The following is a 113,058-nucleotide window of genomic DNA, read 5'->3' on the forward strand; positions in this document are numbered from 1 at the left end:
GGATTTATGGGCGCGAAATGTTCGAGACCTGGCACAAGATGCTGGCCATGCTCGAAAGCGGGCTGGATGTGCGCGGTGTGATCACCGGGCGTCGTCCGGCGGGCGACTATGCGGCGGCGTTTGAAGAGGCGGCGTCGGGGACCGGCGGGAAGATCGTGCTCGATTGGGAGCAGATCGGCTTGTAGTCGATAGATTGGGCGCGGGGCTCATGGAGCCCCGCCGTTCGAGCCGCAGCGGGGTATGCTTAGACCGGCATTTATCGGTTATTCACCAAATCAGCCCAGACTCAATATTGCGCTGGGTACTGCGTATGCGCTCCAATATTGAATGATAGGTGCGCCGGTGAACTTTCCGCTTTTCATGAGCATCGTATCTGCAACTACTCTCGCCGTCCTCCTCGGTGTGCCCCTGGGTAGAGTATACATACGGCGTCGCCGTCGCTGGTAGGGCACGTCACTTTCCATAGATCGATCCTGGCCACGTGCTGCCAAACTGCGGTGCGAGCACTGCGACAGTCCTCGCACCGCACCAAAATCCGCTCCAAACCCAAAAATCCCCCTTGCGCGGAACCGTACCGTACGGTACGCCTGCGGACGGAAATTGCCGAAAACGTTCGGCTATGGCTGTGCGGGGAACGACCAGTGCCTTTGCCCATCAAGATCAGTGAAGAGACCTTCACGCCTCGCCAGCAGGCGGTGCTGACGGCTGCGCTCGATCTCTTGGTCGAGAATGGCGACGGTTTGACCATGACGGCCGTGGCGCGGCGCGCTTCGTGCTCCAAGGAAACGCTCTACAAGTGGTTCGGCGATCGCGATGGGTTGCTTACTGCTACGGTTCAGTGGCAGGCGGCCAAGGTACGCATGCCGCATGTTGATCGCAGCCATCTCAGCGCGAAAGTGCTGCGCGAAAGCCTAGAGCAGTTTGCGCGTGACCTGCTGACCACCATCATTGGCGAAGTCTCGATCACGCTCAACCGCACCGCCATCACCCACGCCGCCCAGGAAAAGGACAGCCTTGGGAACATCGTGCTCGAAAATGGGCCAATGGCGATCCGGCGGCGGCTGAAGCCAATTCTGGAAGCGGCGCGCGATGCGCGGCTCTTGCGCTTCAATTCGAGCGAAGACGCGTATCGTATCTTTTTCGGCCTTGTTGTCCGCGATGTGCAGATCCGTCTGCTGCTCGGCGACAAGAGCCTGACCCAATCCAATGTCGAAGCCAATATCGAAGCCGATGTTAAGGCAGCGACGGATCAATTCCTGGCCCTCCATGGGGCCAAGGCCAATACCTGAAATTCGCTACTGAGGGGAGATTCCCATGCGCGTCTATTACGATCGTGATGCCGATATCAACATCATCAAGTCCCGCAAGGTTGCCATCATCGGCTACGGCTCGCAGGGCCACGCGCATGTGCTGAATCTGCGCGATTCCGGCGTGACCAATGTCGCCGTTGGTCTGCGTCCGGGCTCGCCGTCGGCCAAGAAGGCCGAGAGCGAAGGCCTGAAGGTCATGAGCGTTGCCGAGGCTTCCGCTTGGGCCGACGTCATCATGCTGCTGACGCCCGACGAACTGCAGGCCGATATCTACAAGAAGGACATCGAGCCGAACATTCGTGACGGTGCTGCCCTGGCATTTGCCCACGGCCTCAACGTCCACTTCAACCTGATCGAACCCAAGTCCACCGTCGACGTGATCATGATCGCGCCGAAGGGCCCGGGCCACACCGTTCGCGGCGAATACCAGAAGGGTGGCGGCGTGCCGTGCCTGATCGCCGTGCACCACGACGCTTCGGGCAATGCCCATGACATCGCTCTCGCTTACGCTTCGGGCGTTGGCGGCGGCCGTTCGGGCGTCATCGAAACCAATTTCCGCGAAGAGTGCGAAACCGATCTCTTCGGCGAACAGGCAGTTCTCTGCGGCGGCCTCGTCGAACTGATCCGTGCCGGCTTCGAAACGCTGGTGGAAGCCGGCTACGCTCCGGAAATGGCCTACTTCGAGTGCTTGCACGAAGTGAAGCTGATCGTCGACCTGATCTACCAGGGCGGCATCGCCAACATGAACTACTCGATCTCGAACACGGCCGAGTGGGGTGAATATGTCACCGGTCCGCGCATCATTACCTCGGAAACCAAGGCCGAGATGAAGCGCGTTCTGCACGACATCCAGTCGGGCAAGTTCACCTCCGAGTGGATGCAGGAAATCAAGTCGGGCGGCGCCCGCTTCAAGGCAACCCGTCGTCTCGCTGACGAGCACCCGATCGAAGAAGTCGGTGGCAAGCTGCGCGACATGATGCCCTGGATCAAGGCTGGCGCGCTGGTCGACAAGGCAAAGAACTAATCGCCGTAGTCGCGATTTTAGAGACGGGGGCTTCGGCCCCCGTTTTGTTTTGCGGCGTCGTTATTCTTCCTCGCCCCATCGCCGCGGCGCACCGCCTTTGGCGATGTACCGGTCGAGGATAGGTAGAGCTTCCTTGAAGAATTCCGTTGGATGGCGGGGAACGACTCGCGCTCCTGTAGTCCACAGCATACTGACAAGCTTTTGGTCTGGATATTGTCCGCTGGCTAAATCGGCAATAGCGATGCGCAGTTCGGACAGAATTGATGGCCGGTCATGTTCTCGAGGCATATTGTCTAGTGCCGTCAGGATGATCTCCTTGTTACTTGAATTGTAACCTGGCGTTAGATCTACGAGGCCACGAGCAAATTTCAAAAATGTCGCGGAAAATACCGGTGTAGACATATCAAAACTCCAAGAATCCAGAATGCTTGCGGGCTGTTTCGTCGGGAATATCGTTCATCGGATAGGCTGTGACGACACGATAACCTTTTCCTCCTTGGCGGGGGTCATGCGTGGTGTAGACCTCTACCCAATACGTTTCTCTAATAATGGGTATAGCGGTTGGCGTGGATTGATATGCTTCGTAACCCGTATTGAAACCAAATCGATGCAATATCGGTAGATTTCTTTCCCCATTGATTGCGCGTTGGACAATCTCCGGATTCGCTCTGAGCGCTGCTGAAACCAGATTGTTTGCCTCTCCAAGTGTATGGAACGATCCTTCCGCTGGGTGGTGCTGATTATCTGGATTCATATTCCACGCAATTACATAGGCTTTCAGATAGCCCGCGCTTTTGCCAACATGTTTGCTGAATCCATGCCCACCCTTTCGGTCTTCTGCTGACAAATCAACATAGTAGAGCCCCGGATTGTCGAATGCGGAGACTGCGACGTGGATGCGATCCGGCGTATCCGACCCGGTGGTGCTGTCAATCCAGCGTCCGCCGATGGCTGTTGAGCCATCATAAGCTCCAGCGGGAGCGCGTGGTTGGGCCGGGTCATATCCGTACTTGCGCATTGTCCGCTCAAGTCGGGCAAATTTGACCGTTACCCGTAGTGCCGAGAGCTGCCAAGCTATAGCCAGATGAGTCGAGATGAGATTGAGCGTTGTCCCGCTTCTTTAAAAAATCTGGACAATTCTACTGTTGTCTTGGACCCCGGGGATAAGTCCGGTGCGAGGCCAGCGAATTTGGCAGATGTGGTCTCGACAGAATAAGACTGCATCGCCTCTATCTCGACAGAGAAATGCGCGATGCAGGCTGCGTTTTCCTTCGTATTGGACAGACTTTCATGAGCATCAGCGTTCTTCCCATTGCCGGCGTCGATATCCGTTTCGTGCCGGGAGCCTGGCCGATGCCGGATGACTTGCGCGCGTCGGTGCCGGGGCGGTGGGCGGCGATGCTGGAGGCTAATCCGCATCTATGGGATGGGCGCATTCTCGGCGTGTCGCCGCCGGTCGTTGGCGATGATGGCATTTTGCGCGCGGAGGCGCGCGAGGATGCGTTTTCGGCTTTTCTGACGTGGCGCGAGGCTGGGTTTCCGGAGATGGGGATTCGCAATCTCTTCGGTTCGGCGCTGGTGATTTCGGCCGACGGCTTTCTTGTTCTCGGTGTGATGGGCGATGACACTGCCAATGCCGGGCGAATCTATCCGCCGGGCGGGTCGCTGGAGCCGCGGGATGTGCTGGAAGATGGACGGGTGGATGTCGCTCGATCGACGGAGATCGAGCTGACGGAAGAGACTGGGCTTGATGCGGCCGATGCCCGGTTGGGTAATCTCGTTGCCGTGCTTGATGGGCCGCGCGTTTCGATCGGGCGGGCTTTTCATTTCGACGCTTCGGCGGATGAACTCTTGGCCGAGATTCGCGCAAATCTTGATGGTCAGGACCATCGGGAACTGGCCGATGTCGTCGCAATCAAGCGGGCTTCGGATATGGCGGGCAGGGGGCAGGTGATGGCCTATACGGCGGAGCTGCTAGATGTTTGGCAGGACGGCAAGATTTCGCTTTAGCACAGCCTCGCCGATGCAGTAGAACCAAGCTCGCCTGATGGAGGACAGCATGGCTTTGCCGGATTTTCCCGTTGAGGGTGGGTGTCAGTGCGGGCGTGCGCGCTACCGCCTCAATGCCTCGCCGCTTTCGGTCTATAATTGCCATTGCAAGGACTGCCAGCGCTTTTCGGGCGCCGGCTGGTCGATGTCGATGATCGTCAAGAACGACGACTTCGAACTGCTGCAGGGCGAGATCGACCGCTATGATCGCAAGGCAGACAGCGGCAATGTTGTTCGCATGAACTTTTGCGCCCATTGCCATGGCTGGCTCTGGAACGACCCGCCGGCCGGGACCATCAAGGTGGTGCGGGCCGGTACGCTGGACGATATCGACTGGGCCGCGCCAGTGGGAAATATCTGGACCGACAGCAAGGCCGCCTGGGCCCATATTGACCCGGCACAGGTCAATTTTCCAAAGGGCGCTGCTGACCGTACGCCGCTTTTCGACGCCTGGACCCGTGCGCATCAGGATTGAGTGACATGACCACCGAAAACGATATTTCCCTGGTGAAGCGCCAGGAACTGGAACTGGTTTTGCCGGCGCTCGATGAAGCAGTGGCTTTCGCGATCGGCTCGGCCATTCGTACCCGTGCTGTCGAGGAAGGCCTTTCCCTCGTGGTCGATATCCGCACCTGGGATCGGCAACTGTTCTTTTCGGCGACGCCGGGCACGAGTGCCGATAATGCCGAATGGGTGCGGCGCAAGATCAATTCCGTGCGCCGTTTTCAGCGCGCCAGCTATCGGCTGGTGCTGGAGCGCGGCGAGGTGCCGTTCTCGCCGCAATCGGGTGCCGATGTGGCGGACTTTGTCATCGCGGGCGGCGGCTTTCCGCTGCGTGTGCCGGGGGCAGGCATTATCGGGTCGCTGACCATTTCGGGCTTGCCGGGCCGCAAGGATCATGGCGTGGCCGTCGATGCGCTCTGCGACCACCTCGGACGCGACCGCGCAGACTTCGCACTGCCCGAGGCCTGAAACATGAAGCTCGATTATCTGCTGCTCGATGTGTTCACGCGCGAGCGCCTGCAAGGCAACCAGCTCGCCGTGGTGCTCAAGGCCGATGGCCTTCTCGACAACGAGATGCAAGCCATTGCTCGTGAGTTCAACCTCAGCGAGACGGTGTTTCTGACCAAGCCGCAGAGCGAGCGCAATACTGCCGGCGTGCGCATTTTTACCCCGCATCAGGAACTGCCCTTTGCCGGCCATCCGACCGTTGGGGCGGCCGTCGTGCTCGGGCTGCAGAATGATCGCAGCGCCGTGCGCATGGAAGAAAAGATCGGTCTTGTGACCGCGCTTTTCGAAAGGGCCGACAAGCGTTCGGGCGAGGCGCGCTTTGCGCTGCCGCGCTTGCCGACCAAGGTTGCCGACCTGACCGACAAGCTGGGTATCGCCCAGGCGCTCGGCATCGAGGTCGAGGAGATTGGCTGCGATGTGTTCTCGCCCGCGGTCTATACGGCCGGGGTGACGTTTCACCTGATTCCGGTTCGCGATGCCGGTGTTTTGAAGCGCGCGAAGCCGAACATGGCGATGTTCGCAGACATCTTCTTCCACGATCACAACTCGGCCTATGTGTTCACACTGACGCCGGAAGAGTCGGAGAACGATATTGCCGCGCGCATGTTCGGCATGGGTGTGGGCGAAGATCCCGGCACGGGCTCGGCCGCTGCGGCGCTGATCGGGCTGCTTTCGGACAAGGCTGATTTTGGCACCGGGCAAGCCGATTACTCGCTGCGCCAGGGCAAGGAAATGGGGCGGCTGTGCCGAATCTCTCTGCAATTGCGCCGGGAGAACGAGGTGCTGACGCATGGGGCTATTGGCGGGCATGCCGTGATCGTCGGCGAAGGCGTGCTCGACCTGGGGTAGCTGCCCGTCGCCGCTATCACTTCGTTGACCAATGCACCGTGGATCTCGATAAAATCATATCAATCCCGCGTTGTAGACTTGCATGACAGTGCGAATTCGATCATGCTGCTGTCAAATTAGAGAGTTTTCTCCATGCAGCGCCGCCGCGCCAAAGCCATTGCAATCGCACAGACTCAGGAGCGCAATCGCGCCTTGATGATTGCTGCTGGCTTGCTGCTGCTTCCGGCCGCGCTTCTTCTCCTTCTTATCAGCCCCTGATCACCGGCAGCTCGAATTAGCGAGCGGGTCGTCAGGGGATATCGCCATAAACCGAACATCGAAACATGTCCGGTCCAGCGAGCCATTGCCTCGGGGCCGATAGGAAAGTGCCTGAAATGACCTCTACTGCTTCCAACAGCAACAAAGAACGCGTCTTCATCTTCGACACCACGCTGCGCGATGGCGAGCAATCGCCCGGCGCGACCATGACGCTGGAAGAAAAGCTGCAGGTTGCCGACGCGCTCGACGAAATGGGCGTCGATATCATCGAAGCCGGTTTCCCGATTGCTTCCAATGGTGACTTCGAGGCCGTCGTTGCCGTCGCCAAGCAGGTGAAGAACGCGACTGTCGCCGGTCTGGCTCGCGCCATCACCGCCGATATCGACCGGGCAGGCGAGGCCGTGCGCCACGCCAAGAAGGGCCGCATCCATACCTTCGTTTCGACCTCGCCGATCCATCTGGCTCACCAGATGAAGAAGACCGAGGACGAGGTAATCGAGATCATCGCCCGGACCGTGGCGCAGGCGCGCAATCTGGTGGACGATGTCGAATGGTCGGCCATGGACGCGACCCGCACGCCGCTCGAATTTTTGAAGCGCTGCGTCGATACCGCCATCAAGGCCGGTGCGACGACGATCAACCTGCCCGATACGGTCGGTTATGCGGTGCCGGAAGAGCATTTCCAGATGTTCAAGACCATCATCGAAAGCGTACCGAATGCCGACAAGGCGATCTTCTCGGTGCACTGCCACGATGACCTGGGCATGGCTGTCGCCAATTCGCTGGCCGGTGTGGCTGGCGGCGCGCGGCAGATCGAATGCACGATAAATGGCCTGGGTGAACGCGCGGGCAATGCGGCGCTGGAAGAAGTGGTGATGGCGTTGCGCACCCGCGGCGACGCGATGCCGTTCTTCACCGAAATCGAGACGACCCAGCTCTCGCGCGCCAGCCGTATCGTGTCGGCGGCCTCAAATTTCCCGGTGCAGTACAACAAGGCCATCGTGGGCAAGAATGCCTTCGCGCATGAAAGCGGCATCCATCAGGACGGCATGCTGAAGAATGCCGAGACCTATGAAATCATGACCCCGGCCAGCGTCGGCATCAAGGAAACGACCTTGGTGATGGGCAAGCATTCGGGCCGCGCCGCCTTCAAGGACAAGCTCAAGGAACTGGGCTACGAGCTGGGCGATAACGCTTTCCAGGAAGCGTTCCAGCGCTTCAAGGACCTGGCTGACCGCAAGAAGCATGTCTACGACGCCGACATTATCGCGCTGGTGGACGACGAAGTCGGCTCGGTTGGCGACCGTATCAAGCTGGTGGACATGGAAGTCGTTTCGAAGACCGGTGGCGTGCACAAGTGTAACCTGGTGGTGACCATTGATGGCGTCGAGACCAATGTTTCCTATGAGGGGACGGGCTCGGTCGATGCGATCTTCAATGCCATCAAGGAAGCCTCGGGGCAGGATCCGCATCTGGTGCTCTATGCCGTTGACGGCGTGACGGGCGGCACCGATGCGCAGGCTTCGGCCCATGTGCGTCTCGAAATGAATGGCCGGATCGCCTCGGGCAATGCGGCGGAGCCCGATACGCTGGTGGCTTCGGCCCGCGCCTATCTCAACGCGCTCAACCGTGTGATGATCGAACGTGGCGCCTCGGCGCAGGGCGCACTGGCCGGCTAAACTCGCCGTCCTGATTGCAAGCTCGATACCGTCCGGTGCTTCCGGGCGGCACGGCTGAGAGGAAGGGCGTGCGATGGGCTATGAGCTAGTTAGAGTTGTCGATCCGGCGGATTGGGCTGATTTTCACGCCATTCGCCGGGTCGAGCTGTTCGAAGCGCGGGGACGCTTCGGAATCTACAACGACAACCACCCGCACGACTACGCCAACTTTGCTCATCCGTTTCTGCTGAAATGGAACGGGCAGGCGCTGGGTACGGTGCGGCTTGATTTGTTCGGAGGCGGTCGGGCTGCGGTCCGGCTTGTGGCGATCACGGCTTCGGAGCAAAAGCGCGGGCACGGGCGCGTCATGGAAGCGCTGGTGACCGAGGAGGCGCGGGCGCTTGGTGTTCACACCCTGCTCGTCAACGCCGTCGAAACCGCGTTGGGTTTTTACGAAAAGACGGGTTGGGAACCGTTCGACTGGGACCCCAATGAGCTCGTGGACAGTCCACTGCCTTGCATCCAGATGAGGAAGCTGCTCTAGCCTGTTCCAACCAGCGCGAGAGAGCGGGATGTGGAGCAAAGCGGAATATCGAGGCGCGGTCCTTGCCCTTGGTGGCGTGCTCGCCGTCATTCTCGTCATCACATCGGTTACGCCGGGCCTGCCCGGTGAACTTTTGCTGCAGACCCTGCGGTTTCATCTCGTGGCGCTGGGGCTGGTGCTGGCCTTTTTCATGGTGCTGTTCGGAGCCAAGTGGCGGGCGCTGCTCTTCATGGGTGTGCTCGCGATCGCCTTTGCCCACGGTGCCTACTATGTCTGGGAATTTCAGGCGCGGCGGGATGAGCCGGTCGGCGCGCTACGGGCCGAGATGACCTTTCTCAACTACAATGTGTTGAGCGGCAACCGCACCGCCAGCCAGGCGGCCGATTTCATCGTTGCGGCGGCGCCGGATGTGGCGCTGATCATGGAAACGCCGGGCGTCGTCGAATATATCCCGCAGATCGAAGCAGCCTTGCCCTATCGGTTGGGATGCGATCGGGTGGCGACCTGCGATATCTCGCTGTTTTCGCGCCATCCTATCACGAACGGTAAGGTACTGGAGATTCCGCCCTTCCGGCGTTCGCGACTGGTGGTGGCGCCGATGACGATCGCGGGTGTGGGCCTGACCGTGGTCGGTATTCACCTCTCAAAACCCTATTTCGACGAGGCTTCGCTGCAGGAGCTGGGCTATCTGCGCTACACGCTGGCGCAGATCGAGGGACCGGTGGTGCTGTCGGGCGATTTCAACGCGGCCCTGTGGACCGCGCCGCTCGCCTGGCTGGGGCGGGCGCAAAACCTTGTGCCAGGGCCGACTTATCCGGCGACCTGGCCGGTGGAACTGGGGCCGGTGGGCGTGCCCATCGACAATATCTTTACGCGCGGCGACGCCCGTATTCTCGATGTGTCAGCGGGTGCCGACAGCCATGGGTCCAACCATCGCTATCTCCTGGCGCGGATCGGGTTTTACGCCGCTCCCTGAGCGGCTTTGATGGCCTTGGGCAGGGATTCGGCGAGGAGGGCCATGTCGGCCTCCGGGCCGACGCTGATGCGGATATGCCTGTCGAGCCCCGGCGTGCCGGGCTTGCGGATGAAGACGCCGAGCAAAGCGAGTTGTTCGAGAATTTTCGTGGCATAGGCGCCGTCGCGGCCGCAATCGACCGCGACGAAATTGGTGGCCGAGGATAGGGCAGTGAGGCCATTGTCCCGCGCTATGCCGGCAATACGCTCCCGGGCGGCGGCGATATTGGCCTTTGCCTCGCGCAGATAGTCCTGATCGGCCAGCGCGGCCATGGCCGCGGCCTGGGCGAGGCGATTGACCCCAAAATGGTTGCGCACGCGGTTGAAGGCGCCGATGATCTTTTTCGGGCCGATGGCATAGCCGACGCGGATGCCGGCGAGACCATAGGCTTTGGAGAAACTCCTCAGGCGCAGGAGATTGCCCTTGCCGGTATCGATGGGCGGCAGAGCGTCGTCGGGCGCCAATTCGCCATAGGCCTCGTCGAGCATGATGAGGGTTTCGTCGGGTATGGCGGCGATGAATTTTTCGATATCGGCGGCAGGCCAATAGGAGCCCATGGGATTGTCGGGGTTGGCGACATAGACGATGCGCGGCTTCAGGCGCTGGGCGGCTTCGGCGAGGGCGGCGAGGTCCTCGTGGGCGCCCTGATAGGGGACGAATTCCAGACGGCCGCCATGGCCGATGACGTGATAGTTAAGCGTCGGATAGGCGCCGAGCGAGGTCAGCAGTACATCGCCGGGCTCCATGAAGAGGCGCACGATGAGGCCCATGAGGCCATCGACCCCTTCGCCGATGGTGACTTCATCCGGAGCGATGCCATGGAAGCTGGCGAGCGCCACGCGGAGCTCGTAATTTTCGGGGTCCGGATATTTCCAGATGCCCTCGGCGGCCTCGCGAATGGCGGCCAGAACTTTGGGGCTGGGGCCGAAGCCGGATTCGTTGGCGCCGATTCGGGCCCGAATTTTGACGCCGGTCTTGCGCTCGATGGCCTCCGGGCCGACGAAGGGGACGGTTTCCGGCAGTTTTTCGGCGATTTCCGTGAGTTCAGGCAGAGGCAATTGACGGCTCCGGCAAGAGGTATGGTTCCGTTTTAGCGTATCTCGGCGGTCAAGCCACGATAAGATCGGAGGTGCGCGGAAGAGTTCTCAACAGCCAGATTAAGTGTTCAAAACCGGCAGAGGCCCTTGGGCCGGGGCTCTCGGGGCGGCGTTCGCGGTCCGTGGCATTTGAACTAAATCGCAAGCACATCGGCAAGTAGCCGACAACTATGCGCGTTCACCCTTGTTCATGCGCCGATTCCCACTAAGCCGTATAGAAAGGAGCAAAAGTGAACCCGACCTATTTGCTTGCTCGTGACCATTTGCAGCGCGCTGCGGTTATCCTGCAAGGCGCCGATCAGCAATCTCGTCAATTGCGTCACATCATCGAGCGGACGATCGGCCTGATGGACGATTTCCGGCCCGAAGAGCCGGAGCCGCGCGACAATGTCTTCGAGCTGAATGCCTACAGGCATTTGCGCTCGTAAAAGCCCATTCTCTCGGCCGATGCTCCGGGAGGGATCACGATCTGTTGCGGCGGCCACGGCGCCGCAAGAGGGGCGATCCGCAAGGATCCCAGAAGCTTATCCACATTTTGTGACGAAACGGGCTAGACAGTCGAAAAGTCAGTTGGTAGAGAGGCGCCACTTTGGTGCCGGTCTTCCTAAGACGGGCGCATAGCTCAGATGGTAGAGCAGCTGACTCTTAATCAGCGGGTCCAAGGTTCGAGCCCTTGTGCGCCCACCAAAGTCTTCCTTGTTTACAAGGACTACGAGAGGCGACCTTCGGGTCGCCTCTGTCGTTTCCGCCTCTCAGACGAGCCGAGGATAGTCGGCGAAACCGACTAGACATCCGAAAACTCACTTGCTAGAGAGGCGCCACTTTGGTGCCGGTCCTTAGAGACGGGCGCATAGCTCAGATGGTAGAGCAGCTGACTCTTAATCAGCGGGTCCAAGGTTCGAGCCCTTGTGCGCCCACCAAAGTCCAACAAATACAAAGCCTTAAAACAGGGCGCCGCTCATCCAGCGGCGCCTGTTTTGCTTTTGAGCTCCGGCTCGCCAAGGTAATAAAAAAGCCCCGCGGGAGCGGGGCTTTTTTGGGGTTCGCCAAGCTTACTGGCGGCCGGCGGTGTGCTGACCGCACCAGTCGTCATTCTTTACGGTCGGCCACACCGCAGCCGGCTTTTCGGAAGCAGAGGAGGGGACCGGCGGATGGGCGCGGCACACACCGGCATTGGCGGCGGCCTTGTCTTCGAAGAACACGCAGGAGGTGCAGGTGGTGGCGGAAGTGGTCATTGGTCGCTCCGTAAACTCGACTTTTAAAATCATGAAATCTAGTGATTTCAATCTGTTAGCGAGAATAGATTAGAATGAATCCAGACTGCAAGCGCTTTTCTTAGATTCATTCTAAAGTTTGGTGCGCGCTGGGTTGGGGCAAAAAATCGACAGAGACGTGGAACGATCCGGTGGGAGGCGAGTTGTGTAAATGTCGATACGAGATGGAAACATATCAACGTCGACACAAAGGCCCCGGCAGCACACGCTACCGGGGCTTTTTGCTGCGCTTTGCCGGGCTGCGGATCAAATGTCGACCCCGCACACAACTATCCCAATTGTTTACGGAACAGGCGCTTTCTTCCTTCCATCAGGCGTCGTATAGCCGCAGAAGATTTTTCTGATTGGAAGGCGCCTCCTTCATGTTCGGCATCGATCCGAGTTTCTTCAGCTCGCTGCTTCAGGTCATTCTCATCGATCTGGTGCTGGCGGGAGACAATGCTGTCGTCATCGGCCTTGCCGCTGCGGGGCTGGCGTCAGACATGCGCCGCAAGGCCATCTTGATCGGCATCGGGGCAGCGACAGTGCTGCGTATTTTCTTTGCCTTGATCACCACGCAACTGTTGTCGTTGGGCGGCGGGCTTCTGATCGCCGGTGGCGTTCTGCTGCTCTATGTCTGCTGGAAAATGTATCGCGAGCTCGCGGTTAGCCACGAGGAAGAGGGCGAGGCAACCGAAGCGCTGTCCGGCCATGACCTTAACGCCGATGGTGCCGTTGCCGGCAAGGCGCCGCGCAAGACGCTGCGCCAGGCTGTTACCCAGATCATAATTGCCGACGTTTCCATGTCGCTCGACAACGTGCTGGCCGTGGCCGGCGCGGCCCAGCATCATTTTGAAGCGTTGATCTTTGGCCTGGCCTTGTCGGTCGTCATGATGGGCGTTGCGGCGACCTTTATTGCCCGCCTGCTCCACCGCTTCCGCTGGATCGCCTGGATTGGCCTGCTCATCATCCTCTTCGTCGCCATCCGCATGGTGCTCGAGGGTGCCGGGGCGTTCTTCACCATTCCGGAAATCCCGTTCCTTTACACGCCGCACGCGCCGGCTGCCGCCGCCGCAACGCACTAACGCTTGAGCATTCGCTAACCAAGTGCCGCGATTGCAGGCATTTGGTGCAGCGAAATAGGAATTTGCTCACCTCGAGCCACTAGCCTCCCCGCAGACGACCAATCTGCGGGGATTTTCATGTCCGTTTTTGCCGGGGAGATGATGGAGCCTGCGCGGGCCGCCGTTCCGGCTGCCGGCGCCAATGCCATTGCGCTTGTGGCGCGACAGGTTTCGGGCGACGAATGGGACAGGCTCATTGGTGGCTTCGATGAAGTCTGCCAGGAACAGATGCATGCCTTTGCCTCCACCCGCTGGCCGGACGTGAGCCAGGAGCCCGTGGTCTTTCAGCGCGGCAACACGGTTGTGGGCGGTGCATTGGTCATGATTCAGCCTTTGCCGTTGCGGCTGAGCAAGATGGCCGTGGTGAAATGGGCGCCCATGCTGGCTTCGGCCAATGGGCCGGATGCCGATGCGCTGCGCTCGGCCATGGTCGAGCGTCTCGTCGAGGACTATGCCGAAAAGCGCGGCATGATGCTGTCGGTGCTGCTGCACGCCTCGCCCGGGGAGATCAACCGCGGCTATCTGGCGCTGCGCCAGCGCGGATTCAGGCGCGGTTCGACGCTGCTTTTCCCCAATCGCTATCTGGTGCGGTTGCGTCTTTCGGACGACGAGTTGCGAAAAAGCTTTCATCAGACCTGGCGGCGGCAGCTCAACAAGGCTGAAAAGTCAGAACTTGAATTCGAATGGGCTCAAGGGGGCGATATCGAGGCGTTCAAGACGCTCTACGCCTCAATGACCGAGCGTAAGCAGTTTCCCGATCATTCGGCCTATGAAACGCTCGATGCGCTGATGGCGCTCGACGAGCCGTTGCGGCCGGAACTGTTTTTCGTACGCCACGAAGGCGAGACGGTGGCCGGCGCGCTGGTCTTCAAGGCCGGCGAGCGGGCCGTCTATCTCTATGGCGCGACCAATGACAAGGCTTTGCCCTTGCGGGCCGGCTATTTCCTCCATTGGCACGTGATCCGCTGGCTGCGCGATCATACGCGCGCGCAATGGTATGATCTCGGTGGTACCGATGGTTTCCACGGGTTGCATCAGTTCAAGACCGGCATGGTGGGCACGGCGGGCGTGATCCGTCCTGTGCCGCCGGTGTTGAACTATGCCTCGTCGCCATGGGCGGGGTTTGTCGGCAATGCCGCTTTCACGGCGCGTGACGTGATCCAGCATACGCGGCGGCATCTCGATTGGCTGCGGAGCAGCAAGGCGCGGCCCGATCAGGCGCCGCATATCTGGGACGAGTATCTGCAATGAGCCTCGCCCGGAAACTGGCCTCGCAGTCGTCCATCATCTTTGCCGCTCGCATTTTCGGGGCGGGCTTCATTTTCGTCGCCCAGGCGCTGATTGCGCGGTTGTGGGGGGCGGAGCTTTTGGGCGAGTTCCTGTTGGTTGTCGCCAGCGTCAATCTCGTCTCGGTGGTGATGCCGCTCGGCTATCACACCGTTGGCACCTATTTTGCTGCGGAATATCGGGCGCGGGGCAATCGGCAGCAATTGCTGGCCTTTCTCATGAGATCCTACGGTTTCGTGGCGCTGAGCTTTGCCGGGCTGATCATTATCGGGCCGATGCTGCTTGAAGCGATCGGGCAGGGGCAGGGCGCAGTGGCGCTGCACTTCGTGCCCTTCGCGCTGCTCACTCTGGGTACGGCCGTTGTCTATGTGAACAGCGCGACGCTGGTCGGGCTCAAGCGGCCTTTTGCCGGGTTCTTTGCCGACACGCTGCTGCGGCCGATGATCGTGCTGGCGTCCTTCCTTGTGGCGCTCGGCGTGGGTATCCCTCAGGCCGGCTTTACCCAGATGCTCTGGTGTATCGGCGTCGGCTATGTGGTCGTATCGCTGGTACAGTTCGGCTTTGTGGTGACGGCCCTGCCGAAGATTCCGCTCGGCGAGGGTTCTCAGACTGCCGAAACTCGGCGCTGGTGGCGCTTTGCGCTGCCATGGGTGGTGATCAGCCTTGCCACCGATTTCTTCTTCGACATCGATCTCCTATTGCTCAGCCAGCAGCTCGGCCGTGACGAATTGGCCATTTTCGGCGTTTGCACACGCATCTTCTCGCTCGTGTCCTTCGGCGTGGCGGCGGTCTATGCCGTGACCATGCCCGACATGTTCGAGAGCGAGGCCAAAGCCGATCGCGACGAATTCAACCGCAAGGTCGGCGAGGCCAATGTGGTGGCGAGCGGGGTGGCGCTGCTGTTGTTCTGCGTGGCGCTGGTGGGGGCGCCGATTGCACTGATGCTGTTTGGGCCCGAATTTTCGGCCGGAGCGATGCCGCTAGCGATTCTGTGCCTATCGCTGGTGGTGCGTTCGGCCATGGGGCCGGCTTCGATCGTGCTGTCGATCCATGATCGGCCCTGGGCGAGCCTACCGGCTATTGCACTGGGGATTTTCGCGCTGTTCGTCGGGAATTTGCTGCTGGTGCCGAGCTTTGGGCTTGTCGGCGCCTCGCTGGCCGCGATCTTCGCCATCAGCATCTGGTCGGTCGCGCTATGGCTGACGGCGCTGCATACTGCACATGTGGATGTGTCGATCCTGCAGTGGTTCCGCTCGCGGCGGCGCGTGGTGGCGGCAGAGTAGGGGCGCTCAGGCCCCTACGAGACCTTTCAGCCGATTCTTGAGGCGTCCGAGGCGGCCAATGTTGACGCCGCTGTCATAGCCTTCCTCTTCCTTGGTGTAGAACTTTTCGATCAGCAGGTAATCCTGCCCGAAGATGTGCTGCTCGAGGAGAACCGTCTCGCGGTAGCCGTAGCGCTTGAGCAGCATGCGGGCGACCTCGTTTTCGGGGCGCACAAAGGTGAATGCCTTGTGGAAGCGCTTCTTGTCCCAATGCTCGTCGAAGGCGCGCATGCCGAACATGCCGAGCTTGGTCTGGCGGTGCGAGGGGAACACCCAGCTCCAGTAGCGGAAGACGGCGCCGCATTCGGGGCCGGAGACCATGGCGCCGCCCGGCACGCCATCGGCGCACATGATCATGATGTGCCAGGGATCGATGGCCAAGAGGTTGTGGAGAAAGGTCTTGTTGAGGCGCCCCATTTCATGGGCCTTAAAACGGTCGCTATAGTGCGGCGAGGTCGCGATCACATCCATGAGCTCGGCATGGATCAGCGGCACATCCTCGGGCTTGGCGGCACGGATGGTCATTTCGGCCATGGATCGCTCCCTTGCGCAAATCTGCGCCATTTAGTCTAGCGCGAGGCCGTTAATGACCCGTGGCCTAACACTTCAGTCGTATCGTCAAGGGCTTGCGGCGGATAGATCGGCTCATTAGAACGGGTCCCGGGAGAGACCAGGGAGGATGACAATGAGCGAAGAGCTCTTGTTCCAGCCAAGTGCGGCCGCGATTGCACACACCCAGACGACGGGCGAGCAGTACGCTGCGCAATATGAGCGGTCATTCACAGATCCGAATGGATTCTGGGCAGAACAGGCCAAGCGCCTCGATTGGGTGACCTTTCCCAAGACCATCAAGAATACGACGTTCGAATATCCTGATGTGTCGATCAAGTGGTTTGAGGACGGGGTTCTGAACGTTGCCGCCAATTGCATCGACCGGCATCTGGCCGAGCACGGCGACGATATCGCGATCATCTGGGAGCCGGACAATCCGGCCGATGAGGCGGAATATATCAGCTATCGCAAGCTGCACGAGAAAGTGTGCCGCTGCGCCAATGTGCTGAAGTCGCTGGGCGTCAAAAAGGGCGACCGCGTCACCATCTATCTGCCGATGATTCCGCAGGCTGCCTATGCCATGCTCGCCTGCGCCCGCATCGGCGCGGTGCATTCGGTGGTTTTCGGCGGTTTTTCGCCGGACGCGCTGGCCGGCCGCATCAATGACTGCGATTCCGAGGTCGTCATCACGGCCGACGAAGGCCGTCGTGGCGGCAAGACCGTGCCGCTCAAGGCCAATGTCGACAAGGCGCTGCAGGATTGCCCCGGCGTGCGCAAGGTTCTCGTCGTGCACAATACCGGCGGCGATGTGCCGATGAAGGGTTCGCGCGACGTTTGGTGGCACGAGGCTGCCGCGGGTGTCGAGCCGTTCCACGAACCCGAGCCGATGAATGCGGAAGACCCGCTGTTTATCCTCTATACATCAGGTTCGACCGGCAAGCCCAAGGGCGTGCTCCATACCCAGGGCGGCTATCTCACCTATGCGTCGCTGACCCACGAAAAGACTTTTGACTACAAGCGTGGCGAAGTCTTCTGGTGCACGGCCGACGTTGGTTGGGTCACCGGGCACAGCTATATCGTCTATGGGCCGCTGGCCAATGGCGCGACGACGCTGATGTTCGAGGGCATTCCCTCTTGGCCTGATGCCAGCCGTTTCTGGCAGGTGGTCGAGCGCCACAAGGTCAATATCTTCCACACGGCTCCCACGGCCATTCGTGCGCTAATGGGGGCCGGTTCGGATTTCGTCGACAAGTTCGAAATGCCGAGCCTGCGCTTGTTGGGCACGGTGGGCGAGCCGATCAATCCCGAAGCCTGGCTCTGGTATTCCAAGCATGTGGGCAAGGATCGCTGCGGCATTGTCGACTGCTGGTGGCAGACGGAAACCGGCGGTCACATGATCGCCCCGTTCCCGGGCGCTTTCCCGGTCAAGCCGGGTTCGGCGACAAAGCCGTTCTTCGGCGTGCAGCCTGTCGTACTGTCGCCCGAAGGCGTAGTGCAAAGCCAGACCAAGGCCGAGGGCGTTCTTGCCATTGCCGATAGCTGGCCGGGGCAGATGCGCTCGATCTATGGTGATCACCAGCGCTTCATCGAGACCTATTTCACCCAGTACAAGGGCTACTATTTCACCGGCGACGGCTGCCGGCGCGATAGCGATGGCTACTATTGGATCACCGGCCGCGTCGACGACGTGCTCAACGTGTCCGGCCACCGGCTGGGCACGGCGGAAGTCGAAAGCGCACTCGTGGCGCATCCGAAAGTCAGCGAAGCGGCCGTGGTCGGCTATCCGCACGACATCAAGGGGCAGGGCATCTATTGCTATGTGACCCTGATGGCCGGCGAGAGCAGTTCTGACGAATTGCGGGCAGAGCTCAAGAGCTGGGTGCGCAAGGAAATCGGGCCGATTGCTACACCGGATCTGATCCAGTGGGCGCCGGGCTTGCCGAAGACCCGTTCGGGCAAGATCATGCGCCGTATTTTGCGAAAAGTGGCCGAGAACGATTTTGGGTCGCTGGGTGATACGTCGACGCTGGCCGATCCGGCTGTGGTCGATGACCTGATTGCGAACAGGCAAAACCGGGCCGCGGGCTGAGTTCTCTCGGATTTGCCACTACACACTATGCCCTCGGGTTTGCCCGGGGGCTTTTTCTTTCACCGCGTCATTCCCGCGAAAGCGGGAATCTCCATCTCGCGCTGCAAACAGAGATTCCCGCTTTCGCGGGAATGACACCGTGGGTGGGTCAGGCACTCCGATATCTCAGTCATTGTCTCGCCCGCTTTTCGTGGCCACTCTGCGCGACAGATTCGCCCGCCGGAGTCCCGTTTTGCGCCCGATATTCGCCGCTGCCTTCGCATGCCTTGCCTTTGCTATGCCCGTTCAAGCTGCCACGCTGGAGCAAATGGCGGGGCAGATGATCGTCATCGGCTTTGAAGGTGACAGCGCGGACGATACGAGCGTCAAGGCGCTGAGTGATGAGTTGGCGGCTGGCCGGCTCGGTGGCGTCATGTATCTCAAGAAGAATGTGGCCAATCTCGAAGCGGTTGCCGCCATGAACGCTGCCTTCCGTGCGGCCTCGCCGGACCTGCCGCCCTTCATCACGATCGACCAGGAAGGCGGCGCGGTCGAGCGGCTGACCAAGGATGTCGGTTTTACCGAGATCCCCAATGCTGCGACCATTGCCGCGCGCGATACGCCGGAAGAGGCAGAAGCGGTCTATGGCGACATGGCCAAGGGCATTGCGGCGCAGGGTTTTACCGTCAATTTCGGGCCGGTGGCCGATCTCAATACCAATCCCAACAATCAGGTGATTGCTAAGTTTGGCCGCGCCTATGGGGCCAATCCCGCCACCGTCATCGACTACGATCGCGCCTTCATCGAGGGCCATCACAAGGCAGGCCTCGCGACTGCGCTGAAGCATTTTCCGGGGCATGGATCGTCGACCGCAGATAGCCATGAAGGCTTTGTCGACATCACCAAGACCTGGTCGCCGGACGAGCTAAAACCCTATCAGGAGCTGATTTCCGAGGGTATCGTCGACATGGTCATGGTCGGCCATCTCTATCACGCCGACTATGCCGACGATGATGGTCAGACTCCATCCTCGCTGTCGGCGCGCTGGATCGACGGCGTGTTGCGCACCGATCTTGGCTTTGATGGCGTGGTCATCAGCGACGACCTCGAAATGGGCGCCATTCGCGATCATTTCACGCTCGAAGAGACGGTGGTCGAGGGCGTGAAGGCGGGGATGGACATCCTGCTCTTTTCCAACACTGCCTATCAGCGGCCGACGCTGTCGCGCGAGGTTCTGGATATTCTCGTCAAGCAGGCTGAAGCCGATCCTGACTTCGCTGCGCGGATCGAACAGAGCTACAACCGTATTGTTGCCCTGAAGCAGCGGCTGGAATAGCCGCAGCACGCGCTGGGCTTTCCACCTCTTTCTAACGAAGCCGGTTTCCTCCGTCGCGCTCCGAAGATAAAGTGCCGCAGTAACTTGGAGGCCGGGCAATGACGGATGACCGCGAGGTGCGGCGCGTAAGGGCGTTGTTCCTGTCCGACGTGCATCTGGGCATGAAGCCCACCCGGGTGAAGCAGCTTATCGAATTTTTGCGCCTGCATGACGCCGAGACCATTTATCTGGTCGGCGACATTCTCGATGGCTGGCGGCTGGCCAAGGCCTGGCACTGGCCGGAAGACTATAATGTCCTGACGCAGATACTGCTCGACAAGGCGACGGCCGGCACGCGGGTCATCTATCTGCCGGGCAATCACGACGAATTCCTGCGCGAATATCTCGGCACCTATTTCGGTGAGATCGAGCTTGTGGATCGCACGATCCATACGTCGGCGACCGGGCGGACCTATCTCGTCATCCACGGCGACCAGTTCGATGTGGTGGTGATGAACGCCAAATGGCTCGCTCATGTAGGGGATTGGGCCTACAACTTTGCGCTTCGCGTGAACATTGCCATCAACTGGGTGCGGCGTCGGCTGGGGCTGCAATATTGGTCGCTCAGTGCCTGGGCGAAGCAGAAGGTGAAGAACGCCGTCTCGGTCATTGGGCGCTTCGAAGAGGCGCTGGTGCATGAGGCCAAGGAGTCGGGTGTCCACGGCGTCATCTGCGGGCACATCCACTTTGCCGACATGCATGATCGCCTGGGCATCCACTACATCAATACCGGCGATTGGGTCGAAAGCTGCACGGCCGTGGCCGAGAATCACGATGGCGAGTTCGAACTCATCAAGTGGACCGAGATGGTGGTGGGCGAACCGCGCCGGGCGAAAATCCGGCGTCCGGTAACGGAATAGGCTGTCGCCGCTCCGTCGCATTATCGTCATGGCAACGCAAATTGGCGGGAGCAGGCTGAACTGGCCTGAACTCAGCCACGCGGTGCCGCCATGGCCAATACCGTTTCATTTCGGTCATCCCGTCGCATTGTCATCGTCACCGATGCCTGGCGCCCACAGATCAACGGCGTCGTCCGCACGCTCGAAAGCGTCGGCAAGGTTTTGCGCGAGTGGGGACATAGCGTTGATTATCTGACGCCGGAGGCATTCTGGACCGTGCCGGTGCCGACCTATCCAGAAATTCGTTTGTCATTGGCTTCGCGCCGGGCCGTGTTCCACCGGCTGGCGCATTCGCGGGCGCATCACATTCATATCGCGACCGAAGGCCCGCTGGGGCTGCTTGCCCGGCAATATTGCATCGAGCGCGGCAAGGGCTTCTCGACGAGTTTTCACACGCGCTTTCCCGAATATGTCTCGGCGCGCCTGCCGGTGCCGCAGGACTGGAGTTATGGGTATCTGCGCTGGTTCCACGAGCCCGCCGGCAATACGCTGGTGCCAACGCCATCGCTGCGCGATGACCTTGCCGCGCGTGATTTTAAGCATTTAAGGCTGTGGGGGCGTGGCGTGGACATGGAGCGCTTCCAACCCGGCAAGTCAGATGTTTTTGCCCATCTTCCGGGACCGCATCTGCTCTATGTGGGCCGGGTGGCCGCAGAGAAGAATATCGAAGCGTTTCTGGCGCTTGATGTCCCGGGAACGAAGATCGTCGTGGGCGATGGCCCGGATCGCGTCCGGCTCGAGAAGCTGCATCCTGATGTGATGTTCTGCGGGTATCGCCACGGTGACGCGCTAGTGGAAGCCTATCAGGGTGCTGATGTCTTTGTGTTCCCGAGCCGCACGGACACGTTTGGCAATGTGATGACCGAGGCGCTGGCTTGTGGCACGCCCGTCGCCGCCTATCCGGTGACCGGCCCCAAGGACATTCTGACGGACGGCCGAGCAGGGGCCCTGCACGCGGACCTTTCCGTGGCAGTGCGGCGGGCGCTGATGCTCGACCGGCGCGATGCGTCGGCGCATGCTCAGAATTTCACCTGGGCCGCCAGCGCGCGGCAGTTTCTCGATGGCCTCGTGCCTGCGACGGTGCGGTTGCCGCAACTGGCGGAAGCGATCTAGGCGTACCCGAAAGGACGCACCGCTTTAGAACGTTGCAGCTTGCCGCCATTTGGGTCTTGCATTGTGTGACACTGCAAGGCACCAAGGGGCCCGGGGCGCTGATTTGCGCCCGGAGTCTTTTCCATGTCTTCCGTTCTGTCGCGCCTCGATACACCCGAGGCGCGTGCATCGCTTTATCAATTCACCGTCTATCTTCCGGGCGCCGTGGCGTCGGTTTTTCTCGGCATCTGGTTGAGCCTGCATGGCATACCTGCCGACCAGATTGGCCTGATCAACGCGCTGCCCATGCTGGGCTTGCTGCTTCTCAACATGGTTATCGGCCGCATAGCCGACCGCGCGGATGACTGGCGCACCGCCATCATTTCCATTTCGCTGGTTTCCGCGGTCATTCCTTTCGCGCTTTATTTCATGAGCGAGTTCTGGGGCATCCTGCTCATCTGGGCGCTGACGGCCATGTCCAATGGCTTGGTTCCGCCGATCATCGACGCAGCGACGGTGCGCATGACCAAGCGCAACGGCACGGATTTCGGCGCCGTGCGCGCCTGGGCGACGATCGGCTATGTGGTCGGCGCTGCCGGAATTGGTGGGCTCCTCACTGTTGTCGGGCCGGGCGCCTTCGTGACGCTCTATATCGCCATGACGGTGATCCGCGCCGTGCTCGGTTTTCTCCTGCCGCGCTTTCGGGCGCCGGCGCAGGAAGCGACCCTCGCCAATGTGCCGCAGGGCGCGCCGCTGCAGCGGGTCAAGCTGCGCGATTCGCTAAAGCCCTGGTTCGTGCTGCCGCTCGTCGCCTTTGCGCTGGTCAATGCCAGCAATGCGGTGATGGGTAGCTTTGGCGCGCTGCTCTGGCACCAGCAGGGGGTTCCCGATCATTTCCTCGGCCCGCTGCTCGGCATTGCCGCTGTGGGTGAGGCAGTGCTGATGTTCGCCTGGCGCCGCTTCGGTGGACGGGTGACGGCGCGCAACATGATCCTCGTCGCCTGCATGGCGGGGCTGCTCCGCTTCACTGTGCTCGCCTTCGCGCCGCCAGTGCAGGCGTTGTTCTTCCTGCAATTGCTGCATGCCTTCAGTTTTGGCATGGGCTATTTCGGGGTCGTGCATTTCATCGCCAACTGGACGCATGAATCCAACGCTGCCGAAGCGCAGGGTTTTGCCAATATGCTCAACCAGGGCGCGGCCATGGTCATGCTGGTCACGTTCGGTTGGCTGGTGGAATGGTTCGGGTCGCACGCCTTCTTTGCTTCGACCGTGACCTGCTCCGTCGGTATTGTCTGCGTATTGATTTCACTGCGTATGCGTCCACCCAAGGATGCGACGCGGCCAGCCGTTTCCTGACGCGGGCACCCCGCCCGCCTTTCTCGTTTCCTCGGATTGCTTGAATGAGCCAGATGCCTGCCGGCCGCGTGACGCCCGAAATGCGCACTTCGGCCTTTTATGCGAGCTTCTTTACGGGCAGCGGCGCCGCCGTGATGTTTCTGCCGATCTGGCTTTCGGGCAAGGGTATCACGCCCGAGCAGATCGGCCTCATCAACGCCGTGCCCATCGCCATGATCCTGCTGTTTAACCTGGTGATCGGGCGCGTGGCCGACCGGGCCAAGGATTGGCGGCAGGTCATCGTCATCGGGGCGCTGATCGGCGGCATCGTCCCCATCGGCCTTTTCTTCGTCAACGAGTTCTGGGGCATTTTGCTTTTTTGGACACTGGTCTGCCTTCCCGGCGGCGCCGTCGGGCCGGTGCTCGATGCGGCGGCCATGCGGCTGGCGCGGCGCAATGGTAGCGATTTTGGCGTGATGCGGGCCTGGGGCACGGTGGGCTACATGGTCTTCAACGGGCTCACCGGCTATCTCGTCGTCTGGTTCGGTGCCGATGTCTTCGTGCCGCTCTTTGTCGGCCTTGCCATATTGCGCGCTCTGGTGGCGCTGCAATTGCCTGCTTTCCGGGCGCCGGCCGAGGAAAAGACGGTGAAGGCTGCCACCTCGGCTCCGGCCGCTCGCCTGCGCGACATTGCCAAGCCATGGTTCCTGCTGCCGCTGTTCGGCTTCTGCATGGTCTTCGGCACGCATTTCATTCTCAACGCCTTTGCCTCGCTGCTCTGGAAGGAGCAGGGCATTTCCGAAGATGTCATCGGGCCGCTGATCGCGCTGGGGGCAGCGTCGGAAGCGGCGATGATGTTTTTGTGGAAGCGGTTCGGCGGCGGGATTTCGGCCCGCGTCGTGATCCTGATTTCGGCCATCGCGTCGGCGCTGCGCTGGTTTGCCATGGGTTTTGAGCCCGGCATCGGCTTCCTCGTGGCGCTGCAATTGACTCACGGCATCACCTTCGCTCTGGGCTATATGGGCTGCGTGCATTTCATCGCCAATTGGACGAGCGAGGACATCGCGGCCGAAACGCAGAGCCTCTATGTCGTCGGGCAGCAATTGCTGTCCATCATTGCGGTGATCGGCTTTGGCTGGCTCGTCAAGGATATGGGCGCAGGGGCCTATTTCGTGGCCGCGGCCCTGGCGCTGCTGGGCGGATTCTGTGTGTGGCTGTCGCTGCGGCTGATGCCGGCGCAGGGGAAGTAGTTCCACTGTCACCCCGGCGAAACCGGGAGCGTTTGCTTGAACTGTCAGTCCACCACGGCGTCATTCCCGCGAAAGCGGGAATCTCTGTTTCTTCGCAGGGGATTCCCGCTTTCGCGGGAATGACGCGGTGATGGGGGACTGAGGTTGGTCAAAGAGAAAAGACTGCAGATGCGTTCGGAGTGAACGCTCTTATTCTTCATGGCATCAAAACAAAAAAGCCCCGGATCGCTCCGGGGCTTTTGTGTCTCTTTGCCTTGCCTTAGCTCAGGCGGCCGCTCGCATGGGCGAGGGTGGTGTAGACCTTGCCGCGATCCGAGAGCAGGTATTCGCGGGTTTCGGCAGCAGGACGCGGGCCGGCGGCGGCGCGCTTCAGCAGTTGTTCGAAATCGCTCATATAGGCCTGCGCGGTGCGGGCGAATTCCGGATCGCGCTGCAGGCGCTTGCGGACTTCGTCATAGGTTCCCTGGCCGGTCAGCGAATAGATGCGGCGCGAGAACACGTTGGATTCGCCGGCCTGATAGCGAGCCCAGGCATCGGCCAGGGCGTTGTCGTCGATGGCGTTGGCGATTTCCTCGGTCAGCGTGGAAAGACCCTGGGTCGGCTGGCCGGCCTGGCTGGCCGAAGCGTTGCGCAGCACGTCGCGCAGCCAACCGCCTTCACCGGCTTCGGCTTCCTGACGCTGCGGCGCGGGAGCTGCCTGACGGGCGACCGGAGCAGGCTGTGGCTGCTGGACAGGAGCCGGGGCCGGCTGCTGAGCCTGAACGGCTGGACGGGCAGGGGCGCGGGCCGGTTCTGCCGGGCGAGCCGTGGTGCGGATCGGATCGACGAGAGTCTGCGTGGCAGGCTCAGGGCGATAGGTTTCCGGCTCCGGCTGGCGCGGCGGCTGATAAGGAGCCGGTTCGGGCTGGCGGGGAGCCGCAGCGCGCGGCTGGCTGCCGCGGCGGTCGGTGAGGTCGTGGGTTGCCGGCTGGTTGCGCACGATGGCGTTGAGTTCGGACAGGGCCTCGATCTGCTCGGCAACGACGCGGCGCATGGCGGCGGCGCTGGCGCGAGTTTCCTCGGGCAGCTCGTTGACGCCACGAGCCAGTTCAGCGCGCGTCGATTCCAGTTCGTGACCAACTTCGCGGGCCGTTTCGCGCATCGCGCGAGCGGTCTCTGCAAAGCGCTGGGTCGCTTCCTCGATTGCCTGCTGCATTTCGCCGGCAAGACGGCGCTGGGCCTCCTGCAGGGCGGCATTGGTGCGGCGGCTTTCGCCGTCGGCCGTCTCGCGGAAATCGCCCAGACGGGTGGAGACCTCTTCGGTCGTCTGGTCGAGCGTCTGGCGGAAGGTCGAGGTCGACTGGTCGATGGCCTGGCGCAGCTGGCTGGTATTGGCAGCGATGGTGTTACGCACCGAGCTGGTCGTGTCGGTGATCGTGTCGGCCAGCGAGCTCGTGGTCGAGGTCAGGACATCGGTCACGCTGCCAGCGGTCGAGGCGAGCAGGTCGCTGACGCGGTTGGCATTGTCCTCGAGGTTGGCATTGACCTGCTCGGCCTGTGCAGCGAGGGCGGCGCGGACCGAAGACGAGGTCTGGCTGAGGGCGGCAGCCGCTGCTTCGGCGGCGCGCTGGACTGCGTTGTCGACCTGCGAGGTGCGCTCGTTGAGCGTCGTCGTGAAGCGCTCATTGGTGACATAGAGCGCGTCGTTGACGCTGGTCGTGGCGTTGTTGAGGGCTTCGGCAACGTTGTTGCTGGTCGAGCTCAGTGCCTCGTCCATGGCGCGGCGAGCGGCGATCATGCGGCGTTCGGTATCGTTGACCGTGTCGGCAATCGACTGGGCGAACATGCGCATGCGGCCGTCGATGTCGTCGGCGCGGGTGGTGAAGCTGGCGGCCAGCGCATCCATTGCACCGCGACGCTCTTCGAGCGAGTCGAGCGCATTGGAGCTGGTCGCCTCGAGGGCGCGCGAGGCCTGGGACATGCTGACGACTTCGACGTCGAGCTTGCCGAGGATTTCGGCGAATTCGCCCACCATGGCCTGAATGGTGTTCTGGAGCGCGCCGACATGGCGGCTGACCATGACGCCGGCTTCTTCGGTCTGGCCCATGGCGTCGCGCATGGTGCCGGCATAATTGGCCGTCTGCTGGGCGATCGAGGTTTCGAGGGTCGCCAGGTTCGTGGTCGAAGCATCGAGCACGCGCTGAAGCAGCAGATTGGAGTCGTTGAGCTTGTTGAGCGCAGAGGTGACGTCGGTGAGGATCCGGCTCGAGGAGACGGACATGATTTCCTCGGCATCGCGGGCATTGCCGGCGAGGGCCTCACGCAGCAGATTGCCGTGGCTGCGCAGGGCCGATTGCAGCTCGTCCGACTTCTGATCGACGAGAGCGGCAAACTGCGAGGTGTGGCCTTCGACCGACTGGTTGATCTCGCTGAGGCGCTGTTCGATCGAATCGACGGTCTGGACCGCCTTGACCGAAACGATCTGGTCGATCGAGCCGGCGGCGATGCGGATCTGGTCGAGCGCGGTGCGGACGGCGGAGTCCATGCGATCGGCCGTCGCGGCCACGTCGGAAGAGATCGCGTGGGTGGCGGCGGTGATGCGCGTCGAGATGGTTTCCTCGATGCGGTCGGCGCCGGCTTCGAGATCGGCCATGGATTGGGTGATCGAGGTGTTGATGGACGCGTTGAGCGCCGCGAGGCGTTCCGCCGTGATGTCGGCGCGGGCCGTAATAGCTTCGGGCAGGCTGCCGAGGCGCTTGTCGACGAGATCGACCATGGAATTGCGGGCGGCTTCGACGCCGGTTTCCACGATCTGCGTCGCTTTACGCACGTTCTCGTCGAAGCTGGCGCTGGCCGCGTCGATGCGCGAGGTGACGCCGGTCTGGGCTTCGTCGACACGCGACAGGGCCGAGTTGAGCTTTTCGGTCATCGCCATGCCGATTTCGGCAACCTTGCCGGCAACCGTGGCGGACATGTCGCCCAGGCGGCCTGCCATGGTCTCGGAAACCGTGCGCAGCGATGCGTCGATGGATTCGCGGGCCGAGGCGCTGTGCTGGTCGAGCGTCTGGGCCAGTTCGGCTGTGTGCAGGCCGACGGTCTCGCCCATGGAGCTGGTCTGGGTCGACAGCATGTCGGAGAGGGCTTCGGTGCGCGCGGCAAGTGCGTTCGAAAGCTGGAGGGTGCGCGTGCCAACGGCGGCGGCCAGTTCCTGCGTGCGGGTGTCGAGCGTCTCGGTGAGCTCGCTGGTGCGACGATCGAAGGATGCGTTGAGTTCGCTGGTGCGTGTATCGAGGGCACCGGCCATGGCCGCAGTGCGAGCGTCGAGATCGCCGACGAAGCGGCCTGCGCGTTCCTCGATGGCGGCAGCAAACTGGTTCTGCTTCTCGTCGAGGGTCGAGGCAAGGGTCTGCGTGCGCTCTTCGAGCTGGCCGGACAGGGCGCCCGTGCGGCTTTCGATTTCGAGCGACAGCGTATTGGTGCGCTCGGATAGCGTATCGGCGAGGCGTTGGGTACGGCCGGCAATGGCCTGATCGAAGGCCTGGGTGCTGGTCGTGAGCGTCTGGCCCAGTTCCTGCGAGCGAACGCGAATGGCTTCGCTGAGTTCGGTGCTGCGGCCGGCAAGCGTCTGCTCGATGGCTTCGGCGCCCGAGGCGATAGCCTGGCTGATTTCGCCGACGCGGCCCTCGAGATTGAGATCGATCGTCTGCGCATAGGAATCGAGACGGTTCGCCAGTTCATGCGAACGGCTGTTCAACACGTCATCGATACGGCCGGTGCGGCTATCGAGGTCGGCATTGAGCGCCTGGGCATAGGTATCGAGGCGACCGGCCAATTGCTCGGCGCGATTGTTCAGCACGTCGTCGATGCGGCCGGTGCGGATGTCGAGATCGACATTGAGTGTCTGGGCATAGGAGTCGAGGCGGCTCGCGAGCTGCTCGGAACGGCCGGAAAGGACGCTGTCGATGCGGCCGGTCTGGGTGTCGAGCGTCTCGGTGAGCGTTTCGGCATAGGTGTCGAGGCGCTCGGAGATTTCGCGGGTGCGGTTGGAGAGGCTTTCGGTGATTGCGGCGGCCTTGGCGCCGATCACTTCGTTCATCTCGCGGGTACGATCGCTGACGATGTCGTTGAAGCGGCCGGATTCTTCGTTGAGCGCCATTTCGAGCACGTTGGCACGGGTGGCAAAGCTGGTGCCGTGCTGGTCGAGACGGGAAAGCAGGCTGTCACCCTTATCGCCGATGACGCTGTCGAGGGCCGAAAGGCGCTGGTCGAGGAGGCCAGTGATTTCGCCGAGGCGTGCATCGAACTGGCCAAGCGAATCCTGACCCGCGGTCGAAACGGTGATGCGGGCACGCTCGGCGGTATCGTCGAGGGCGCCGTTGATCTCGATGAGCGCCGTCTGCAGGCGGCTCTCGAGCGAGTTGAGCTGGATTGAAACCGATTCATCGAGCTGGCGTGACAGGCCGCCAAGCATGGCCTCGGCATCGCGAGCGCGGCTCGAAACGTCTTCACCGATGCGAGTGCCGAGATATTCGAGCGCCTTGGTGACGATGTCGCCGCGTTCACCAAGCTGATCGACGATCTTGCTGCCACTGATAGCGAGCAGGTTGGCAAGGGCGTCGGTCTTGTCCTCGATGGAGGCCGTCAGCATGACGGTCTGGCTATCGAGGGTATTGCCGATGGAGCCGGCGCGGCTATCGAGCGCTTCGGTGAGGGTGTCGATGTGGCGTTCGATGGCCGCGGTGAAGGCCGCGGTCCGGCTGTCAAAATTGCTGGTGACGCGGGCGGCGCTATCTTCGACGACGCCGGCGGTTCGATCTGCGGTGCTGTCGAGCGCGGCAAGGAAATCGGTGGTACGGTTGTCCATCAACTGCGCGAAATTCTCCGAGCGTTCGGAGAAGGCGGCGTTGAGGGCTTCGCCACCGCTTTCGAGGGCGCGGGAGAGATTGCCGCCGCTTTCGGTGATGGTGCCGGCAATGCGCTGGCTGATCATATCGAGATCGAAGACGAGGCCGGTATGGCTCTCGGTGATCGCCTCGCGCACGCGCTCGGTATTGGTGAGCACGCTTTCGCGCTGGCTCGCGAGTTCGGCGATCAGCGCACGCATGCGCGATTCATTGTCGGAATAGGTGCGTTCGAGCGCGGTGACCTCGTTGTGGATCATCACTTCGAGCTCGCCGGCGCGGGAGAGGGCGCGTTCGAGACCATCGCCCAGCGCATTGACCTCGCGGCGCACGGCCTGACCGACCGAGGCGACCTTGTCTGATGCGGTAACTTCCGGCTCGGCGAGGCGAATGGCGGCCTGCGTGATCGAGGAGGCGGCATTGCGCAGGTCCTGCGCGCGACGGATCAAGGTCGCGACAGCAAAGAAACCAAGGACGGGCAGGACGACGATCGCCACCACGGCGACGAATTCGATACTGCCGGCAAACTGGGCGAAATTGGCCATTTCCGGGCCATAGCGCAGCACGGCGGCGGTGCCGGCAACGGCAACCCATAGAATAGAGAGAACGGTGGCAAGCCAGGTCGGGGTCGCAGACGAGCGGTTCTGCAGACCATAGAGCAGGCGCGCTGCGGAGGCACGATCATCATTGGCCACGGCGCCGGCCTGTTGCGCGATCTTGTCGGCGGCACGGAGCCGTTCCGAACGCGGCTGGGCCGGCTCAGGCTTCTTTTCGGCCTTCGGTCGGGTCGTCGGATCGAGGCTGAACACCGATTCCTTGAGCGCGTCTTCTACCGCTGAAAAAGCCAACGCGGCCGGATCGTTCTGGGTGTTCTGATTGTTGGCCATACTCTCTACAACTCTCGCGTCCGCACTCTAGCGACAAAGCGGGCTTCTGGAAGAGACTAGCCTCGACCCCTTTAAGGGGCCGTGGTCAAATCGGAACAATTCGATGCAAATGCACCTCGTTCCAGACCCCTCCGCCGCCGCACGCTGGCTCACCGTTCACTATTACATTCAATTTGATGCAATCCGAACAATTTCCTAGCGAAAGGTTAATTTTCGCGTGGAAACGGGGGACATGAAACCGCAAACCAAGGCGAAGTTGGGGCTTAACGGCCCGTTCATGCGGCCGCTCTAGGGTTGTACCCAAGCGAAAGTTCTCTCGCCCCTGCGGGAGGACATGTACGGAGTATTCGACATGGCCCCCGGCGGCACTGCTGTCAAAGCGGAACCCCATTCCGATATACCCACCCGGCCAAAGCGGCCAGTCGACCTTGTGCATCTCGCTAAGCAGTGCTTGGGGGACGAAGCGCTTGAACTCGAAGTGCTGCGCCTCTTCGATACGACGCTCAAGGACTATTTCGGCAGGTTGAAACTGGCGTCCAGCTTCGACGATCTGTCTCTGGTACTACATTCGATCAAGGGCGCCGCCGGGGGTGTTGGCGCCTGGGCTGTCGCGGACCTCGCCAAGGTCATGGAACATGAAATCCGTAGTGGGCGTCCGCTGACCCACGAGCGCATCGAAGATCTTGGACTTGCTGTCGAAGATGTGCGCAGCTTCATTGGCCGCATGGTGGCTAACGAAGCCGTTTGATCCGCCGTGGCTGCGCAACGCGAAAGGGTTCATGATGGTTGAGATCACCGACGAATTCATGAAAGCGATGCTGGGCAAGTCGCGCACCTATACCGCACTACTGCTGCGCACCACGGCCAAGTACAAACCCGATGCGCCCCCGGATTCCGAGCAAAGGCGAATAATCTGGGAGCATGGGCGGCGCAATTTCCAGCTGCGAGAGAGCGGCGTGATGCCGATCGTCGGTCCCCTTCTGAAGCCTCCTTATGCAGGGCTCGCCATATTTGTCGTGTCGGCGGAAGAGACGAAAGAGATCATGCAAGGTGACCCCGCGGTCATTGCGGGTTATTTCGAGTTTGAAATACTACCCTGGAGAAGTTTCCCCGGAGACCTGCTGACCGACCCAAGATTTGACGTTTAGTGCGTTGCAGCCTGTCCAGGCGACCGCCTTGATATGGAGCGGTCGTTTGACCGCGCGGTTGCCAGATTCTATAGAGCGCCCCATATGACGTTTTCAGTCGGGCCGCTTTTGAGGCTCCGGCCTAGCCATCAGCAGTTTCCATGTCCGCTATTTCCGCTGCCGAGGTTTCTCCTCGGTCTCATACCGAACCGTTCCGTACCCGCCGTACCTTTGCGATCATTTCGCACCCGGACGCCGGCAAGACGACGCTGACCGAGCGGTTGCTGTCGGCTGCGGGTGCTATCCAGCAGGCTGGCGCTGTGCGCGGTAAGTCGGGGCAGCGCTCGACGCGGTCGGACTGGATGGAAATGGAACAGCAGCGCGGCATTTCCATTTCGTCCTCGGTGATGACGTTCGAGTTCGACGGGCTCACCATGAACCTGCTCGATACGCCCGGTCACTCGGACTTTTCCGAAGATACTTACCGCACGCTGACGGCTGTGGATGCGGCGATCATGGTCATCGACGCGGCCAAGGGCATTGAAAGCCAAACCCTAAAACTGTTCGAAGTTTGCCGCCTGCGTGACATTCCGATTATTACCTTCATCAACAAGGTTGACCGCGAGGGCCTGGCGCCGCTCGATCTGATCGATGAAATTCAGGGCAAGCTGGCGCTCGACCTGACGCCGGTGCTTTGGCCGATCGGGCAGGGTGTTGATTTCAAGGGTTACATCGACCTTCTCGAAAAGCGCGTGGTGACGCCGCAGGGCAAGACGCTGGCCGAGTTTGACGCCATCGACGATCTGCTCGAGGTGGAAAGCCTCGTCGATGATCCGGTGTTCATGACGGCGCTCGAAACGCTGGAACTGGCGCGGGCGATGTTGCCGGACTTTGATCTTAAAGTGTTTCACGAGGGCCATATGAGCCCAGTGCTGTTCGGGTCGGCACTCAAGGGTATTGGTGTCGCTGAACTGCTGCGCACGCTTGGTGATTGGGGCCCGGAGCCGAGGCCGCAACCGGCACTGCCGGCGCCGATCTCGCCGGATGAAAAGAAGGTTTCCGGTTTTGTGTTCAAGGTTCAGGCGAATATGGACGCCAATCACCGCGACCGCATCGCCTTTGTCCGGCTCTGTTCGGGCACGTTTACCCGCGGTATGCGCCTCAAAAACGTACGCTCGGGCAAGGATATGGCTGTGGCTAATCCGATGTTCTTCTTCGGTAACAATCGCGAGTTGGCCGAAGAGGCAGTAGCTGGCGATATCGTTGGCATTCCCAATCACGGTACGCTGTCGGTTGGCGATACGCTGACCGAAGGCGCGACGATCAATGTCACCGGCATTCCGAACTTTGCGCCCGAAATCATCCGCCGTGTGCGACTGACGGATGCGATGAAAACTAAGCAGATGTCCAAGGCGCTTTCGGATCTCGCCGAGGAAGGCGTTACGCAGGTGTTCCGTCGTATGGTCGGTGCGGACTGGATCGTGGGCGTTGTGGGCCAGTTGCAGCTGGAAGTTCTCGCTAGCCGCGTTGCCAAGGAATATGGCGTGCCGATTACCTTTGAGCCCATGGGTTTTGAGGTGGCGCGCTGGGTCGAGAGCGACGATCCCGATGAGCTGAAGCGCTTTATTACGGCGCAGAAGACCAATATGGCTGAGGACCGCGCCGATGCGCCGGTTTTCCTGGCGCAGAATGCGTGGTGGGCGGATCGGGCCAAGCAGGATTGGCCGAAGATCAAGTTTCTCACCACCAAGGAACGGCATTGAGCGCGCCCGATCGCATAGAGGAATTTGTCCTCGCGTTGCAGACCGGCTTTATCGACGGGTCGATCACCAAGCTCAAGCTCGGCGGCTATCATGGTCCCGAGGCTGACTTGAAGAGTGTCGAAGCGCGCAAGGTGACGATCAAGGCCGGCGAGCGGCTGAGTTTTGTGTTTCGCTACAAGACGCGGGACATAACCAAGAATCTCGTTATCGACGAAGCCATGAGCTTCGTGCGTGATGGGCTTCTCAATGAATTCCGCAGCGCCCGGCTGGAGACCACGGATTTCGATCTGCAGTTTGAGCGGCAGGGCGACAAGATCAGGCTGAAGAAGACCGAGGTTGCCGGGCGCGAGGCCGTTCAGGGTGGGCATGACCGGACCAAGAACCGGCCGCTGACATCTGGTGACAAGGTCTGGATGCAGGCGCTTGGCATCTCTGGCGCTGATGGCAAGGTGCTGGCTGCCTCGCAGGATAAGTTTCGACAAATCAACAAGATGGTCGAGATTTTTGCGCCTTTGATTCAGGAGCTTTCTACCAAGAAGCCACGCATTGTCGATATGGGCGCGGGCAAGGGCTATCTTGATTTCGCGCTGTTCGACTATCTGAAATCCGAGGGCAAGGATGCCGAGGTGATCGGTGTCGAGATGCGGCCAAAGCTGGTTGAGGATGGCAATAAGCTAGCCGAGAAGAGTGGGTTTGGAGCCCTGAGTTTCGTGCCGGCCTCGATCCTCGACTATGACGCCAGCGGCGCTGATGCCGTTATTGCGCTCCACGCCTGCGATACCGCGACGGACGATGCCATCTTCAAGGGCATTTCATCGGGCGCCGAACTGATCGCCGTGGCGCCGTGCTGCCACAAGCAGGTGCGGCGGCAGATGGAGGCGGGGTCTTCGGACAACCGGCTCGATTTCCTGCTGCGCCATGGCACGTTTATGGAGAAGCAGGCCGAGATGGTCACTGATGGGCTGCGGGCGCTGCTGCTCGAGGCCTCGGGCTATCGCACCAAGGTTTTTGAGTTTGTCTCGGACGCCCATACCCCCAAGAACAATCTGATTGTTGCGCAGAAGGGCAAGGCCGGTTCACGTGAGGCGGCGCTGAAGCGTATCGCTGAGGTGAAGGCCATGTTCGGCATCGAGAAGCACTATCTCGAAAACCTTTTGGGCCTGAACTAGGCTTTGGGCGGGGTGACCGTCACGAAGGATAGCGGCACGCGGTTGGACGTCTGCTGCGGTCCTTCCCATTCCCACGGATCGTAGAAAACGCCGGTACGGCCGTCATAGAGCATGAAATGGTCGTCCATGACGTGGACGATCGCCATTTCGCTGATGTCGTCCCAACCTGCTGCGGCCGTGATTTCTCCAAGCTGCCAGCCGAGCCCCGCGAGAACGGGCCGCAGTTCGCCCCAATTGGTCTGGTGATGCGCTTTGCCGGTCCAGTCGAAGAGATCGGCGATTTCGTCATAGGGCTTTCCCGTCAGCATCTGCAGCGTGACGACACCGCAGCCGTCTTCCCTTGGTCGCTGGGTATGGAAGGCGATGTCGGTCATAGCGGTGTCCTCTTCTTCATCCCAAACGTGCGCAGCCATGCTGCCAGTCGCAAGCGTCCATGCCCAAGCGCGACTTCCTAACCGGGCAGTGGAGGTCTATATCCCATTGGCACAGCAAGCCAAAAAAGACCTATGACCAAAATCACTTTTGTTACGCCGAGCGGCGAACGCATTGAAACCGAAGCGGAAAACGGTGCCACCGTGATGGAAACGGCCATCATCAACGGTATTCCGGGCATTGTCGCCGAATGCGGCGGCGCCTGCACCTGCGCCACCTGCCATGTCTATGTGGAAGAAGATTGGCGCGAGACCGTGGGCGGCCCCTCGATGATGGAAGAAGACATGCTCGATTTCGCCTTCGACGTGAAGGATTCGAGCAGGCTGTCATGCCAGATCAAGGTTCGGGACAATCTCGACGGTCTCGTGCTGCACGTGCCGACGCGCCAGGGGTGATCTTTCTTCCTTTCCTTCTCCCCTTGAGGGAGAAGGTGGCGCGTAGCGCCGGATGAGGGGTATTCCGCCGCCATTGCCGACTCCTCTGCGGAGGAGGGAACCCCTCACCCTGGATTTTCGCTTAACGCGAAAATCCTGTCCCTCTCCCTCAAGGGGCGAGGGTAGGCAGGAGCCGGGCGATCTATTCGCAGCGCCGATAGACGAAGGGCATGCCCCAGTCGGCGTCCGTCTCTGGAACTGTGTCGTAGAGATAGAACGTGTCTGGATTGATCCAGATGGCGAAGAAGATGGGGCCGCCGGCTATCGGCTCCCATCGCGCGCCGACTTGATCCGGGACGAGTTCCATTGCGGCGTCGGCTTCGACGTCGCGCGGGCCGAGATAGAAGATGTGCGTCTCGTTCGCGGCCTCGATGCGGACGGGCAGGGTGCAGATGGCGTAGTCTGTGTCGCGCGTGCCGACTTCCATGGTCGGCATGCTGACTGACCAGGCGCCGACATAGGGCGCGGATTTGCCCGCCTCGACCTCCGCCGACGCCGCTGGCTTGGGCAAAGGTGTCAGGGCAAAAGCTGCGGTCGTGCCTAGGCCTGTGGCCACGACCAAAAGCCGCAAAAAATTCTCCACAGATGCCGAATTTCGCACGGCAAATTCTCGGCGATCAGGCCGATTTCTCCCGCTGCTTTGCGTGGAACGGCAGGCCTCAGGATTTTTTTGCCCGACTTTGCTTTGCCAGTCTGGTGTCATTCTAAGGTGGCCTTCCCAAGGGAAATATAAAAGCGATTGAATTTCAACGCCTTGCTCCAATCCCCGGCGTTGGAATATTTTGCCTCATCGTTGGAATAGGACTGTTATGACTCGCCTCAACACATTCCCGTTGAGTTTCAAGGTCAAGGGCAAGCGCATTATGATCGTCGGCGGTACCGACGAGGCCCTGAACAAAGTCCGATTGGTCGCAAAGACGACTGCTTCAATAGAGATTTACGCAAGGCAGATTGAAACCGTTTTTTCCGGTTTTGACGTGACCGTGTTCGAGCGTCCGCTGACCGCAGAAGATGTATCCGGCGTCGCGCTGGTTTTCGTGGCCGATGAAGGCCCGGACGGGCAGCTTGCCATGGCCGAGGCTCGCCGGCTGAACATTCCGCTCAATGTCGTCGACGTTCCCGCCGAATGCGATTTCTACACGCCGTCCATCGTCGATCGTGCGCCGCTGACGGTGGCGATTTCGACCGAGGGCGATGCGCCGGTGCTAGCGCGGTTGGTGCGGGCGCAGATAGAAGCGCTGCTGGCGCCGGGGCTCGGCAAGATTGCTGGTCTCGCGGGCAGCTTGCGCCACAAGGTTGAAAGCTTGATCCACGATGGTGCCGCCCGTAGGCGCTATTATGAGGATTTGGTCTCTTCTTCGTCCGTTGAGCGGGCCATCGAAGAGGGCCGCGGCGGGGCCGAAGCGGAAAAGCTGTTGGCGAGCCATGTCGAGAATGGCGTGGGGCAGGGTGTGGTCTGGCTGATTGGCGCCGGCCCTGGTGCCGCCGATCTTCTTACCCTTCGCGCGCAGCGCCTGCTGCAACAGGCCGATGTCATCGTGCACGACCAGCTTGTGCCCGCCGAAGTCGTCGAGATGGGTCGCCGCGACGCCGAGCAGATTTGCGTCGGCAAGGCCAAGGGCCATCATTCCTTCAGCCAGGCTCAGATCAATACGCTGATCGTGCGGCTGGCGAGCGAGGGCAAGAAGGTCGCGCGGCTCAAGTCGGGCGATCCGATGATCTTTGGGCGCGCCGGCGAAGAGATCGAGGCTCTGCGCAAGGCTGGCGTCGAATACCAGATCGTGCCGGGCGTGAGCGCGGCGCTGGCTGCCGCGGCCGATACGGCTACGCCCGTAACCTTGCGAAAAGTGTCGAGCGGACTTGTTGTTGCCACGGCGCATGGTGCCGATGATAGCGAGCTGGCGCACTGGGCTGCGCTGGCCGAAACCGGCCTGACGCTGGCGCTCTATATGGGCAAATCGATTGCTGCCGAAACGGCGGGACGGCTGGTGGCGCTGGGCGCCGCGGTTGATCTGCCGGTGGGCATTGTTGTGAATGCGGGGCGGCCGGAAAGCCGATCCTATGCGGGTAATTTGGGTGATCTCGCGCGTGGCGCGGTCGAGTTCGATGATGGTCCGGCCGTCATCCTGATCGGTCGGGCCGTGGCGCATGGCGAATGGGTTGAGGCCGTCGCCAGGAATGCAGAAAGTTTCAAAGTAGCATGAGCAAGGAAATTCTCACCGGCAACGAGCTCACCTCGGGGGCGGCGGTCTACCTGTCGGCCACTGGCGAGTGGGTAGAGCCGCTGCAGTCGGCGCGTCTCTTCTCCAAGGAAGAAGTTGCCGAGCGCGATGCCGCGTTGGCCGCGACCAAGGCCGGCGGCCGTGTCATCAGCCTTGAAATCGAGGAAGTCGACGAGGTGGACGGCCAGATCGTTCCCAAGCGCCTTCGCGAACGTATTCGTGCGGCAGGCCCCACCGCGCCGCTTACTCTCAATGGGCAGGCTTACGACCGCCAGCATCTGGGTGAGGACGGTCATGTATCGATATGATGAATTTGACGCCGCGTTTGTCGCGGGTCGCACGGCGCAGTTTGCCGATCAGGTGAAGCGTCGCCTTTCGGGCGAGCTGACGGAAGACCAGTTCCGCCCGCTTCGGCTGATGAACGGGCTCTATCTGCAGCTCCACGCCTATATGCTGCGTGTCGCCGTGCCCTATGGCACGCTGTCTAGCCGGCAGATGCGCAAGCTTGCCCATATCGCCCGGGTCTATGACCGCGGCTATGGCCATTTCACCACGCGCCAGAACATCCAATACAACTGGCCCAAGCTGAAGGACATTCCCGTCATTCTCGACGAACTGGCCTCGGTCGAAATGCACGCCATCCAGACCTCGGGCAATTGCATCCGCAATGTCACGACGGACCAGTTTGCCGGCGCCGCTGCCGACGAGATCATCGATCCGCGTCCGGTCGCCGAAATCCTGCGCCAGTGGTCGAGCCTGCATCCCGAATTTTCGTACCTGCCGCGAAAATTCAAGATCGCCATCACCGGTGCGTCGCATGACCGCGCGGCCATCCGTTTTCACGATATCGGCCTCCAGGCTGCGGTGAATGCGGCTGGCGAAATCGGCTGGGAAGTCTGGGTTGGCGGCGGGCTCGGCCGTACGCCGATGATCGCCAAGCTGATCAATAGCTTTGTGCCCAATGAGCACCTGCTGGCTTATCTCGAAAGCATCATGCGCGTTTACAACCGCTATGGTCGCCGGGACAACAAGTACAAGGCACGCATCAAGATTCTGGTGCACGAAGAAGGTCTTGAGACGATCAAGGGCCAGGTCGAAGCCGAATTCGCCGAAGTTCGCGGCGGTGTGCTCACCCTGCCGAGCGAAGAAGTCGACCGCATTAGCGCCTATTTCGCGCTGCCCGATTTTGCTCCGCAGAGCCTGACCAAGATCGATGTGGCCTATGAGTCCATTCTCGATGCTGCCTATGGCCGCTGGCTCGATAACAATATCAATGCCCACGCCCAGCCGGGCTATGCTTCGGTGACGGTGTCGCTGAAACCCGTCGGCGGCGCGCCGGGCGACGCGACGCATACGCAGATGGAAGTCGTTGCCGACCTCGCTGAAAAGTATTCGTATGACGAGCTGCGCGTGACCCATGAGCAGAACTTGGTTCTGCCCCACGTGGCGCTGGCCGATCTTCGCGCCGTTTTCGATGCGCTGGTGGCTGCCGAGCTTGCCGAAGGCAACAATAACCTCATCACCGACATGATCTGCTGCCCGGGCCTCGATTTCTGCGCCCTGGCTAATGCCCGTTCGATCCCGATCGCGCAGGAAATTTCCAGGAAGTTTGCCGAGCCAGCACGCCAGAAGGAAATCGGCGAGCTGAAGATCAAGATTTCCGGCTGCATCAATGCCTGTGGGCACCACCATGTGGGGCACATCGGCATTCTGGGCGTCGAGAAGAAGGGCGGCGAGCTCTATCAGATCACGCTGGGTGGTGACGCCACCGAGCATGCTTCGGTCGGCAAAATCATCGGGCCGGGCTTTGAGGCCGAGAACGTGCCGGGTGCCATTGAAAAGCTGGTCGATTTCTACATCGCCCAGCGTCAGGGCACTGATGAGACTTTCATTCAAGCCTATCGGCGTCTTGGGGAAGCGCCCTTTAAGGAGGCCCTCTATGGAACGGCTTGACGCTCTTCACCTCTCCCTTTGGGGGAGAGGTCGGCGCGCAGCGCCGGGTGAGGGGGCCTTTTCATGGTCTGGTGCGTGGGAAAGGTCCCCTCACCCGACCCAACAGGGTCGACCTCTCCCCCTAGGGAGAGGTGGCGCTGCCGCGCCGGCTATCTCGGAGTATTCCTATGGGACTGCCTAAACTCGCTCCCGCCCAGGCGGCACACGACAAGCTGAAGGCGCTGGGTATCCTGGCGCTCAACGGCATGTTCGACGAAATGGACGCGCTGAGCGTGCTCCGTTACGCCGTCAGTGATGTGCTGCCGGGCGATCTTGCCATCGTCTCGTCCTTCGGGGCGGACTCGGCGGTGCTGCTGCACATGGTGGCGCAGGTCGACCCCAGCATGCCGGTCTATTTCCTCGAGACTGGTAAGCACTTCCGGGAAACGCTTGACTACGTCGAGACGCTGAAGAAGCAGCTCGGCCTCATCAATGTCCATGCCATCCACCCCAACGCGGATGATGTGAAGCGCTTCGATCCTAATGGCGATCTCTGGGAAACCGATCCCGATTCCTGCTGCCATATCCGCAAGACCGAGCCGCTTGAGCCGGTGACGGAGCAGTATGGTGGCTGGGTGACCGGCCGCAAGCGCTACCAGACCACGGAACGCGGCGTGCTGCCGCATTTCGAGCTGACGAGCGATGATCGCATCAAGGTCAATCCGCTGGCCTATTTCTCCGATGCCGATGTCATCGAATATCGCCAGAAGCACAACTTGCCCGAGCATCCGCTCTATGCCAAAGGCTACAAGTCCATTGGTTGTGCGCCTTGCACCTCGATTGTTGCCGAGGGTGAGGATCCGCGCGCCGGACGGTGGCGCGGCCTCAACAAGAAGGAATGCGGCATCCATTATGACTTCAGTGGAGCGATCGCCAATCCGATGACTGCCGCAGCCCGCCACACCCTCTGGAAAGACGGGGCTTTTATTGCCGATCCCTTCAGGGAATGGGTCGAAGGCACCGCGCCGTCCGAAGCCCGGTACACCCACGTGCCGCTGCCGGAGTTTCTGGCTAATCGCGCCGATTATCTGGCAAGCCAGCACCCTCTTGGGCTCCTGGTTTCGCCCGGCGAGAAGATCGAAGATGTGGTCGATGATCTTTCTCGATTTGCTTCGATTGCCATCAAGTTCCCTGCGTTCAGTGATGGTCGCGGCTATTCGACGGCGCGCCTGCTCGTGGAGCGTTTCAAATATGCCGGTGAAATCAGGGCTGTAGGCGATGTCCTTCAGGATCAGATTCCGCATATGCGTCGCTGCGGTTTCAATGCGCTCGTCGTTACCCACGAGCCGAGTCGCCAGGCGCTGATCGAAAACCGTCTGCCGGAAATGGCCTTGTTCTACCAGCCTGTGGGCGTCACCGAAGTACCGCTTGGTACTCGCCCCTTCCTTCGTCGCGTCTCCTAGGATAAGTGGAGCGCGTTAGTCGCCTTTAATCGGGCAAAGCCGGGGGCGCTGGTGACAGCGGCAGTTCCCATTCATCGAGCGGGGCAATGGGGCCCCGATGGGACCAATTTTTCCGGAGCCGCAGCGGCTCCGGTGTCGAACGGACTTTGAAAATGAGCACTGAGATCACCACCGACGTTGTCGTCATCGGCGCTGGCCCCTGCGGCCTGTTCGCGGCTTTCGAACTCGGGCTCCTCGACATCAAATGCCACTTCATCGACATTCTTGACCGTCCGGGCGGCCAGTGCGCCGAGCTATATCCGGAAAAGCCGATCTATGACATTCCGGCTTTCCCCATGATCACCGGTCAGCAGCTGACCGATAATCTGATGGCGCAGATCGCGCCGTTTTCGCCCGAGTTCCACTATTCACGCATGGTCAACTCTATCGAGAAGCTTGAAGACGGTTCCTTCAAGCTGCAGACCGATGCTGACGAAACGTTCTACACCAAGGTCGTGGTGATCGCGGCTGGCGGCGGTTCGTTCCAGCCCAAGCGCCCGCCGGTGCCGGAGATCGAGCAGTTCGAAAACAAGTCGGTCTTCTATGCCGTGCGCAAGATGGACGATTTCCGCGGCCAGGATGTCGTCATCGTTGGTGGCGGTGACTCGGCGCTCGATTGGACGCTGAACCTGCAGCCGATCGTGCGCACCCTGACCCTCGTGCACCGTCGCGACGCCTTTAAGGCGGCTCCGGCTTCGGTCAACAAGATGAAGGAACTGGTGGCCGAGGGTAAGGTCAACTTCCAGCTCGGCCAGATCGCCAAGCTCGATGGTGAAAACGGCCAGATCAACCACGTTCACCTGACGACCGATGCCGGCGATCTCTCGATCCCCGCCACGCGTCTGCTGCCGTTCTTCGGTCTCACCATGAAGCTCGGCCCGGTTGCCGATTGGGGCCTTGAACTCAATGACAACACCATCGTCGTCGACACCGAAAAGTTCCAGACCTCGGTCCCCGGCATTTTTGCCATCGGCGACATCAACTACTATCCGGGCAAGCTCAAGCTGATCCTCTCGGGCTTCCACGAAGCCGCGCTGATGGCCCAGGCCGCCAAGGCAATCGTCTCGCCAGGCGAGCGCGTTGTGTTCCAGTACACGACCAGTTCCACGAAGCTGCAGAAGAAGCTGGGTGTGGCGTAGGGTCTAGGACCCTCGCCAGCCAACTCTCCGACCACCGCGTCATCCCCGCGAAAGCGGGGATATCACTCGGCCCTTGTTGAGATTCCCGCTTTCGCGGAAATGACGCCGTGGCAGGAACCAATGTCCTACTTGCCTTGCCGCCTCATAGAAGGCTAAGCACGCCCCGCTGTTGAGGAGCGCCCCATGAAGATCACCGTTACCGACCAGGCAGGCGAAGTGCACGAGCTCGAAGGGCTCGAAGGCTGGCGCGTGATGGAAGTCATTCGCGACTGGGGTCTCAACATCAAGGCCGAATGCGGCGGCGCGCTGAGCTGCGCCACCTGCCATGTCTATGTCGATAACGACTGGCTCGATGCCGTCGGCGCGCCGAGCGACGAAGAAGAGGACATGCTGGACTCCGTGGGCGACGTGAAATCGAACTCGCGCCTGTCGTGCCAGATCCTATGCTCGGACGAGCTCGATGGGCTCAAGCTGACCCTGGCAGGCAGCGCCTCCAAGGAGGCATAGCCGGGCCGAAGCCCGGCACGCCTATTATTCCGCCGCGATGGCCGGCGCCTTATCGACGCCATGGCGCGCGATGAAGGCGCTGAAGGACTGCACCCAGCCATTGAGAAAGGCGAGGGTCGTCTCGTCAGTCACTTCGAGATCGTCGGTGATCAGGCCCGGTTTCATGTTGAAGTAGACTTCCGGCTGGCCCATGACCAGCATGCCATAGACCGGCAAGATCGAGCGGAGATGTCCCTGTCCGGCGGCCGTGCCGGTTGCGCCCGGCGTGGCGCCGACCAAGGCCGTCGGCATGTCTTTCCAGGAACTCTGCGCATAGGGGCGCGAAGCCCAGTCCAGCGCGTTCTTCAGCACGCCCGGGAACGAGCGGTTGTATTCCGGCGTCACGATCAGCGCAGCATCTGCGGCTTCGACGCGCCGCTTCAGCTCGGTCACAACGGTCGGCGGGTTCGCCCAGAGGTCGTTGTTGTAATAGGGCAGGCCGGCGAGATCGAGATAATCGAACTTCAGTTTGCCCTCGGCGAGCTTTTCCAGCGTGTTAGCAAGCTTGCGATTGACCGAATTGGCGCTCAGGCTGGCGACGAGAACAGCGACATTTTTCATTGGAAGAACCGTGGTATCCATTGGTAACTGACGCTATATGAGTGACTGTCTTTGCCAGCGCAAGACCGCACTTTTTTGATACCTGAGGCACCAAAATGAAACCGATCACCCACGAAATTACCAATGATTGCCGGCCTGTGGGCGAGATCCTCAACCAGATCGGCGGCAAGTGGACCGTGCTCATCATCAATGTGCTGAGCGGCGGGCCGATGCGATTTTCCGAGATAAAGCGCCAGATTGGCGGCATCAGCCAGAAGGTGCTTACGGCCACGCTGCGCGACCTGGAGATGGACGGCTTCTTGACGCGCACCGTGACGCCGTCCATCCCGCCGCATGTCGATTATGAGCTGACCGAACTGGGCCAGGATCTGCAAGGGCCTCTGCATGTGCTCGGTCAATGGGCCCTGAACAATCGCCCAAAGGTTCTCGAAGCACGCGGCCGCTACTTCGCTGCGCACCCCGACGCCATGCCGAAGCGCAAGCCGCGCCTCGCGCCGCCGCCGCCTCGGGCTGCGGCGGAATAGGCCTAGGCGCTTTTGCCGGCGTCCTGCGTGACCTTGACCAGTTCGGGAATGAAATCCCGGACCATTGGCTGCGGCTGCGTATCGAAGGGCAGGGGCCGGACCACCCGCATTGCGGCGATACCGACGCGGACGGTCATCAACCCATTGACCACACCTTCGCCCAGCCGGGCTGAGAGTTTTGCTGCGAGGCCCTGGCCGACCAACTGCTCGACGATACCGTCGGTCAGCACCAGCCCGCCCGTGACGGCGAGGTGCGACAGGATTGCACCGGCGAGGCGCCAGAAGCCGAAGAAGCCCGGGCGGGCTCCGTAGAGCGCTGCGATGGCTCCGGCCAGCCGTACGCTCTCGTAGATCACGAAAGCCACGTCGATCAGCGCCCGCGGCGATATGGCCGTCACCAACGCCACACGCCGCGCGGAGGCAGCCGTCAGCGCTTTCGCACGCGCATCGAGCGGGGCCATCAGGCTGCGCTCGGCCAGGGTGACGATCTCCGTGCCATCGAACAGATGCGGCAGGTTGGTTTTCACCACCTCGCGGCTGCGCGCCATGTCGGGGCGATCAGCATAAATGCCTTCGAGGCGTTCCGCGACATGTCGTGCCAGTTTCTGGTCGTCGTCACTACGTGCCCGCGCCGCGTCGGCCTTGAGCGCATCGAGGGTGCGAAGGCGGCGCAGGGCAAAGATTTCCCGGGCCACCAGCGCGATAACAGCGATAACAAAGGCGCCGAGTACGCCGAGCCCGGCCCAACCGAGCCACTCATAACGTGCAAAGAGATCGCGGATTAGTCGGTCGGCCGCCAGAGCGAAGCCAGCGGAAACCAGAATGCTGCCCGCTGTCCAGGCGATACGGCCGATCCAGCCCATGCGCCTTGGCGGCGGGCCGACGAGATCTGGTTCCAGTTCGGGTTCGAATGAGGTTTCGACAATCTCAGCTTCCGCCGGCGCGAATGCGCGCGGGATGCGGACGGGCGTCGCCGTTTCAGTTTGCGTCTGGGTGGGGCGGGCGATTGGGCGCTTCATGCCATCCAGTCTCCGATGAGATAGTCGAGGGCGCGGTCGAAGCGGATGTGCGGCAGGACTGCTTCGCCAGCCGCATTGGTTTCGAGTTTTTGCGGCGGGGTGAAGCGCAGAAAATTCAGCGCCACAGGTTGTCCATTCTCGAACAATGAATCCGGACGTTCCGGTAAGTCACCGGGAAACAAGGCAATTTCGGTCTTGCCGTCATAGGTCGTGCCGTCCAGTTCCTCACCGGCCTGCGGCGTGCCGATCAGCGTCGGCAGGGTCTCGCCCTGTTCTCGGATCGTGCCTTCGCTGGTGGCGCGGATGGCCGCGATGGCAAGCGACTTGGTCTCGGCACCGGCGAAACGCGCCCGCTTGCTGGCATTTCCAACGAGGCGATTGAGGATAGCTTCGAGCCGGTCATGGCTCGTGTGATGCACGTGGTCGGCTTTCGTCGCCGCAAAGAGAATGCGGTCGATGCGCCGGCTAAACGGGCGAAGAAGGGGATTGGCCTCGCCCTGGCGGAAACAGGCGAGCACGGCGGTGAGTGCTGTTTCCAGATCGGCAACGGCTGCCGGCCCCGTATTCAGTGCGCGTAGCGTGTCCACCAGCACCACCTGGCGGTCCAACCGGGCAAAATGATCGCGGAAGAAGGGACGGATCACCTGGGCCTTGTAAGCCTCGTAACGGTTTTCCAGCATCGCGTAGAGGCTATTGCCGCGGATTGGTTGGCTCGGGCGCGGCAGCGGTGCGAAGGTGAGGGCAGGTGAGCCTTCGAGGTCGCCGGGGAGCAGGAAGCGGCCGGGTGGCAGAGTGGAAAGCGCGCCATGCTCGCGGCTGCGACGGAGATAGGTCGTGAAGGCCGAAGCAAGGTGCTCCGCACTGAGGTCGCTGGCGTCCTTGAGAACATCAGTACTGTCGAGTTCGGCAAGGAATGCCCCAGCCTCATCAGCATGGCCGGGCTGCCGCGCGCGCTCCAGCGCTTCGGCGCTCCATTCGGCAAAACTCTTGCCGAGCAGGGGCAGGTCGAGGAGCCATTCGCCGGGATAGTCAACGATATCGAGATTGAGTGTGGCCGGTCCCGAAAGGCCGGCCCACCATTTGGCAGACTGGAATTTCAACACGATCCGCAGTTGCGAAATGCGCCGTGTGCTTTCGGGCCAAGTCGCCGGCCTGCCGGTCAGCGCCGCCATATGCTGTTCGTAGGCAAAGCGCGGAATGGTCGCGTCGGGATATTCTGCCAGTTTCGCGCCGATGAACCGTCCCTCGGCCAGCGGCGAAAAGCCGGGCAGGCGGCCTTGCGTGAGCAGGTTATGGATCAGCGAGGTGATAAAAATCGTCTTGCCGGCGCGGCTCAGCCCGGTCACGCCCAGCCGCAGGGTCGGCGTGAGAATGCCCGTGGCGCTGTCGGCAAGGTTGGAGAGGGCAATGCCCAACTCGTCGGTAATGGTGGTGGGCGGTTGCGGCAAAACTCAATTCCCCATGCGTCAGTGCAAGTTAGGGACTGGGGTGCCTTTTGCAAGGGTGGAGGCGGCGTCCAAACGCCGCCCCGCAAACTCTATTACTTACCAATCTCGCTGAGATCGTACGGCGTCGTCTGGTAGATCTCGTTGATCCAGTTCTGGAACAGCAGATGGGCATGGCTGCGCCAGCGGTTCTCCGGCTCGACTGACGTGTCGCCGTTGGGGAAGAGATTGACCGGCTGTACGGGGTTAAGCCCGGCTTTGACGTCGCGCTCATATTCATCGGCCAGCGAGCGGTTGTCATATTCCAGGTGGTTGAGGAAATAGACCGACTTGCCTGACTTTTCGCCGAGCATGCAGAGGCCGATATCGCTGTCCATCAACACTTCAAGATCGTCGCCGACGCTCGCGCGATCGATATCGTTGTAGCGTGAGACAGGGATCATCGGGCTATCGGACATGCCGCGCAGGAAGGGCGAGCGCGAATTGACGATGCGATGGCGATAGACGCCAAAAGCCTTCTCGTCCATCCGATAGCGCTTTACGCCGTGGAAATGGTGCAGGGCTGCTTGTGCCCCCCAGCAGATGAACATGGTGTGGTGCACATTGGTGCGCGTCCAGGCCATGATTTCCAGCATCTCGTTCCAGTAGCGCACGTCCTCGAACGGGATGTGAGCGATGGGCGCGCCGGTGACGATAAAGCCGTCGAACTTGCGCTCCTTCACCTCTTCCCAGGTCTGATAAAAGGTCTTCAAATAGTCTTCAGACGTATGCTTGGATTGGTGCTCGGTGATGCGCACCAGCGAGAGGTTGATCTGCAGGGGCGTGGCACCGATCAGGCGCGAAAATTGCGTCTCGGTGCGCTCCTTGTTCGGCATCAGGTTGAGAAGGCCGAATTCGAGCGGGCGGATGTCCTGCCGCGCGGCGCGGCTGGAATCCATGACATTGACGCCCTCGTCTTCGAGGGTTTTGCGGGCAGGCAGATTATCGGGGATGCGAATAGGCATATGAGCCTCTGAAAGGTCAGGAAAAGCGGATTTCAGGCGTCTGGCGCGTCCCCGCGGGGCACGCGCTAACGCATTCGCTTTTCGATGGCTGCGGCGACCAGATCGACGAATTCATCGCCATCGCGCACCATCGCCAGGTCCGAAGCCTCGACCGTATAGCCAAAATTGTCGGCCAGCGCCTGGTAGCGCGGCAGGCGATTGTGCAGCAGCGCCTCAAAACCCCAGGCGCCGAACTGTGCCGGGTCGACGTCGTTGTCTTGGCTGATATTGTTCATCGCTTTGAATTCGGCCCATTTCTCGACGAGGAAGGCCGGCCGGTAATACATCGGCTTGGGGCTCTCCTTGAACCGGCGCACCAATTCGGCGGCGTCCTTGTCGGTGCCGCGAATATAGAGCAGCAGCGTGTTCTCAGCGAGGGTCTTCACCACCGGGTCGTTGGCATCGTCGTGGTCGATGACTTCGATCAGCGAACCACCCGTGTCAGCGATGAAATCATCATAGCCATAAAGCGCTTTGGCGCGGTCGACGAAGTGCGGCACGTCGAGCAGGGCAGAAATTTCCGCCACGCGATGCTGCTCCTGCCGGCGCTGATATTCGGCGAGCGGCAAGCCGCCTTTTTGCGGATCGCCCGGCGTGCCGAGATAGCTCGAGAGCGGGTCGAGATTGTCGAAGGTGATGTTGGACGAGATGTAGATCGAGTCCGAGCGCAGCAGCTGTGCCAGGAACGGCACCTTCATGGCCTCGGCTTTGAAATTGTCGACGATGTACTCGCCCATGTGGCGCGTGCCGATGCGGTAGTCGACCGAATAGTGGAACCAACGGTTTTTGCGCAAAAGGTTCGACAGCCGCGTCTTGCCCACGCCGGCCATGCCAAAGACCGTCACGGCACGGCGCGGCGCATTGATGAACTGGTCGGGCGTTTCAAACAGCATTTTTGGGATTCTCAAGTCGGGCAGGCTTTAGAGCAATACCCACAATTATACAAGGTTGTGCAGGTATTTGCGCGGTCTTCCCCGGCCACTTCAGTTTTCTAGCAGCCCTCATGGTGAGGTGCGGAACGTTGTGGCGCCTCGAACCACGGGGGGCGTACCCCGATGCTACAACGCCACGTCCCCGTGGTTCGAGGCCTTGCTCGGCAAAGCGCCTCACCATGGGGGCTACTTCGCCGAGCCAGCGCGGCGGGTTTGGGCATATCGTCCCTGTAAGGCGGCATTTTTTGCCATACGCCACGCCCTTTTCTGCCGGTCGGCAGGGTTAGGGCAGGGCTCCAGAGTCAAAAACACAAGTTAATTCATATGGTTAACGAGTTGGCATTGCCTTTGCATTGCTTGGGGCAAACAGGCGCTTGCCTCGTCTTTTGGGGAACTGGAGTTTTAAATGGGTATTTTTGGCGCTCTTCAAAGTGCGGTTTCTGGCCTCAAGTCTCAGTCGCATGCCATGGAGAACATTTCGGGCAATATCGCCAATTCGCAGACGATTGGCTACAAGCGCATCGACACCAGCTTTGTCGACATGATCCCCGACGCGCCCGTCAAGCAGCAGATTGCTGGCGCGGTTTCCTCCTATTCGCGCTCGATGAACACGCTGCGCGGCGACATCCAGAACGCCGACACAGAAACCTATATGGCCCTCAACGGCAATGGCTTCTTCGTCACCGAAAAGGGTGACGGTTCGGGCGGCACCTTCTACACCCGCCGCGGTGACTTTGACATCGACCGCAACGGCTACCTCGTCAACGGCGCAGGCTACCGCCTGACCGGCCTTGGTATGAGCAATGGCGTGGTGACCGGCTCGGTCGCTGAAGCCGTCAAGATCGACAATTCCTTCCTTCCGGCGAAGCGCTCGACCACCATCAACTACCAGCTCAACCTGCCGCAGAGCCCGAAGACGGCCTCCTATGTCTCGACCACGCCGGGCAGCGAACTGCTGAAGCCCTGGAGCTATTCAGGCGACGTGCAGGGCTCGCCGGTTGCGCCGAAGGTCACTGGCCCGGCAGCCGGTGCCCCAACGACGATCCCGGCCTATGGCTATGGCAACATCGTCGACGGTACGGCGCTGGCCTCCACCATCGTGGGCAACGGCAATACAATAACCATCACGGTTGGCCCCACTCCCCATACTTTCAACATGGTGACGGCGCTTCCGGCGCCGGCCCCTGGCGCAGGCGACATCGATGCGACCGGCGATATCGCGACCATGCTCGCGAGCATCCAGGCCGAACTGCGCAATGCCACTGGCGGCAATGAAGTCGTTGGCATCAAGGATGGTCGCGTCTTCGTCCAGGGCGATGCCGCCGCTACGACGAGCTTGGCCTTTGGCTCTACGCCTGCTGGTCTGCTTGGGCTTGCCTCCGCTACGACGCCTGTCACCGCGGGCAACGTCACGTCAGCCAACATGCCGGCAGATTTGCTGTTCACGACCAATGGTCAGCAGCTTGAAATCACCGTCGGCAGCATCACCCGCAAGTATCTCATCGACACGAAGGGTACGCTCACTGCCGGCTCTGGTGTCGTGAAGGTCGATGGCACCGGTTCCCTCAAGGAAATGCTCGACGTCATCCAGGCTGACCTGCGTGCCAATGGCGGCGCAGGCGCCAGCGGCGCAACCGTTTCCTGGGACGCGACAAACAATCTCGTTGTTGATTTCCCCGGCAACTACCGCTCTGACGTGACGATTGCCGGTTCGGCAGCCAATACGGTCGGCCTTAACCAGACCGTGACGGCTTCGACCGGTACGCTCTCCACCGTCTCTGCCGCCAATGCCGAGCTCTTCGTCAAGGAATCCATTTCCGGCGGCGGGATCACAGTCTACTCGCAGACCGGCGAGCCGGTAAACGTACAGATGCGTTGGGCCAAGGTTTCCGACGACGCGGGTATCGCCACCTGGAGCCTCTTCTACGCTTCGGACTCCGCGCCCGGCTCGGCGAACGCCTGGACCAAGATGGCCGACTACACCTTCGACCAGGGCGTGCTCTCGGGCATTGCTGGCGGTTCGGGTGTCACCGTCAGCGGGACCGAACGCCTCAATATCGCAAACCTGTCGATCAATGGCCGCAGCTTCGGCTCGATCACTGTCGATCACGGCCTCAAGGGCATGACCCAGTTTGCCGACAATTCCGGCATGGCCACCACTACCCAGCTCAAGCAGGACGGTTATGGCGCCGGCGAGTTCATCTCGGTTGGTATTTCCGACGAAGGCCAGGTGATCGCGTCCTACACCAATGGTGAAACCCGCGCCGTGGCCCAGATCATCACCGCCAGCTTCTCCAACCCCAACGCCCTCAAGCGCGGCGACGGGGGTGCGTACACGGCCACCACCGAATCCGGCGAAGCCATCATCAACCAATCGGGCGAAGGCATCGTGGGCTCGTCCACCGAAGCCTCCAACACTGACATCTCGGAAGAATTTACCAAGCTGATCGTCACCCAGCAGGCCTATTCGGCCAATACCAAGATCGTGACCGCAGCCGATGAGATGCTCAAGGAAGCTCTCAACATGATCCGCTGAGGCCAGCCAATGCTTTTGGAATGCGGCACATCTTCCTACCGGCCTTTCGGGCTGTCTGGCCGGTTAATGCTCTGCCCGGGCGGGGAGAACCGCGGCATTCCCTTTTTATCCATAGTCCCGGCGCATGCGCCGGGACTCGCCATTTCTCAGATTCGCCGTGTCTTCGGCCTGGCCATTAGTGCCTTGCAGAGGTTCGGCGCCAAAGGAGACCCGCTATGGGTTTGACGGTTGCAATCGGGAATGCGCTTTCCGGCCTTAAGGCCAGCCAAACGGCGCTGGAAGTCATTTCCCGCAATATCTCCAATGCCGGCACCCCCGGCTATCACAAGCAGACGCTCAACGTCGTTGAAGTCGGTCGCGGCGACAATTCCTATGTCCGTGCCGGCAATGTCGACCGTGCGTTCGACTCCATCCTGCAGAACTACTACACAAAGCAGGTGCCGGAGACGGCCTATTCGGTGACGCGCGGCACCTTCCTCGATCGCATGCAGACCGCGCTCGGCAAGCCAGGCAGTGCCGGTTCGCTCGATACCATGCTGGGCAAGCTGCAAACCGCGCTCGACGCCCTCGGCACGAGCCCGGACAATTATGCGACGCGCGCCGATGTGGTGACCAAGGCCACCGACATGGCCAATACGCTCAACCGTCTCTCGCAAGAAGTGCAGTCAATGCGCCGCGAGACCGAGACGCGCATGGCTTCCACCGTCGACCAGGTCAACTCCATGCTCACTTCGCTGCGCGATGTGAACCTGGTGCTGGCCGACTATGGTGTCGACCAGAACACGCGCAATAGCCTGCTCGATCAGCGCGACCGCCTGGTGTCCGGCCTTTCGGAAACCATGGACCTGCGGGTCGACTACAATCCCGATGGCACCGTTCGCCTGGCGACACGATCCGGCGCGGCTCTGCTCGACGTAAAGCCCTCGCTGCTGGTCTTCGAGCAGGCTGGTTCGCTGACCCCGACGACGGAATTCAACGTCGATGACAGCAAGAACGGCGTCGGCAAGCTCATTATCGAGACACCGAACGGTACCCGCATCGATCTCGTCAAGGATGGCGCGATCCGCTCGGGTTCGCTCGGTGCCCTCATCGAATTGCGCGATACGACCCTGCAGGACGCTCAGCGCCAGCTCGACGATATCGCAGCCAGCCTTGCCCAGGTCTTCTCCTCGGTGAAGGAAGCCGGCATTGCCGTTGCCGGTCCGCCGTCGGGCTTCGACATGGATCTCAGCAAGCTCCAGGATGGCGACGACTTTACGATCAAGTATCGCGGCAATGACGGTGTCGAACGCACGGCAAAGGTCGTGCGCGTCGATGATCCGGCAAAACTGCCGCTGACGAGCCCTGACAGCTTTGGCAATCAGGTCGTCGGCGTTCGCTTTGCGGGCAATGGTCCCGCCGGCAGCGTCGACATGTCCTACATCACGAGCGTGCTCAACTCCTCGCTGACCGTCGGCCCGACCTTCTCGGGCACCGGCTCGACGCTGGAAGTGCGCGCCAACGGCAATGGCACGCCGATCAACGCCTCCACCCGCTGGACTGCTACGGACCTGCAGGGCGGCCAGCTCGCCATGCCGCTCTTCCTCGATGCCGAGGGCAAGCCCTTCACCAATTCGCTGGCGGGGCGGGGGCAGCGCCTCGGCTTTGCCGGTCGCATCACCATCAATCCCGCCGTCGTCGCCGACAACACGCTGCTGGTCAATTATAACGCGACCACGGCTTCGGGCGACAACAAGCGCGTCGACTACATCGCCGAGCAGTTCAACAATATGCGGTTCGGTTCGAACTCGCAGGTTGGGGCCAAGAACGGCGGCTTCCGCCTGTCGGGCTCGCTGAGCGACATGGTTTCGCAGGTGATGGAATATCAGGGCAGCTCCATCCAGACCGCCCTCTCGGCCAGCGAGACCAATAGCCAGACGCTCGATGCCATCACTTCGCGCATGGAAGAGAGCTACGGCGTCGATATCAACGAGGAAGTTGCCCGGCTTATGGAGTTGCAGAACGCCTATGCCGCCAATGCCCGCGTTGCCTCGGTCGTGCAGGAATTGCTCGACACCCTCATGCAGTCGTTCACGTAAGGGCGTTCGTCATGCTGATCAATAAATCCATGTACCCGGTCAAGGCAGGCTATAGCGCCATCTCGACCATGCAGAGCCAGCTCGGCAAGCTCCAGACCCAACTCGGGTCTGGAGACAAGGCGCAGACCCTCGCTGAAATGGGCTTCGACCGTACCGTGTCTCTGGCGACGCGCAACCGGCTGACCAAGCTCGATTCCTTCGCCGCCAATATCGACACCGTCAATCTGCGCCTCAACTTCCTCGACCAGGGTTTTACCTCGCTGGCCAAGCTCAAGTCCGAGACCCGCACTTCGGCGACGCCGACCAGCTATGGCGAGAACAATCTCACCATGGTGAGCCTGCAGAAGGACTCGCAGAACCGCCTGTCGCAACTGCTCGAAACGCTGAACCTCAGCGTTGCGGGCCGCTACCTCATGGGCGGCAACCAGACCGACAAGGCACCGGTCGCCACTTATGACCAGATCATGTATGGCGAAGGCACGGCCGACGGGTATCTCAAGGTCGCTGAAGAACGCCGCAAGGCGGATCTCGGTGCCGATTCCGGCGACACGCTCGACAATGTCGGTCTGCCGCGCACCACGGTTATGGGCTCCTGGAAGAACAAGCTCGTCATCTCTTCTGCAGAGTTCGAGCGGTTTGGGTACAAGATCACCTCGATCTCGGGCAATTCGGCGACGACGCAGACTTCCGGCCCGACGGCCGATCCGCTGGCACCGACCGTGCAGGTCTCTACCCAACCGGCCGATGGCGACGTGGTCACCTTCAACATGACCCGCCGCGACGGCACGACACAGACTTTTACGGCGAAGGCCGTGGCGCCTCCGACCGTGCCGAACGACGCTGCTACGCCGCCGGAATATTCCATCGGCGCCACGCTCGAGGATACCGCAGGCAATCTCGAAAGCCTGATGGGCCAGAAGCTCGGCAATCTCGAGAATTTCAAGATCTTCACCTCCTCGGATGCGGATGTGAAGGTCATCTCCTATTCGGACGGCATGAATTCCGTGTCGATCAAGTTCGACAAGCAGCCGACCGTTGGCGAAATGCTCACCATCGGCATCAAGGACCGCAATGGCGTAACCACCGACTTCCAGTTCAAGGCGGTCACCGGCACGCCGGACCCGCTCGCCACCAATCCGCGCGAATACCAGATCGGCGTCAATCGCGAGGAGACGCTCAAGAACCTCAAGGGCGCCATTGAGACCAGCGTTGGCGGGCTCGACGCACCCCTCAAGACGGGTCGTCTCACTGCCGGAACCATGGCGGCTCCGAACGACACCACGGTGCGTCTGGAAGAACAGGCCCCGCCGACAATTTTCGGCTACAAGCTCGCCTCTGCCTCGACCACCAGCAGCAAGATCAATGTCAGCGCCGTGGCCGGCAATCCGGCCAATATGAGCGTTGAGTTCATGGGCAACCCGCGCGCCGGCGAATCCGTGACCATCAACCTCAAGATGCCCGATGGCACCAGCACTCCGATCGTGCTGCAGGCCGTCGACCGCGAGCCGGTCACCGGCCAGTTCGTCATCGGCGCGACGCCCGAGGAAACCACGGCCAATTTCGAAGCGGCGCTGAAACTCAAGCTCGACCAGACCAGCAAGACCGAGCTGGTTTCGGCCTCGAGCTATGCCGCGGCGGACGATTTCTTTACCACCGATGGCGTGGCGCGCCGTCTCGATCTCTCGGGCGGCGATCCGGAAACCGCAACGGTTTTCGCGGCTCCGAACACCCGCGAAACGGTGAAGTGGTATATGGGCGAAGTCGGCACGCCGGGCGACAATCCGCGCCTTTCGGCGACCGCCCAGGTCGATGATTCCACCAAGGTCGGCTATGGCGTCCGCGCCAATGAAACGGGCCTCCGCGAGCTCGTAAAGACCCTCGCGGCCATGAGCTCGCAGGAATACGACATCAACGACACGACCTCCAAGGCGCGCTTCAGCGCCATGGTTGAGCGGCAGATGGCGACGACCTCGAGCTCCACGGCGACCGCAAAGGGCTCCATCGAACAGATCGGCCTCGAACTGGGCGTGGTTCGCGCCACGACGGGCGGGGCCTCCGAGCGCAATACCGCTGCTTCCGGCCAGCTTGAAACGCTGTTGAGCCAGGTCGAAACGGTCAGCATGGAAGAAACGGTCATGCAGCTTCTGGCGCTCAAGACGCGCCTCGAAGCCAGTTATCAGACGACGGCAACGGTCGCGAACCTCAGCCTCGTCAACTACCTCAAATAGGCGCCAGAAGGCACCACGGGAGGCCAGAAGGCCGAAACGAACACGGGGCGCGAAAGCGCCCCGTTTTGTTTTTGGTTGGAAGCGTAGTTGCCTCTGCCGTTGGAGCGCGCCATCAGTACCCGATCAGCCGGGCGGATCTCTGTGCATCGGGAGGCGCGGCAGTGGCTGTGGCAAGTGGCATCCGCTGATTGGCGCGTCGCGAACCGCCTATGGCTCTCTCCACTGCCGTCGCAGCAGGCCAGTAGAGCCCCACCACACTCTCAAGACTTGTTCCCACCGGCCGGTGCCCCTCGCTGGAAAATCCGCCATACGGGCGGCCTCGCTGCCCCTGAAGAGCCCCAAACCGCTGGGATCAACACCACAAACAAAAAGGCCCCCGGTTAAATCCGGAGGCTCTTGTCATCGCATCTAGGCGAACTTGTCGGTGCTGGCCAGTTCAGGCCTCTTCTGCACCACGCAGGCCGGCGGCAAGCTGGCGATTGATATTGATCAGCGGCAGCAGCTTGGCCTTGATCGGCTCGATATGCAGCTCGCGGGTTTCGTTCATCACGAACAGGCCGAGATTCGCGATATTCTGGCGAACCTGGGCGGGAAGCGGGTTGTCCTCGCGGGTCACCGAGGTGAGGAAGATATTCCAGATGCGGCGGTTGAAGAGCAGAGCCTCTTGAAGGCTGTCCTGCTTCAGGTCCCAGGCGTCGTGGATAAGCTGGAGATTGGCAGCCGCCCGCGACAGCAGATTGGCTTCGCGATCACGCGGGGCTTCCGTTTTGCGGGCCACCTGTTGGTATGCCTGCGCTCCCTGATGGTACATTTGCAAGAAGGTCCTGTTCGTACTGAATTAACTTGCGGGCTGCCTTGAGAGCTTTGTACAGCGCGCCGGTTAAAATCTCGTTGTTGATCCCGTTTATCAGCGTGATCATTGAGGGGGCGGCCTGGATTATCTCATTGACAAGACGGAAGTATTCGTCGCGGAGCCGCGCTGTATCGTCCTCCAGATACATCAGTTGCACGGCCAGGTAGATGCGCTTTGCAGGTGTATCCGCCGTGGCGATAGTCAGGATGTCCTTTTCGCGCAGGATGGGCGCTTTGCCGTCGATGAAGAGCCGGGTCCGCTGTTCGGAATTGGTAATGATGCACTGCCCGATGATGAGACGTTCGCCGGGCTTGAGTTCGACTTTCAGGGACATTGGCTCTGGTTTCCTATTCTGGGAATGCCGCCGTTCGTCTGGCGGGCTTAGGGATGGATAGCAGCCGCAGGGCGCAGACGCCAGCGGCTAAGGCGCGGGGAGGGCAGGGGAATCCCGAATCTCATTGCACCAAAAGAAGAAGGCGGGCTTGTGGCCCGCCTTCCGTTTACCGTTATGTGGCTTGCGATTAACGCAGGAGCTGCAGAACAGCCTGGTCCTGCTGCGAAGCCATGGACAGAGCCGACGAGGAGAGCTGCTGGCGGGTCTGGAGAGCCAGAAGGTTGGCAGCTTCTTCGTTGGTGTCAGCCAAGGTCAGGTTCGCGGCGCCGGTTTCCAGCGTGTTGATCATGTTCTTGGTGAACGACTGACGGTTTTCGACCGACGACAGGTTCGAACCGAAGGCCGAAGCCTGCGAGCGAAGTTCCGTCAGAGCCGAAGACAGCTTCGACAGGAAAGCGTCGATCTTGTCGTCGGTATCGAGGTCTTCAGCGATCAGGCTGTCGACACCGAGGTTCGAGGCGTTGATACCGCGAATGTTGCCGTTCTTGTCCTTGGCCTGGATATCGATCGAGGACGTGCCGGACTCGTTGAAGGTGATCTTCAGCTTGTCGCCACGGAGCAGATTGATACCGTTGAAGGACGAGTCGTCCGAGAGCTTGTCGAGCTGGTCACGCAGTTCGTTGAACTGCTTGGACAGGTTCGCACGGACCGAGTTACCTTCGATCGACAGCGGGTCAACCGCACCGTTGCCGTTCTTGTCGACGCCAATGTTAAGTTCCTGGGTCGACAGGTTTTCGATACGCAGCTTGCCGTTGTCGTTCGAAGCACGAACCTTGCCGCCGAAGTCGCGGTTGATCAGTTCGACGAACTTGTCGACGGTCTTGGTTGCGTTCAGCTGGCTCTTCTCGGCAACGCCGGTGTTCACACCGTTAGTACCGAAGAGTTCAACTGCGTCAGCACCAGAGACAGCCAGGGTCTTGGCTTCAGCAGTCTTGGCGATAAGCTGGAACTTGCCATCGGCGTCGAACTTGGCTTCGACGTCGGTGATGCCAGCAGCTTCAAGATCGGAGTTCACGGCCGCAACGGTCGCGTCCTGCCAGTTCTTGATGTCGAGAGCGTTCACAGCCGAACCAACGCCACCCTTAACACCGCCGATGGAGATTTCGGCAGTCTTGCCACCGTACGAGACGGTGAAGGTAGCTTCTTCAGCAGCGATCGTTTCGACCGACGCACCAGCAACAGGGTTGGTGATGGTCTGGCCATCGACGGCAGCGGTATCAGCCACACCATTGACGGTGGTGGCAGCTGCGGTAAGGCCAGCTTCAACACCGTTCGTGGTGGTGTAGCTTGAGCTCGGGAGACCGAACGAGTTCGACGGGCCGCCGGTGATGTTGATCGTGAAGTTACGACCGTCAGCACGGGTGATGTTGAGACCGTTAGCAGTGGCCGTGGCTGTGTAGCCAGAGCCGGTCAGTGCGGCTTCAAGAGCGGCAGTGGTAGAGCCACCGACGATCGAGTAGGTTTCCGTGTTGCCTTCGCTGTCGATCAGTTCGATGTCGGTGCCGGCAAGAGCGGCCACGTTGGCGTCGACGGTGAGGTCGTCGCCACCGGCTGCAGTGACACCGGCGGGAGTAGCCGCGAACGCGCCGAGGCTCGAGGTGACGGTGGGGGCAGCCAAGCCGCCATTGGTCTTCTCGGTCAGGGTGACTTCGAGGGTCGTGGCGTCAACAGCAACGGTGAAGTTGTCGTCGATGTTGTCGTCAGCTTCGATAGCCGTCTTGATCTGAGCTGCGGTCATACCCGAAGTCAGGCTGATCGTGCCGGTTGCGCCGGCGATCGTCAGATCCTGATCCGAAGTCAGCTTCTGCGTACCAGCGTCGTTGAAGCTGGTCAGCGTGAAGGTGGTTTCGGCAGCGCTACCGGTCACGACACCAGCAGCGTTCGGCACACCGGTAACCGTCGGAGCGGCACCGCCCCACTGGGTGCTGGTGAGCGTGATCTGCTTCGTGGTCGCGTCGGAAGTTACGGTGTAGGCACCGTCTTCAGCGCCGGCTTCCAGGTTGGCAACGAAGTCTTCGAAGGTCGCGCCGGTCGGGATAGCCTGACCGCCGGCCGTGATCGAGGAGGTGATCGCCGAGAAGTTGAACGTCGTCGAACCCTTGGTAGCAGCGGTCGAGCCGGCACCGAAGGTGATGGCAGCAGCGGGAGCGCTGGCGTCAACAGTTTCGATGATGATCTTGTTAGCGTTGTCGCCGGTGCCGATGCTGACCGTGTACTTGCCAGCAGTGCTGGCGTGGCCAGCGAGAGCGCCTTCGATTGCAGTCTTGATCGTGTTCTCATCCTGGGCGCCAGCGCCGAGGGTAACGGTACGGCCAGCAACGGTGAAGACGTCGTTGGCACCGAGGCCGCCGAGGCCGGAGATGACCGAACGAGCGCCTGCGCCGCTTGCAGTGCCAGTGCCAGACTGAGGACCGAGATAGGCGGTCGTGGCCTGGGTCGTGATCTGGGCCTTCTGGCCAGCAACGGTAGCGGTTGCGAGGCTAACGTCAACGTTCAGATCGCCGAACTGACCGCCACCAAGGTTGATCTTGGTGTTGTCATTGACTTCGAACGACTTGGTCTGGAAGGACTTGTCCTGGCGAGCCTGGCGCAGCGTGGACTGCATGGATTCCAGGTTCTTCGTCAGGGCGGTGATGCCGTTGTTGGCAGCTTCGATGACCTTGATACCCGAGGCCATCGAGTCGAGCAGGTTGCTCATGTCAGCGGCGCGGCTGTTGAGAGCCGATGCCGTGAAGAAGTTCGACGGATTGTCGAGGGCAGAATTCACCTTGTTACCAGTGGCAAGACGGTTCTGCGTCTTGTCCATCATGGTGGCGGTATTCTGGAGGCTCAAAAGGTTCGCGCGAACGGCCTTTGAGAGAGAAACATCGGAACCCATACTAGGTTTTCCTTCTGGACGTGTGGTGCTTACGCCTCAATCCTTGAGACCCGACCAGAATGGCCCTCACTTGCTAAAAACTTCTTAAATTCGGAACATCTTTACGTTTCCCGTAAAGGCTTATTTCACCACGGTTTTTCCCGGTTTTGCTGGGCTTTTCGTGAATCTCGCCGTGGCGTGCCTGACTAAATTTTCGGCATCGAAAGTCCGGGTTAACCGCGTCCATTAGGGAAGGGCGCCCGAGCAAAGCCCCCAAAATGAGCGACTCCACATGGAGTCGTCCCTGAGTCCCCAAAACCAGCTGCTAATGCGCGCTCACGCGTAGGCGCGCGATTCGCTTCATCACGATGGGAGGGCAAATACGGGCCAAATCTGGCCCCGCGGGAATTAGATAAAATTTGAAATAAATTGCGCGGTTTCCCGAGAGAGCCCCGCAGCTTTTGGACACTAAACCTGATTTCGCCGGCAAGAAACGCCGGAAGAAAACAAAATCTGGTACAGGAAGTCCAAACATGTCCGCAGTAAATCTTGCCTCCTCCACCCGCTTCGGTCTTACCGCTCTCCGTAACGTTGCAGAGCAGATGGAAGTCTCTCAGAAGCGCCTGGCCACCGGCAAGGCCGTGAATACCGCTCTCGATAACGTTTCGAAGTTTTTTACTGCGTCCAAGATGGATGGCCGCGCCGCCTCGATCGACACTCTTCTTGACAGCGTCAACAATGCTCAGACCTCGCTGAAGGCCGCAAGCGAAGGCATCAAGGGCATCCAGGGCATCGTCAAGCAGGCCCGCGCCCTGACCGGCCAGGCTCTCGCCACGTCCGATACCGCCACCCGTGCATCGCTGGCCACGCAGTTTACGGCGCTGACCGACGAAATCGCCAAGGTTGTCACCGACTCCAAGATCAACGGCACGAACCTTCTCAACAACGAGAGCATCACCGTGACGCTGAATGAAGACGGTACCAGCAAGACCACGATCGCCGGTGTCACCGTCGGTACCATCGCTGCGCCGGCAGGCACCTGGGCGACGGAAGCGAATATCAAGACCTCGGTTGACGCCCTGAACACCTTCAGCACCGCTCTTGAAACTGCGGCGACCTCGTTCGGCACCAGCCAGGCCCTGATCAGCGTCCGCAAGGATTTCAACAGCGCGCTGTCGAACATTCTCAAGACGGGCGCATCGGAACTGACCGCCGCCGACATGGATGCTGAAGCCGCCAACCTGATGGCGCTCCAGACCCGCCAGCAGATGGCGTCCACCGCCCTCTCGATCATGCAGACCAACGAGTCGACCGCTCTGCGTCTGCTCCGCTAATCGCAAGCTTCACTGCGACGAACTTGGCCCGCCTCATGGCGGGTCTTTTTCGTTTTCAGCCCGAAGTCCTCGTCAGAAAGAGGTGCATGACGCGGGACAAATTCGGTCCCGCAGGAATTAGATAAAACTTGAACTAAATTGCACGTTTTGCCGAGAGAGGCCCGCAGCTTTTGGACACTAAACCTGATTTCGCCGGCAAGAAACGCCGGAAGAAAACAAAATCTGGTACAGGAAGTCCAAACAATGTCCGCAGTAAATCTCGCCTCCTCCACGCGCTTCGGTCTTACCGCTCTCCGTAACGTTGCAGAGCAGATGGAAGTCTCCCAGAAGCGTCTGGCCACCGGCAAGGCCGTGAATACCGCTCTGGATAACGTTTCGAAGTTTTTTACTGCGTCCAAGATGGATGGCCGCGCCGCCTCTATCGACACTCTTCTTGACAGCGTCAACAATGCACAGACGTCGTTGAAGGCCGCAAGCGAAGGCATCAAGGGTATCCAGGGCATCGTCAAGCAGGCCCGCGCCCTGACTGGCCAGGCTCTTGCCACCTCCGATACCGCCAGCCGCCTGGCACTGTCGACCCAGTTTGAAACGCTGACCGCGGAAATCGCCAAGGTCGTCACTGACTCCAAGATCAACGGCACGAACCTTCTCAACAACGAGAGCATCACCGTGACCCTCAACGAGGACGGCACCAGCAAGACCACGATCGCCGGTGTCACTGTCGGTACCATCGCTGCGACGGCAAACGACTGGGCGGCGGAAGCGGACATCAAGGCATCGGTCGATGCTCTGAACACTTTCAGCACGTCTCTTGAAACGGCAGCGACCTCGTTTGGCACCAGCCAGGCCCTGATCAGCGTCCGCAAGGATTTCAACAGCGCGCTGTCGAACATTCTGAAGACTGGCGCATCGGAGCTGACCGCCGCCGACATGGATGCTGAAGCTGCTAATCTCATGGCGCTCCAGACCCGTCAGCAGATGGCGTCCACCGCCCTCTCGATCATGCAGTCCACCGAGTCGACCGCTCTGCGTCTCCTCCGTTAATCGCAAGCTTCACCGCGAATTTTGGCCCGCCCTTGTGGCGGGCCTTTTCGTTTGGAACGTCAGCCGGCGCAAAGAAAGACCCGGGTCGAGAGGATCGGCCCGGGTCACGTTTTTCTTGGGGTTCAGATAATCTTGTCAGTCAAATGAAAGCCATAGGTCGGCGGCGACCATTCGTTGCGCAGGCGCCGCGCCACTTCATGCAGGTTGGGTGGATCGATCGCCTGTTGATTGCCCAGAAGGGCCGCTTCGAAAATCGTCTGGGGAGGCAGACTGCCCCCTGCTACGCTGCCAGATCCTGCGGGCAGCGCCTGCGGTTCGGCTTCGCTTTTTCGGCCCTTGTTCGAGCCACTCTGGTCCTCGCGCTTGTCTTGGCGAAGGAACCTCGGAAGATGCGGCGAGAAGGCGATACCCATGGTATTCGCCCTCGGCGCGATTCTGGCGCTCATGTTCCTGTCCTGGAGCCACAATTGGCCAATGGCAGGCTATGAACCCTTTCCTATCTCTCCCTTTTCCCGGACGGGACGATTTTAAGACACACGTCACCAATTCGGAGGGATTGGGTAACCATGCGCGATCGCAAACAAAAAGGGCCTCCGCTTCTGCGGAGACCCTGTGGCCGGTAGCGATGCCAGCGCCCCTTCTGGAGAGCTCGCCCTACTTTGGATCGGGCGGAGCGCTGCGGCGATTTTGCGGCTAAAGCGCGCGGTTGACCGTGATGCCACGGGCCGAGGCCGCGCGCGGCATCTTCACTTCGCCGCTGCGGTCATAGGTGCGCGTGTGGTCCTTGGCGCCAACCGTGTCGGCGACATCGCCGATCAGGTCTTCGGCAAGGTTCTTCGCCGTGGCGATGACGCGCAGGTTCTCGGCCATCTGGGTGGCAAGGGCGTCATGGTTCTTGTGCAGGCGGTCGAGCGAGGTCGACGCCTCGGCCACGAGGCGTTCGGTCTGGCGCTGCACCGCGCGCGCGAACACCACATAATCCTGCGCGAGCTGGGTCTTTTGGGCGGTCAGGCCTGCCGCGTCGCGGAAACGGCCGGCGCGGAGCAGGGTGGTTTCCTCGTTCATCATGGTGACGAGGGCCTGAAGGGCGGATTCTGCCTGGGCACAGAGCTCTTCAGCCGGCAGGCTGTCGAGCAACGCAATACGATCTGCTGCTGCGGACATTAACGATACACTCCCGATATACGCGGACTATTGTTGTTTTGGTTGGCTTCCTGCAGGGCGATCATGTCGCCCAGGATCTGGTCGGCGATGCCGAGGCCGCCGTTCTGCGCCATGGTATTGGCGAGCTGTTCGGCTTGCATGGATCGCCAGGTCTCTTCACCAAAGCCGCCACCAAAGCCGTTTTCCGATTTGGCCGTGGCGAACATTTCCTTGGTGAGCAGGTTGAGGAACACGCCTTCGAGGTCCTCCGCCTGCTTCTTGAGCTTGTCGAGCTGGTGGTTGTTGAGGCTGGTCTGGGTTTTGACGCCGTTGACGATGGTTTCCATCACAGCACCTCGATCTCGGCCTGAAGGGCGCCAGTCGCCTTGATTGCCTGGAGGATGGCGATGAGATCGCGTGGCGAAATTCCTAGCGCATTGAGCCCGTCGACCAATTCCTGCAGCGTCACGGATTCCTTGATCACCTGCAGCGCCGTGTCGGTCTGGGTCACGTTGAGATCGGTATTCGGTTCGACCGCGGTCTGGCCCTGGCTGAAGGGCAGGGGCTGCACGACTTCCGGGTTTTCGGCGATGCTGACCGTCAGGTTCGACTGGGCCACGGCCACGCTCGACACGCGCACATCCTTGCCCATGACGATGATGCCGCTGTTTTCGTCGATGACGATCTTTGCCGACTGGTCGGTCTGGATGATGAGCTGTTCGATATCGGTGAGCAGATCGACGATATTGCCGTTGAAATTGACCGGCAGGGTCAGGCGCACGGTGGCTGGATCTTCCGGCACGGCGGTCGGGGCGCCGATGAAATCGTTAACCGCCATGGCAATGCGACGCGCCGTGGTCAGGTCGGCATTGCGCAGCGTCAGGCGCAGCGTGTGCTGGGAGCCGAGCTCAAAACCGATTTCACGTTCGATCAGCGCGCCCGAGGAAATGCGTCCGGTGGTCGGCACGCCCGAAACGATGCTCGCCGAATCCCCTTCGGCCCTGAAACCGTTGATGGCGACCGGGCCCTGGGCGATGGCATAGACTTCGCCATCGGCACCGAGCAGCGGGGTCACCAGCAGCGTGCCACCCTGCAGGCTCTTGGCATTGCCGAGCGAGGCGATGGAAACGTCCATGCGCGAACCCTGCGCGGCAAAGGGCGGCAGGCTTGCCGTCACCATCACAGCCGCCACATTGGCCGTACGAACGTTCTCGCCCTGGGTGTTCACCCCGAGACGTTCGAGCATGGATTGCAGCGATTGCTTGGTGAAGGGCGAATTGTTGAGGCTATCGCCCGTACCGTTGAGACCGACGACGAGGCCGTAGCCCACAAGCTGATTCTCGCGCACGCCTTCGACATCGACGATGTCCTTGATGCGGGCAGGAGCGGCGGCAACCTGGGCCAGAGGCGCTAAAGACAGTGCTGCGCTGAGCGCTGCAGCAAGGCCTATGCGGAAGAATTTGTTCGGCATGTCTATCCCCGGTACGAAGCTGCACCATCCCCATGGCGCCGCGGTCGCTTTCGGTAATGCGAGAAGCGTGCCAAATCGCAAAAATCTGCGTAAGTGTCTGATATGAAGAGATAATATGCCTCGGCGCGGAGGCGGGACCGGCGGCTAAATGCGTCGGTATGCAAATCTTGCCGGGGTCATTAAGTCGTCATTAACCATGTAGGGCAGATTTTGCCTGCAACAGGAATCTCGGGGGCGAGTCACTCAGTGCGTATAGAATCCGCCAATCGGACGAGCAGTGTAGCGTCGCGCGCTTCCGTCGGGAAATACGCGCCGGGCCAGTCCTTCACCATGGCCGACGTTTCCGCTCCGGCGCGGGTAGCGCGGGCGGCTCCCGTAGCCCAGGTCGCCCCGCTCGATGCCATCCTCGCCATCCAGTCCGTGGGCGATGCCATGGGCGGCAAGCGCAAGGCGGTCAAGCGCGGCACGAACCTGCTCGACATTCTCGATGGCATCAAGGCCGATCTGCTGGTCGGTATCATCACGCCCGAGCGTATGGACGCCCTGATCGAAGAGCTCAGTGTCTATCGCGACCGCACCGAACCGGGGCTCGATGCCGTCCTCGATGACATCGAATTGCGCGTCCGTGTCGAGCTCGCAAAACAGGGGCGTTTCCCTGACTTTTGAGCTGAGGCACGATCCGGAAAATGCATGCTGGTTTTCCGAAAAGATCGCGCTTCCTCCCAAATTGTGGACAAAGACGGGCTCAAGCTTCATCAAAATGTTGTCAGACTCGCGCTATGCGGTTGATCCGCAGGGCCTTTTCATAGTTAAGGCTCTTTAAGAACTTCGCTTGCTCGGGGTTGACCTGCGGCATATATAGGCCGCCGTGGGGTGCATTGGAGTTGAGTCTGCTGATGTCTTCGGTTGAAGTGATTGAATACCGGCCGAGTGAAAACGAGCCGTTCATGAACCCGCGGATGCGGGAGTACTTCCGAAACAAGCTTCTGGCCTGGAAGGACGAGATCCTGCGCGAAAGCCGCGGAACTCTGGAAAACCTCCAGGAGGAAAGCCAGAACCATCCTGATATGGCCGACCGGGCGAGCTCGGAAAGCGACAGGGCACTGGAGTTGAGGACGCGCGACCGCCAGCGCAAGTTGATCGGGAAGATCGACTCGGCACTCAAGCGCATCGATGACGGCACCTACGGCTATTGCGAGGAAACCGGCGATCCGATCGGCGTCGCCCGCCTTGATGCCCGCCCGACCGCCACGCTCAGCCTTGAGGCGCAGGAATTGCACGAGCGGCGCGAAAAGGTCTATCGCGACGAATAAATAAAAGCCCGCTGCGAAGCGGGCTTTTTTGTTGCCTCGGTGTTCAGCCCTCGAGCTTTTCCCGCGTCCGCTCATGGATTGCCTCGGCTTCGGGCGACATCTGCTCGGCAAAATCTGCCATTTCGAAGACCGGACGAATTTCGATTTCGCTATCGCCCAACATGGGATTGGGGCAGCGCTTCACCCATTCGACCGCTTCGTCCATATCGCGTACTTCCCAGATCCAGTAGCCGGCGACCAGTTCCTTGGTTTCGGCAAAGGGTCCATCGATCACGGACCGCCCGGTGCCGCTGAAAGCGACGCGCTTGCCGTATTTGCTGGGTTTCAGCCCGTCGCCCCCCAGCATGATGCCGGCATCCACCAGTTGTTCATTGTAGCGGCCCATTTCCTCCAGAAGCTGAGTTCCGGGCATGATTTCGGCTTCGCTATCGACAGTGGCTTTCACAAAAACGACGACACGCATTTGTCTCTCCTTTTCGGCAGCGCTCAATTGCCTGCTTGTTCTGGCGACGATCCTAGCTTCAGCGCTTCGACAATTCAGAGACGAAAATGCGAAAATGACAACGGGGCCTTTCGGCCCCGTCAGCATAAGACGAACCTGTGCGGCGCTCAGAAGCCGAAGACGGTGGTTATGCCGCTCTGACCATCGCCGTTCTGCTGGCACTGGGCATTGGTCGCCTGCCCGAACTGGAAGAGGCCGCAGGTATTGTCGTTGCCGTTCTGGCTGATGGTACCGTTATGGCCATTGCCGTCCTGGAAAATCACGCCCGAATTGTTCGAGCCGTTCTGGTTGAAGCCGGCAGAGTTGAAATTGCCGTTCTGGAAGGCATTGCCGCCATTGGCCGACATGCCCTTGACGACGGAAAACATCCGGAGGCCAAGACCGAGCGCCTGGGCCTGGTCGGGATCGGTGGGCGAGAAACCGAGCGAAATCTGGCCGCCAGCCATGGCGGGCGAAATGCCGATGATGAGGGCGGCGACGGCGGCGGCGACAGTCTTGGTGAAGGTGGCGGTCATTTCAAAATTCTCCAAAGCGTTTGTGCGTTCCCGGTGCTGGTCTTCCAGCTCATGAAACGAGATTAGCCAGCCTCGACTGAACCCATCCGGAGCGGCGCATTCAGACTTCGTTCACGGAATCCTTCGCGGCAAAAAAAGAGCCCCGGCCGAAGCCGGGGCAGGTCTTGGGTCAGGGGAAGGTCATCCCGACCGCTTCGTCGCGGGGCACGCAACGAACTGGAATGCGCTCACGTCCGCGTCGCAGTCTGCGAGCAGTCGAACGTCTTGCCATTGGCGGTCACGGTGAAATCCACGCTGACATTGGAGCCGGCATTGATCATGACCTGACCGAGCGAGACTTCTGCATTGGGTGCGGCGGAAAACTGGCCGCCCTGGCTGATATTGGTCGAGCCACCGCCGCCGGCGCTCTTGAGCGCAAAGCGGTATTGGCCCGATAGGGCCGTGGGGCTCACCAGTGTTCCCTCAAGGGCGAGCATGCCGCCCTGGGTCTTACTGATAACGCCACAGGCAAAGTCGCCCCCCGCCGCCGCATTGGCATTGGCGGCAAAACCGATGGCAGTAATGGCCGCGGCGGCCGCGATCGTGGTTTGGATGAGTGGGTGAAGCATGTCGTCCTCCTGATGAATGGAAGGGGCCGGCGGCGCCGGCCCCGCTTCGCAGAGGTTACGGGCAGGCCTGCACGAAGGCGGTCACGTTGCCCGAGCCATGCTGGGTGACATTGGCGTTGCAATTGTTGCCGACCTGCACGCCGGCGGCGACATTGCCGTTGCCGTCCTGGGTCACGACCGCGGTGTGGTTGTTGCCGAACTGGCCGACGCCACCCTGGTTGTTCCAGCCGTTCTGATAAACGTCGCCGTAGTTGTTGTTGCCCTGCTGGCCGATGGCCGAGACATTGTTGCCGCCATACTGCTGGCTCACGGCGCTGTTCCACCAGCCGGTCTGCTTGGCGCCAAAAGTGTTGTTCCAGCCGGACTGGCCGCCGCCGACCGAGTTACCGAAGCCGGTCTGGTCGATAAAGATGCCGCCGGCCATGGCGGGAGCGGCGGAAGCCGCGATAACGGTGGCAGCGACGGCGGTGATGATGAACTTGCGGATCATTTGAAGTCTCCTGGTTTGCTGCGGTCCCTCCGACCGCGTCGTTGATGGAGACTGTTTTAGGGCGCTGATCCGGAACGGCGTCTGAAGCGAGGATTCAGAATTCGTTCATCGGCAGAAAAATGCGGAAATGATTCCGGGGTTGGGCGTAAGTGGTTGAACAAAAAGAGATTCCCGCTTTCGCGAGAATGACGATGTGGATTGGGTCGGTCTTGTCGCGCTACCGTGTCATTACCGCGAAAGCGGGAATCTCAAGTCAGTTTGACCCTCAAACCCGCCCATACCGCCGCTTCAAATGCGCCTTGAAGAACTCCCCATTGAGCGGCTCACCCGTCGCCCGCGTAATCAGGTCCGGCGTCGAATAGCGCGAGGCCTGACACCAGATATTGTCCGAACGCCACTGATTGATCGCCCCGAACTCGCCCTGGCGCATCTGCGCTCGCGCATCCGGCACGGCCTTTTCCATCGCCGCCCATTGCTGCGCCGCGATCATGGCGCCCAGCGTATAGCTCGGGAAATATCCAAAGGCGCCGCCCGGCCAGTGCACGTCCTGCATCGGTCCGTCCTTGGGATCGTTTATGGTCGAAATTCCAAGATATTCCGTCATCTTAGCGTCCCAGGCCTCCGGAATCTGGCTCGCTTCCAGCTTACCCGCCACCAGCTCCTGTTCCAGCTCGTAGCGCAGGATCACATGCAGCGGATAAGTGACCTCGTCCGCATCGACGCGGATATAGCCGCGCTCGACATGGTTCACTTCGTTGAGAATATCGGCGATCTCCCAGCCGGGAATCGCATCTTCGCCGAGATGCTGACCGACCAGCGGCAGCAGATATTCCCAGAATTCCGGACTGCGCGAGAGCTGCATTTCAACGAACAGGCTCTGGCTTTCATGCATGCCCATGCCGCGCGCCTTGCCCAGCGGCCAATGCGACCAGTTCTTGGGCAAGCCCTGCTCATAAAGCGCATGGCCGGTCTCGTGCAACACGCCCATCAGCGAGGACAAAAACTCATCCGTCCGATAGCGCGTGGTCATACGCACGTCGGTCGGCACGCCGCCACAGAAGGGGTGATGGGATACAGCCAGCGAGCCATGGGTGAAATCAAAGCCCACCGCCCGCATGGCAGCGAGCCCGAGTTCGCGCTGCTTTTCGATCGGGTAGGGGCCGTTCAACGCCTTGCGAGGGCGCTTCGCCAACCGCTCCTCCTGCACCGCCAAAGCCTCGGGCACGAAATCCCTGAGGAAGCTCTTGAGGTCGGCAAAAATCGGATCGATCCCAGTTACGCGATTGCCCGGATCATATTGATCCATAAGGGCATCATAGGGTTCGAGCTTGAGCACATCGGCCCGCAATTGCGCTTCTTCGCGCACCAGCGCCACGACGCCCTCGAGCGCCGGCAAAAACGTGTCCCAATCGCCCTTGGCTCGCAGGTCGCGCCAGAGCTGTTCCGAACGCATGGTCGCCGCCGTGCGCCGCTCGACAAACTCGGTCGGCAGGCACGTCGCATTGATATAGCTGCGCTCGAACTCGCCCACGGCCAGCTTCTGGTCGGTATCGAGATCTTCGCTTTTGGCCTTGGCAATCCAGTCGCCGATTTCAGGCGCCGTCGCCTGGGCGTGATACATGCCGGCTAGGTTCGCCATGGCCTCGGCGCGCTTGTCGCCACCGCCCACGGCCATGTGAGTCGCCTCGTCGGCCCCGAGAATGGACAGCGCGTGTTCCAGCGCCTCCAGCTTGCGGCCGAGAGAATCGAGTTTCTGGAAGGACATGGATCGGTCTCCTAAAGGTCGAGAGATGTTTTCCATAGGCGGGGCAGGGGATCAAGGTTGCTGCGCTTACCAAGACCCTACTGCAGTAGACCTCATCCTGAGGTGCGAAGCGTAGCGTAGCCTCGAAGGGCGAGGTCGTGCCCCGATACCTCCATGCCACGCCCTCGTGGTTCGAGGCTTTGCTCCGCAAAGCACCTCACCATGAGGGCTGCTGAGAGGCCTCAAATCTCAGTTATCGTCCCGCTTTCCAAAGGCCGCGCCAATCCCCGCACCAATCGCAATCCCGATTCCAACCCCCAGGGCGAGATTGTCGATTGCCGCGCCAATCGCGGCACCTATGCCCACGCCGATTGCAATGCCCATAGCCATGCTCATGTCGCCGTCCTTTCCGCCCCCTCAAACCGAACCCCTCGGATCATGTGCGGTTCCCCAAAAGGGCAGAGGCGCAGCCGGGGAGCTGCGCCTCATATAGGCCGTATGGCTTCTGCCGATCGGCCGGGCGACCCTTCTGGATCGGCCCGGGGAACGGCGGCACGCAATGGGGACGACGTGCCGCCGAGTTCTTTGAGCGCTTTCAGGAAAAGTGGTCGCCGGTTTTCCGGTTCGAAAGCGCGACCACTCAGATTCCTTAGAAGGGCAGGATCGCGTCGAGGACCTGCTGGCCGTAGCGCGGCTGCTGCACATCGGTGATCTGGCCACGGCCGCCGTAGGAGATGCGGGCTTCGGCGATCTTGGTCGAGGCGATGGTATTGTTTGCCTGGATGTCCGACGGACGCACGATGCCCGAGACGATCAGGTCGCGCACTTCGAAGTTCACGCGCACTTCCTGGCGGCCTTCGATCACGAGATTGCCGTTCGGCAACACCTGAGTAATCACCGCGGCAATCGAGGTTTCCAGCGCTTCTGAACGGTTGACCGAACCATTGCCACTATCCTTTATGCCCGAGGTCAGGTCGATAGCGGCGGACGGATCGATGCTGCCGCCCGAGAGATTGTCCACGGCAGCGCCGAAGATGCCGCCCATGCCGGCCGAATTGGTCGAAGAGCGGTTACGGTTGGTCGTGTTGCTGATCTTGGCGCTGTCGTCGACCATGACCTTGACGGTCAGGATGTCGCCGACGCGGTGAGCGCGCTCGTCCTTGAAGAAGCCCTTGGCGGAGGTGCGGTAAAGCGAGTTCGACTGATAGGTATCGGCGATTGGTTCGGGCATGGGCATGCGCACGGGCTGGTAGCCGGCCATGGTGGTCGGGTCCTGGATCTGCGTCAGCGGCGGGGCATTCCCGACATTGGCGAGACGGTCCATGGTGTTGCAGCCAGCCAGCGCGACGGTCAGGGTAAGCAGGGTGGCGATCTTGAAGGTGTTCATTTCTTTCGATCCCGATTAGAGGCCGGCGAGCGTCACGGGCGCCCCGGTCACTTCGACCGTGCCCGGCGCAATGGCCGTCGCGCTGATCACGCGCTTGGACATGAGGTTGAGCACCTGCAGGCTGGAGCCGCGGCTGGCGCCGGTGATGGCCTGGCCCTTGACCGTCAGGGTCAGGGGGCCACGCCGATACATGATGGTCACGAGGTCGTTCTTGGCGACGGCGAGCGGCGCGCTGACATCGGAAAGACGCAGTAGCATGCCCTCACGGCTCTGGCGGTTGAGCGCCATGCCGACCAGCTGCTCGATGGGAGCGAAGGCATAGGCATTGGCCTGTCCTGCCGGCACCGGGCTCATGACGATGTGCTCGGGCAAGAGGATCGTGCCGGCCGGCAGATTGGCCGTCAGGTGCGGCATTTCCACTGTCATGTCGATCGTGCCGGTCAGGTCGAGCACGCGGCTGTTGTCGGCGAGCAGGAAGCGGGCCGAAAATTCCCGGCCCCCCGCGGTATAGCGCAGGCCATCGAGCCGCACGGCGACACCACCGGTCGAAACCTGGATGGGGTCGACGAAGCGCGAGAACTGCACAGTGGTGTTGACGCCGGGACCCAGCAGGCCGCGGGCCGAAAGGTCCGCCATCACCAGGTCCTTGAGCTGGGCCTCGTCCACGATCACGCCGGCACGCGTCACATTCACCGCCGAAAGGCCATTGGCCTCGAAGCTGTTGATGCCGATACGGGCGGCGGCGGCGCGGATGGCTGCAATATCCACCTTGCCCGTCGTCCCTGGAGCGGGTGCGCTGAAGATGGCCGTCTCGGCCAGCGGGCCGGCATCATCGAACATGTCGGCCACGGTGACGACCTGGGTGGTCACCGTGATATCGCCGCGCAGCGCGGGCGCAGCCTCGGCGGTGGCGGCAGTGAGCGAAAGCATGCTCACCAGGGCCAGTTTGGAAAAATGGCTCAATCCTGCCTCCTATTACCGGAGCTGGCTCGTGGCCTGCATCATCTGGTCAGCGCCGGAGATGACGCGAGCGTTCATCTCATAGGCGCGCTGGGCGGCGATCAGGTCGGCGATTTCGGTCACCGAGTTGACGTTGGCCATTTCCAGATAGTTCTGCAGCAGGCTGCCATTGCCATCGGCGTTCGGCAGCCCGATCTGGGCCGGGCCGCTGGCGCCGGTTTCGAGGAACAGGTTGTCGCCCATCGATTCGAGACCCGACTTGTTCACGAAGCGGGCGACCTGAAGCTGGCCGAGCTGGACGGCATCGCCGCCGGTACCGATAAAGGCTTCCACGGTGCCGTCGGGCGAGATCGAAACGCCCGTCGCATCGCCCGGAATGGTGATGCCGCCCGAGATTTCGTAGCCGCTCGAATTGACCAGCGTACCGTCCTGGTTGCGCTCGAACGAGCCGTCACGGGTATAGGCCGTGCGGCCGTCGGGCAGGTTGACCATGAAGAAGCCTTCGCCGCGAACCGCGACGTCAAGCTCGCGCTCGGTCGGGTTGACGCTACCTTGGCTCATCACGCGCGGGGTCGCCACGGTGCGCACACCCGAACCGATTTCAAGGCCGGCCGGCACCAGCGTGCCCTGGTCCGAGGTCTGTGATCCGGCGCGGGAAATCTGCTGGTATAGCAGGTCTTCAAACTCGGCACGCTGGCGCTTGAAGCCCGGCGTGCGCATGTTGGCGATATTGTTGGAGATGACTTCGACATTGCGTTCCTGCGCGCTCATGCCGGTCGATGCGATGTAGAGAGCTTTCATGGCGGGTCCTCAATGTCAGGCGGAAACGGAGCCGAGGCGCTTGATGGCATCGCGACGCATGTCGTCCTGCTTCTGGCCCAGCGAGGCGATGGATTCGTAGGCGCGGGTCACGCGGATCATTTCCGCCATTTCCGCCACGCCCGAGACGTTGGACTTTTCGGTAAAGCCCTGCAGCACGCGCGAATTGGTGGCCGGGATCGGCGTGCCGCCGAACATCAGGTTGTTGCCCTCGCGGGTCAGCGCCTGGACTTCCTCGAATTCGACGATGCGCAGGCGCCCCTTGGCGCCGGCGCTGGAGGAGATGGAGCCGTCAGCGCCGATGCGGATGTCGGTCTCTTCAGGGCCGAACTGGATCTGGCCGCCATCGCCCATCACGGGATTGCCGGAAAGATCGACCAGCGTGCCTTCATTGTTGATCTGGAAGGCGCCACCGCGCGTGTAGCGTTCTCCGGCTGCGGTTTGCACCGTGAAGAAGCCTTCGCCGCTGATGGCGAGGTCGAGGGGCGCGTCGGTCTGGACCATGGCGCCATCGGAGAAGTCCTGAATGGTCGCCCAGTCCTGGACATAGGAAAGAGTACGATCGTCGCCCGAGAAGTCGCCATGGGCTGCGACTGGCATCTTGTATTCTTCGAACAGTAGCTGTTCGGCCTTGAAGCCCGTCGTGTTAACGTTGGCGATATTGTTCGCCACCATGTCCATGTGGCGCTGCAGCGCCATCTGGCGCGACAGGCTTATGAGTTGTGCGTTCTCGATCATCTCGATCCCCGGTTTCGTAAGTCCCCGAGATGGCCTGCTTCCCCAAGCCTGCCGCCTCGCTTCTCGAATTGCAGAAACCATGCCAGATCAACAAGATGTGTAATTTCAACATCTTAGCTTGGCGTGTGGGTTAATTTTGCCGAGGGCGCATTAGGCCTGGCGGCAATAACTACTCGGCAGAACTTGCCGGGTTGAGACTAAAAGTAACCAGTCATTAACCAAGATGGCATTAGGTGGACATGCGGCCGGAATCGTCTGGTCTCACGACTATCTCTTGCGGGGGCATTATGGCGACGGAAGCGGAAGTTGGCGGTGAAGCGCCAGCCAAGAAGGGCATCAACAAGCTCTTCATCATCATTGGTGCTGCGGTTGTCGTAGTCCTGCTGGCGGGTGCCGGGCTCTTCTTCTTTATGTCCTCGGGCAGCTCTGCTCCTGCGGCTACGGACGGTCACGGCGCAGCTGCAGAGGCCGGCACTGGCGGCGAACATGGCGCGGCAGCTCCGGCTGATACCTTCATCTTCAATCTCGAACCGATGATGGTGAACCTGCAAAGCGTCGATGGCGTGCAGAACTACATGAAGCTCACCGTCGCGCTCGAAGTAGCTGATGAGCACATGATGACTGAAATTCAGCCGCGGCTCGCCAAGGTCGTGGATGCCTTTCAGGTCTATATGCGCGAACTACGCAAGTCGGACCTCGAAGGCTCGGCCGGCGTCTATCGCCTCAAGGAAGAACTGCTGCGCCGCGTCAATCTCGCGGTTTACCCGGCGCGCATCGAAAGCATTCTCTTCAAGGAAATCCTGGTGCAGTGATGGCTGGTCCTTCCGATCAAGACAAACTCTCGGAAGACTGGGGCCTCGATACGATCGATGCCGCGAGCTCTTCCTTCGATATCCCGGGTGAGGATGGCGGCGAAGAAGATTGGGCCGCCATGCTCAAGGCCAGCCAGGATGCGGCTGCCGATGGTGGCGTGGATCGTGTCCTCAATCAGGACGAAATCGACAATCTCCTCGGCTTCGACGCGGCAACATCAAGCAATGTCGAGTTGAGCGGCGTCCAGGCGCTGATCAACAATGCGCTCGTCAGCTACGAGCGTCTGCCGATGCTCGAAATCGTCTTCGACCGCCTCGTGCGTCTGGCGACGACTTCGCTGCGCAACTTTACCTCCGACAACGTGGAAGTCTCGCTCGACTCCATCTCGTCGGTCCGCTTTGGCGACTATCTCAATTCCATCCCGCTGCCGGCCATTCTTTCGGTCATCAAGGCTGAGGAATGGGAGAACTACGGCCTCCTCACCGTCGACTCCAGCCTCATCTATTCGATGATCGACGTGCTGCTCGGCGGCCGCCGCAGCGGCGTTACCGTGCGCATCGAGGGTCGTCCCTACACGACCATCGAGCAGGCGCTGGCCCAGCGTCTCATTGAGGTGATCCTCGAAGACACCAAGCGTGCCTTCGAGCCGGTCACCCAGATCAATTTCAAGCTCGAGCGCATGGAAACCAATCCGCGCTTCGCGGCCATCTCCCGGCCGAACAATGCCGCCATCCTGATCGAACTCCGCATCGAAATGGATGATCGCGGCGGCAAGGTCGAAATTCTTCTGCCCTACGCCACCATCGAACCGATCCGCGAACAGCTCCTGCAGATGTTCATGGGTGAAAAGTTCGGCCGCGACCCGATCTGGGAAGGGCACTTGGCAACGGAAATCTACCAGGCCGACGTCGAAATCGACGCCGTCCTGCATGAACAGGAACTGCCGCTGTCGCGCCTTCTGGCGCTCAATGTCGGTGACACGGTGATGTTCGAGCGTTCGCCGAGCGATCCGGTGCTGCTGCGCTGCGGCGATGTCGAGCTGACCGAGGCCGTCATGGGCCATATCGGAAATTACGTTTCAGTGCGGGTTACCCGCCCCCTCAATCCGCCCAAGGTCACAATGGCGGCATTCGAGGCGATTGATGAATCTATGGAAGGTCGATGATGTTGGGCTTGTCGATGGGATTGTTCATTGAAGCTGCGGTCGCGGTGCTCATGGCGCTTACCCTGGGCTATTGCGTTATTCTCAACCGCCGCCTGGCACACCTGCATGCCGACCGCGAGGCGCTCAAGCTGATGGTCGGCGATCTGGTGACGGCGACAAACCTTGCCAACCAGGCCATCAAGGAGCTCAAGGCCACCGCCGTCGAAGCGGACATGACCCTGAGCTCGCGCCTCGAAGAAGCCGAGCGTTTCGGCATCGAACTGGCAAACCACGTCAATGCAGGCGCTGCCATGATGCAGCGCATCGTGCGCCTCACCAATGTCGCTCGCCAGCATCCCGTGCTGGCGACGCCCAGCCAGGCCGCCGAACAGGCCGACCGCATGGATGGCAAGCAGCCCAACAAGGTCCGCGCCGCGCTCGAACAGCTTACGACGCGCGTCAGTAATCGTGGAGTTGCCGCGTGAACCGGATCCGCCTGCTTCCTGTCGTTATCCTGATGGTGGCAGCCCTGCTCGTCCTCAAGACGGTGGGCCTGGTCACCCAGGGACACTACGCTCTCTCGGGCGTCACGCCGGCCATGGCGGCCGGCGGTGGTGGCGAAGCTGCGGGCGGCCATGGTGGCGGCGCGGCAGCTCCCGCCGGAACCACAACCTTGCAGCAGCCGACCCTTTCGGATGCTGCTCCGACCTTGGGCGATACTTCGCCCACGCTCGGCCAGCAGGCCGATGCCGCCGCCGGCGGCCACGGCGCTCCTCCTGCCGCTGAAGGCGGGCACGGCACTGCGCCGGCTGCAGAAGGTGAAACCGTGCAGGTCGCCGAAGCCAATATCGACGCTGCCCAGTCCAGCGGCGAGCATGGTGGCAGCAATAGCGTAGCCGACTTCAATGCCTGCGCGCCGCGTCCCGTCGGTGAAGTCCAAGGTGGTCAGCTCACGGTCGTGCCGGGAGATTGCCCGCCGCAGGCCGACGCCGTGCCGCAATTGTCGACGCCCACCGGCAATGTCGATATCGGCGGTTCTGACCCGACGCTCACCGAACAGGTCCTGCTCGATCGTCTGGCCGCGCGCCGTACCGAGCTTGAAACCTACGAGCAGGAGCTGGCCATGCGCGCCTCGCTCATCGACGCTGCCGAAAAGCGCGCCAATGAACGGACGGCAACGCTCCAGGCCCTCGAAGCGCAGATCGCGACCCTGGTCGAAGAGCGCAAGAAGCTCGAAGAAGAGCAGTTCACTGCCATCGTCTCCATGTACCAGACGATGAAGCCCAAGGACGCCGCCGGCATCTTCAACCAGCTTGAGATCGATATCCTGGTGCGCGTCGCCAAGATGATGTCGCCGCGCAAGATGGCGCCGATTCTCGCCGCCATGGACACGGTCCGGGCCCAGGAGCTGACGGTGCGACTCGCCTCCGAGACTTCGGAGAATCCCGAAGAGATGCAGGCGGCGGATATCGCGGCCTTGCCGCAGATCGTCGGCCAGTAAGCAGCCCCGAAGCCCGCAACCTTGAAATTGCGGGCTTTTTCCTTGCCTGAGGCCAAATTTTCGTCGCTGCGGAGGCTCTTCCACCCCCTCCGCGTAATCGGACGTTAAGCATGCCCGATTAGGTTTGTGCCTAGTCTTTTTGTCGTTGGTGTTTTCCGCATGCGCGGGGTTCCCAGCACTGCGTCGGGCAGGTGGAAGTCGTGAAAATGACCAGCAAACCGGGTTGGCTGCGGCCACGCAATATTCTTGCTGCGGCCTTACTGTCGGTCAGCCTGATGTCTGTTTCGCTCGCTATGGCCCAGGAGCAGGCGCAGTTCTTCGCCACCCAGGAAGAAGGCTACGGCCGCCTCGTCGTCAGCTTCCCGGATCGCGACACTATGCCTGCCTATGCCATGCGCATGAGCAATGGCGTTCTCTCGCTCGAATTCCAGGAGCCGATTTCACTCGTCCTGCCTGACGTCGCCTCGATCATGCCCGAATATCTATCCGTGGCGCGGCTCGATCCGGCCGGCACGGGCCTCCGCATCGGCCTGCGTACCACGCTCAATTTCAACCGCACCGAAGCGGGTACAAAACTCTTCATCGACCTCCTGCCGCCCGATTGGCAGGGCTCGCCACCGCCGCTGCCGCAGGACGTGCTCGACGAAATGGCCGAGAAGGCCCAGCGCATCGCCCTGCGCGACGACCAGAAGCGCAAGGCGCAGGTCGTGGCCGAGCAGAACCCGATCGCCAGCCTCCGCATCGGCCGCAATCCGACCTTCATGCGCCTGCAGTTCGATTGGACCATTCCCACCGGCGGCACTTTTGACTTCTCCGGCGAGCAAGGCCGCATCGATTTCGAATGGCCGGTCAATATCGACCTGCGCGAATTGCTGACCGATCTGCCCTCCGAAATCGTCTCGGCCAAAAATTCGGTCACTCTCGATGGCAGTGCCGTCGAAATGAAGTTCGGCCGCGGCGTCACTCCGCGGTTCTATTCGACCGGGCCCAACCAATATGTGCTCGATATCGACATAGCGGGCGAGGGGCTGCCAGAATTCTCCGCCGCCGCATTGGCCTCCGAACTGCCCGCCAGCGCCCCTGCCGCCGAGGGCCAGCAGCCGGGTGTCGTGGTCGCAGGCAGCGACCTGACCGCCACCGATCCCGAAAAGATCACCCCGTTCGTCACGACGCTGGGCAGCACCGTCCGCGTCGTCTTCCCCTTCGTTCAGGAAACGCCCTCGGCCATCTTCCGGCGCGGCGACTCGGTCTGGCTGGTCTTTGACACGCACAGCGCCATCCAGCTTCCCGAAGAGCTCGAAAAGCTCTCTGACATCTCGAGCGAATTCGTCGTCACCACTATCGACGATGCGCAGGTGGTTCGCATCGATCTCTCGCAGGATCGGCTCGCCACCATCGGTTCGGAAGGCCAGGCCTGGGTTCTTTCGCTCGGCGATGTCATGATGGCGCCGACCGAGCCCATGGAACTGACCCGCCGCCGCGATATGCGCGGCGATTTCGAGATGACCGCCAATATGGTCCGCCCCGGCCGCGTTCATGATTTCCAGGATCCGCTGGTCGGCGATCATCTCAGCGTCATCACCGCCTATCCACCGGCCCGCGGCATTACCCGCTCGCTCGACTATGTGGATTTCTCCGCGCTCCAGAGCGTTCATGGCCTCGTCATCCGTCCCAAGGCCGACAATCTCGAAGTCGCGCTCGAAAACGCCCTTGCCGTCATCACGGCGGACGAGGGGCTGGAAGTGTCGTCCACCGACACGCTCCGCCAGGACCTGCCGTCCTCGGCCCCCAGCCAGCGCGCCAGCTTCATCGATTTCGATCCCTTGCAGCAGCCCGATTTCGCGCTCTTTGCCAAGCAGCGCGACGAGCTGGAAGCAACCGCCGCCGCCAGCGATGGCCGCGCCCGTGATACGGCCCGGCTCGACCTCGCCAATTTCTTCATCGCCAACGGTCTTTCCCACGAAGCGCTCGGCATTCTTCGGGTAATCGGGGAAACCCAGCGCAATGAGGAAGTGCTCAACAAGGTCCAGATGAGTGAGGCCGTCGCCAATATCATGGCCGGCCGCCCCAAAGACGCGCTGATGCGACTCAATGGCTCGAACATGGACCAGGACATCGACGCGATGTTCTGGCGCGCCATCGCCCGCTCGCAGAATGGCGACTATGCCGGCGCTCGTGCCGACGCCACCCAAGCCTATTCCATCATCGACAGCTACCCATCCTGGGCGCGCGAAAAATTCCTCCTGGCCGCCACGCGCGCGGCCGTTGAGGAGCACTATGCCGATCAGGCCCAGGAGATGATCGGCGACGTCGTCTTCGCCGCGCTCAACCCCGATCAGGTCGGCGAGTTCAGCCTGCTCTCCGGCCGTATCGCCGAGGAGCAGGGGCGTCTTGATGCTGCCATCGACATGTACGGTCAGGCCATCGCCACCGAAATCCGGCCGGCCCGCGCCGAAGCGGTTTATCGCACCCTCGGCATTCTCGACAAGCAGAAGCGCCTCGACGTGGTGCGCGGTGCGCAAACCCTTGCCGCCGAAGCGCTGCTCTGGCGCGGCGATGCCCTCGGCGCCGATATGCAGGGCATGCTGGCCGACCTCTATTTCCGCACCGGCGAATATCGCCAGGGTTTTGAATCGGTCATGGCCGCCGTCGCCAGCGACCCGGAAAGTCGCGACGTGCAGGCCCTGAGCGATCACGCCCAGCGCATGTTCAACGATCTCTTCCTCAATGGTCTCGCCGATTCCATCGATCCAATCGCGGCACTCGGCATCTATTACGACTTCCGCCAGCTCACCCCGCCCGGCGCCCGTGGCGACGAAATGATCCGCAATCTGGCGCGGCGCCTCGTGCGCGTCGACCTGCTGCCGCAGGCCGCCGAACTCCTGCAATACCAGCTCGACAACCGCCTGCGCGGCGTTGCCCGCACCGAAGTCGCCTCCGATCTCGCCGTCATCTACCTCGCCGAACACAAGCCGGCCGAAGCCATGCGCGTGCTCAATGACACGCGCCTTCCTGACCTCTCCGGCACGCTCGCCCGCCAGCGCCGGATTCTCGAAGCCCGCGCTCTGCTCGATGGCGGCCGCGACCAGCTCGCGCTCGATCTCGTGCGTGATCTCAGCGGCCAGGACGTCGAACTCATGCGTATCGACGCCCATTGGCAGGCCAAGCGCTACGCCCAGGCTGGCCAGTTCATCGAACAGCTTTATGGCGCAACGCCAGCCGGCGTGCCGCTCACCAAGGCCGCCCGCATGGGCATCCTGCAGGCCGGTGTCGGCTATGCCCTTTCCAACGACGCTGCCGGCCTTGCGCGCCTGCGCTCCAAATATTCCGATGCCATGGTCAATTCGCCGGAATGGCCGATGTTCGACTATGTCACCGGCCCGATCGAAGTCACCAGCACCCAGTTCCGCCAGGTCGCCCAGCAGATCGCCGCCGTCGACGGCCTCGAAACCTTCCTCGCCGCCTATCGCGACGTCTACGAAAGCCAGGGCGCGCTTACACCGATATCGGCGAGTGAAGAGGACGGCGGGTCGGTGGCGTCGCTCAGCGAGTAGGACACGCCGTGATCGAGCGCCCCGGCCTGGGCAATTCGGCCCACGCCGAACCGCTGCTTCGCCGCGCCGCGCTCTGGGCCGCCGACTGCGCCGATCTGGCGCTACCGGTATTCGAGGCCATCGCACCTGCGGACAACAGAGCGCGTGACGCCATCGACGGCGCGCGCCAGTTCGGCCTCGGCGGCAAGCGGGACAAGGGCTTGCGGACGCTGGCATGGGCCGCCCATGCCGCCGCCAGCGAGAGCGATGCGCCATCGGCAAAATACGCGGCGCGCTCGGCAATGCTGGCCGCGGCAGTCGCCTATACGCATACCGACCTGACCATTGGGAAACAGGGCATCAACCAGGCCAGACATCTGCTTGGCCCCGCCGTGTACGCGGCTCTTGCCTGCGAAGCCTCGTCCGATACGAAAGCCGGCATTGCAGAAAACATCCTGCAAACCACGGCCAGTAGCGCGCCAGTGGATGTCTTTACGCTCCTCAGGCAGTTCCCACTTCAGCCCCGCGGCGCCACGCGGCTAGGCCAGCTTTTTCACGACCTCGACTCTCGCCTGCGGCAGGCTTTCGGCGGCTAAGCATCTCAGGCGTCGCGGACCGCGTTCATCTGCCATCACCACCGACCTCATCATGAGGCGCCGCGGTCGAAGGTCCGATCTGCCGCCACCTCTACCAGCTATTAGGTCGGAGTTCCCGAATCTGGTGCGCCTTGTTCAGTAGCTCCTGGCACTGGTCCCAGACGCTTTCTGGATTGATGACGCTCACCCACCGCATCCTGCCGTAAACGGGATGCGGAAAGAGAACATCGAGCGCCTGATAGTCGATATTTGCCTCGTCCAGCGCCGCTCTGGTTTGCAAATCCGGAAACAGGGCGGCAAAGGTCTCCTTGTCCGTGGCTAAGTTGAGCCGAAAGACCCCCGGCCGGTCTAAATTCGACAAAGCGTCATATGCATCATCATGGGTGACGACGGTTGCGAAGGGGAATTTTTGCTCGTCTCCCCGGAAAAAGAACAGATCGTCCGTGCTGTCATGCACGCTCACATCCGGCAGCGCGGTGAGAAACGATCGGATATCGACAAGCGAAACACCCATGCTAAACTCCATTGACCAAATTTGGCTAGTTGAAGCTAGGCTAAGTAACCAAATTTGGCTAGTACGCAATAGTGAGGGCGAAACGGCATGAACGTTGTCAGGCTACTGGTGTTGGGAGCACTACGCGAGACCGGGCCAGCCCATGGCTACGCCATTGGTCAATTGCTTGACGACTGGCAGGTGCAGACATGGACCAATTTGCGCTCCGGCTCCGTCTACCACGCGCTTCAGCAGATGGCGAAAGAGGGGCTGATTATGGCTGGTGAGCCGGAAACCGGCGATCGTGGTCCGGGAAAGACGCGGTTCGCGATCACCGATGCCGGCCGCGCCTCGTTCTTTGCCCTATTGCGCGAGGCCCTTTCGAGCTTCGACCTGATCGAGCTGAGTTCCGGCCTTGCCTTTCTCGACGCTCTGCCGGACGAGGGGCGTGAATTGCTCGCCGAGACCAAAGCCCTCCTGGAAGAGAACGCGCTTCGATTGCAGAAGATTGCGGCGACGACGTCAAACGAAAAGGGTGCGCCCCGTACACAGGATCTGCTCGGCCTGTGGAGCGCCAATCTGGCCGCCACGGCAGGCAGCCTCGAGAAAATTCTCGCCCGGAACTAGCCTCCCGCTTGCGCCTCGCCAAAGAGCAAGATCGGTCGAGAGAAGCTGGATGGCATGGCGCATAGATCGCGTGCCACGAAGGAAATGCGATGACCCCAGCACAGCAAAACTATCAGGCCCGCATGCAGCGCGTTCTTGCCCATGTCGATGCTCATCTCGACGATGAGCTCGATCTGGCGACGCTGAGTGAGGTCGCCGCCTTTTCCAAATTTCACTTCCACCGGCAGTTCTCGGCAACTTTTGGCTTGTCCGTGCACCGCTATGTCCAGCTCGCCCGCTTGAAGCGAGCGTCCCGTGCGCTTGCCTGGGACGATGCCCAAAGCATCACGGATATAGCGATGGATGCCGGCTATGACGCCCCTGATGCCTTCGCCCGCGCCTTTCGGCAACGGCTCGCGCAGGCGCCGTCCGAGTTTCGGAAGTCACCGGACTGGTCTTCGTGGCTCTCGGCCTTCGGGCCTTTGGACAATGCGAGAGACAAAGTCATGCAGATCATCTTCGAAGAGAACGACGTTACCATCCGCGATGTGCCGGAGACCCCGGTAGCCCTTATCGAGCATCGCGGCGACCGCGCCCGCTTGGGCGAAACACTTGAGCGCTTCAGGGCGTGGTGCAAGGCGGCCGGCCTCACACCCGAAACCGGGCGATCGAGCTACATGGTGTTCCGCTCCGAACGCGAGCCGGCAATACCGGAAGACTACAGCATGGACCTTTGCGTCGAAACGGATCGCCCCATTGGCGCCGACGATGCGCCGATGACCGCCGGCCTCATCCCCGCGGGGCGCTGTGCCGTGCTGCGTTATCCCGGCAATACCAACAACCTTGAACCGGCCGCCCTCTACCTCTACCGCGACTGGCTCCCGCAAAGCGGCGAAGAGGCGCGCGACTTCCCCCTCTATGCGCGAAGGCAATTCGTGCCGATGCAGAACCTGCAGGCCCATGAAGTCATCGTGGAACTCTACCTGCCGCTCAAATAGCTGATCTCACAGGCGGCTTTGCCCAAGGCAAGCCGCCTGTTCTTTCTCCAACTTGCGATCAACACACCGCGTTTGGTGTCCGTTGGTTCACTGACCTGGCAAAGCCATCTGGCCGTCGCTAACTCGTAAAACTTCGCACCAGCGAGCCAACGACCAGATACCAGCCGTCCACGAGCACGAAGAAGATCAGCTTGAAGGGCAGGGAGATGACCACCGGCGGCAGCATCATCATACCCATGCTCATCAGCACCGAAGCGACGACCATGTCGATGATGACAAACGGCAAAAACAGCAAAAATCCGATTTCGAAGGCGCGGCGCAGTTCCGAGATCAGGAAGGCCGGAATCAGCAGCTGCAGCGGAATGGCTTCCGGCTCGGCCGGGATTTCCGCCTCGGTCAGGTCGTAGAACAGTGACAGATCCTGTTCGCGCACATTGGCGCGCATGAAGGCATGGAGCGGCGCTACGGTCGGCTCAAAAGCCTCGGAAATCTCGATTTCGCCGGCCAGCAGCGGCGCGATGCCGTTATTGTAGCTTTGCTCCAGCGTCGGCTGCATGATGAAGAAGGTGAGGAACAGCGCCAGCGAGATCATCACCGAATTCGGCGGTGCGGTTTGCAGGCCAATGGCCGTGCGCAGCAGCGAAAGCACGACGACGATGCGCGTAAAACTCGTCACCATCACGAGGATGGATGGCGCTAGCGACAGGATCGTAAGAAGGCCGATGAGCTGGATGGCGCGCTCGGCCAGAGCCGTGTCGTCGCCGAAGCCAATGGACAGTTCCTGCGCCTGGGCAATACCCATGCCGACAAGCGTCAGGCCGGCCGCGATGGCCAGGCCGATCAGGGCGCGCTTCTTGAGGCGCGCCCGCGCAGCACTAGTTTCGGTTGCTCTCGCCCTGCGCTTCGTGATCACGCGTTACGCTTTCGTTAACCGCTCGTCCTGCGTCCTCTGTAGCTGAGTCGGTCGCGGTCGCGGGCGAAATGTCCGGCTTATACCCGGCTGGCAATGTGTCCTGCGTGGAAACGGGGCGCAGTAGGCCCGTGTGGCGCAGCGAGCGGCCCGGCGCCTGTTCGCGCGCCTTGTTGGCCTCGCGGGCCCGATCAATGGCGGCGCCGGGGCCGGCGACGGTGGTCACAACAGCCGCAGCGGCCTTTGGCTGGGCCGCCGGTGCGTCATTATTGGCCTTGCGGCCGATCATTGGCACGGGGCGGCGCGTGGTCTGGGCTGCCGGCGGTTCGGGCGGCACGATGCCGGCTTCCACCACCAGATCCTGGGCGCCGCCGGTCAAAATAAGGTGTTCGACATTGTCGCGCCGCACGATCAGCAATTGCCGCTTCTGGTCAACCACGAGGCTGTCCACAATGGCGAGACGCTTGTTGCGGCCGCGCACGCCATTGCTCGATACGCGAAACAGCAGTTTGAGCAGCCACACGCCCAGAAGGATCAGGACGATGACGGCGCCGAGGGCGAAGAGTGCGGTCAGGTAGGTATTGCCGCTTCCGCCGAAGAGGCTGGTGATGAACTGCACTGATTCCAACTCCTAAGCATGCCCCCGGTTTCGGGGCGAGGCATGCGTAACAACAAAAGACTAAGGCGTGGAGAGCGAATCGAAGATCGCGACGCGCCTTAGAGTGGCCTCCCCGACTCTGTCGGGCATTTTCTGCCCAGTCAAATCAGGCAATCATGCAGAATGCGAGGCATTTTAGGACAGTGTGCGGTCACTATTAACGCTTCTTTAACCCTGATTAGGCAGGTTTTGCCCATCTGACTTGGACTCAGGAGTAGTCGCGATGGGGTTGATGGACATGCCGGTGTTTTCGGCGCTGACGGACAAGATGCGCTGGCATCAGGCCCGTCAGGGTCTTCTGGCCGAGAACGTCGCCAACGCGGACAATCCTGGCTTCAAGGGGCGCGATCTGAAGCAGTACAATTTCGAGGACCGTTTCAGCGTCGTGCAGGCGCCGGTCGTCAGCACTGTTGCGACTCAGCCTAGGCACTTTTCGACCTCTATCGGCGGCGGCACAAGCTTCACCGACGACAAGATGGTCAATTTCGAGATCACGCCGAAGGGAAACGGCATCACCCTCGAAGACGAGATGATGAAGGTCACGACCAATATGATGGACTATCAGGCCGCGACCTCCCTCTACCAGAAATCGGTCAAGATACTGAAGACCGCACTCGGCAAGACCGCTTAAGAAAGGGCCTGATCCATGGATTTCAATACTTCTATCGGCATCGCCGCCACGGGCCTGCACGCACAGTCGGCCCGCATGCGCGTCATCGCCGAAAATATCGCCAACGCCGACTCCACGGCGACCACGCCGGGCGGCGAACCCTATCGCCGCCGCGTTCCCACCTTTGAAACGGTGATGAACAACGAGCTTGGCGGCCGCGTCGTCACCATGGGCAAGCTGGCCTATGACCAGAGCGACTTCAACAACCGCTACGAGCCCGGCCACCCGGCCGCCGATGCGAACGGTTACGTTCAATACCCCAACGTCAACACACTGATCGAGACGATGGACATGCGCGAGGCCCAGCGCAGCTATGAGGCCAATCTCAACGTGGTTTCCGTAACCCGCCAGATGCTCGGGCAAACGCTCGACATTCTCCGCGGCTGACGGTTCTGGGGGCAATCATCATGGCGTCAACACCCTTCAATATCGCAGCAGCGGCCTATGGCAATGCCAGCCGCCTCGCGTCGCAGATCAGCCGTCCCGAAGCGGAAGCCGCAATCGCCGGCGTTGCCGGTGGCCCCAACTTCGCGCAGATGCTGGCCCAGTCGGTCCAGTCCGTGACCGAAAGCGGTCGCGCCGCCGATCCGACGGCCATCGCCACCCTGAGCGATGCCGCGACCCGCATGCTGACCCAGGCTTCTCAGCCCGGTGCACAGTTAGGCACCAATCCGGGTAATGGCGGCAATGACTTCGCCGCTATGCTGGCCCAGTCGGTCCAGGGCGTCGTCGATCAGGGCCGCCAGTCGGACCAGATGGCCATCGACATGGTCAATGGCAAGGCGAACGTGGTCGACATGGTCACCGCCATGTCCCAGACCGAATTTGCCATCGAAAGCATCGTGACGATCCGCGACCGCGTGATCCAGTCCTATGAATCGATCATGAGCATGCCGATCTAGTCTTCCACCGAAGTGTGAGTGGGGGCGGCAGGATTTGCCACCTCAGGCGTTCAGGAATCAGTTACCATTTGCGGGTGACCGCATGGGAAATTGAGTCGTGACCGGCGCTGAAGTCCTCGACATTGCCAATCAGGGTATCTGGACGCTGATCATCGTGTCCCTACCGATGATGCTGGTCGGCCTTGTCGTCGGCGTCGTCATTGCCCTCTTTCAGGCCCTGACGCAAATCCAGGAACAAACCCTGGTCTTCGTTCCCAAGATCATCGCCATCTTCGTCACCATGTTGCTGACGCTGCCGTTTCTCGGCGCCACTATGTCGGCCTATATGACGCGGGTTGTCGATATGATCATCGTCGGCGGCTGATGTTTACGCTCAACCTCGACTGGGGGCCTGCGGCAGCGTTCACCTATCTCATCCTCTTCGCCCGCATCGGCGCCATGCTGATGCTGATGCCTGCGCTCGGCGAAGACACGATCCCGATGCGGTTGCGTCTTGCCTTCGGGCTCACCTTTACCTTTGTGCTCTATCCTTTGCTCTCCAGCATCATGCCCCCCATGCCGCAGGATATTCCAGGCATGGTGGCGCTGCTTTTTCACGAGCTGGCCGTTGGCCTCATCATCGGCGGCATTGTGCGCATCACCACCATGGCGACGCAGATCGCCGGTGCCATCGTCGCTTTTCAGGCTGGCCTTTCCGGCGCCATGGCGGCCGACCCGACCCAGCAGGGCATGCAGAGCGCGGTTTTTACGAGCTTCCTGTCCTTCCTCGGCATCACGCTGATCTTCGCCACCGATTTGCATCACATGGCGCTTGCGGCGATCTATGACAGTTATGACGTGTTTTCGCCGACCATGCCGATCATGTCGGAAGACGCCATGCAGCTGGCTCTTAAAACAGTCGCAGGCGCCTTTTCGGTGGGCGTGCAGATGTCCGCACCCTTCATCGTCTTCGGCCTCGTCTTCAACCTCGGCGCCGGCATCCTGTCGCGCCTGATGCCTCAATTGCAGGTCTATTTCATCCTGATGCCCGCCAATATCCTGGCCGGGCTGGTTCTGTTTGCTCTTTTGCTCATGATGATGATGGGGTGGTATCTCTCCGCCTTCGAAAATCATCTGGCTATGTGGCGGGGGTAGTCGATGGCCGACGAAGCCCCGGAGCAGGACAGCAAAACAGAAGACCCTTCCCAAAAGAAGCTTGAGGAAGCCCATAAGAAAGGCGACGTCGCCAAGAGCCAGGAGGTCACCACCTGGTTCATGCTGATCGGCACGACCATCGTCTTTGCCTCCATGGCGCCATGGGTGTCGACCCAGATCAGCAATCCCTTGCAGATCATCATGATGAATGCCGATCGCTTCAACGTCGAAGGCTCGGGGTTTTCGGCCTTTTTTAATGGTCTGGCTTTCTCGATGATCGGCGCCGTGCTGGCGCCGCTGGCCGTACTCTATGTTTGCGGCATCCTCGCCAATCTCGTGCAGCATCGGCCACTGTTCTCGGCCGAGCCCATCACTCCGAAATTCTCGAAAATATCTCCGCTCGCCGGGGCAAAGCGCCTGTTTTCAACCGACGCTTTGGTCAATTTCGGCAAGGGCCTCTTGAAGATCGCCGTGGTCGGCATCGTCGTCGTCATGGTGGTCTGGCCCGAGCGAGATCGCCTCGACACCATGATGACGGCTGACCCCATCATCATCCTGATGGATTTCCAGGAGCTTGGCGTAAAGATCCTGACCGCCGTGCTCATCGTGGTCACCTTCATCGCCGCCGCCGACTATTTTTACACCCGCCAGAAATGGTGGAAGCGGCAGATGATGACGGTCCAGGAAACGCGCGAAGAATACAAGCAGATGGAAGGCGACCCGCACGTCAAGGGCCGCATCCGCCAGTTGCGCCAGGAGCGCGCCCGCAAGCGCATGATGCAGGCCGTGCCCGACGCCACCGTGGTCGTCACCAACCCGACCCACTACGCAGTCGCCCTCAAATACGACAAGGGCATGGGCGCGCCCAAATGCGTCGCCAAGGGCGCCGATGCCGTGGCCCTGCGCATCCGCACCGTGGCCAAAGAAAACGACGTCCCGATCATCGAGAATCCGCCTTTGGCCCGCGCGCTCTTTGCCTCGGTCGATGTCGACGACGACATTCCCGCCGATCACTACAAGGCCGTCGCCGAAATCATCGGCTTCGTCATGCGCCTCAAGCATGGCCAGAGCTGGAAGGCGCGGGGGTAGGGCGGTTCCATGGATTTCATGAAGCTCCTCAAGTCGCTTGAGGAATTGCTCTACGAGCTGATCAGCTGGTTTCTCTTCTATCCGCTGACCCTGTGGCGCATCGTTCGCCGGCCGCTCCACATGCTCTCCTATGCCGAACGGCAATTGCTGGAGGAGGAGGACCGGCAGTTCGACGATGGCCTCAGCCCGCCCATCCTGCTGCTGATCTCGCTGGTGGTCCTGCACAGCCTGAGCCAGGCGGTGCAACCGGAGCAGGAGCATGTGCTTTCCGGACTGCTCGCCGACGACTGGAACCTGTTGATCTTCCGCGCAGTCATCTTCAGCCTGTTCCCGCTGCTGTTCGGTCTCTTGCAGCTAAAACTGAACCGGGCGCGATTGACGCGAACCACGTTCAAGCCGGTCTTCTACAGCCAGTGCTACGCCACCGTGCCCTTCGTGGTACTGGCGAGCCTCGGCCTGCAATGCGTCACCGCCAACCAGGTCCTTCTGGGGTGGCTCATCGGCGGCGCCGGCCTTGTCTGGTACATCAGCGTCGAAACGCTCTGGCTTGCCCGCAGCGCTAAGCTGCGGCCAGCTATCTCGGCGTTTTTCGTGCTCGCGACGCTGGTCGTCGCCGTGCCGCTATTCCTGCTGTCGGCCCTGTTGATCGGCCTTGCCAGCGGTTCGGTGTCGCTGGCGGACTAGGCTTCAACGCCAACCGGCAAGTGACCGAGCGTAAAGCTGGTCAGGAAGAGAACCCAGTCATTGAAGATGTGGGCGATAGACGACACCCAGAGATTGCGGGTGACCAGATAGGCGATGGTCAAGACAATCCGCGCCGTGCCGATGATGCCGATGCACTGGATAAAATTCCAGTTGTAGGTCGGCAGGTGCATGGCCGAGAACCATAGTGTCGACACCACCACGGCAATGATCAGCCCAAGGCGCCGCGATAGCCCGAATTTGGTCACGCAGAGCCACAGCACCGCCAGCAACGGCAAGATGGACACGGCCTCCTCGCCGATCAGCTGGATGAACGTGCGCGCCAGAAACAGCAGCAGATCCACCGCGCCATAGGTCGCCAGGCCCTCCACCGCGGCATTGGGCGAGGCACCGAAAAGCTGGCTGATGGCAATGCCGAAAATACCAGACACGAGCACCGTCAACACGCCAAAGCCGATGCCAATACCGAACTGTTTTAGCCCCAGCGGCCGGAAGATCGCCGGTGGGCGCCAACCGGTCACGGCCATGATGGTCAGCAGCGGCAGCCCGGTAAAGACCACGGCGGGAATGAAGACGAGTGGCACCGTCTCGAAGGGTGCCAGAATGAGCTGGAAGAACGCGACAATCACGGAGGCGATCACCAGCAGCCAGCCCCGGCCGCCGATCGCCACCGGCTCGCCGGCATAATAGGGAAGGTCGATCTTGATCGTCATCACGCGTGCCCCAAAGCCCTGCCGCATCTAAGCGTGGTGCCGGAATATTGGCAAGCGGATCAAGAGGTAAGGCCGTCTCGCTCCAATCGGTCCAGAACAAAATTCGCCCGCTCGCCGACCGGGATCTTGGGCAGTTCCACCACCTCATAGCCCAGCGCCGGATAGTCCCGCAGCAGCCGTTCATACTCTTCCATCGCGGCTTCGAGCCCATGCTGCCGCTCAGCGTCCTGCCGATAAATTTCGGGCCAGGGCGGCGTCAAAAATACCGTGTGGTTGAACCGCCACGCGTCCGCAAAGCTCTGCAATACTGGCTCTCCGGTCATCTCGCCCAGCCCCGAAGCGGCATCGAGGAGCCCCCGGTCGAAGAAAACCGGGCCGGGCAGCGCGCTCGCTCGCTCCAGGTCCTCCAGCGACAGCGCAATCGCCCTCCGCAGGAATGACTCTGCATCGACCCCGGGTAGCGCCTTGCCGTCCCCGGCCAGTTCTGCGGCGACGATGCGCCGCCCCGGTTCCTCGATCACGGAAAAGCCCCGGCGCGCCAGCTCTTCAAGCAGCGTTGATTTTCCCCCGCCCGAACAGCCTGAAATGATGATGAAGCGGTCCATTTTCGATCTCCTTGAGTAAAATTGTGGGGTGCAAGTCGCCTTTGGGCTGGTCTCGCCGTGTGAAAAACCGCCTTCGCACTCCCATGGCGGCGACCCATTTGATAGACCAGAGGGAGTGTCCCGAATCGGGGCAGGTTGGGGACCGGCCAGCATTCGCCTGAATGAGGATTGGTCTCAGCGCTGGAGTTTTTCGACCCATGGCAACGACCCCGCTCGGCGAGGACAATTATCCCGATCCGCTGGTTGCCTCGCCTCGGGGTGGCGCGGGCCTCTGGCGCGTGGCTGCGCTTGGCCTCGTCATCATCGGTGCCGCCGCCGCTTTTGCTCTCTTCGGCGATCGTCTGCCGCAGGAAGTGGTGATGGTTTTTGTCGGCCTCTTGGCCGTCGCCGGAGTGTTTTTCCTCTTCGGCCTCGCCGCCGGGCTCTTCCGCTTCGCCGCGTCCGAAGAACGCCGGACTATCACACGGGCCCTGGTCGATACGGTCGGCCGCGGCATCGTCGTTGCCGATCGCGATGGCAAGATCGCCTATGCCAATGCCCATTATGGCACGTTTGCCGGCGCACTCAATAATGGCGTGCCCGTCAGCGTCCCCCGCCTCTTTTCTGGCCAGGCCGATGCGGGCGAGGCCATGTATCGCCTGACTCGCGCCGCCAAGGATGGCCGCAATGCCATCGAGGATATCCGCATCGTCGGCGGCCTCGGCGGCTCGCAGACCGAAACCAACCGCGCGTTCTGGTACCGTGTCTCCGTGCGGCCGCTGCCGCAGACCGATGAAACCAGCAAGCCTGTCGTCGGCTGGACCGTCGAGGACATCACCCGCGACCGCGAAAGCAACGAGACCGCCTTCCTCGACCTGCAGCGCGCCATCGATTATCTCGACCATTCCCCGGCCGGCTTCTTCTCCGCCGATGCCCAGGGCCGCATTCAATATCTCAATTCGACCCTGGCCGATTGGCTGGGCTATGACCTCGCCGAATTCAATGCCGGCCAATTGAGCCTCGGCGACGTCGTCCGTGGCGATGGCGCGACCCTGCTCATGCGTGGCCGCCGCGATGGCGAAATTACCACCGAGATCATCGATATCGACCTCGTGCGCCGCAATGGCACGGCTCTGCCGGTGCGCCTCCTGCACCGCGCCGCCCGCCTCGCCGATGGCGAATTGGGCGAAACCCGCACCCTGGTCCTCGATCGTTCAAGCGCGCCCGAAAACGAAGAAGAGCTTCGCGCCGCCGAAGTGCGTTTCTCGCGCTTCTTCAACGACACGCCATTCGCCATCGCCACGCTCGATGGCGAAGGCCGCATTGTGCGCACCAATGCCCCCTTCGGCCGCATCTTCCGCTGGTCCGGCGAGGAAAAGAGTCTGGAACTGCAGCCGCTGCACGATCTTATCGGCGAAGGCAGCCGCGACAAGCTCGCCAAAGCGCTGTCCGACGCCACGGCCCAGCGCACCGAGGTCGAACCGGTCGACGCTCAGCTCAGCGTCGAAGGCGACAGCGCCGTTCGTCTCTATATATCCGCCTCCGAAGTCAGCGCCGGCTCGCCCGAGCAGGTCAATGTCTATGCCCTCGACATGACCGACCAGCGAAAACTCGAAGCCCAGTTCGCCCAGAGCCAGAAGATGCAGGCCGTCGGCCAGCTCGCCGGCGGCGTGGCGCATGATTTCAACAATCTGCTCACCGCCATCATCGGCTTCTCCGATCTCTTGCTGCTCAAGCACAAGCCTGGTGATCCGTCCTTCTCCGAGCTCATGCAGATCAAGCAGAACGCCAACCGCGCCGCGGGCCTCACCCGCCAGCTCCTGGCCTTCTCGCGCCGCCAGACCCTGCGCCCGCAGGTCCTTGAGCTGCCGCTCATCGTCGATGACCTCACCGTGCTCCTCAAGCGCATGATCGGCGAAAAGAACCAACTCTCCGTCGAACACGGCCGCAACATCTGGCCCATCCGCGCCGACGTGGTGCAACTCGAACAGGTTGTCATCAACCTCGTCGTCAATGCCCGCGACGCTATGCCGGACGGCGGTTCGATCACCGTCCGCACCAGCAATGTGACCGAGGACGAAACCCGCGAACTGAAGTTCGAAGGCATGGTCCCGGCCGACTATGTGCTGATCGACGTCCAGGACACTGGCACCGGCATGTCGCCCGAGATCATGGCCAAGATTTTCGAGCCCTTCTTTACTACCAAGGAACTGGGCAAGGGCACTGGCCTCGGCCTCTCCACGGTCTACGGCATCGTCAAACAGACCGAAGGCTTCATCTATCCGGTCTCGACCGTCGGCGTCGGCACCACCTTCAAGATCTTCCTGCCGCGCTACGTTCCTACTGCCGAGGAAGTCGCCGCCAAGACCGCTGCCGCCTCCGCCCCAGCAAAGGACCTTACCGGCCACGAACGCATCCTGCTCGTCGAGGACGAAGAAAGCGTGCGCGCATTCTCCGCCAGAGCCCTCCGCACCACTGGCTACGAAGTGTTTGAAGCCGATGGCGGCGAAGAGGCCCTGGAAGTGCTTGAGGACCTCGACTACGAAGTTGATCTCATCATTTCCGACGTGGTCATGCCCGAAATGGACGGCCCGACCATGCTTAGGGCTATTCGCGACAAGATGACGAATCTCAAAATCATCTTCGTCTCCGGCTATGCCGAAGAGAGTGTGCGCCGCGACATCGAAGACGACCAGAGCGTCGACTTCCTGCCAAAGCCCTATTCGCTCGACCAGATCAATTCCAAGGTCAAGGAAGTACTCCAGCGCCAGGACAAGCTCGACGGCTAGGGCAGGGAGGCTTTGCGCAGTACGCCTCTCTCCTCTCCTTCGTCATTGCCGGGCTTGTCCCGGCAATCCATCCCACCTCCGCATGGACCACCGGGACAAGCCCGGTGGTGACGACAACGAATGGGCCCCGTAATTCCGGCAGCCGTTACGTCCTCTTGTAGTCCGAGGCTCCGCAAATCACGTCGCCACGAGGCCTACTATGCTATGGTACTGGTCGACCGCGGATTTCGTGACGCCCCAGGAGCCCCACGTGACCACTCAGCCCAGTTTGGAAGGCTCTGACGAATACAACGTCCTCGGCGAGCTGCTGCAACCCTGTTCCGAGGACCCGCTGACTGGCTTCTTCCGCTCGGGCTATTGCGCCGCCGGCCCCGAAAACGCTGCGGTCCACATCATCTGCATCGAAACCACGGTCGAGTTCCTTGAGTTCTCGAAATCAGTCGGCAATGACCTCTCGACGCCACGCCCCGAATTCGCCTTCCCCGGCCTCGTCCCCGGAAACCGCTGGTGCCTCGTCGCCGTCCGCTGGCTACAAGCCCACGAAGCCGGCAAGGCCCCGCGCGTCTATCTCCACGCCACGAACCGCAAGGTTCTTGATCTGGTTCCGCTAGGAATTCTAAAAGGTTACGCGCTGGACTTGAACTGATGGTTCAATCCGTGACGCGCAATTCCTCGTACGACACCATGACATGCTCACGGAACGCCGCCCGCTGCGTCAGCGCCTGATAGTAGCGCTCGATATTGGGCCAGGCCGGCCGCGCAATATCGATATCGAAATACCGATAGAGCACATGCCCAAACTGGATATCGGCCAGCGTAAACGCCGCCCCCGCCAGAAAAGCCTGCCGCCCCAATTGCGCGTCTGCAATCGCCAAGACCCCATTGAGCTTCGTCAGCGCCGCCTCGATCGCCGAGGGATCGCGCTTTGACGGCGCCGTCCGCACCACCCGCCAGAATACCGGTCCGGTAAACGACAGCGTCACATTGATCTTGGCCCATTCGGCCCACTGATCAACCGGCGCCCGCGACGCCGGGTCGCTCGGCCAAAACCCCTCGCCCCCATAGCGCGCCGCGAGATAACGCAGGATCGCTCCAGTCTCCCAGATCGGCGCCCTAATCCCATCCTGCAGCACCGGCACCGTGCCATTGGGATTCATCGCCAGGAATTCCGGCGTGTCATTCCCACCATAGCGATGCCCGACATCGTGCCGCTCGTAGTTCAACCCTAGTTCGCCAATGCACCACATCAGCGCCTGCACATTGGACGACGTTTTTCGCCCCCAGACCGTCAGCATGTTCAGGCCTGTTCCGCCGCGAGCAGCCGATCGAGACTTTTGAAGCTGAATTCCATGCCTTCGGCCATGCCCGTCGACACGACGAAATCGCGATGCGCCATCGACTCATAGGTAAAACTGTTGACCACCAGCGTGCCCTTGTCCTGCAGCCGGAATTCCAGTTCCGAGCGATAGGGCGGGCCCATCTCGCCGGCCTCGAACCGCTCCTGTGCATCGATATAGCGAATTGCGTCTATCTTTTTGATCGCGCCAGCGACCGCCAGAAAGCCATTGTCCGGCCCGTGCCACTCAAACCGATAGCCGCCGCCCTCGCGCGCGTCATAGGTGCAGACCGGCATGGTCCAGCCATCCGGGCCGGTCAGCCAACGCCGGATCAGGCTTGGTTGCGTATAGCAGGCATAGACGAGATGCGGCGGCGCGACGAAAGCGCGTGTGATCACCAATTGCGTGTCGCTCGGAGACGACACCGAAAGCGGATCGCCAAATTGCATTTGTCTCTCCCTAGTTTTTCCCGGCAAGCTTTTCGAGCTGCTGCAACTCCTCCAGCAGATCGTCGAGCCGCTCGAACTGCGCCTGCCAATATTTCCGGTATTCGATCAGCCAGCCGGTCACCTCGGCCAACGGCTGCGCTTCAAGATGCACCGGCCGCTTTTGCGCATCGCGCCCGCGCGAAACGAGCCCGGCCTTCTCCAACACCTTCAAGTGCTTGGAAATCGCCGGCTGGCTCATGGCAAACGGCTCGGCCAGATCCATGACCGTCACATCGCCCTCGCGTGCCAGCCGCGCCAGGATAGCCCGGCGCGTCGGGTCCGAAAGGGCATGAAAGGTCGCGTCCAGCCGCGCAGTATCGGCCATCCCAAAGCTCCAGTACAAAACTAATCAGTTATATATACCGGAGGCCTTGTTGTCGCGTCAAGCGGTCCCGCCGGGAATGGGCGTCCCTTCGGCCAAGAGGCCCTTGGTCGCGAGCGTCGCCCACAACTCATTCGGAATCTCTGCGTCCCACCAGGCGAGGATTCCGTCCAGCTCCTCAGGCGAACGCGGCCCGGGCAGCACATTGCACACGGCCGGATGGGTCAACGGAAACTGCAGCGCCGCCGCCGGCAGCGGCACGTCGAATTCCCGGCACACCGCCTCAATGGCGCGCACCTTGGCGACGATCTCATCCGGCGCCTTGGCATAGTTGAACTTGTCGCCACCGACCAGAATGCCGGAATTGAACGGCCCGCCAACCACAACCGAGGCCTTGCGCTCGATGCAGGTGGTCATGAATGGCGTCAGCGAGGTCTGCTCCAAGAGCGTATAGCGCCCGGCGAGCAAAAACACGTCCCAGTCGCCCAGCGCGAAGGCGTCCATCAGCACCTGCCACTCGTTGACGCCGAGCCCGATGGCCTTCACCACGCCGCCATCCCGCAGCTCGCGCAGCGCCTTGTAGCCGCCACCGGCCAACTGTGCCCAAAGCGGCTTGTTGCCCTCGACGCCATGCGTGCCGGCGCCGATATCGTGCACATAGAGAATATCGATCTTTTCGAGGCCCAGCCGCTGCCGGCTGTCCTCGAACGAGCGCATCACGCCGTCATAGCTGTAGTCATATTGCTGGTCGAAGGGCAGGGGATCGATCCAGTTACCTTTGTCCTGCCTCGTCGGATCAACCGGCCGGAGCAGGCGTCCTACCTTGGACGAGAGGATAGGCCGCACCGGCGCCTCGCGCAGCGCATCGCCCACCAGGTGTTCAGAGCGTCCAAGCCCATATTGCGGGGCCGTATCGACATAATTGATGCCGACATCGAGCGCATGCCGCACCGTCGCGCGAGCCTGTTCCGCTGGCACCCCGGTAAAAATCCCGGCCAGCGACGCGCATCCCAATCCTAGCGTCGTGACCTCAAGATCGGTCTGGGCAATGCGACGCTTTTCGAAAGTGTGGGTAGTCATGCGCGGGCTCCTCAATTCGCGGCAAACTAACTGACATGTTAGTTGCCGTGAGTAAAGGCACCCGCGCCGAGACCTTAGTAGAGGCCGCTGATCACGACCGGCTTTTCGGCCTCGATGTGGATCGGATTGCGCAGTGGCAGGCCGAACTGGCCCTCTTCGATCTCGAAGGCGTCGCCTTCTTTGGTCGAAATGCCGTCGGCAAAGCTCAGCGTCGCCGTACCGAAGCAATGCACATGCACATCGCCCGGCTGGCAGAAGAGGTCATACTTAAAATGATGATATTCGAGGTTGGCGATGGTGTGGCTCATATTGTCCTCACCCGAGAGGAACGGCTTTTCCCAAAACACCTTGCCATCGCGAAGAATGCGCGACTTGCCTTCAATGTGGTTGGGCAGATCACCGACGCGCAGTTCCGGCCCGAACGAGCACGCGCGCAGCTTTGAATGCGCCAGGTACAAATAATTGATCCTCTCGGTCACGTGATCGGAAAACTCATTGGCCAGCGCAAAGCCCAGGCGGCGAGGCTGCCCATTGGCATCGATCAGGTAAATGCCAGCGATTTCAGGCTCTTCGCCCGCGTCAAGCGCGAATGACGGGGAGGGGATAGCCTGGCCCGGATTGGCGACGATATGGCCATTGCCCTTGTAGAACCACTCGGGCTGCACGCCCTTTTCGCCGTTCTTCGGCTTGCCGTTCTCAAGACCCATGCGGAACATTTTCATGCTGTCGGTCAGTTCGCCCGCCGGCTTTTCGCCATTGGCCTTGTGCATGGCGTCGCGCGTCGCGGCCGAACCGAGATGCGTCAGGCCGGTACCGGTCACATGCAAGTGCGTCGGATCGGGATGATCGATGGGAGACAGCAGTCGGCCCTCGGCCAGCAGCGCCGCTTTGTCGACAGCGCCACCAAGGCCGCGTGCCGCAACTGCAGCCGCGAGCCCGCCGCCGGCAAGCGCTGCCTGCGCAAGCTCATATACGCTCTTGGCGCCCTGCACCTGGCGGGTTTCCCCGTTCTGCGTCACGGCCACGGCGCGCGCGCCATTGGCGTCGAAATACTGGATGAGGTGCATGACTTTCCTTGCCTCCTGGGGCCTTCTCAGCGGCTTGGCGGCATAAAACGCAACCGGCCTCACCCTGTCCAGTCAAAAATCATACTTTTGGGAGTCGCAGTCTTCCTGTGCGTCAGAATCAGCATAAGAGAACGAAGTCGTCAAATAGAATGTTCTCTTTTTGTCCCTTGACAGGGCGAAGACAAAATGAGAACAAAATAAGCACAATGAATGGACATTGATCTCTCGACCCGGCGCGTTGCGTGGCCCTCGAGAGCGTGAAATAAGGAGAGAAATTATGGCTAGCTCGCCGCTTCGCGTTGTTGAGGGTGGATCGATGGATAAGGACAAGGCTCTTGCTGCGGCGCTGAGCCAGATCGAACGAAATTTCGGCAAGGGCTCGATCATGCGCCTTGGCGAAAACGCCGCGATCGAAGTGGAATCGATCTCGACCGGCTCGCTCGGCCTCGACATCGCCCTCGGCATTGGCGGTCTGCCCAAGGGCCGTATCGTCGAAATTTTTGGACCGGAAAGCTCGGGTAAGACGACGCTGGCTCTCCACGTTATCGCCGAAGCGCAGCGCAAGGGCGGCATCTGCGCCTTTGTCGATGCCGAACACGCGCTTGATCCGGTCTATGCCCGCAAGCTCGGTGTCAATGTCGACGACCTTCTCATCTCCCAGCCGGATGCTGGCGAGCAGGCTCTCGAAATCACCGACACGCTGGTCCGCTCCGGCGCCATCGACGTTCTCGTCGTCGACTCGGTTGCTGCGCTCACCCCGCGCGCCGAACTCGAAGGCGAAATGGGCGATGCTCTGCCTGGTCTTCAGGCTCGCTTGATGAGCCAGGCCATGCGCAAGCTGACCTCCTCGATTTCCAAGTCGAAGTGCCTCGTCATCTTCATCAACCAGATCCGCATGAAGATCGGCGTGATGTACGGCTCGCCGGAAACGACGACGGGCGGCAATGCGCTGAAGTTCTATGCCTCGGTCCGTCTCGACATCCGCCGCATCGGAGCGCTCAAGGATCGCGAAGAGATCGTGGGCAACCAGACCCGCGTGAAAGTGGTCAAGAACAAGCTGGCCCCGCCGTTCCGCCAGGTCGAATTCGACATCATGTATGGCGAAGGCATTTCCAAGACCGGCGAATTGCTCGATCTCGGCGTGAAATCCGGCATTGTCGACAAGTCAGGCGCCTGGTTCTCCTGGGATAGCCAGCGCCTCGGCCAAGGCCGCGAAAACGCCCGCCAGTTCCTCAAGGACAATCCCGAGATCGCCGCCACGATCGAACAGGGGGTACGCGAAAGCTCCGGCCTCCTCGGCGAAGTCCTCCTCGTTGCCGGCGGCGACGATGACGGTGCCGGCAGCGACGAATAAGCCTCTCCCGATCCCATGCAGTTTTCGACCCTCGCCAAAAGCGGGGGTCTTTTGTTTTGACGATCTGTGTGCGGCTGGAACTGCCGAGATCTGCCCCGGGTCGTCACCGCTGGGCTTGTCTCGGTGGTCCATGGCGAGGCGAGATGGATTGCCAGGACAAGCCCGGCAATGACGATGGTTGGGGAGAGGGGGCGGCGCGTTGCTCGGGAAAGCTCTGGATGGGCTGTAGGGAATCCTCGGGACTACGGTGGATGCCCGCCACTTTCTCCCACCTCAATATTGCCGCAAAGCTGGACATTTCCGCTGCTGCCACGATAGAAAGCCACGTTTCTATTGGACGCGCGCCGTGTCCGTTCCGCATGAAAGCTAGTTGATGACCAGCGTAAACGATCTCCGTTCGAGCTTTGTCGATTACTTTGCCCGCAATGGCCATGAAGCCGTTGCGTCGAGCCCGCTCGTGCCGCGCAATGATCCGACGCTGATGTTCACCAATGCCGGCATGGTGCAGTTCAAGAACGTCTTTACCGGCGTCGAAAAACGTCCCTATTCGACCGCGACGACAGCCCAGAAGTGCGTCCGCGCCGGCGGCAAGCACAACGATCTTGACAATGTCGGCTTCACCGCGCGCCACCACACCTTCTTTGAAATGCTGGGCAATTTCTCGTTCGGCGACTATTTCAAGCCACAAGCGATCGAGCTGGCCTGGAACCTACTGACCAAGGATTGGGGCCTGCCGCGCGAAAAGCTGATGGTCACCGTCTATCAGGACGACGATGAGGCGCTTGAACTCTGGAAGAAAATTGCAGGCCTCTCCGAAGATCGCATTGTGCGGCTCGGTGCCAAGTCCAACTTCTGGCAGATGGGCGATACAGGTCCCTGCGGTCCGTGCTCGGAAATCTTCTATGACCACGGCGACAAGGTCTGGGGCGGTCCTCCGGGTTCGCCGGATGAAGATGGCGATCGGTGGATCGAAATCTGGAACCTCGTCTTCATGCAGTTCGAACAGCATGCCGATGGTTCGCGCACCGGCTTACCGCGTCCGTCCATCGATACCGGCATGGGTCTCGAACGCGTCGCTGCCGTCATGCAGGGGGTCCACGACAACTATGACATTGACCTCTTCAAGGCGCTGATCTCGGCCGCCGCCAACGCAACTAATGCCGATATCAACGGCCCCGGCAATCGCAGCCTCCGCGTTATCGCCGATCACCTGCGTTCGATGAGCTTCCTCATCGCCGAAGGCGTGCTGCCGTCCAACGAAGGCCGCGGCTACGTGCTCCGCCGCATCATGCGCCGTGCCATGCGCCACGCGACCCTGCTCGGTGCCAGCGAGCCGACGATCTACAAGCTGGTGCCGACCCTCGTGCGGGAAATGGGCCAGGCCTATCCTGAACTGAGCCGTGGCGAAGCCATGATCGCCGAAACCGTTCGCCTCGAAGAAGGTCGGTTCCTCAAGACGCTCGGCCGTGGCCTCCAGATCCTCGAAGCTGAAACCGCAGGCCTCGGCGAAGGCGACGTGCTCAATGGCGCCGCTGCTTTCAAGCTCTATGACACCTACGGCTTCCCGCTCGATCTGACGCAGGATGCCCTGCGTAACCGCAACATCACTGTCGACCAGGCCGGCTTCGACGCCGCCATGGCCCAGCAGAAGGCCGAAGCCCGCAAGAACTGGGCTGGTTCGGGTGAAGCTGCCACCGACACGGTGTGGTATGGCCTTGCTGATAAACTCGGCCCGACCGAATTCCTCGGTTACGAAACCGAGACCGCTGAAGGCGAGATCAAGGCTCTGCTTATCGATGGCGCTGAAGTCGGCTCGATTCATGCCGGCCAGGAAGGCGTCGTCGTCGTCAACCAGACCCCGTTCTATGGCGAAAGCGGCGGCCAGGTCGGCGACTCCGGCCACATCAAGGGCGAAGGCTTTGCCGCCGATGTTCTAGACACCGGCAAGCACCATGGCGTTTTCAGCCATAAGGTGAAGGTCACAGAAGGTACGCTTAGGGTTGGTCAGGCTGTCGAACTCATCGTCGACCACGAGCGCCGCTCCTCGATCCGCTCGAACCACTCGGCAACCCACCTGTTGCACGAAGCGCTGCGCCTCGTGCTCGGCGACCACGTCGCCCAGAAGGGCTCGATGGTGTCGTCTGATCGCCTGCGCTTCGACTTTGTGCATACCAAGCCGATGACCCCGCAGGAAATCGCCGAAGTCGAAGACATCGCCAACGAGATCATCCTGCAGAACACTTCCGTCGAGACCCGCCTGATGGGTGTCGAGGAAGCCAAGGAATCAGGCGCCCGCGCGCTGTTCGGCGAAAAGTACGGCGATGAAGTCCGCGTCGTTTCCATGGGCTTGCCCACCGGCAATGGCCTCGGCTGGTCCGTCGAACTCTGCGGCGGCACCCATGTGCGTCGCACTGGCGATATCGGCCTTGTCTCCATCGTCACCGAAACCGCCTCCGCTGCCGGCGTCCGCCGCATCGAAGCCCTGACAGGTAAGGCCGCACGTCATCGCGGCAATACCAACGTCAACATCGTTTCCTCGGCTGCGGGCCTCCTGCGCTCTGGCACTCATGAAGTGCTCGACCGTATCGAAGCGCTGCAGAACCAGCTCAAGAGCGCCGAAAAGGCCCTCAGCGACGCCCGACAGAAGCTCGCCCTCGGCGGCAGCGGGGAAGGCGGCAATGCCACCGAAACCGTCAACGGTGTCACTTTCGTCGGCCGCGTCGTCGAAGGTGTCGCTGCCAAGGACATCAAGACCGTCGTCGATGCCGAAAAGAAGCGCATCGGTTCGGGCGTCGTCGTCATCGTTCTGAAGGGCGAAGACGGCAAGGGCACCGTGGCCATCGGCGTCACCGACGATCTCACCGGCAAATATGCCGCCGGCACGCTGATCAAGTCGGCGACCGCCGCGCTTGGCGGTCAGGGCGGCGGCGGCCGTCCCGATATGGCCCAGGGTGGCGGGCCGGATGCCAGCAAGGCCGACGATGCTGTCGCGGCGATCCGCGCGCTGATCTAGTCGGCCAAAATCCATGTTCGGATAGTGCAAGCCGCGGCCCCGCCGCGGCTTTCGCTTTTTGGGCTTAGCGTTATGCTCGATGCTAACAGTCTGCTAGCACGGACGCGACGCTACTCGCCGATACGGAAGAAGAAGACACGCGGCTTCCAGCGGATCGGCCGTTTCTCGCTGAGCACGTTCATGAGCCCCGCACCGACCACGACCAGCATGCCGACAATGGCCACCCAATCGGGATATTCGCCAAAGAACAGGGCGCCGAACAGGATCGCCCAGATCAACTGGCTATATTGCACCGGCGCGATGAGATTGGCCGGTGTCTGCTTGCTCGCCTGGATCAGCAACAGGCCACCGACGCCGCCCAGAAGCCCGATGCTGAGCAGCACGACCAATTGTTCCAGCGAGGGGATGACGAAGGTCGGGATCATCAGTATCGCATTGAAAATGCCCGAATAAAGCACCTGCAAGCCGACGAGGCTTACCCTGCGCTCCTTCTGCGCCACATGGCGGAGCACGGTCGTCGTGACCGCGCCGAGGCAGGCGGCGACCATCATCACATAGTGCCCAAGCTCCAGCTCGCGCAGGCCGGGCCGGATCACCAGCACCACGCCCAAAAAGCTGATGAACAGCAACACCCAGCGATGCACGGCCACGAATTCGCGCAGGAGCAGCACAGAGAGCAGCGTCACGAACAAAGGCGTCGTAAAACCAATGGCATAGACGTCGGCAAAGGGAATGTGGGTGAAGGCGAACATCACGCAGGCGGTGCCGGTGATTGCCGTCGCGCAGCGCAGATGTACCAGATAGGGATGATGCAACTTGTAGATGTCGCGCCAGCGCTCGCCGCGCTTGGTCAACATCGCCGGAATGATCGAAAAGCTCGTGGTGAAGAAGGCGATCTCGAAGACCGACATGGCCGGACCAGTCGCCTTGATGAGAGCATCGGCTACGGAAAAGCTGGCATAGGCCAAAAAGGCCAGAATGACGCCGACGGGCATCGCGGTACCACGAAAGTCAGAAAGGGAGGATTCGGGCGGGAATGGCGCTAACATACAAGCCATTTCCCCCGCCGTCATGACAAAAGCTGCGCTAATCGACCCAGATGCCGCGCCCCAGCGCCGGGCCGATCACTTCGATGCGGTTGGTCCACACGTAGCCGGAGAAATCCCCGGGTACCTGTTCCAGTGTTACGATGTCATCGATGCCGGCCGTGCCGGGATCGCCGGCGCCATAAGGCCCGAGCAGGATGACTTCGCTGCCGGCATCCCCAAGCCGGGTGAGAAGGAGATTTGGCCAGCCCCAGAGGAAGGGGGCGACATTGATGGGAATCATCACCTGTGTGTTTCTGCACGCTTCCGGCATCACGCCGACCCAGCCGAGAAGTTCGTATTGTACCAGGCAATCGACGAGGCCGCGCCGCGACCAGACGTGGAGGCCGTTGATCAGCGCGGCGGCGCGATAGGTGGGCTCGTCGCCGCCATAGGCGCCCCAGACGGCGCTGCGCCATTCGGGATTGTCCGTAAGTAAATCTGCGAGCATGTCGCCTTCGCGCGCCTCGCGGCTTTTGAAGTTGATGAGGAATTCCTTGCGTGGAAAAGCCGAAAAAACCTCTTTTAATTCAGGCATTTGGCCTGTCGCTTTGCCGCGAAATGGATAGGTGGCGCCACTGTCAGCGGTATAGCCATAGCCGATGTCGAGCGCCTTGAGTTCGGCCATGCTGTGGCTGCGGGTTTCGCCTGATCCTTCGGTGCGGCAATCGACCGTCCAGTCATGCATTACAGCGAACTGGCCGTCGGTTGTGGGGTGCACGTCGAGTTCGACGACATCGGCTCCGGCGGTGAAGGCCGATTCCATGGAAGCTATTGTATTTTCGAGGTAATCGTGGCGTGGCGGGTCGATAAGCTCGGCGGTACAGGTGTCATTTTCCAAGCCCAAGCGCTCGAAAGTCTGGTGCACGCCGCGATGGGCAATGAGCCGCAGGCCGTCCCCCTCCGGCATCGGCACGCGCCAACTGGCGTTGAACACATAGACCCCGGCGATCAGCACCACCGGCAGCAGCAGCCACCTTCTCTTCACGAATCTGTCTCCCCCAAGATGCGGGATGCACGACACGGGCAAACTCTGGCAGGATTGCGTCCGAAGCTGCCGCCTGCGGCCATGAACGTCGCGTTCATTCCTGCTTCAGGCGCGAAGAGGCTAGCTAGGTTCGCGCGGCCCGAGGGCTGCAGTGTTGGAGGGCTATCACTATGCAGTTCTGGAAGAAATTTGCCTTGGGGGCGGTCGCGGCCGTCGGCCTCGCCATGCCGGCCGCGGCGGCGGAGCGCGCCGTCATTGTGCTCGATGGGTCAGGCTCGATGTGGGCGCAGATCGACGGCAAGGCGCGCATTACCATTGCGCGCGAAACCCTGTCCTCGGTTCTGGCCGATTTGCCGGAGGATCTCGAACTCGGTTTCATGACCTATGGCCACCGGGAAAAAGGCAATTGCGGCGATATCGAAATGCTGGTCGAGCCGGCGGCCGGCACTGGTCCTGCCATTGCCGCAGCTGCCGACGGCATCAATCCCAAGGGCATGACGCCGATTTCCGACGCAGTGCGTCTTGCGGCGGAAGACCTGCGGTTTACCGAGGAAAAGGCGACCGTGATCCTGATCACCGATGGCCTTGAAACCTGCGAGGTCGATCCGTGCCAATTGGCGACCGAGCTCGAAGGGCAGGGGATCGACTTCACCACCCACGTCCTTGGCTTTGGCCTTTCGGATGAAGAGGGCCAGCAGGTCGCGTGCCTCGCTGAAAATACCGGCGGGCAGTATCTCTCGGCTGCCGATGGCGCAGGCCTTGTCGATGCGCTGACAAAGACCGTGGCACAGGTGGTGCAGGCGGAGCCGGTGCCGGAGCCGGCACCGGAACCTGAGCCGACACCGGTGCTAGAGCACAATTTCGCGCCGACGGCTTCGCTCTCCGAAGGCGGTCCGGATATCGGTGATGGCGGCCCGCTTAACCTGACTTGGCAGTGGTTCAAGGTGAATGCCGATGGCAGCAAGGGCGAATGGGTCGGTACGGACTATTATGCCCGCTTCAAAGGCACGCTCGAACCAGGCGACTACATCGTAACGGCCGAATACGATTATGCGATTGCCGAGCAGCCGGTGACCATCGTCGCTGATAAGGTCACCGAGACCCACTTCGTCCTCAACGCAGCTATCTTCAAGCTGCATCCGCGTTCGAGCGAAGGCGCCGACATCAATTCGGAGGCTTCGATCGAAATCCGTCACGACGGGGAATATGTCACCACCCAGTATGGCGACAAGATTCTGGTTCTACCGGCCGGCAACCTCGAATTCGACGTCAAGATCGGGGAGGCCATGGTGACCAAGGCTTATGCGGCCAAGGCGGGCGAAACCATCGAGGAAGATGTTATCGTCGGTACCGGTCTTGCCTTCTTCAAGACGGAGTATGCTCCGGGCGTGAAGGTCGAGGACGATATCTTCATGGAAATCTTCGAGGCCAAGGTCGCGCTCGATGGTACCCGCAAGTCGATCGCCTATGGCTATAACGGCGAGCAGGATTTCGAGCTGCCGCCGGGCGACTATGTGATGGACTACAAGCTCGACGGCACGAACGGACAGATCCCGTTCAGCGTGACCACGGGCGAACGCACCGACATCGCGGTCTTGCTCGATGCCGGCGTGCTCGCCGTCAACACGCCGACGGATGACTATGTCGAAATCCGCAGCCCGACTAAGGACATCGCGGGCAACGTCAAATCGTTCGATTATGGGTACGGCCCGAATGTGCAGACTACGCTGAAGGCTGGCGACTACATCGTCTTCACCTCTAAGGGCGAGACGGAGAGCGAAACGCCGGTGACCATCAAGGCAGGTGAACGCTTCGAGCTGACCATCGAAGCCGCAGCCGAGGGCGGCAAGAAGAAGTAAGCCATTCGCACGACAAACAAAAAGGCCGGGTCGCAAGACCCGGCCTTCATCATTCGAGAAGCGATTTGGCTTACGCCATGGCCTTCTGCAGGTTCTGGTCGATGGCGTCGAGGAAGCCCAGGGTCGACAGCCACGGCTGATCCGGACCGACGAGCAGGGAAAGATCCTTGGTCATCTTGCCTTCTTCGATCGTATCGACGGTGACCTTTTCGAGCGTTGCGGCGAACTTGGCCAGTTCGGCATTGTCGTCGAGCTTGGCGCGGTGTGCGAGGCCACGGGTCCAGGCGAAGATCGAGGCGGTCGAGTTCGTCGAGGTTTCCTTGCCCTGCTGGTGCTGGCGGTAGTGACGGGTCACGGTGCCGTGGGCTGCTTCGGCTTCGACAATCTTGCCATCGGGCGTTGCCAGAACCGAGGTCATGAGGCCAAGCGAGCCAAAGCCCTGAGCCACGATGTCGGACTGCACGTCGCCGTCATAGTTCTTGCAAGCCCAGACATAGCCGCCGGACCATTTCAGGGCCGAGGCCACCATGTCGTCGATCAGGCGGTGTTCGTACCAAATCTTCTTGGCTTCGAACTGCTCCTTGAATTCCTTCTCGTAGATCTCCTGGAAGATATCCTTGAAGCGGCCGTCATAGGCCTTGAGAATGGTGTTCTTGGTCGAGAGATACACCGGCACGCCGCGGGCGAGGCCATAGTTGAAGCTCGAATAGGCGAAATCGCGGATCGAGTCGTCGAGGTTGTACATGGCCATGGCAACACCGGCGCCCGGGGCCTGGAACACTTCGTGCTCGATGACCGTGCCGTCTTCGCCGGCAAACTTGATGGTCAGCTTGCCCTTGCCGGGGAAGGTAAAATCGGTCGCGCGGTACTGGTCACCAAAAGCGTGGCGGCCGACGATGATCGGCTGGGTCCAGCCGGGAACGAGCCGCGGCACGTTCTTGCAGATGATAGGTTCGCGGAAGATCACGCCGCCGAGAATGTTGCGGATGGTGCCGTTGGGCGACTTCCACATCTTCTTGAGGCCGAATTCTTCGACGCGCTGCTCATCGGGCGTGATGGTGGCGCACTTGATGCCGACGCCGTATTCGCGAATGGCATTGGCCGAATCCACGGTCACCTGGTCATTGGTGGCGTCGCGGTTCTGGATCGACAGGTCGTAATACTTGATGTCGAGATCGAGGTAGGGATGGATCAGCTTGTCCTTGATCGCCTGCCAGATGATGCGGGTCATTTCATCGCCGTCGAGGTCCACCACCGGGTTGGCGACTTTGATCTTGCTCATCGGATAACTCCCTAAAATTCCTTCGTCTGGCCCCTCGGCCGGTTTCGGCTGCCCCTATAGCATCACCCACGAAAAGCGCAAAGACGGGTCGGGCAAGGGGGCATGCCCGCTCGGTGCCTCTATTTTTGCGGGAGAGTCTGGACGAAATGCAGGCAGCGCTGCAGCCATTCGCGGAGGTCATCGTCGTCCTCGAGCGCATCGCCCGCTACCACCACGAAACCGCCCATGCTGCGCCCTCCCATATCCATGATACCGGCGCCGGGCAGGGCGAGTGCCTCTTCCATGCCGTCCTTGCCGACGCGGGCCAGCATGCTGCCATCCCTAAGGGGCGCCACCAGCATATTGCCCTGATACATGAAGGCGATACCGCCAAACATTTTCTTCTCCAGGCAATGCACGCGGGCCGGCAACACCGCCCGGATGCGTTCCGCCAGATCGTCCGTCGCCATGCTCATGCTTGTCCGTCCTGTCGATAGGTCTCGTGCCAGGGCAGGTGGTCGGCCACCAGGTCCCAGTGCTGGTAGCTGCGCGAAAAGATCAATTGATTGGGTTTGAACCAGGCATTGTCGCCGGCAAAAACGCCCACGGGCACGATGCGCAGGGCAGGTGCCCGCGAGCTCTGCGCAAAGACTGTGGTGCCGCATTCGGGGCAGAAATGGCGCGTGAAGGTCGCGCCCGACTCGGCCGGCCGGGAAAAGGCCTTGGTCGCGCCGACAATCCGCAGCGATTCCGCATGAAACAGGACGACCGACGAGTGGCCGGCGCCCGTGGCGCGCTGGCAGTTCTCGCAGGAGCAGTGGAACATGGATACGACGCGACCATGCACGTGGAGTACGATGGCTCCGCAGTCGCAGCGGCCGCTCTGATTGAGTTCGTTCTTGGCTTGGCTGGTCATTTGTGGAGGCTCGCATGGGACCTCGAGCGCCGCAAGTCTTGCCAGAAGGCCCCTTGTCGAGGAAACTCCCGCGCCAAAACGGGGAGCCTCATGGGATTTTATCCCGATCTGCCGATCACTACCAAACGCCTGACGCTTCGCCCGTTTACCCGCGGCGATGTCGATGCCGTCTTGGACTATCGCGGCCGCGAGGATGTGGCGCTTTATCTCTTCGATGCGCCCCTCAGCCGCGAAGAATGCGCGCTGGCCGTTCAACAACGCATCCTCCAGACCAGTTGGTCCGAGGAGGGCGACAAAATCGTCCTCGCAGTCGTCTTGAGTGAGTCTGATACCCTGATCGGCGAATTGTCGTTGATCTGGCGCTCCGAGGACGCCAGGCAGGGCGAAATCGGCTGGATTTTTCATCCGGATCATCACGGACGGGGTTATGCGACGGAAGCCGCCGGCGCGCTCTTTGACCTAGGCTTTCAAGAGGCTGATCTGCATCGCATTTTTGCCCGTTGCGACGCCCGGAACGGCTCCTCGTGGCGGTTGATGGAGCGGTTGGGCATGCGGCGCGAGGCACATTTTCGCGAGCATGCGCTGTTCAAGGGTGGATGGGACGAGGAATTCGTCTATGCTGTGCTTAGTCGCGAATGGCGTAACGGCGGTTGAGCCACAGTCGATTTGTCGCGTTTTCCCTAGGTCAGTAGCGCCCGAGTCAGCCGATTGGCAGACCCGCGAAAGTCCTTGTTCCATCGCTTTTGAAGCGTAAATTTCATCAATGATGGCAGGAACTTCCGACCCGGCGTACCGTTGTCTGCGTAGAGCGTTCAATCAGCTTTACCGAGGGGCATTGGCCACCATGACCGGACTCGAATTTCCACTAGCTACCGAACGTCTGCAATTGCGGCATTTTGAACGCGCCGATGTCGCGCTTGTCGGGCGCTATCATATGCTGCCCGCGGTGCAGCGCTATCTCGTGCGGCCCACGCGCTATCAGGAAGATGTCGCCGCCGCCGTCGAAATCATGCGCGGCCAGGTCTGCCTGCAGCGTCCTGGCGATACGCTGACGCTTGCCATGCAGCGCAAGGGCGACAAGGCGGTGCTTGGTCACGTTTCCCTGCATTGGTCCGACGCCACGGCCGGGCAGGGCGAACTGCTGTTCGCCATCGACCCTGCCCATGCCGGCAATGGCTTTCTCACCGAGGCACTGACGGCGATGCTCGATCTCGCCTTCGGGCATTATCGTATTCACCGCGTTTTCGTGCGGTGCGACGGGCGCAATCACCACTCGGCCAAGCTGATGCAGAAGCTTGGCATGCGGCTCGAGGCGCATTATCGCGAACATGCCCTGTTCCAGGGCGAATGGGATGAGGAATTGCATTTCGCCATCTTGGATCGCGAATGGCAGGCTTCGTCCAAGGTGCACCCGCTGCCGCTGCGCGAACGGGTCGCCTGAGCTCACGCGCGCGTTATAATTATCGTGTTCTGACTTTCCCGCTATAGGGAGAAATCGCATGGCTGGCCTGCATTTGTGCTGCAGGCCAGCCATTTGGTTGATCTATTGGCGCTGTGGCGCATTTTCGCAGGTGCCTGGTTCGAGGGGGCCGGGAACAGGCGGAGCGCCTCAGGTTAAGCGCGTCAATGGGCCCCTCATGCTCTCTCTACCGACTACGCCCTCCATGGGCACTTCTTCCCAGACCACGCTCACCAATCGTGTGTGGCTGGTCGTTCTCGTTGCTATAGTCATCTGCGCCGCTGCGCTTGCCGGCATCTATTCGCGTCCCATGGGTTTTTTGGCCACATTCTGGCCCGCCAATTCCATTCTGGCAGGGCTGCTTGTCCGCGCGCGGCAATCGAACCGGCTTCTGGTTCTGGCCGGAGCGCTGATCGGCTATGAGGCGACCGGTTTCATCGCGGGGGACCCGTTCTGGCTGGGGCTGCAAATGACCGCAGCCAATATGATCGGCGCCGTGACCTTTGCTTTCGTCTTCTGTTCGCTGGAGACCAGGGATCGCGACCTGACGCGCGTGCGTGCGGTGCTCTCGTTTATCGGGAGTGCGATCATCGCTGCGGTCGTCGCCGGCGTGGCGGGCGGGCCCGCATGGGCCAGCATGGGCGACGGCAATTATTTCGACGGCTGGCGCACCTGGTTTTCGTCGGAATTGATGAACTATCTCGTGCTGCTGCCGGGTATCCTCGCTTTGCCCTGGCCTCTGCCGCGCCCGCGATTTACCAGTTGGAACGCGCTTCTGCGCCATCCGGTGGTGCCACCGACCATTGCGCTGCTGGCGAGCGTCGGGTTTGGGATTTTGGTCGCCAATCCCGTCGCCATCGTGTTCCCGGTGGCAGCCCTGATTTGGTGCGCTCTTGTCGTGCCATTGCCGCTCACCTGCCTCCTGGTGCTCCTCTATTCCGGCGCAACGATGTTTGCGGTCAAGCTCGGGGGCTATGGGCTCGGCGCGACCGGACTGAGCGAAGAATTGATCGCGGTGGTTCACCTCGGCGTCGCCATGATCGCCCTGGGGCCGGTGCTGGTTGCCAGCGCCACTGCTGACCGCCGCCGGCAATTTGCCGAAGTTGAGCGCGCCGCGACCTATGACAGCCTGACCGATGCCCTCAATCGCGGCGCTTTTCTCAGCCGGGCCGAAAATGTGCTTGCCGGGCTGAGGGATGCGCGGCAGCCGGTTTCCGTCATTCTGTTCGACGTCGATCACTTCAAGCAGGTGAATGACGCCTTTGGGCATGCTGCCGGCGATCTCGCGCTGATTTCGCTTTCGGCGGTGGTGCGCGCGTCGATCCGCAACGGCGATATGTTCGGCCGGCTCGGTGGCGAGGAGTTTGCTCTGCTGCTGCCCGGCGCCGGGGCGCCAGAGGCGCTGGCGGTGGCCAACAGGCTGCGCCGTCAGGTGGAGCGCCTGCGGACGGCATTGCCCAGCGGTGACGTGCTCGAAATGACAATTAGTGTCGGTGTGGCTACGTCACCCACGGCCCAGACAGCCATGTCCGAAATGCTTTCGTTCGCAGATCAGACCATGTATGAGGCCAAACATGCGGGCCGCAATCGGGTGGAATTTGTCGAGATGCCCGCCTGACGCAAGAAGAGACGAGCACATGGCCGGTACGGATCGATCGCTGGAACCTACTCTCGGGGCATGCCCTGCGATCATTCTGTGCGAGCCGCAGCTCGGCGAAAATATCGGCACGACGGCGCGCGCCATGGCCAATTTCGGTCTCTGGGATTTGCGTCTCGTGCGTCCGCGCGATGGCTGGCCCAATGAGAAGGCCGTTGCCGCCGCCTCGCGCGCCGATCACGTCCTCGAACGCGTCCGTGTCTTCGAAACCCTCGAAGAGGCCATTGCCGATCTCAAGCTCGTCTATGCGACGACCGCCCGTTCGCGCGATATGCAGAAGGAAGTGCTTGGCCCCGAGGAAGCCTCCATCAAGATGGCCCAGCACATTGCCGCAGGGCAGGGCGCTGGCCTCCTGTTCGGACGCGAGCGCTGGGGCCTGCTCAATGACGAAGTCGCCATGTCCGACGCCATCGTCACCCTGCCGGTCGAGCCGGCCTTTGCCTCGCTCAATATCGCCCAGGCCGTGCTCCTGATGTCCTATGAATGGCGGCGGCATGGCGGGGCGGGCACGGCCTTGCCCTTCAGCGAAGGCCTCGACGATGCCGCGCCGCGCGAGGAACTCACCGGACTCTTCGAGCACCTCGAAGGCGTGCTGGATCAAACCGGCTTCTTCACCACTCCCGACAAGCGCCCAAGCATGGTCAACAACCTGCGGACGGCCCTGACGCGCGGCCGCTTTACCAGCCAGGAAATCCGGACGCTGCGCGGGGTCATCTCGTCGATCGACCGGCGCCACCAGCGGCCGAATCCCAATCGGCAGAAGCCCGCAACGGACAAACCTGCAACAGAATAAGCCAGGCGAACCGTTCGGCGCGATTCCGCCTTTGACCTTGCGGCGGCAAAGTGTCATGCCGGGGCATCATGAGCACGCCCCAGCCCACAGAGCCGTCAAAGCTCGCCTTCACTTATATCGGCTTCCGCTTTTTCTGGCTCACCACGCTGCTAGTGAGCTTTGCCGTGCAGATCATGTCGGTGTCCATCGCCTGGCAGATCTATGACGTCACCGGCAATGCCTTCCTCCTCGGACTGGTAGGGCTCTGCCTGTTCCTGCCGGCGCTGTTGCTCATTCTCGTGACTGGTCTGACCGCGGACCGCTTCAATCGCCGCGGCATCATGGCGATCTGCCTCGGTGTGGAACTCATCTGCGCGCTGGCCTTCCTGACCCTGGTCAATGTGGAAGCGCACGAGGTCTGGCCGATCTTCGTCGTGCTGATCTTCCTCGGTACCGCCCGCGCTTTCTGGGGACCGGCCGCGCAATCCCTGGCGCCTAATCTGGTGCCGCCCGAGGCCCTGTCCAATGCCATCACCGTCAATGCCTCGGCCTGGCAGGTTGCCTCGATCACCGGTCCGGCTGCGGGCGGCCTGCTTTACGGCATCTCGCCGACCTTTGCCTTTGGCACCGGGGCGGTCCTGCTACTCTGCGCCGTCGTCACGGTGCTGCTGATCCCCAAGCCCATGCAGCGCGAGTCGCACCAGGCCAAGAGCCTTGAAACCATTTTCGGCGGCTTCCGCTATATCTTCTCGAACAAGGTCGTTCTCGGCGCCATTTCGCTCGACATGTTCGCCGTGTTGATGGGCGGTGCGGTGGCTCTGCTGCCTGTCTATACCAAGGATATCCTGCATGCCGGCCCGCTGGAGCTCGGGCTTTTGCGAGCGGCACCGGGCATCGGCGCAATCCTCATGGCGCTCTATCTGACGCGCTTCCCCGTGCGCGATCACGCGGGCAAAATTCTGTTCCTGTTCGTCGGCCTTTTCGGCGCCTTCACCGTTGTCTTCGGTCTCTCGACCACGGTCTGGCTCTCCATTCCCGCTCTGGCGCTGGTTGGCGCCTCGGATATGGTCAGCGTCACTATTCGCGAAACCATCATGCAGCTCTGGACGCCCGAAGAGGTGCGTGGGCGCGTCAACGCCGTCAATTCGGTGTTCATCGGCGCTTCCAACGAACTGGGCGAATTCCGCGCCGGCACGGTCGCCCATCTCCTCGGGCCTGTGCCTGCAGTCGTCATCGGCGGCTTCGGCGCCATGGCCGTGGCGGTCATCTGGAGCCGCATCTTCCCGCAGTTGCGCGAGCAACGGCATATCGACAAGCGAATGGCCTAGTTTTTCTCTGCGTCATTCCCGCGAAAGCGGGAATCTCGTCCCGCGGACCAAGTTGGGATTCCCGCTTTCGCGGGAATGACGCTGCGAGAGTAAAAACCCCCGGAATGCTTGACACATTGGGCTGTCCCAACTATCAAGCGCCCACCTATCCGGCCTTCGGGTCTATAGGCGCACCCGGGATCTCCTGAATTTTTAGGAATCTGTCGGCCTCTCTCGTGAGGGGCAAAGGAGGGCGCGATCCATTCTAACTTAGAAAGGGATACGCGATGTCGAAGCGTCATTCTGTAAAGTACA

At 61.2% G+C, this 113,058-nt stretch carries 111 protein-coding genes and 2 tRNA genes (2 of these 113 running past the window's edge); 68 read left to right on the plus strand and 45 right to left on the minus strand.

Annotated elements, in window-relative coordinates:
• The 3 genes from tdh to ilvC all read left to right on the plus strand — a co-directional run.
• Positions 1-185, plus strand: partial view of an L-threonine 3-dehydrogenase gene (gene tdh / locus J7557_RS02750; protein ID WP_291417100.1) — the 3' portion only. The gene continues 853 nt to the left of window position 1, outside the view; 185 of the gene's 1,038 nt are visible here — the last part of the coding sequence; its start codon lies beyond the left edge, outside the window; it ends in the stop codon at positions 183-185.
• Positions 186-641: 456 nt separating this feature from the next.
• A complete protein-coding gene (locus J7557_RS02755; RefSeq protein WP_291417102.1) occupies positions 642-1,289 on the plus strand; it encodes a TetR/AcrR family transcriptional regulator in 648 nt (215 codons plus the stop codon).
• A 25-nt stretch (positions 1,290-1,314) separates the two neighbouring features.
• Positions 1,315-2,334: a ketol-acid reductoisomerase gene (ilvC, locus tag J7557_RS02760; RefSeq protein ID WP_035087152.1), complete on the plus strand. Its 1,020-nt coding sequence runs from the start codon at positions 1,315-1,317 to the stop codon at positions 2,332-2,334.
• Positions 2,335-2,394: 60 nt separating this feature from the next.
• Here the strand turns inward: ilvC and J7557_RS02765 are convergent, their stop codons facing one another.
• Together J7557_RS02765 and J7557_RS02770 are read right to left on the minus strand one after the other, a co-directional pair.
• The gene (locus J7557_RS02765) at positions 2,395-2,736 is read right to left on the minus strand and encodes a hypothetical protein (RefSeq protein ID WP_291417105.1); all 342 of its coding nucleotides are present in this window, start codon (positions 2,734-2,736) and stop codon (positions 2,395-2,397) included.
• Between the two features lies 1 nt (position 2,737).
• A complete protein-coding gene (locus J7557_RS02770; RefSeq protein WP_291417107.1) occupies positions 2,738-3,352 on the minus strand; it encodes an RNase A-like domain-containing protein in 615 nt (204 codons plus the stop codon).
• A gap of 272 nt (positions 3,353-3,624) precedes the next feature.
• Between J7557_RS02770 and J7557_RS02775 the strand changes: the two genes are divergently transcribed.
• The 8 genes from J7557_RS02775 to J7557_RS02810 all read left to right on the plus strand — a co-directional run bounded on the left by J7557_RS02775 (position 3,625) and on the right by J7557_RS02810 (position 9,679).
• On the plus strand, positions 3,625-4,344 hold the full coding sequence (locus tag J7557_RS02775; protein WP_291417109.1) for a hypothetical protein: 720 nt from the start codon (positions 3,625-3,627) through the stop codon (positions 4,342-4,344).
• 49 nt (positions 4,345-4,393) lie between these two features.
• Positions 4,394-4,858 (plus strand): GFA family protein, encoded by a 465-nt coding sequence (locus J7557_RS02780; RefSeq protein WP_291417111.1) that lies wholly within the window; start codon positions 4,394-4,396, stop codon positions 4,856-4,858.
• A 5-nt stretch (positions 4,859-4,863) separates the two neighbouring features.
• The gene (locus J7557_RS02785) at positions 4,864-5,355 is read left to right on the plus strand and encodes a heme-degrading domain-containing protein (protein WP_291417113.1); all 492 of its coding nucleotides are present in this window, start codon (positions 4,864-4,866) and stop codon (positions 5,353-5,355) included.
• 3 nt (positions 5,356-5,358) lie between these two features.
• Positions 5,359-6,243 (plus strand): PhzF family phenazine biosynthesis protein, encoded by an 885-nt coding sequence (locus tag J7557_RS02790; protein WP_291417115.1) that lies wholly within the window; start codon positions 5,359-5,361, stop codon positions 6,241-6,243.
• A gap of 132 nt (positions 6,244-6,375) precedes the next feature.
• Positions 6,376-6,501 (plus strand): hypothetical protein, encoded by a 126-nt coding sequence (locus J7557_RS02795; RefSeq protein WP_280114010.1) that lies wholly within the window; start codon positions 6,376-6,378, stop codon positions 6,499-6,501.
• Positions 6,502-6,617: 116 nt separating this feature from the next.
• Positions 6,618-8,180 (plus strand): 2-isopropylmalate synthase, encoded by a 1,563-nt coding sequence (locus J7557_RS02800; RefSeq protein WP_291417117.1) that lies wholly within the window; start codon positions 6,618-6,620, stop codon positions 8,178-8,180.
• A gap of 73 nt (positions 8,181-8,253) precedes the next feature.
• Positions 8,254-8,703 (plus strand): GNAT family N-acetyltransferase, encoded by a 450-nt coding sequence (locus tag J7557_RS02805; RefSeq protein WP_291417120.1) that lies wholly within the window; start codon positions 8,254-8,256, stop codon positions 8,701-8,703.
• A gap of 28 nt (positions 8,704-8,731) precedes the next feature.
• Positions 8,732-9,679 (plus strand): endonuclease/exonuclease/phosphatase family protein, encoded by a 948-nt coding sequence (locus tag J7557_RS02810; protein ID WP_291417121.1) that lies wholly within the window; start codon positions 8,732-8,734, stop codon positions 9,677-9,679.
• Here the strand turns inward: J7557_RS02810 and J7557_RS02815 are convergent.
• Positions 9,664-10,776 (minus strand): pyridoxal phosphate-dependent aminotransferase, encoded by a 1,113-nt coding sequence (locus J7557_RS02815; RefSeq protein ID WP_291417123.1) that lies wholly within the window; start codon positions 10,774-10,776, stop codon positions 9,664-9,666. The two genes, J7557_RS02810 and J7557_RS02815, sit on opposite strands and share 16 nt — an antisense overlap.
• 269 nt (positions 10,777-11,045) lie before the next feature.
• Between J7557_RS02815 and J7557_RS02820 the strand changes: the two genes are divergently transcribed.
• From J7557_RS02820 to J7557_RS02830, 3 genes are all read left to right on the plus strand, one after another.
• The gene (locus J7557_RS02820) at positions 11,046-11,243 is read left to right on the plus strand and encodes a hypothetical protein (protein ID WP_035087139.1); all 198 of its coding nucleotides are present in this window, start codon (positions 11,046-11,048) and stop codon (positions 11,241-11,243) included.
• Positions 11,244-11,426: 183 nt separating this feature from the next.
• A tRNA-Lys gene (locus J7557_RS02825) sits at positions 11,427-11,502 on the plus strand.
• A gap of 157 nt (positions 11,503-11,659) precedes the next feature.
• A tRNA-Lys gene (locus J7557_RS02830) sits at positions 11,660-11,735 on the plus strand.
• A 132-nt stretch (positions 11,736-11,867) separates the two neighbouring features.
• Here J7557_RS02830 and J7557_RS02835 read toward each other — a convergent pair.
• Positions 11,868-12,050 carry a hypothetical protein gene (locus tag J7557_RS02835; RefSeq protein WP_291417127.1) on the minus strand — a complete coding sequence of 61 codons (183 nt, stop codon included), beginning with the start codon at positions 12,048-12,050 and terminating at the stop codon, positions 11,868-11,870.
• A gap of 401 nt (positions 12,051-12,451) precedes the next feature.
• Here J7557_RS02835 and J7557_RS02840 point away from each other — a divergent pair, with 401 nt between their 5' ends.
• From J7557_RS02840 to J7557_RS02850, 3 genes are all read left to right on the plus strand, one after another.
• Positions 12,452-13,153 (plus strand): YjbE family putative metal transport protein, encoded by a 702-nt coding sequence (locus tag J7557_RS02840; protein WP_291417129.1) that lies wholly within the window; start codon positions 12,452-12,454, stop codon positions 13,151-13,153.
• Between the two features lie 117 nt (positions 13,154-13,270).
• Positions 13,271-14,443 (plus strand): GNAT family N-acetyltransferase, encoded by a 1,173-nt coding sequence (locus tag J7557_RS02845; protein ID WP_291417131.1) that lies wholly within the window; start codon positions 13,271-13,273, stop codon positions 14,441-14,443.
• Positions 14,440-15,762 carry a lipopolysaccharide biosynthesis protein gene (locus J7557_RS02850; protein ID WP_291417133.1) on the plus strand — a complete coding sequence of 441 codons (1,323 nt, stop codon included), beginning with the start codon at positions 14,440-14,442 and terminating at the stop codon, positions 15,760-15,762. The genes J7557_RS02845 and J7557_RS02850 overlap by 4 nt, the downstream gene beginning before the upstream one ends.
• Before the next feature lie 6 nt (positions 15,763-15,768).
• On the opposite strand, the gene J7557_RS02855 is transcribed toward J7557_RS02850, so the two are convergent.
• The gene (locus J7557_RS02855) at positions 15,769-16,335 is read right to left on the minus strand and encodes a hypothetical protein (protein ID WP_291417135.1); all 567 of its coding nucleotides are present in this window, start codon (positions 16,333-16,335) and stop codon (positions 15,769-15,771) included.
• Between the two features lie 151 nt (positions 16,336-16,486).
• On the opposite strand from J7557_RS02855, the gene acs reads away from it, so the two are divergent.
• From acs to J7557_RS02885, 6 genes are all read left to right on the plus strand, one after another.
• Positions 16,487-18,442, plus strand: coding sequence for an acetate--CoA ligase (gene acs / locus J7557_RS02860; protein WP_291417137.1), 1,956 nt, complete (start codon positions 16,487-16,489; stop codon positions 18,440-18,442).
• 277 nt (positions 18,443-18,719) lie between these two features.
• Entirely contained in the window at positions 18,720-19,757 is a 1,038-nt protein-coding gene (locus J7557_RS02865) for a glycoside hydrolase family 3 N-terminal domain-containing protein (RefSeq protein ID WP_291417139.1), read from the plus strand.
• 98 nt (positions 19,758-19,855) lie between these two features.
• A complete protein-coding gene (locus J7557_RS02870) occupies positions 19,856-20,656 on the plus strand; it encodes a UDP-2,3-diacylglucosamine diphosphatase (protein WP_291417141.1) in 801 nt (266 codons plus the stop codon).
• 90 nt (positions 20,657-20,746) lie between these two features.
• Positions 20,747-21,808, plus strand: a complete 1,062-nt coding sequence (locus J7557_RS02875; protein ID WP_291417143.1) for a glycosyltransferase family 1 protein — start codon at positions 20,747-20,749, stop codon at positions 21,806-21,808.
• 123 nt (positions 21,809-21,931) lie between these two features.
• Positions 21,932-23,143: an MFS transporter gene (locus J7557_RS02880; protein WP_291417145.1), complete on the plus strand. Its 1,212-nt coding sequence runs from the start codon at positions 21,932-21,934 to the stop codon at positions 23,141-23,143.
• Between the two features lie 44 nt (positions 23,144-23,187).
• Positions 23,188-24,372, plus strand: coding sequence for an MFS transporter (locus tag J7557_RS02885; RefSeq protein WP_291417147.1), 1,185 nt, complete (start codon positions 23,188-23,190; stop codon positions 24,370-24,372).
• A 259-nt stretch (positions 24,373-24,631) separates the two neighbouring features.
• Here J7557_RS02885 and J7557_RS02890 read toward each other — a convergent pair whose 3' ends face one another.
• Positions 24,632-30,139: a hypothetical protein gene (locus J7557_RS02890; RefSeq protein WP_291417149.1), complete on the minus strand. Its 5,508-nt coding sequence runs from the start codon at positions 30,137-30,139 to the stop codon at positions 24,632-24,634.
• 334 nt (positions 30,140-30,473) lie between these two features.
• Between J7557_RS02890 and J7557_RS02895 the strand changes: the two genes are divergently transcribed.
• From J7557_RS02895 to J7557_RS02910, 4 genes are all read left to right on the plus strand, one after another.
• Positions 30,474-30,887 carry an Hpt domain-containing protein gene (locus J7557_RS02895; RefSeq protein ID WP_291417151.1) on the plus strand — a complete coding sequence of 138 codons (414 nt, stop codon included), beginning with the start codon at positions 30,474-30,476 and terminating at the stop codon, positions 30,885-30,887.
• 31 nt (positions 30,888-30,918) lie between these two features.
• Positions 30,919-31,287 carry a YciI family protein gene (locus J7557_RS02900; protein ID WP_291417153.1) on the plus strand — a complete coding sequence of 123 codons (369 nt, stop codon included), beginning with the start codon at positions 30,919-30,921 and terminating at the stop codon, positions 31,285-31,287.
• 140 nt (positions 31,288-31,427) lie between these two features.
• Positions 31,428-33,029 carry a peptide chain release factor 3 gene (locus tag J7557_RS02905; protein WP_291417155.1) on the plus strand — a complete coding sequence of 534 codons (1,602 nt, stop codon included), beginning with the start codon at positions 31,428-31,430 and terminating at the stop codon, positions 33,027-33,029.
• Positions 33,026-34,198, plus strand: a complete 1,173-nt coding sequence (locus J7557_RS02910) for an SAM-dependent methyltransferase (RefSeq protein ID WP_291417157.1) — start codon at positions 33,026-33,028, stop codon at positions 34,196-34,198. Before J7557_RS02905 ends, J7557_RS02910 begins: the two co-directional genes overlap by 4 nt.
• On the opposite strand, the gene J7557_RS02915 is transcribed toward J7557_RS02910, so the two are convergent.
• On the minus strand, positions 34,195-34,572 hold the full coding sequence (locus J7557_RS02915; protein WP_291417159.1) for a hypothetical protein: 378 nt from the start codon (positions 34,570-34,572) through the stop codon (positions 34,195-34,197). The two genes, J7557_RS02910 and J7557_RS02915, sit on opposite strands and share 4 nt — an antisense overlap.
• A gap of 132 nt (positions 34,573-34,704) precedes the next feature.
• Between J7557_RS02915 and J7557_RS02920 the strand changes: the two genes are divergently transcribed.
• Positions 34,705-35,025, plus strand: a complete 321-nt coding sequence (locus J7557_RS02920; RefSeq protein WP_035087455.1) for a 2Fe-2S iron-sulfur cluster-binding protein — start codon at positions 34,705-34,707, stop codon at positions 35,023-35,025.
• Between the two features lie 181 nt (positions 35,026-35,206).
• On the opposite strand, the gene J7557_RS02925 is transcribed toward J7557_RS02920, so the two are convergent.
• Complete coding sequence (locus tag J7557_RS02925) at positions 35,207-35,635, minus strand: hypothetical protein (RefSeq protein ID WP_291417162.1); 429 nt, start codon at positions 35,633-35,635, stop codon at positions 35,207-35,209.
• A gap of 238 nt (positions 35,636-35,873) precedes the next feature.
• Here J7557_RS02925 and cysG point away from each other — a divergent pair, with 238 nt between their 5' ends.
• From cysG to J7557_RS02955, 6 genes are all read left to right on the plus strand, one after another.
• The gene (gene cysG, locus J7557_RS02930) at positions 35,874-37,268 is read left to right on the plus strand and encodes a siroheme synthase CysG (RefSeq protein ID WP_291417164.1); all 1,395 of its coding nucleotides are present in this window, start codon (positions 35,874-35,876) and stop codon (positions 37,266-37,268) included.
• Positions 37,265-37,594, plus strand: coding sequence for a DUF2849 domain-containing protein (locus tag J7557_RS02935; protein WP_291417166.1), 330 nt, complete (start codon positions 37,265-37,267; stop codon positions 37,592-37,594). The genes cysG and J7557_RS02935 overlap by 4 nt, the downstream gene beginning before the upstream one ends.
• Complete coding sequence (locus tag J7557_RS02940; RefSeq protein ID WP_291417168.1) at positions 37,581-39,239, plus strand: nitrite/sulfite reductase; 1,659 nt, start codon at positions 37,581-37,583, stop codon at positions 39,237-39,239. Before J7557_RS02935 ends, J7557_RS02940 begins: the two co-directional genes overlap by 14 nt.
• Before the next feature lie 167 nt (positions 39,240-39,406).
• Complete coding sequence (locus J7557_RS02945) at positions 39,407-40,681, plus strand: phosphoadenylyl-sulfate reductase (RefSeq protein WP_291417170.1); 1,275 nt, start codon at positions 39,407-39,409, stop codon at positions 40,679-40,681.
• A 152-nt stretch (positions 40,682-40,833) separates the two neighbouring features.
• Positions 40,834-41,859 carry an NAD(P)/FAD-dependent oxidoreductase gene (locus J7557_RS02950; RefSeq protein WP_291417172.1) on the plus strand — a complete coding sequence of 342 codons (1,026 nt, stop codon included), beginning with the start codon at positions 40,834-40,836 and terminating at the stop codon, positions 41,857-41,859.
• A gap of 183 nt (positions 41,860-42,042) precedes the next feature.
• Complete coding sequence (locus J7557_RS02955; protein WP_291417174.1) at positions 42,043-42,366, plus strand: 2Fe-2S iron-sulfur cluster-binding protein; 324 nt, start codon at positions 42,043-42,045, stop codon at positions 42,364-42,366.
• Between the two features lie 24 nt (positions 42,367-42,390).
• Here J7557_RS02955 and J7557_RS02960 read toward each other — a convergent pair whose 3' ends face one another.
• On the minus strand, positions 42,391-42,966 hold the full coding sequence (locus J7557_RS02960) for an NADPH-dependent FMN reductase (RefSeq protein WP_291417176.1): 576 nt from the start codon (positions 42,964-42,966) through the stop codon (positions 42,391-42,393).
• Positions 42,967-43,061: 95 nt separating this feature from the next.
• Here J7557_RS02960 and J7557_RS02965 point away from each other — a divergent pair, with 95 nt between their 5' ends.
• The gene (locus J7557_RS02965) at positions 43,062-43,490 is read left to right on the plus strand and encodes a helix-turn-helix domain-containing protein (RefSeq protein WP_291417178.1); all 429 of its coding nucleotides are present in this window, start codon (positions 43,062-43,064) and stop codon (positions 43,488-43,490) included.
• 2 nt (positions 43,491-43,492) lie between these two features.
• Here J7557_RS02965 and J7557_RS02970 read toward each other — a convergent pair whose 3' ends face one another.
• The 4 genes from J7557_RS02970 to J7557_RS02985 form a co-directional block, all read right to left on the minus strand.
• Positions 43,493-44,509, minus strand: a complete 1,017-nt coding sequence (locus J7557_RS02970) for a YcjF family protein (protein WP_291417180.1) — start codon at positions 44,507-44,509, stop codon at positions 43,493-43,495.
• Positions 44,506-45,957 carry a YcjX family protein gene (locus tag J7557_RS02975; protein ID WP_291417182.1) on the minus strand — a complete coding sequence of 484 codons (1,452 nt, stop codon included), beginning with the start codon at positions 45,955-45,957 and terminating at the stop codon, positions 44,506-44,508. The genes J7557_RS02970 and J7557_RS02975 overlap by 4 nt, the downstream gene beginning before the upstream one ends.
• 92 nt (positions 45,958-46,049) lie before the next feature.
• On the minus strand, positions 46,050-46,958 hold the full coding sequence (metA, locus tag J7557_RS02980; RefSeq protein WP_291417184.1) for a homoserine O-succinyltransferase: 909 nt from the start codon (positions 46,956-46,958) through the stop codon (positions 46,050-46,052).
• Between the two features lie 65 nt (positions 46,959-47,023).
• A complete protein-coding gene (locus tag J7557_RS02985) occupies positions 47,024-47,890 on the minus strand; it encodes an ATPase (protein ID WP_291417186.1) in 867 nt (288 codons plus the stop codon).
• Positions 47,891-48,335: 445 nt separating this feature from the next.
• Between J7557_RS02985 and J7557_RS02990 the strand changes: the two genes are divergently transcribed.
• The 3 genes from J7557_RS02990 to J7557_RS03000 all read left to right on the plus strand — a co-directional run bounded on the left by J7557_RS02990 (position 48,336) and on the right by J7557_RS03000 (position 54,771).
• Positions 48,336-50,465, plus strand: coding sequence for a flagellar hook-basal body complex protein (locus J7557_RS02990; RefSeq protein ID WP_291417188.1), 2,130 nt, complete (start codon positions 48,336-48,338; stop codon positions 50,463-50,465).
• A gap of 215 nt (positions 50,466-50,680) precedes the next feature.
• Complete coding sequence (gene flgK, locus J7557_RS02995; RefSeq protein WP_291417190.1) at positions 50,681-52,543, plus strand: flagellar hook-associated protein FlgK; 1,863 nt, start codon at positions 50,681-50,683, stop codon at positions 52,541-52,543.
• 11 nt (positions 52,544-52,554) lie between these two features.
• On the plus strand, positions 52,555-54,771 hold the full coding sequence (locus tag J7557_RS03000; RefSeq protein ID WP_291417192.1) for a hypothetical protein: 2,217 nt from the start codon (positions 52,555-52,557) through the stop codon (positions 54,769-54,771).
• A gap of 436 nt (positions 54,772-55,207) precedes the next feature.
• On the opposite strand, the gene flaF is transcribed toward J7557_RS03000, so the two are convergent.
• The 3 genes from flaF to J7557_RS03015 all read right to left on the minus strand — a co-directional run bounded on the left by flaF (position 55,208) and on the right by J7557_RS03015 (position 58,896).
• Positions 55,208-55,549, minus strand: a complete 342-nt coding sequence (flaF, locus tag J7557_RS03005; RefSeq protein WP_244446395.1) for a flagellar biosynthesis regulator FlaF — start codon at positions 55,547-55,549, stop codon at positions 55,208-55,210.
• Positions 55,521-55,958 carry a flagellar biosynthesis repressor FlbT gene (gene flbT, locus J7557_RS03010; RefSeq protein WP_291417194.1) on the minus strand — a complete coding sequence of 146 codons (438 nt, stop codon included), beginning with the start codon at positions 55,956-55,958 and terminating at the stop codon, positions 55,521-55,523. The genes flaF and flbT overlap by 29 nt, the downstream gene beginning before the upstream one ends.
• A 187-nt stretch (positions 55,959-56,145) precedes the next feature.
• Positions 56,146-58,896: a flagellin gene (locus J7557_RS03015; RefSeq protein ID WP_291417196.1), complete on the minus strand. Its 2,751-nt coding sequence runs from the start codon at positions 58,894-58,896 to the stop codon at positions 56,146-56,148.
• A 512-nt stretch (positions 58,897-59,408) separates the two neighbouring features.
• On the opposite strand from J7557_RS03015, the gene J7557_RS03020 reads away from it, so the two are divergent.
• A complete protein-coding gene (locus J7557_RS03020; RefSeq protein WP_291417198.1) occupies positions 59,409-60,209 on the plus strand; it encodes a flagellin in 801 nt (266 codons plus the stop codon).
• A gap of 243 nt (positions 60,210-60,452) precedes the next feature.
• Positions 60,453-61,253 carry a flagellin gene (locus J7557_RS03025; protein WP_291417200.1) on the plus strand — a complete coding sequence of 267 codons (801 nt, stop codon included), beginning with the start codon at positions 60,453-60,455 and terminating at the stop codon, positions 61,251-61,253.
• A 122-nt stretch (positions 61,254-61,375) separates the two neighbouring features.
• On the opposite strand, the gene J7557_RS03030 is transcribed toward J7557_RS03025, so the two are convergent.
• From J7557_RS03030 to J7557_RS03045, 4 genes are all read right to left on the minus strand, one after another.
• A complete protein-coding gene (locus J7557_RS03030) occupies positions 61,376-61,666 on the minus strand; it encodes a hypothetical protein (RefSeq protein ID WP_291417202.1) in 291 nt (96 codons plus the stop codon).
• 280 nt (positions 61,667-61,946) lie between these two features.
• Positions 61,947-62,417, minus strand: coding sequence for a hypothetical protein (locus J7557_RS03035; protein WP_291417204.1), 471 nt, complete (start codon positions 62,415-62,417; stop codon positions 61,947-61,949).
• Positions 62,417-62,743: a rod-binding protein gene (locus J7557_RS03040; protein WP_291417207.1), complete on the minus strand. Its 327-nt coding sequence runs from the start codon at positions 62,741-62,743 to the stop codon at positions 62,417-62,419. Before J7557_RS03040 ends, J7557_RS03035 begins: the two co-directional genes overlap by 1 nt.
• Positions 62,743-63,867 (minus strand): flagellar basal body P-ring protein FlgI, encoded by a 1,125-nt coding sequence (locus J7557_RS03045; RefSeq protein WP_291417209.1) that lies wholly within the window; start codon positions 63,865-63,867, stop codon positions 62,743-62,745. The genes J7557_RS03040 and J7557_RS03045 overlap by 1 nt, the downstream gene beginning before the upstream one ends.
• Before the next feature lie 246 nt (positions 63,868-64,113).
• Between J7557_RS03045 and J7557_RS03050 the strand changes: the two genes are divergently transcribed.
• Both J7557_RS03050 and dksA read left to right on the plus strand, forming a co-directional pair.
• The gene (locus J7557_RS03050; RefSeq protein ID WP_291417211.1) at positions 64,114-64,533 is read left to right on the plus strand and encodes a flagellar assembly protein FliX; all 420 of its coding nucleotides are present in this window, start codon (positions 64,114-64,116) and stop codon (positions 64,531-64,533) included.
• A 230-nt stretch (positions 64,534-64,763) separates the two neighbouring features.
• Positions 64,764-65,180 carry an RNA polymerase-binding protein DksA gene (dksA, locus tag J7557_RS03055; protein WP_291417213.1) on the plus strand — a complete coding sequence of 139 codons (417 nt, stop codon included), beginning with the start codon at positions 64,764-64,766 and terminating at the stop codon, positions 65,178-65,180.
• 43 nt (positions 65,181-65,223) lie between these two features.
• Here the strand turns inward: dksA and J7557_RS03060 are convergent, their stop codons facing one another.
• From J7557_RS03060 to flgF, 10 genes are all read right to left on the minus strand, one after another.
• Positions 65,224-65,643 carry a YciI family protein gene (locus tag J7557_RS03060; protein ID WP_291417214.1) on the minus strand — a complete coding sequence of 140 codons (420 nt, stop codon included), beginning with the start codon at positions 65,641-65,643 and terminating at the stop codon, positions 65,224-65,226.
• A gap of 146 nt (positions 65,644-65,789) precedes the next feature.
• Positions 65,790-66,197 carry a curlin gene (locus J7557_RS03065; protein ID WP_291417216.1) on the minus strand — a complete coding sequence of 136 codons (408 nt, stop codon included), beginning with the start codon at positions 66,195-66,197 and terminating at the stop codon, positions 65,790-65,792.
• A 227-nt stretch (positions 66,198-66,424) separates the two neighbouring features.
• A complete protein-coding gene (gene csgH / locus J7557_RS03070) occupies positions 66,425-66,805 on the minus strand; it encodes a curli-like amyloid fiber formation chaperone CsgH (protein WP_291417218.1) in 381 nt (126 codons plus the stop codon).
• A 55-nt stretch (positions 66,806-66,860) separates the two neighbouring features.
• Positions 66,861-67,295: a curlin gene (locus tag J7557_RS03075; RefSeq protein ID WP_035087498.1), complete on the minus strand. Its 435-nt coding sequence runs from the start codon at positions 67,293-67,295 to the stop codon at positions 66,861-66,863.
• A 265-nt stretch (positions 67,296-67,560) separates the two neighbouring features.
• Entirely contained in the window at positions 67,561-69,060 is a 1,500-nt protein-coding gene (locus J7557_RS03080) for a carboxypeptidase M32 (RefSeq protein ID WP_291417221.1), read from the minus strand.
• 228 nt (positions 69,061-69,288) lie between these two features.
• Entirely contained in the window at positions 69,289-69,435 is a 147-nt protein-coding gene (locus J7557_RS03085) for a hypothetical protein (RefSeq protein ID WP_291418316.1), read from the minus strand.
• Positions 69,436-69,688: 253 nt separating this feature from the next.
• Positions 69,689-70,426 (minus strand): flagellar basal body L-ring protein FlgH, encoded by a 738-nt coding sequence (gene flgH, locus J7557_RS03090; protein WP_291417223.1) that lies wholly within the window; start codon positions 70,424-70,426, stop codon positions 69,689-69,691.
• 15 nt (positions 70,427-70,441) lie between these two features.
• Entirely contained in the window at positions 70,442-71,389 is a 948-nt protein-coding gene (flgA, locus tag J7557_RS03095; protein ID WP_291417225.1) for a flagellar basal body P-ring formation chaperone FlgA, read from the minus strand.
• A gap of 12 nt (positions 71,390-71,401) precedes the next feature.
• Positions 71,402-72,187, minus strand: coding sequence for a flagellar basal-body rod protein FlgG (flgG, locus tag J7557_RS03100; protein ID WP_291417227.1), 786 nt, complete (start codon positions 72,185-72,187; stop codon positions 71,402-71,404).
• Between the two features lie 15 nt (positions 72,188-72,202).
• On the minus strand, positions 72,203-72,940 hold the full coding sequence (gene flgF / locus J7557_RS03105; RefSeq protein WP_291418275.1) for a flagellar basal-body rod protein FlgF: 738 nt from the start codon (positions 72,938-72,940) through the stop codon (positions 72,203-72,205).
• A 290-nt stretch (positions 72,941-73,230) separates the two neighbouring features.
• Here flgF and J7557_RS03110 point away from each other — a divergent pair, with 290 nt between their 5' ends.
• The 6 genes from J7557_RS03110 (at position 73,231) to J7557_RS03135 (ending at position 80,530) form a co-directional block, all read left to right on the plus strand.
• The gene (locus J7557_RS03110; protein WP_291417230.1) at positions 73,231-73,755 is read left to right on the plus strand and encodes a flagellar basal body-associated FliL family protein; all 525 of its coding nucleotides are present in this window, start codon (positions 73,231-73,233) and stop codon (positions 73,753-73,755) included.
• Entirely contained in the window at positions 73,755-74,921 is a 1,167-nt protein-coding gene (gene fliM / locus J7557_RS03115) for a flagellar motor switch protein FliM (protein WP_291417232.1), read from the plus strand. The genes J7557_RS03110 and fliM overlap by 1 nt, the downstream gene beginning before the upstream one ends.
• Before the next feature lie 14 nt (positions 74,922-74,935).
• Positions 74,936-75,385 carry a DUF6468 domain-containing protein gene (locus J7557_RS03120; RefSeq protein WP_291417234.1) on the plus strand — a complete coding sequence of 150 codons (450 nt, stop codon included), beginning with the start codon at positions 74,936-74,938 and terminating at the stop codon, positions 75,383-75,385.
• A complete protein-coding gene (locus J7557_RS03125) occupies positions 75,382-76,401 on the plus strand; it encodes a MotE family protein (RefSeq protein WP_291417236.1) in 1,020 nt (339 codons plus the stop codon). The genes J7557_RS03120 and J7557_RS03125 overlap by 4 nt, the downstream gene beginning before the upstream one ends.
• 206 nt (positions 76,402-76,607) lie before the next feature.
• Positions 76,608-79,955 carry a hypothetical protein gene (locus tag J7557_RS03130; RefSeq protein ID WP_291417238.1) on the plus strand — a complete coding sequence of 1,116 codons (3,348 nt, stop codon included), beginning with the start codon at positions 76,608-76,610 and terminating at the stop codon, positions 79,953-79,955.
• 8 nt (positions 79,956-79,963) lie between these two features.
• Positions 79,964-80,530, plus strand: a complete 567-nt coding sequence (locus J7557_RS03135; RefSeq protein ID WP_291417240.1) for a putative immunity protein — start codon at positions 79,964-79,966, stop codon at positions 80,528-80,530.
• Positions 80,531-80,621: 91 nt separating this feature from the next.
• On the opposite strand, the gene J7557_RS03140 is transcribed toward J7557_RS03135, so the two are convergent.
• Positions 80,622-81,044, minus strand: coding sequence for a DUF6194 family protein (locus J7557_RS03140; protein ID WP_291417242.1), 423 nt, complete (start codon positions 81,042-81,044; stop codon positions 80,622-80,624).
• Positions 81,045-81,131: 87 nt separating this feature from the next.
• Here J7557_RS03140 and J7557_RS03145 point away from each other — a divergent pair, with 87 nt between their 5' ends.
• Positions 81,132-81,650, plus strand: coding sequence for a PadR family transcriptional regulator (locus J7557_RS03145; protein ID WP_291417244.1), 519 nt, complete (start codon positions 81,132-81,134; stop codon positions 81,648-81,650).
• 89 nt (positions 81,651-81,739) lie between these two features.
• Positions 81,740-82,627 carry a GyrI-like domain-containing protein gene (locus J7557_RS03150; protein ID WP_291417246.1) on the plus strand — a complete coding sequence of 296 codons (888 nt, stop codon included), beginning with the start codon at positions 81,740-81,742 and terminating at the stop codon, positions 82,625-82,627.
• A gap of 118 nt (positions 82,628-82,745) precedes the next feature.
• Here the strand turns inward: J7557_RS03150 and fliP are convergent, their stop codons facing one another.
• Both fliP and J7557_RS03160 read right to left on the minus strand, forming a co-directional pair.
• On the minus strand, positions 82,746-83,429 hold the full coding sequence (gene fliP / locus J7557_RS03155; protein WP_291418277.1) for a flagellar type III secretion system pore protein FliP: 684 nt from the start codon (positions 83,427-83,429) through the stop codon (positions 82,746-82,748).
• 73 nt (positions 83,430-83,502) lie between these two features.
• Positions 83,503-84,156 carry a flagellar biosynthetic protein FliO gene (locus J7557_RS03160; RefSeq protein WP_291417248.1) on the minus strand — a complete coding sequence of 218 codons (654 nt, stop codon included), beginning with the start codon at positions 84,154-84,156 and terminating at the stop codon, positions 83,503-83,505.
• Positions 84,157-84,418: 262 nt separating this feature from the next.
• On the opposite strand from J7557_RS03160, the gene J7557_RS03165 reads away from it, so the two are divergent.
• From J7557_RS03165 to J7557_RS03195, 7 genes are all read left to right on the plus strand, one after another.
• Complete coding sequence (locus J7557_RS03165) at positions 84,419-84,826, plus strand: flagellar basal-body rod protein FlgB (protein ID WP_291417250.1); 408 nt, start codon at positions 84,419-84,421, stop codon at positions 84,824-84,826.
• Positions 84,827-84,841: 15 nt separating this feature from the next.
• Complete coding sequence (gene flgC, locus J7557_RS03170) at positions 84,842-85,252, plus strand: flagellar basal body rod protein FlgC (protein WP_291417251.1); 411 nt, start codon at positions 84,842-84,844, stop codon at positions 85,250-85,252.
• Between the two features lie 20 nt (positions 85,253-85,272).
• The gene (locus tag J7557_RS03175) at positions 85,273-85,767 is read left to right on the plus strand and encodes a flagellar hook-basal body complex protein FliE (RefSeq protein WP_291417253.1); all 495 of its coding nucleotides are present in this window, start codon (positions 85,273-85,275) and stop codon (positions 85,765-85,767) included.
• Positions 85,768-85,864: 97 nt separating this feature from the next.
• Complete coding sequence (gene fliQ / locus J7557_RS03180) at positions 85,865-86,131, plus strand: flagellar biosynthesis protein FliQ (RefSeq protein ID WP_035087516.1); 267 nt, start codon at positions 85,865-85,867, stop codon at positions 86,129-86,131.
• Positions 86,131-86,901 carry a flagellar biosynthetic protein FliR gene (fliR, locus tag J7557_RS03185; protein WP_291417255.1) on the plus strand — a complete coding sequence of 257 codons (771 nt, stop codon included), beginning with the start codon at positions 86,131-86,133 and terminating at the stop codon, positions 86,899-86,901. Before fliQ ends, fliR begins: the two co-directional genes overlap by 1 nt.
• Before the next feature lie 3 nt (positions 86,902-86,904).
• Positions 86,905-87,990 carry a flagellar biosynthesis protein FlhB gene (flhB, locus tag J7557_RS03190; RefSeq protein ID WP_291417257.1) on the plus strand — a complete coding sequence of 362 codons (1,086 nt, stop codon included), beginning with the start codon at positions 86,905-86,907 and terminating at the stop codon, positions 87,988-87,990.
• A gap of 9 nt (positions 87,991-87,999) precedes the next feature.
• Positions 88,000-88,674 carry a permease gene (locus tag J7557_RS03195; protein ID WP_291417259.1) on the plus strand — a complete coding sequence of 225 codons (675 nt, stop codon included), beginning with the start codon at positions 88,000-88,002 and terminating at the stop codon, positions 88,672-88,674.
• On the opposite strand, the gene J7557_RS03200 is transcribed toward J7557_RS03195, so the two are convergent.
• Positions 88,671-89,405 carry a CPBP family intramembrane glutamic endopeptidase gene (locus tag J7557_RS03200; protein ID WP_291417261.1) on the minus strand — a complete coding sequence of 245 codons (735 nt, stop codon included), beginning with the start codon at positions 89,403-89,405 and terminating at the stop codon, positions 88,671-88,673. The two genes, J7557_RS03195 and J7557_RS03200, sit on opposite strands and share 4 nt — an antisense overlap.
• Before the next feature lie 59 nt (positions 89,406-89,464).
• Entirely contained in the window at positions 89,465-90,010 is a 546-nt protein-coding gene (locus tag J7557_RS03205; protein WP_291417262.1) for an AAA family ATPase, read from the minus strand.
• 197 nt (positions 90,011-90,207) lie between these two features.
• On the opposite strand from J7557_RS03205, the gene cckA reads away from it, so the two are divergent.
• Positions 90,208-92,778 carry a cell cycle histidine kinase CckA gene (gene cckA, locus J7557_RS03210; RefSeq protein ID WP_291417264.1) on the plus strand — a complete coding sequence of 857 codons (2,571 nt, stop codon included), beginning with the start codon at positions 90,208-90,210 and terminating at the stop codon, positions 92,776-92,778.
• A 250-nt stretch (positions 92,779-93,028) separates the two neighbouring features.
• The gene (locus tag J7557_RS03215) at positions 93,029-93,424 is read left to right on the plus strand and encodes a DUF2237 domain-containing protein (protein WP_291417266.1); all 396 of its coding nucleotides are present in this window, start codon (positions 93,029-93,031) and stop codon (positions 93,422-93,424) included.
• Between the two features lie 4 nt (positions 93,425-93,428).
• Here J7557_RS03215 and J7557_RS03220 read toward each other — a convergent pair whose 3' ends face one another.
• The 5 genes from J7557_RS03220 to araD1 form a co-directional block, all read right to left on the minus strand.
• The gene (locus J7557_RS03220; protein WP_291417268.1) at positions 93,429-94,073 is read right to left on the minus strand and encodes a glutathione S-transferase family protein; all 645 of its coding nucleotides are present in this window, start codon (positions 94,071-94,073) and stop codon (positions 93,429-93,431) included.
• Positions 94,074-94,075: 2 nt separating this feature from the next.
• Complete coding sequence (locus tag J7557_RS03225; protein ID WP_291417271.1) at positions 94,076-94,564, minus strand: SRPBCC domain-containing protein; 489 nt, start codon at positions 94,562-94,564, stop codon at positions 94,076-94,078.
• Positions 94,565-94,574: 10 nt separating this feature from the next.
• Positions 94,575-94,928: a helix-turn-helix transcriptional regulator gene (locus J7557_RS03230; protein ID WP_035083402.1), complete on the minus strand. Its 354-nt coding sequence runs from the start codon at positions 94,926-94,928 to the stop codon at positions 94,575-94,577.
• A 57-nt stretch (positions 94,929-94,985) separates the two neighbouring features.
• Complete coding sequence (locus J7557_RS03235) at positions 94,986-96,005, minus strand: aldo/keto reductase (RefSeq protein ID WP_291417274.1); 1,020 nt, start codon at positions 96,003-96,005, stop codon at positions 94,986-94,988.
• Positions 96,006-96,079: 74 nt separating this feature from the next.
• A complete protein-coding gene (gene araD1, locus J7557_RS03240; protein WP_291417276.1) occupies positions 96,080-97,072 on the minus strand; it encodes an AraD1 family protein in 993 nt (330 codons plus the stop codon).
• A gap of 277 nt (positions 97,073-97,349) precedes the next feature.
• On the opposite strand from araD1, the gene recA reads away from it, so the two are divergent.
• Positions 97,350-98,426: a recombinase RecA gene (gene recA / locus J7557_RS03245; protein ID WP_291417278.1), complete on the plus strand. Its 1,077-nt coding sequence runs from the start codon at positions 97,350-97,352 to the stop codon at positions 98,424-98,426.
• A 373-nt stretch (positions 98,427-98,799) separates the two neighbouring features.
• Positions 98,800-101,439: an alanine--tRNA ligase gene (alaS, locus tag J7557_RS03250; protein ID WP_291417280.1), complete on the plus strand. Its 2,640-nt coding sequence runs from the start codon at positions 98,800-98,802 to the stop codon at positions 101,437-101,439.
• Positions 101,440-101,549: 110 nt separating this feature from the next.
• On the opposite strand, the gene J7557_RS03255 is transcribed toward alaS, so the two are convergent.
• Positions 101,550-102,434: a DMT family transporter gene (locus J7557_RS03255; protein WP_291417282.1), complete on the minus strand. Its 885-nt coding sequence runs from the start codon at positions 102,432-102,434 to the stop codon at positions 101,550-101,552.
• 91 nt (positions 102,435-102,525) lie between these two features.
• Positions 102,526-103,512: a glycerophosphodiester phosphodiesterase family protein gene (locus tag J7557_RS03260; RefSeq protein WP_291417284.1), complete on the minus strand. Its 987-nt coding sequence runs from the start codon at positions 103,510-103,512 to the stop codon at positions 102,526-102,528.
• A 170-nt stretch (positions 103,513-103,682) separates the two neighbouring features.
• On the opposite strand from J7557_RS03260, the gene J7557_RS03265 reads away from it, so the two are divergent.
• Positions 103,683-105,371: a VWA domain-containing protein gene (locus J7557_RS03265; RefSeq protein WP_291417286.1), complete on the plus strand. Its 1,689-nt coding sequence runs from the start codon at positions 103,683-103,685 to the stop codon at positions 105,369-105,371.
• Positions 105,372-105,441: 70 nt separating this feature from the next.
• Here the strand turns inward: J7557_RS03265 and J7557_RS03270 are convergent, their stop codons facing one another.
• The 3 genes from J7557_RS03270 to J7557_RS03280 form a co-directional block, all read right to left on the minus strand.
• Positions 105,442-106,653, minus strand: a complete 1,212-nt coding sequence (locus tag J7557_RS03270) for an NADP-dependent isocitrate dehydrogenase (RefSeq protein ID WP_035083395.1) — start codon at positions 106,651-106,653, stop codon at positions 105,442-105,444.
• Positions 106,654-106,772: 119 nt separating this feature from the next.
• Positions 106,773-107,108: a TfoX/Sxy family protein gene (locus J7557_RS03275; RefSeq protein ID WP_291417289.1), complete on the minus strand. Its 336-nt coding sequence runs from the start codon at positions 107,106-107,108 to the stop codon at positions 106,773-106,775.
• Positions 107,105-107,548 carry a GFA family protein gene (locus J7557_RS03280; RefSeq protein WP_291417291.1) on the minus strand — a complete coding sequence of 148 codons (444 nt, stop codon included), beginning with the start codon at positions 107,546-107,548 and terminating at the stop codon, positions 107,105-107,107. Before J7557_RS03280 ends, J7557_RS03275 begins: the two co-directional genes overlap by 4 nt.
• Positions 107,549-107,638: 90 nt before the next feature.
• On the opposite strand from J7557_RS03280, the gene J7557_RS03285 reads away from it, so the two are divergent.
• The 6 genes from J7557_RS03285 to rpsD all read left to right on the plus strand — a co-directional run.
• Complete coding sequence (locus J7557_RS03285; RefSeq protein ID WP_291417293.1) at positions 107,639-108,202, plus strand: GNAT family protein; 564 nt, start codon at positions 107,639-107,641, stop codon at positions 108,200-108,202.
• A 190-nt stretch (positions 108,203-108,392) separates the two neighbouring features.
• Positions 108,393-108,989 carry a GNAT family protein gene (locus J7557_RS03290; protein ID WP_291417295.1) on the plus strand — a complete coding sequence of 199 codons (597 nt, stop codon included), beginning with the start codon at positions 108,393-108,395 and terminating at the stop codon, positions 108,987-108,989.
• A 223-nt stretch (positions 108,990-109,212) separates the two neighbouring features.
• Positions 109,213-110,625, plus strand: coding sequence for a sensor domain-containing diguanylate cyclase (locus J7557_RS03295; RefSeq protein WP_291417297.1), 1,413 nt, complete (start codon positions 109,213-109,215; stop codon positions 110,623-110,625).
• Between the two features lie 19 nt (positions 110,626-110,644).
• Positions 110,645-111,457 carry an RNA methyltransferase gene (locus J7557_RS03300; RefSeq protein WP_035083387.1) on the plus strand — a complete coding sequence of 271 codons (813 nt, stop codon included), beginning with the start codon at positions 110,645-110,647 and terminating at the stop codon, positions 111,455-111,457.
• A 68-nt stretch (positions 111,458-111,525) separates the two neighbouring features.
• Positions 111,526-112,764 carry an MFS transporter gene (locus J7557_RS03305; protein ID WP_291417300.1) on the plus strand — a complete coding sequence of 413 codons (1,239 nt, stop codon included), beginning with the start codon at positions 111,526-111,528 and terminating at the stop codon, positions 112,762-112,764.
• Between the two features lie 266 nt (positions 112,765-113,030).
• On the plus strand, positions 113,031-113,058 hold the 5' end (the start) of the coding sequence (gene rpsD, locus J7557_RS03310) for a 30S ribosomal protein S4 (RefSeq protein ID WP_035083382.1). Its footprint extends 590 nt past the window's final position; the window shows 28 of its 618 coding nt (coding positions 1-28); its start codon is at positions 113,031-113,033; the stop codon falls past the right edge of the window.

It is taken from the genome of Devosia sp., assembly GCF_017744655.1.
Lineage (GTDB): Bacteria > Pseudomonadota > Alphaproteobacteria > Rhizobiales > Devosiaceae > Devosia.

Excerpts from the sequence above, each read along its gene's own strand:
- ilvC (WP_035087152.1), top strand. The coding sequence starts at position 1,315 with ATGCGCGTCTATTACGATCGTGATGCCGATATCAACATCATCAAGTCC.
- J7557_RS02765 (WP_291417105.1), bottom strand. The coding sequence starts at position 2,736 with ATGTCTACACCGGTATTTTCCGCGACATTTTTGAAATTTGCTCGTGGC.
- J7557_RS02770 (WP_291417107.1), bottom strand. The coding sequence starts at position 3,352 with ATGCGCAAGTACGGATATGACCCGGCCCAACCACGCGCTCCCGCTGGA.
- J7557_RS02775 (WP_291417109.1), top strand. The coding sequence starts at position 3,625 with ATGAGCATCAGCGTTCTTCCCATTGCCGGCGTCGATATCCGTTTCGTG.
- J7557_RS02780 (WP_291417111.1), top strand. The coding sequence starts at position 4,394 with ATGGCTTTGCCGGATTTTCCCGTTGAGGGTGGGTGTCAGTGCGGGCGT.
- J7557_RS02785 (WP_291417113.1), top strand. The coding sequence starts at position 4,864 with ATGACCACCGAAAACGATATTTCCCTGGTGAAGCGCCAGGAACTGGAA.
- J7557_RS02790 (WP_291417115.1), top strand. The coding sequence starts at position 5,359 with ATGAAGCTCGATTATCTGCTGCTCGATGTGTTCACGCGCGAGCGCCTG.
- J7557_RS02795 (WP_280114010.1), top strand. The coding sequence starts at position 6,376 with ATGCAGCGCCGCCGCGCCAAAGCCATTGCAATCGCACAGACTCAGGAG.
- J7557_RS02800 (WP_291417117.1), top strand. The coding sequence starts at position 6,618 with ATGACCTCTACTGCTTCCAACAGCAACAAAGAACGCGTCTTCATCTTC.
- J7557_RS02805 (WP_291417120.1), top strand. The coding sequence starts at position 8,254 with ATGGGCTATGAGCTAGTTAGAGTTGTCGATCCGGCGGATTGGGCTGAT.
- J7557_RS02810 (WP_291417121.1), top strand. The coding sequence starts at position 8,732 with ATGTGGAGCAAAGCGGAATATCGAGGCGCGGTCCTTGCCCTTGGTGGC.
- J7557_RS02835 (WP_291417127.1), bottom strand. The coding sequence starts at position 12,050 with ATGACCACTTCCGCCACCACCTGCACCTCCTGCGTGTTCTTCGAAGAC.
- J7557_RS02840 (WP_291417129.1), top strand. The coding sequence starts at position 12,452 with ATGTTCGGCATCGATCCGAGTTTCTTCAGCTCGCTGCTTCAGGTCATT.
- J7557_RS02845 (WP_291417131.1), top strand. The coding sequence starts at position 13,271 with ATGTCCGTTTTTGCCGGGGAGATGATGGAGCCTGCGCGGGCCGCCGTT.
- J7557_RS02850 (WP_291417133.1), top strand. The coding sequence starts at position 14,440 with ATGAGCCTCGCCCGGAAACTGGCCTCGCAGTCGTCCATCATCTTTGCC.
- J7557_RS02855 (WP_291417135.1), bottom strand. The coding sequence starts at position 16,335 with ATGGCCGAAATGACCATCCGTGCCGCCAAGCCCGAGGATGTGCCGCTG.
- acs (WP_291417137.1), top strand. The coding sequence starts at position 16,487 with ATGAGCGAAGAGCTCTTGTTCCAGCCAAGTGCGGCCGCGATTGCACAC.
- J7557_RS02865 (WP_291417139.1), top strand. The coding sequence starts at position 18,720 with ATGCCCGTTCAAGCTGCCACGCTGGAGCAAATGGCGGGGCAGATGATC.
- J7557_RS02870 (WP_291417141.1), top strand. The coding sequence starts at position 19,856 with ATGACGGATGACCGCGAGGTGCGGCGCGTAAGGGCGTTGTTCCTGTCC.
- J7557_RS02875 (WP_291417143.1), top strand. The coding sequence starts at position 20,747 with ATGGCCAATACCGTTTCATTTCGGTCATCCCGTCGCATTGTCATCGTC.
- J7557_RS02880 (WP_291417145.1), top strand. The coding sequence starts at position 21,932 with ATGTCTTCCGTTCTGTCGCGCCTCGATACACCCGAGGCGCGTGCATCG.
- J7557_RS02885 (WP_291417147.1), top strand. The coding sequence starts at position 23,188 with ATGAGCCAGATGCCTGCCGGCCGCGTGACGCCCGAAATGCGCACTTCG.
- J7557_RS02890 (WP_291417149.1), bottom strand. The coding sequence starts at position 30,139 with ATGGCCAACAATCAGAACACCCAGAACGATCCGGCCGCGTTGGCTTTT.
- J7557_RS02895 (WP_291417151.1), top strand. The coding sequence starts at position 30,474 with ATGTACGGAGTATTCGACATGGCCCCCGGCGGCACTGCTGTCAAAGCG.
- J7557_RS02900 (WP_291417153.1), top strand. The coding sequence starts at position 30,919 with ATGATGGTTGAGATCACCGACGAATTCATGAAAGCGATGCTGGGCAAG.
- J7557_RS02905 (WP_291417155.1), top strand. The coding sequence starts at position 31,428 with ATGTCCGCTATTTCCGCTGCCGAGGTTTCTCCTCGGTCTCATACCGAA.
- J7557_RS02915 (WP_291417159.1), bottom strand. The coding sequence starts at position 34,572 with ATGACCGACATCGCCTTCCATACCCAGCGACCAAGGGAAGACGGCTGC.
- J7557_RS02920 (WP_035087455.1), top strand. The coding sequence starts at position 34,705 with ATGACCAAAATCACTTTTGTTACGCCGAGCGGCGAACGCATTGAAACC.
- cysG (WP_291417164.1), top strand. The coding sequence starts at position 35,874 with ATGACTCGCCTCAACACATTCCCGTTGAGTTTCAAGGTCAAGGGCAAG.
- J7557_RS02935 (WP_291417166.1), top strand. The coding sequence starts at position 37,265 with ATGAGCAAGGAAATTCTCACCGGCAACGAGCTCACCTCGGGGGCGGCG.
- J7557_RS02940 (WP_291417168.1), top strand. The coding sequence starts at position 37,581 with ATGTATCGATATGATGAATTTGACGCCGCGTTTGTCGCGGGTCGCACG.
- J7557_RS02945 (WP_291417170.1), top strand. The coding sequence starts at position 39,407 with ATGGGACTGCCTAAACTCGCTCCCGCCCAGGCGGCACACGACAAGCTG.
- J7557_RS02950 (WP_291417172.1), top strand. The coding sequence starts at position 40,834 with ATGAGCACTGAGATCACCACCGACGTTGTCGTCATCGGCGCTGGCCCC.
- J7557_RS02955 (WP_291417174.1), top strand. The coding sequence starts at position 42,043 with ATGAAGATCACCGTTACCGACCAGGCAGGCGAAGTGCACGAGCTCGAA.
- J7557_RS02960 (WP_291417176.1), bottom strand. The coding sequence starts at position 42,966 with ATGAAAAATGTCGCTGTTCTCGTCGCCAGCCTGAGCGCCAATTCGGTC.
- J7557_RS02965 (WP_291417178.1), top strand. The coding sequence starts at position 43,062 with ATGAAACCGATCACCCACGAAATTACCAATGATTGCCGGCCTGTGGGC.
- J7557_RS02970 (WP_291417180.1), bottom strand. The coding sequence starts at position 44,509 with ATGAAGCGCCCAATCGCCCGCCCCACCCAGACGCAAACTGAAACGGCG.
- metA (WP_291417184.1), bottom strand. The coding sequence starts at position 46,958 with ATGCCTATTCGCATCCCCGATAATCTGCCTGCCCGCAAAACCCTCGAA.
- J7557_RS02985 (WP_291417186.1), bottom strand. The coding sequence starts at position 47,890 with ATGCTGTTTGAAACGCCCGACCAGTTCATCAATGCGCCGCGCCGTGCC.
- J7557_RS02990 (WP_291417188.1), top strand. The coding sequence starts at position 48,336 with ATGGGTATTTTTGGCGCTCTTCAAAGTGCGGTTTCTGGCCTCAAGTCT.
- flgK (WP_291417190.1), top strand. The coding sequence starts at position 50,681 with ATGGGTTTGACGGTTGCAATCGGGAATGCGCTTTCCGGCCTTAAGGCC.
- J7557_RS03000 (WP_291417192.1), top strand. The coding sequence starts at position 52,555 with ATGCTGATCAATAAATCCATGTACCCGGTCAAGGCAGGCTATAGCGCC.
- flbT (WP_291417194.1), bottom strand. The coding sequence starts at position 55,958 with ATGTCCCTGAAAGTCGAACTCAAGCCCGGCGAACGTCTCATCATCGGG.
- J7557_RS03015 (WP_291417196.1), bottom strand. The coding sequence starts at position 58,896 with ATGGGTTCCGATGTTTCTCTCTCAAAGGCCGTTCGCGCGAACCTTTTG.
- J7557_RS03020 (WP_291417198.1), top strand. The coding sequence starts at position 59,409 with ATGTCCGCAGTAAATCTTGCCTCCTCCACCCGCTTCGGTCTTACCGCT.
- J7557_RS03025 (WP_291417200.1), top strand. The coding sequence starts at position 60,453 with ATGTCCGCAGTAAATCTCGCCTCCTCCACGCGCTTCGGTCTTACCGCT.
- J7557_RS03030 (WP_291417202.1), bottom strand. The coding sequence starts at position 61,666 with ATGGGTATCGCCTTCTCGCCGCATCTTCCGAGGTTCCTTCGCCAAGAC.
- J7557_RS03035 (WP_291417204.1), bottom strand. The coding sequence starts at position 62,417 with ATGTCCGCAGCAGCAGATCGTATTGCGTTGCTCGACAGCCTGCCGGCT.
- J7557_RS03040 (WP_291417207.1), bottom strand. The coding sequence starts at position 62,743 with ATGGAAACCATCGTCAACGGCGTCAAAACCCAGACCAGCCTCAACAAC.
- J7557_RS03045 (WP_291417209.1), bottom strand. The coding sequence starts at position 63,867 with ATGCCGAACAAATTCTTCCGCATAGGCCTTGCTGCAGCGCTCAGCGCA.
- dksA (WP_291417213.1), top strand. The coding sequence starts at position 64,764 with ATGTCTTCGGTTGAAGTGATTGAATACCGGCCGAGTGAAAACGAGCCG.
- J7557_RS03060 (WP_291417214.1), bottom strand. The coding sequence starts at position 65,643 with ATGCGTGTCGTCGTTTTTGTGAAAGCCACTGTCGATAGCGAAGCCGAA.
- J7557_RS03065 (WP_291417216.1), bottom strand. The coding sequence starts at position 66,197 with ATGACCGCCACCTTCACCAAGACTGTCGCCGCCGCCGTCGCCGCCCTC.
- csgH (WP_291417218.1), bottom strand. The coding sequence starts at position 66,805 with ATGCTTCACCCACTCATCCAAACCACGATCGCGGCCGCCGCGGCCATT.
- J7557_RS03075 (WP_035087498.1), bottom strand. The coding sequence starts at position 67,295 with ATGATCCGCAAGTTCATCATCACCGCCGTCGCTGCCACCGTTATCGCG.
- J7557_RS03080 (WP_291417221.1), bottom strand. The coding sequence starts at position 69,060 with ATGTCCTTCCAGAAACTCGATTCTCTCGGCCGCAAGCTGGAGGCGCTG.
- J7557_RS03085 (WP_291418316.1), bottom strand. The coding sequence starts at position 69,435 with ATGAGCATGGCTATGGGCATTGCAATCGGCGTGGGCATAGGTGCCGCG.
- flgH (WP_291417223.1), bottom strand. The coding sequence starts at position 70,426 with ATGAACACCTTCAAGATCGCCACCCTGCTTACCCTGACCGTCGCGCTG.
- flgG (WP_291417227.1), bottom strand. The coding sequence starts at position 72,187 with ATGAAAGCTCTCTACATCGCATCGACCGGCATGAGCGCGCAGGAACGC.
- J7557_RS03110 (WP_291417230.1), top strand. The coding sequence starts at position 73,231 with ATGGCGACGGAAGCGGAAGTTGGCGGTGAAGCGCCAGCCAAGAAGGGC.
- fliM (WP_291417232.1), top strand. The coding sequence starts at position 73,755 with ATGGCTGGTCCTTCCGATCAAGACAAACTCTCGGAAGACTGGGGCCTC.
- J7557_RS03120 (WP_291417234.1), top strand. The coding sequence starts at position 74,936 with ATGGGATTGTTCATTGAAGCTGCGGTCGCGGTGCTCATGGCGCTTACC.
- J7557_RS03130 (WP_291417238.1), top strand. The coding sequence starts at position 76,608 with ATGACCAGCAAACCGGGTTGGCTGCGGCCACGCAATATTCTTGCTGCG.
- J7557_RS03140 (WP_291417242.1), bottom strand. The coding sequence starts at position 81,044 with ATGGGTGTTTCGCTTGTCGATATCCGATCGTTTCTCACCGCGCTGCCG.
- J7557_RS03145 (WP_291417244.1), top strand. The coding sequence starts at position 81,132 with ATGAACGTTGTCAGGCTACTGGTGTTGGGAGCACTACGCGAGACCGGG.
- J7557_RS03150 (WP_291417246.1), top strand. The coding sequence starts at position 81,740 with ATGACCCCAGCACAGCAAAACTATCAGGCCCGCATGCAGCGCGTTCTT.
- fliP (WP_291418277.1), bottom strand. The coding sequence starts at position 83,429 with ATGGGTATTGCCCAGGCGCAGGAACTGTCCATTGGCTTCGGCGACGAC.
- J7557_RS03165 (WP_291417250.1), top strand. The coding sequence starts at position 84,419 with ATGGGGTTGATGGACATGCCGGTGTTTTCGGCGCTGACGGACAAGATG.
- flgC (WP_291417251.1), top strand. The coding sequence starts at position 84,842 with ATGGATTTCAATACTTCTATCGGCATCGCCGCCACGGGCCTGCACGCA.
- J7557_RS03175 (WP_291417253.1), top strand. The coding sequence starts at position 85,273 with ATGGCGTCAACACCCTTCAATATCGCAGCAGCGGCCTATGGCAATGCC.
- fliR (WP_291417255.1), top strand. The coding sequence starts at position 86,131 with ATGTTTACGCTCAACCTCGACTGGGGGCCTGCGGCAGCGTTCACCTAT.
- flhB (WP_291417257.1), top strand. The coding sequence starts at position 86,905 with ATGGCCGACGAAGCCCCGGAGCAGGACAGCAAAACAGAAGACCCTTCC.
- J7557_RS03195 (WP_291417259.1), top strand. The coding sequence starts at position 88,000 with ATGGATTTCATGAAGCTCCTCAAGTCGCTTGAGGAATTGCTCTACGAG.
- J7557_RS03200 (WP_291417261.1), bottom strand. The coding sequence starts at position 89,405 with ATGACGATCAAGATCGACCTTCCCTATTATGCCGGCGAGCCGGTGGCG.
- J7557_RS03205 (WP_291417262.1), bottom strand. The coding sequence starts at position 90,010 with ATGGACCGCTTCATCATCATTTCAGGCTGTTCGGGCGGGGGAAAATCA.
- cckA (WP_291417264.1), top strand. The coding sequence starts at position 90,208 with ATGGCAACGACCCCGCTCGGCGAGGACAATTATCCCGATCCGCTGGTT.
- J7557_RS03220 (WP_291417268.1), bottom strand. The coding sequence starts at position 94,073 with ATGCTGACGGTCTGGGGGCGAAAAACGTCGTCCAATGTGCAGGCGCTG.
- J7557_RS03225 (WP_291417271.1), bottom strand. The coding sequence starts at position 94,564 with ATGCAATTTGGCGATCCGCTTTCGGTGTCGTCTCCGAGCGACACGCAA.
- J7557_RS03230 (WP_035083402.1), bottom strand. The coding sequence starts at position 94,928 with ATGGCCGATACTGCGCGGCTGGACGCGACCTTTCATGCCCTTTCGGAC.
- J7557_RS03235 (WP_291417274.1), bottom strand. The coding sequence starts at position 96,005 with ATGACTACCCACACTTTCGAAAAGCGTCGCATTGCCCAGACCGATCTT.
- araD1 (WP_291417276.1), bottom strand. The coding sequence starts at position 97,072 with ATGCACCTCATCCAGTATTTCGACGCCAATGGCGCGCGCGCCGTGGCC.
- recA (WP_291417278.1), top strand. The coding sequence starts at position 97,350 with ATGGCTAGCTCGCCGCTTCGCGTTGTTGAGGGTGGATCGATGGATAAG.
- alaS (WP_291417280.1), top strand. The coding sequence starts at position 98,800 with ATGACCAGCGTAAACGATCTCCGTTCGAGCTTTGTCGATTACTTTGCC.
- J7557_RS03255 (WP_291417282.1), bottom strand. The coding sequence starts at position 102,434 with ATGCCCGTCGGCGTCATTCTGGCCTTTTTGGCCTATGCCAGCTTTTCC.
- J7557_RS03265 (WP_291417286.1), top strand. The coding sequence starts at position 103,683 with ATGCAGTTCTGGAAGAAATTTGCCTTGGGGGCGGTCGCGGCCGTCGGC.
- J7557_RS03270 (WP_035083395.1), bottom strand. The coding sequence starts at position 106,653 with ATGAGCAAGATCAAAGTCGCCAACCCGGTGGTGGACCTCGACGGCGAT.
- J7557_RS03275 (WP_291417289.1), bottom strand. The coding sequence starts at position 107,108 with ATGAGCATGGCGACGGACGATCTGGCGGAACGCATCCGGGCGGTGTTG.
- J7557_RS03280 (WP_291417291.1), bottom strand. The coding sequence starts at position 107,548 with ATGACCAGCCAAGCCAAGAACGAACTCAATCAGAGCGGCCGCTGCGAC.
- J7557_RS03285 (WP_291417293.1), top strand. The coding sequence starts at position 107,639 with ATGGGATTTTATCCCGATCTGCCGATCACTACCAAACGCCTGACGCTT.
- J7557_RS03290 (WP_291417295.1), top strand. The coding sequence starts at position 108,393 with ATGACCGGACTCGAATTTCCACTAGCTACCGAACGTCTGCAATTGCGG.
- J7557_RS03295 (WP_291417297.1), top strand. The coding sequence starts at position 109,213 with ATGGGCACTTCTTCCCAGACCACGCTCACCAATCGTGTGTGGCTGGTC.
- J7557_RS03300 (WP_035083387.1), top strand. The coding sequence starts at position 110,645 with ATGGCCGGTACGGATCGATCGCTGGAACCTACTCTCGGGGCATGCCCT.
- J7557_RS03305 (WP_291417300.1), top strand. The coding sequence starts at position 111,526 with ATGAGCACGCCCCAGCCCACAGAGCCGTCAAAGCTCGCCTTCACTTAT.